Genomic DNA, 115,343 nt, shown 5'->3' on the forward strand with positions numbered 1-115,343 from the left:
TTTTGCTGAACTGGCGCAGCGTTATCAGCAAAAAATGACACCGGTTACATCTAGTTAGATAACTATTTGCATTTAAATTACACATTATTGGTAAAACATGGTAAAAACCGCAGAACATCAGTCAGATCAAAGACATTTATCTGATAGATTGCTAGACTCAGTGCAGTTCCAGTAGTCATTTCTACCCGGCATCGATGAATTTTGTGCCGAATCAAGGGTGTGGCGTGTCAGTTGCGAAAATAAGTCCGTCTCAGGTCAAAATTGGTTATTTCATTCAGTTACCGGTGAACTGGATGAAGCACCCTTTTCTGACCAATAAATTCAAAGTAGAAAATCACGAACAGATCGCCATTATCCAGACGTTGGATTTGGAGTTTGTCTATTTCTTTCCAGATAAAAGCAGTGTGGAAAATAATGACGATGCTGCACCTGCTTCAGAGTTGGCCCAGCACGCCAGTGAATTACGCTATCAGCTGGAGCGCGAAAAAAACGAGCGGATAGAGCAGGCGAAAGAACAGCGCCGGCAGTTGCAGCGCACCGAAAAGGCGTTTGAAAAGTCGATGGTGCAGGTGCGTAATGTGATGTCCAAAATCGGCAGCCGGCCCTTACAGGCGGTCGATGAAGCTACAGAGCTGGTGCATCAGATCGCCGATACCATTATCAATGCCGATTCGTTAGTGCTGCATCTGATTTCACAAGCCAACAAAGAACAGGAAAGCATCTATTTTCATGTGCTGAACGTCTCGGTGTTATCGATGATGTTGGCGAAAAATCTCGGCATGACTGCAGAACAGGTCAAACTGACCGGCCTCGGCGCTTTATTTCACGATATTGGCAAACTAAAGATCCCGACGCAAATTCTGCGTAAGACTGAAGCTTTGACCGCGCCGGAAGCGAACCTGCTGAAAATGCATACCCGCTATGGTATCGAATTGCTGAAACTGACCGAATCTTTTCCAAAAACGGCCTGGCCTGTGGTGGAACAGCATCATGAATATCTGGACGGTACCGGTTACCCAATGGGCCTCAAAGAGGCAGAGATCGATGCGATGGCCAAAGTGGTGGCTGTGGTCAACGAGTTTGATAATCTCTGCCATCCTGTTGATGTGACCAAAGCACGTTCACCGCATCACGCGATGTCTTATTTGTTTAAAACGATGAAAGGCAAATTGGGTGCCAATGAAATGGGCCAGTTGATCAAAATGATGGGCGTATATCCGCCAGGCACTATAGTGCAGCTCAGTGATGACAGAGTGGGGCTGGTGATGTCCGTCAACAGCGACCAGCTGCTGTATCCGAATGTACTGGTGTATGACTCGCAAATCCCAAGGCTGGAAGCCCCGGTTATTTCACTGCAAGAAGGCAAACTCAGTATCAGTAAAGTATTAAAGCCTTCAGCCTTGCCGCAGGCCGTGTACGAATATCTGAATCCGCGGGCACAGGTCAGTTATTTTATTCAGGGCAACGAACGTAAGTAGCAGCAGATCTCGTCTGATCTATTGCCTCTCGTCGAAATCCAACCAGATACCAACCAGGCCTGAATTTTCTGCTGCAATACTTGCCAGCGCTGTTCCGGCGGCGGAGTCTATCGATGCTGCAATCCAATCTGTTTTTACTGCTGGCCGCAGCCATCTGGGGCTTTGGCTTTGTTGCGCAGCGCCTTGGCCTGGAGAATTTGGGGCCTTTTGGTTTTAACGGTGTGCGGTTTCTGATTGGTGCGCTGAGTTTATTGCCATTGTTGCTGTGGCAAAAACGCTGTGATGGTTTGCAGGGCGCGGATATCAAAACCATGTGCCGCGCCGGGTTACCGCTTGGGTTCTTATTGTTTGTCGGCGCCAGTCTGCAACAGGCAGCACTGCAGTTTACCACTGCCGCGAAAGCGGGTTTTATCACTGGCTTGTATCTGGTATTGGTGCCTTTACTCGGCTTATGGCTGCGGCATAAAACCAGTGCCAATACCTGGGTGGGTTGTCTGATTGCGTTATCTGGCTTGTATTTTCTGTCGGTAACCAGTGATTTTGTCGTGAATCCGGGTGACTTGTTGCTGTTCGTCGGCGCTTTTTTCTGGGCGGCACATTTGCTGGCGATTGATCATTTCGCCGGTAAAATGACGCCAGTGTTGCTGGCGATGTTGCAGTTTATGGTCTGCGGTACTTTAAGTCTGCTGCTGGGGTTCTGGCTTGAGCCGATCAGCGTTACCGCTATTGTTGCTTGTGCCGTGCCGTTGTTGTACGCAGGTGTTATCGCAACGGGTGTGGCATATACGCTGCAAATCGTCGGTCAACGTCGCGCGCATCCCGCCCATGCCGCCATAATTCTCAGTCTGGAAACCGTGTTTGCCGCTATCGGCGGGGTTTGGTTATTGGGTGAAACCCTGACATCCCGTGCTTTGCTCGGTTGTGCGCTGATGTTAATCGGCATGCTTCTGTCACAACTACCGCTGCGCTGGTTAGCACGCGCCTGGCGCTTGCCCGCAAAAAGAGCCTGAAGTCAGAACTGCAGGTTAAATAACAACTCAGCTAAATCTGGCTGCCAATGGTACTGCGCCGGCACTTTAATTCCCCGTAACAATACACCTTCGGCCCTTAATAACGCGCTTTGTTCCGCCGCTTCCGCACTGCCGGGCGCAAACGCCAGACTCAGATTACTGCGCACGACCCGATACCAGGGCAGTGGCGATGGGCTATACCCCAGTGCTTTGCCTACCAGACGGGCGCGGCCCGGTAGGCCGGCTAAATCAGCGATTTGGCCATAACTGGCCACCTTGCCGGCAGGGATTTGTTGCACTGTCTGCCAGATCCGGCTGTAATGTGGGTTCATCTGCACCTGATACCAGTAAAGTTTTCGGAGTCTTTATGCCTGCAGCCACTATTCCTGTCAAATTGCTTGAGAAGCCGGAACCACCCGGCAGTAATGAATGTTGCGGTAGCGGTAGCTGCTGTCCTTGTGTCTGGGATTATTACCGTGAGCAAATGGCTTTGTGGCAGCAACAACAAAAAGAATGTGCTGACGCAAAAACAGAAACAGAATAAGCCGCTTTACTTGCTCAAATCGGGTTTCCTGATTAGTGTTCATCAAGTGCCGGATGGTCGCCGGCTTTGAGGATATTGTCGTATGGCGGGAGCTGACATCGGATCTTTGCAAAGCAGCATATTGTTCAGTGTGCTGGTGTTGTTTATCGCGACCACCGCCTATCTGCTGTTTATTCGTTCGCTGCCTGGTCAGCCGAATGCACATCAACGCCGTGCTTTAAAGCTGTTCAGCTGGTTTTTCCTGACTGAATTTCTGGCGTATCTGGTGTATTGCCTGCGTTTTATCGACCTGTATTTATTCTCTGTTGTTTTCAATAACATGTTGTATTTATGTGGCGTCTATCTGTTTTATTGCGGCATCCGGCTGCGCTACCAACTCGAGATAAGCCTGCGGGTCATTGGCTGGATCGCCCTGCATGTGTTGGGGTTAGCTGCAGCGATGTTCTGGTTTACGGCGGTGTATAACGAAATTTTTATTCGTTTACCACTGGCGCTAGGCTCGTTCTGTATTCCGGTATTGATCACGTTTTCACTGATCCGGCAGCAACAGAGACCCGGTAATCTCGGCGACCGTGTTTTATTATTGTGCACTGTAGCCGCATTGTTGTTGATCCCGCTGTTGTATCCAATCTTCGGTTATTTACTCAAACCCGACCAGCAAGGCCAGCTGATGGTGATGACACTGGTGACCCTGACGTTGGAAACCTTGTGCATTGGTGGGCTCGCAATATCTTATATTTATGATTTGATTGATAAACTTCGAAGTGACGCCAATACCGATAAACTGACGCAAAGCAGCAATAGGCGCTACTTTTTTAAAGTTGCGCCACTGTTTCAACAGCGGGTGGGGGCGGGAGAAAACATCAGTCTGGTGCTGCTGGATATCGATCATTTTAAACAACTGAATGACCGCTATGGCCATCAGGCCGGCGACGCGGTGTTACGCCATTTCGCTGCCTTGTTACGCCAGCTGCTGAGTAACACAGATCTGATTGTGCGTTATGGCGGTGAAGAGTTTTTGCTGGTATTGCCGGGGTATACACCGGCGCAGACATTGCCACTGCTTCAACAGTTTCAGGCGCTGTTACGACAGTCGCCGCTGCTCTATGAAGGCGAAGAACTGGCCGTGCGCGCCAGTTATGGTGTAGCTGCATTACACGCCGGTCAGGACATTGATCATTGTGTACACCGGGCTGATTTAGCTTTGTATCAGGCCAAAGCAAATGGCCGCGACACGGTCGTTTTAGACAGTCTGGGCGCCACTTCCTAAATCATTTCAGCATGGTATAGTACAGCGCATGCCGCATCCGGCGCTAGGGCGTGTTGACGTTTGGTTGTTTGGTTTTGTTCGAGTTGGTGGCGTTTTGGGCGCGAAACGAGGCGCGTGGCATAGTTATTCTATGTGAGCAACGAGTGACAAAGCCCAAAGCGCCACCAAACGAACCCGCAGGGCAGCGTTTGGCTGCTCTTTCTGCTGCGTTAGTGCTCGTTTGTGTAGAATAACTACACGGCTCTCGCACTGCCTTGCATAAAAAGCTGCCAAACTGCTGCAAAAACAAACACCAAACATCAACACGCCCTATATAACGATAACAATCAATTCCGGGATCCCTATGACCTCAACACATGACGTGCTGGCTGGCCAAAAACAATGGCTGGGCCATCCGGTCGGACTCTTTGTCTGTTTTTTTACTGAAATGTGGGAGCGTTTTGCCTTTTATGGCTTAAAAGCGCTGCTATTTCTCTATCTGACACAACATCATTTATTCAGCGATAAAAATGGTTATCTGCTGCTCGGGACTTACGCCGGGCTTGCCTATGCGCTGCCGGTGGTCGGTGGTTTGCTGGCGGATAAATACCTCGGCATGCGAAAAGCGGTGACTTTTGGCGGCGCGCTGATGGCTGTCGGCATGTTAGGTATGGCGTACAAAGGCACTCAGGCCAGCGCCGAAAACGGTGCCGATTTAGTTGCATTGCAAGTGATGTACGCATCGTTGGCATTGGTTGCAGTAGGGGTTGGTTTCCTTAAACCGAATATCTCCACAATCGTCGGCCGACTTTATATCGATAGTGACCCCCGCCGCGATTCTGCCTTTACGCTGTTTTATATGGGCATCAACTTAGGCGCAATTTTCTCCAGTTTATTTGTCGGTTGGATTGGTATTGCTTATGGCTGGGAATATGGCTTTGGCTCGGCCGGTATCGGTTTATTACTCGGCCTGGTGGTGTTTTTAAAAGGCTCAAAACATTTCCACGGCCAGGCAGAGCCGGCAAACCCAGCGCTGTTGACGGAAAAAGTAGGTGGTGTTCGCCGTGAAACGCTGATTTATCTGCTGGCATTAGTTGGCGTGGCTGCTGTACAGCAGATCCTGCAGATCAGTATCGACTTTGGCGCTTTAGGCACTTTGCTCGGTATGGCGCCAGGTGCTGAAATCACCGCAACTGAAGTAGTTGCGGTGGCATTGACGCTGGTACTGATGGTCTGGTGGTTTAAGTTTATTTTCATCCAGTGTAACGCGCTGGAACGCGCCAACATGATCATGTTGATGGTGTTAACCGCCATTTCTGCGGTGTTCTGGGGCCTGTATGAACAAACTTATGGCAGCTGGCTGGCGTATTCAGATCGGGTAATGGAAAGCCCGACTTTTGATTTAGGCTTGTTCAGCTTTGCGTTTAATTCGTCACAACTGACCTTTGTTGCGTCGTTTTTTATTGTACTGCTGGCGTTCCCATTTGCCTGGTTATGGCCATGGCTGGACCGCAAAGGTTGGAATCCGTCCGCGCCGAATAAGTTTGGCGTGGCGTTGTTATGTGCAGGCCTGGCCCATTTTATTCTGCAATATGCTGCGCTGAATCCGCTGGAGAGCGGACTGGCTGGCTTCTGGTGGTTTATTCTGGCGTATTTTGTCTTGGTAATTGGTGAGATGGCGTTATCGCCGATTGGCCTATCGGCGGTGACGGCGTTATCCGTGGCGCGGGTGGTCAGTCTGATGATGGGCGTCTGGTTCCTGGCATCGGCCTTTGGTGAAATGATCGCCGGCCGTTTTGGTGCCTTAGCGTCAATGCCGGCAGGTACTGCTGTGCCGGATGCACTGAATATCTACGCCAGTGTATTTGCCACTTTAGGCTGGGTGGGTCTTGGCTCGGCGTTATTGATGTTTGTGTTGTCACCAGTACTGACCGGTTTGATCCGCCGCGCCCAGCAAACACAGGGCTAAACCGATGCAGCAGCTAATCATCTGGCAGGACAAAGCTGTGCAGCAGCTGTTAGGTTGGCGCAGTCGATGTGCACATATTTGGCAGCAGCTTGACCTGGCGCAGCGTTGTTATTTGTTGTCTGCTTTATTGGTCGTTGGCTGGCTTGGCACATTCAGCACACAACCCCTGTTGTTGGGTCTGCTGGGTGTGACACTGTTTGGCGCCGTGATTAGTGATATCTGGCAAGGATTTGTGCGGATTTGGCATAGCCTGCCGGGCAAGGCTTTTATTCTGGTTTGTTATGCCGTGTTAGCTAATTTTTGTTTTGCGCTGGCTGACAGTTCCGTCAACAACCTGATTGGTGTGCGCCCCGAAGTGGTGCCTTTTAGCGTCAACCTGACCCTGATGTTACTGGCGCCGTTCTGGAGTTTCTTACTGGCTTTTGCATTGCTGACGTTATACCTGTTGTTGCACACCATTAAAGTGATGTTGTTGCTGATGCTAAGGCCACTTGGCGTGCGAAGCCATCACATTTTAAATGGCAGCTATCCAAAGCTGTCTTTGATGGCGCGGCTGTGCTTTTTGCCGGTAGTCTTTATGTATATGGCGGCGGCGATGACTGGTTATCTGACCGGTAATACTGCAGCCTTGCAGATGTTTCAGTCAGAGGATGCTGCACCGTCGTCAGTGGTGATGCCGGGGACTACCGATACGCCGAATCTTGCTGAACCTGAAGATCTGAATATTAATCTGTTTGGTCCTGAGTCTTCGGGGATCCGGGGTTTTAACCCGGAAGTGCCCTGGATTAATAAAACCGTCGCCTGGTTTTTATATCAGGTGGAAAGCCTCGGTAAATCGCAGTGCTTGTTGCAAGGCGACGAACACTTGGTGCATCTGAATGACTATGAAGTCCTGGTCATCACACCAGACGGCAAACGACCCTATGGCTACCGTTATCAGGTTCGTGCTTGTGGTTCGCCGTCGTTACCGGATTTCACCCGCAAACAGGCGCCTGCCGGCCAATAATCGCAGTGTGATCGGCTTCCAAACTAGCCCGTTCAGTAGACCCAGAATCCAGATATGTCCAGAGAAAAACCGGTGAAAGCCGGTTTTTTGTTTTTTCTATCAGTACTTTGACAGAGTGCATTCACCTTCCTATACCTTTGTGAAAAGCGGGACATGGAGGGCGCAAATTGACATGCAAATCCTATCTGGCATGGAGCTGTTGGTTGGTATCCTGCACCTCTGTGGCGGCTGACTTTAATCAGCAGTTCAGCATCATTAACGACAATTCTTGGTTATCCGGCTTTGAGGACCAGGCATCACAGGCTTCCAGGGCTCTATTCACGTGGGACTGGCAACTGGAGACTGGGCCACAGTGGTTGGTCGCAGGCAATCTAAAAGCATTTCGTGGCCGCAACGGTGAACTACTCACCGGTAATGTGCAGGGCATCTCTAATATCGATGCCGAACATTTCAGCAAGATTTACGAACTCTATCTGCAGTACAAATTTACTGATGAAACCCGATTGAAGTGCGGACAAGTAGACGCCAATCTGGAGTTTGCCTTTGTCCCCGTCGCCGGCGGCTTTATTTCACCGCCTTTGGGCATTACACCAACAGCTATAGCGCTGCCAACTTATTACGACCCAGCCGCATCCTGCAGTGTGTTTTACGAACCTGCACAGGGGTTTCAGTGGATGGCGGGGTTATTCGCCGGGCAAGACCATACCAATTTTTCTTCGCAGTTTATGGTGGCCGAAGGTCGTTATGTGACGGCTCAAAGCCGCACTTCGTACGGTTATTGGCACCACCACGGTGACTGGACCACCCTCAATGATCTGCAGTTAAGAGCCATTTCTGGTTGGTATCTGAATCATCAGCAGCAGGTTAGTGATCAAATCACGCTGTTTGCGGTCTGGTCCGGGCTCAATGACGATGTCGATGTATTGCATCAACACCGCATGTTGGGGCTGGTGTGGGAGTTGCCGGTTGCCGGACACCAGTTAGGCCTGATGCACAGTACTGTGACTGCGCAGGACCGGCAATCTGAGCAGATGATTGAAGGGTATTGGCAGTGGGCTGTGACGCCGCAAGTACAACTGCAGCCAGTGCTGCAATGGGTACATCATATCGATCCAGCGCTCGACCATAGCCTGGTCGCGACGCTGCGACTGATGACGCAATTCTGAAGGGAGATAGACATGACGTTGCGGGACAAAGCGAATTGGGGGCTGTGGCTGATTTTTGGCCTGTTTGTCGCGGTTGCCGGTGTTGGCTGGTGGGGCAATCAGCAGCAAGGACAAGTGCTGACACGCACAGTTCAACAAGCCTGGCCGGCGATGGAACAATCAGGCAATGCAGTCGCTTTGGTCGATGAACAACTCTTTGCCATGGAGCAAATGTTACAGGGTCTGCCGATTGATAACACCGCGGTTGGACAAAGAGAAAAAGACCTGTCTGAGGTGATCGATAAGTTGGCTGCAAATCCGCTCCCGGAGCCTGGGCGGCTAAACACGCTGCAAACGACACTCGCGCAATTTATTGCGGCGCAGCAGCAACTGAGTCAGCGCTTTGCCAGTTATTTACAGCAGTCGAATGGTCTGGATAAGACTGTGGCGCAAATTGTTGATATCGGCGAAATCGTCGAAGAAGTCGGCGATAGTCAGGTTGAAACGCTGATAAAAGCACCACGTCAGCCCATCACCTGGGAGGGCGGGCTACAACGTAAATGGGACGCTGCTGATGGCGGGATGGAAGCCAATATCGGCTTTTTCCGGCAGTTGTATTTTCTGGAGCAAATCAAACGGCGGGGGCCAAAAGCCGAACTGGTTAAAGAGCTGGATGACTCCATTGCTTTCCAGCAAGAAGCGGTGGATGGTCTGGTCGCGACCGGTTTATTTGCCATTCCGGCGCCACCACGTTTTGGCGACGGCACCTTGGGCGATACCTATCTGCAGTTATTTGAACAACACAAACAGCAGATCAAATTGACATTGGATGCCTTAGTACAGCTGCAGAAACAGCAGGCAGAGTACCGACAGCACAGCGCGTCGTTAGTCAACGCTTTACACAATCTGCAACAGTCGCTGGATGCCAGTACGTCAAAAATTGTGGCGCAGGGGCCTGAAACGGCCGGTTATGTCGCCAAACTCTTGCTGACTACTGGTGGTGTGACACTCATCCTGCTGATCCTGATTGGGACCTACGTGCGTCGGGGCATGCTAGCGCAGTTACATCAGGTCGCGAAAAATCTGCACGACGTCGCTAGTGGGGATGGTGATCTGACCCGGCGGCTGGAAGTCAAAAGCGATGACGAGCTGGGCCGGATCGCCGAGAACTTTAATGTGTTCGCCAGCAAAATTCAGCACATAGTGCAGGATATCCACCAAAGTGCACAGGTACTCATTGATGCCAGTGCGCAAAGCCAGCATCTGTCGCAGCACTTGAAGCAGGAGGCGGAAGATACTGAGCATCATAGTGCCGGCCTTGCCAGTGCGATGCAGCAACTTGATCATTCGGCACAGGATATTGCGAACAGTTGTGGCATCGTCGTGAAACAGTCAGAACAAACTTCAAGTGCAGTATTGCAGGGCAATGCCGCCATTCACGGCACTATCAGCCAAATGCAGCAAATGAGTGACACCGTGCATCAGTCTGCTAATGCGTTGCAGCAACTGACCGCCAAAGCGGAGAAAATTGATCAGATAGTCGGTGTGATCCGCGGGATCGCCGAGCAAACCAACTTGCTGGCATTGAATGCGGCGATTGAAGCGGCGCGCGCGGGTGAACAAGGTCGTGGTTTTGCCGTGGTCGCTGAAGAGGTGCGCAACCTTGCGCAGCGGGCTGAATCGTCTTCGAGGGAGATCTCTGCTGTTATTGCTGAAATTCAGCAGGAAACCCGTTTGTCACATCAGCAAATGCAGCAATCGGTCGTGCTGGCCGATCAGAGTATGCAGGCCTGTGAAGAATCTGGCACCGCATTAGCTTCGGTACAGGACCAGATTAAATCGGTTGTTGAGCAAATCAACCGGATGTTTAATGCCACGACTGAGCAAGCACAAACGCTCAGTCAGATGCTTGGTCAAATCCGTGAAGTGGCGTCGCTGGCATCTAACTCCAGTCATGAGGCGGGGAGCGCATTACAGCTCATTGATGGAATGCAAGGCCGGGCGCAGGATTTAAACCGCCTGGTGGCACAGTTCCGCTTCTGAGCGGAGGGTACAGCAGATTGCGCGGCAGAACGCTTTTGCTGGTCGGTTCAGCGCGCCAGCCTGAGTCGCTGCTTGCAGGGCAGAGGACAGAGTTATAGGCTAAAGGTTTTTCCAGTCACGGATATTTCTGATGTATAAGTACACGCTGTTTCCGGCGGCACTGCTATGCAGTGTCGCGGCTATTGCTGACGAAGGGCAATGGCAACCATATCAACTGCCACAACTCCAACAACAACTCAGCGCCCGCGGTATCTCAGTACCTGCCGCCGATTTAGCCGATTTAAGCAAATATCCGATGAATGCCATTGTCAGCCTCGGATATTGTTCGGCGTCTTTTGTCTCGCCGCAAGGCTTGGTCGTGACCAATCACCATTGTGCTTATGGCGCTATCCAGCAGAATTCCACCGCGGAAAACAACCTGATTGCCAATGGTTTTTTGGCGAAAACGCAGGCTGAAGAGCTACCGGCTGGTCCGTCTGAACGTTTGTATGTGACAGAGCTGGTCGAAGACGTGACGGCGAAAGTCAGCGGTGCTTTAACGGCAAAACTGACCGATCTGGCTCGTTTTGAAGCGATTGAAAATAACCGCAAACAGTTGATCCAAGCCTGTGAAAGCGATGCCAACTATCGCTGCAACGTGGTCAGTTTTCATCATGGCCTGCAATTTTTTCTGATTAAACAGCTGATGATCCAGGATGTGCGCCTGGTCTATGCGCCGTCTGAATCTGTCGGTAACTTTGGTGGTGATATCGACAACTACGAATATCCGCGCCACACCGGTGATTATTCGTTTCTACGTGGATATGTTGGTAAGGATGGCAAACCAGCACCTTTTGCGAAAGACAATGTGCCATACCAACCGAAGTTTCACTTAAAAATCAATGCCTCTGGGGTGAAAGCCGGCGATGGCATTTTACTGGCCGGCTATCCGGGCCAGACTAGTCGTTACCGTCTGGCGGAGGAGATTGCCTTTGCCCGCGATTGGCAGTACCCGGCGAGCGTAACCACTTTCTCGCAGATGATCCAAACCATCGATGCGTTCGGTGCCAAAGATCCAGCGCTACAGGTGCGGTATGCCTCAGTGGTCAAAGGCTACAACAACCGGATGAAAAAAATGCAGGGCCTGCTCGATGGCTTTAAAGTCACCGATATTCATGCCATCAAACAACAACAGCAGCAGGAACTGGCGGCCTGGATCGCGGCAGACAGCAGCCGTAAAGTCCATCAAAAAGCGCTGGCAGCACTGCAAGAAGTGGTCAGTGCTGAGCAACAGTACCAGCAGCAGACCTGGTATTTTGACAATGCTAAACGCAGCGATTTACTGAAAGCTGCGCAGGATCTGTATCGGTTAGCGCAAGAGCGGCAAAAACCAGATGCCGAACGCGAGCTGGGTTATCAGCAACGCGACCTGAAGATGTGGCAAGGCCGGCTGAAACGTTTGGATACCAGCTTTGCTCCAAGCGTCGATTTAGCGTTATGGAGTCAGCAGCTAGCGGTTTATCTGCAGCAAAAACCTGTGCTGCGGATCAAAGCATTGGATGATGCTTTAGGCTTAGTGCCGGGCATGACCGCAGCACAAATTAGTGCCACGCTGCAACCTTGGTATGACAAGACAACATTGGGCACTGGTGCAGGCCGCCTGGCCTGGCTCGACAAAACACCGGCTGAATTTGCGGCAAGTAACGACCCCTTTATCAAAGCTGCGGTGGCAGTCTATCAGCAGCAAATTGCGCTGGAGCAGCAACAAAAAGCTATTCAGGGCGCGTTGTTAAACACCCGTCCGGCTTATATGCAGGCAGTAATTGCCTTCAACCAGAGCAAAGGCAAGCCGGTGTACCCGGATGCCAACAGCACACTGCGGATCACTTATGGCCATGTTGACGGTTATCCGGCGGCCGATGGTGTCTATAAAACGCCATTTACATCGGTGCGCGGCATGATCGCCAAACAGCAGCCAACAGGAGTGTTTCAGTTACCAGCGAAGTTGGTGCAGGCTTATCAGGCCAAACAGTATGACGGTTATTATTATGCCGATTTAGGCGCAACGCCGGCCCTGCCGTTTAACTCAGTCCCGCTGAATTTCCTGTCGAGCGCTGATACCACTGGCGGCAATTCAGGTTCTGCGGTGATGAATGGCAAAGGTGAATTGATCGGACTGAATTTTGATTCGACTTACGAATCCATCAGTAAAGACTGGTACTTCAACCCGGCGATCACCCGGGCTATCCATGTGGATATCCGCTTTGTGTTGTGGATGATGCAATATGTGGATGGCGCACAAAATCTGCTGGATGAAATGACAATCGTACGCGACTGACATCGTCGTTAACTGAGCATGACACAACGGGCAGCATCAACGCTGCCCGTTGTGTTTAATCAAAAAATACTGAATAAGGCCGGATTGAGCAGGCTCAAAATCGACATACCTTCTAAGAAGGCAAAACTGCTGGCGTCATGTAAATCGTCTTTGCTAAGTCCCAACACTTCCATGATTTGTTTATCGACCAGATCATGCAGCTGAAAAACATCGGGATTGGCTTCACTCAGCGCCAAACAGCTGGACAGATGCAAAATCAGACTCACTTTGTTCGCTGCGGAGTATTCGGGCTGATTCAGTTGTTTTAACGGCTGAATGATCCGCTCCGGTAACTGCCAATGTTTCAGCAGTTCAACAGTGCAGTCGACGTAGCTGAACCCCAACAATGCCTGCTGTTTCGTCCAGGGTTTGACGCCTTTTTTATACTGACCGCAGATTTGGGCGACCTCTGGTTTCACCTGTACGACGACCAGCTCGCCAAGGTTATGTAACAAACCGGACAAATAAATGGGTTCATCCTTTTTCACGCCCAAATGAAACGCCAGATGTTTGGCAATCAAAGCGGTATTGATGCTGTGCTCCCAGAACTTGTCCAGTGCAATCACATCAGGCTTTAGCGTCGCAAATGCTTCGGCTGCACCACTGGCAACGACCAGGTTATACACCTGGGTTTCCCCCAGCACCTGCACCGCTTTTTGTACCGACTCGACTTGTTTTGGAAAATTATACAGTGCGCTGTTCGCCAGACGCAGTAACTTGGAAGACAACACCGGATCGTAGGATACTAACTCGGCAATTTCATCGATATCGCTGATCTCGTCATCGATGATTTCTTTAATTTTCAGGCAGGTATCAGGCAATGCAAAGATGTCACCGACCTGAAGAGCACATTCGGCAGCGTTCAAGTTCCACTCCGTTTTTTTATTAACAATGACCATTGACTAGTGTTGCCTTCTGGCGCTGATTTACAAGGGGGAAAAACGTATTTCCCGTTTTTTTTTTCGCCGGCGGACAAAGTAGCCGCTTGCTGATACTGCTGTCATCAGATTGCCATGCCATTTTCACACCGCTGTCATCCCAAATCGCTAACGTCTTGTTTTTTTAAGTCTCTGGAGTAAAAACATGAAGGCGTTAAAAGTTTCTGTAGCGGCGTTGCTGGTATCAGTGGCGCTGAGCGGCTGTGATCTGGACGGTAAAAATGGTGTGGATGGGGCCGCTGGCGCTGCCGGCCAAACTGGCCAAACCGGCGCGACAGGCCCATCTGGCGCGAATGGCAGTAATGGTCAGAATGCACCGAACGGCATGCAATTGCTGCCTGTTGCCCGTTATGTCACTGGCAGTTATGGCGCCGGCGCTGCGGAAATTACCGCGTTTCATGCACCTTCCAAGCGGATATTTGTTGTGAACGGTGCCGCCAACCGCATCGAAGTGCTGGATGGCGCCAATATAAAAAGCCAGGCTTTATCAGACCCACTGACCGCGAGCAATTTGACTAGTCAACCACTGACCTTGCCAGCGACCGCCACTGTGCGTAACAGTGCAGATCAGGATGAAACGGTAACGCTGGGTTTTGCTAATTCCATCAGTATTCAGGGCCAGTTGCTGGCCGTGGCAGTTGAAAATAAAAACCGCACTGAAGCCGGTGTGGCGCTGATTTATGATCTGAGCCAAGGCGCTCCGTTGTTAAAACAGGCGATCCGGGTCGGTGCCCAGCCTGATATGCTGACGTTCAGTAGCGACGGTAAATGGTTATTAGTAGCCAATGAAGGTGAACCTGCCAGTGACTACAGCGCGGATCCTGAAGGGTCAGTCTCACTGATCAGCCTCACGAATGCCGTTGCCGCAACACAAGCTAAAACGGTCAGCTTCAGTGCACTGAATGGCGACAAAGCCAGTCTGGCAGCAAAAGGCGTGAAATTTGCCGGTCCGGCCAGCACCACAGTGGCGCAGGATTTGGAACCGGAATATATCGCTTTTAGCCCTGACCTGAAAAAAGCCTGGGTGGTATTGCAGGAAAACAACGCGGTAGCGGTGGTTGACCTGGCTGCTGCCAAGCTCGATAAAATTCTGCCACTGGGCTTTAAAGACTATAGCCTGGCGAAAAACAGCCTGGACGTCAGTAATAAAGATGGCGTGAACATGCAGACTGTTCCTGGATTATTTGGTATGTATCAGCCAGATACCTTACAAAGTTACGGCTGGCAGGGCGGCGCTTTTTATGTCAGCGCTAATGAAGGGGATGCGCGGGATTGGGCTGGTTTTTCTGAGCAAAAACGGGTATCAGCGTTAAAACGTTCTGCAGCACTGAGCGCTCGTCAGCCATACAATGCCGATGTATTAGGCCGGCTGAACGTCACTACCGCGCTTGGGCTGAACGCTTCTGGTGAATATGATGCTTTATATGCCTATGGCGCCCGATCTTTTAGTATCTGGGATCAAAATGGTCAGCAGGTATTTGACAGTGGCAATGATTTAGAACGCATTGCTGCCGGTGTGCATGGCGATAAATTTAATTCGAACCACCTGACCGTCGAAGGTGACAACCGTTCCGACGATAAAGGTCCCGAACCTGAAGCCTTGGCGCTGGGTCAGATCAATGGCCGCACATATGCATTTGTCGGTACTGAACGGATGAGTGGCATCTATGTCTATGACATTTCTAATCCGTATGCACCACAGTTTGTCGATTACAGCTATAACCGTGATCTGAATGCGATCTATAACATCAATGATGACAAAGTGCCGGCCGTGGTGACCGGCAACGTGGCACAGGCTGGTGATTTAGGCCCGGAATCGCTGGCTTTTGTACCGGCAGCCAATAGCCCGACGGGCAAACCATTGCTGCTGATGGCCAATGAAGTCAGTGGTACGTTAACGGTATTTGAACTGACCCCTAAAGTCTGATCTTGATCTTTGCTTGAATTCGGGCCGGCATTGCCGGCCTGAATTATTTTCAGCACCAAGCAACTTCCGTAAATGATAATTTTGTGTAAACTATTGTTTTTCTGGCATTCTTTTTTGCTTTTTAAACAGGTCGGCTATACTCGGCTGTATTGCCTTTCGTTAGCGGACTCAACCTGAACTGCCGATCCGTTCAGCACAGAAGGACATTGTGAAAAGGTTATTTCTGGTTTTTTGCATGTTGTTGTGTCTGCCTGGGGTGTCTGCTGACCCGCTGACGCCACAAGTTCAGGTCATTGCCCATCCTTCAGTGCAGGTGGACGCATTGTCTCAGGCGCAATTGCGCAGTATTTATCTGATGCGTCAGGTGGTTTGGCCTGATGGCGTCGCCATCCGTGTGTTTACATTAGCGCCGCGTTCTGCGGCTAATCTGCAATTCTGTCGTGACCAGCTCCAGCTGTTCCCTTATCAGCTGGAACGGGTATGGCAAAAACTGACGTATTCCGGGACAGGAACGCCCCCAACCGAATTACAGGATCAACAGGCGATGCTGCAGGCGATTGCCGCGACGCCCGGTGCCATAGGTTATATCGAGAAACAGGATGAAACTCAGGGTGTTAAAGTCATTCCAATTAAGCCTTAGCAGCGGCCTGCTGGCACTGTGCGGCGCTTTTTCTGCATCTGCTGCGGATAGCTGGCAGTGGCATGGTTTTGTCGCACAAGGGCTGATGCAAGCCGAACAAAGCAACTTTGTGAATGACGACGGCGGCATCAGCACCGATCTGACCGAACTGGGTCTGAACGGCAGTTATAAACTCAGTCCGGATTGGCGTTTGTCGGGTCAGGTGATGTATCTGGATGGGGGGAATCGCTATGCCACGGGTTGGCGCCTCGATTATCTGTTTCTGAACTGGACCGCAGTCAATAACTTCGATTGGCAGCTGAATCTGTACGCCGGTCGGTTTAAAAACATGCATTGGTTATATTCGAGCACCCGCGACGTCGCGCTGACGCGTCCGATGATCGTATTGCCGCAGTCGGTGTATTTTGATGCCTTTCGCGATATCGCTGTTGGCTCGGATGGTCTGGCGCTGCAATCGACCAACAGCACCACGTTCGGGGAGCTGGAATTTATCTGGAGTTATGGCGCCACTCCAATTAACCGCGAGATGAGCCAGCGTGTGATCGCCACGCAAATTCAGGGCGACACCAAGCAAAAATTCGTTCATCAGGCCACAGTGTTTTTCCGCCCGGCTGACAGTCAGATGCAGTGGGGGATTTCGTTACTGGATTCTGATTTCAGCTATCGCCGGGCGCCGGTTGATATGTTTTTTGACGGAGATTTTACCGTCCAAAGGGTGATGGCAAATTGGCGTTATAGTGCTGAATTGTGGGAATTGTCCAGTGAGTTAGTGCAAGAGCGGGTGCACGCCAGCGGCTTTTATCTGCCAGTGTATGAGCGCAATCAATTTGCACAAGGTGCATTTTTACTTGGTAGCTACAACTGGTCGGATAGTACCCGCCTGTATGCCAGTTACGACTGGTATACCGCGAATAAAGACGACCGCGGTGGCGCCTTGCTCCCGTTGCAATCAGGCGGGCTGATCCCACGCTATTTTGGTTATCAGCGCGACTGGGGCTTAGGCTTGACACAGGATCTGGCCAAACAGTTACGGCTGAAACTGGAATATCACTGGATCACCGGTACCGGGCGGCTTGGACCCAATGTGGTGCCTGCTATTGAGATTAACCGGAGCCGGAACCACGATTTGTGGGCGGTCCAACTGATGTATTGGTTCTGATCCTATGCGGCCATTTTTAAGTCTACCGTGGAAAATTCTTGCGCTGACGTTAAGCGCTTTGTTGTTGATGACCGTGGTACTGACCAGTTTTGCGATTGTGAAAATGGAGCAGGACTTCCACTTGCAACAGCAAAAACAACTACAACTGCGTCAGCAGCAATTTGAACATCTGAACATGTTGCTGGAAAACCAGCTACGCAGTTGGCTGGAATCCTTCACTGATATGGCCAATATCCGCGAGCAGGCTGATTTCAGTGAATTTGCTAAAGCCTTAGCACGTCACTACGACACTATTGCCCTGCATCTGAACGTGGAGCATCAATGGCTGTTTAATCAGGAAGGCGTGCTGCTATATGCCTCTACCCCGGAAGTGCCAGGGCGGGTGCGGCAGGCGGTGCAACAAGTGTTGATGGAGCTACAACCATTTAGCGAGATTGTTTGCGCTGAACATTGCTCTAAGCTGGTGCTGGTGCCGGTACAGAATCAACGCGGTGATGTGGCGGTCGTGGCGTTATCAACCACATTATTGGATGTGCTGGCGTCACTAAAACAAGGCGTCGGCTCCGAAGTTGCCATTGTGCGGATTGAAGGTGACTTGGAACGACCGGCGCGCGAGCTGCAGTTGTTAAGCTTGTCCAATGCCAGCCGGATGGCGTCGGTATTCTCTGCTTTACCGGCAGCGGCGACAGTAAAACAAGCGATTGAAAACGGACTGCCGGTGCAGATTGGCGCCGAGCATTATCTGATTAGTTTCTTGCCGTTAGTCGGCAACGGTCAGGGCTATTATCTGGCGTTGGTGGATGACACCAATAAATTCGCCCGGACCAAGGCGGAATATCAATTTCAGATGGTGATTTTCGCCAGCGCCTGTTTTGCTTTTCTGGCGGTACTGATTTATTTCAGCACCCAGCGTCTGAGTTTACGGCTATTGAAAATGGCGCAACATCTGCCGTTACTGGCGCAACGGCAGTTCCGAGAATTCCGCGAACGTGGCCGCAACACTCCGTTGTTATTTCAGGACGAATTAGATGTGCTGGATACCGCGGCCAACCAGCTCAGTCTGGAGTTGGAACAGCTACATCAGCAAATTGAGCAAAATACCCGTGAGCTGGAAAACATCGCGATGTACGATTTGCTGACCGGGCTGCCAAATCGCAACATGCTATTGTTTCAGTTAAAAAAATATCTGGCAGCACTGGAGCGTCATCCGGGCCGTATCGCGGTATTGTTTCTGGATTTGGATAATTTCAAGCTGGTCAATGACACACAGGGCCATGCGGCTGGTGATCTGCTATTGGTTGAAGCGGCGAGCCGGCTGCGTGCTTGTATCCGGCCCTCTGATCTGGCATCACGCTTTGGCGGCGACGAATTTGTCTTGGTGCTGACCGATGTTAGTTCTGATGAACATCCAGCTGAAGTGGCGAATCGCATTTTGCAGGCCTTTGAACAGCCGGTGGAGCTCAATGGTCAGCTGTTTTATGTGTCCGGCAGTATTGGCATTGCGATGTCATCGGATCCGCAGTCCATTCCTGATGATCTGATCCGCCAGGCGGATATCGCCATGTACAACGCCAAAGAACAGGGCGGTGCAGCATTTACCGGTTATGACCAACAGATGTATCAGCGCTTATCCAGCCGTATTCAGCTGGAAAGTGATATTAAAGAAGCGATCCGGCTGCAGCAGTTTTATCTGGTACTGCAGCCGCAGGTTGAATTATCGACCGGCCGGTTGGTCGGTTTTGAAGCTCTATTACGCTGGTTACATCCACAACGGGGCATTGTGACGCCGGATGAATTTATCGGCGTACTGGAAAACTCGCCACAAATGGTCGAACTGGGTTACTGGGTGTTCCGCCGCAGCTTTGAATTGGTGCTGCAGTTGATCAATCAGGGGTATCGCCATATCCGTATTTCAATCAACTTATCCGCCGGTCAGTTTCTTGATCCGCTGTTGCCACAGGTGCTGCAGGGCTTATTGGATGAATTCGGTTTACCGGCCAATCATTTCGAGCTGGAGCTGACTGAGCGCACGTTAGTCAAAAACATCGATACCACCTTACAAATGATGCGCCAGCTAAAGGGCATGGGCTTTTGTTTTGCTATCGATGACTTTGGCACTGGGTATTCCAGCTTAAGTTATTTAAAACAAATGCCGGTCGACATTATCAAAATCGATAAATCCTTTGTGTTTGGTATGCTGGAAAACGATGCTGACTATCAAATCATTGTCTCCACCATTGCGATGGTACAGAAACTGGAATTGACGGTGGTGGCAGAAGGCGTAGAAAACCGCGCCCAGCTGCAACTGCTGAAAAAGCATAAGTGTGATATCGGTCAGGGTTATTATTTTGCCCGGCCGCTGAATGATGAGCAGTTGCAACAATTCCTGACTGAACACGTGCCGGACGGTTTTTTGCGTCTGACGTAATCTTAGCGAGATAAGCCCGGTTGCTCAGCGCAGCGGGCTGTGGATTAACGGACGGCCAGGATTGGTTTGCATCTGGTCGTAACTTTCCACCCGATTGCGGCCGTTGTATTTGGCCAAATAAAGTGCCTGATCGGCATGGCGCATCAGCTCATTGGGCTGATAACCGCTGATTTGGCTGTAAGACACGCCAAAGCTGGCAGTTAGTTTCAGTCCACTTTGGATATGACTGCAATCGAGCTGTTCAATCGCATCGCGACAGATCTCGGCGAGCATTAACACTTTGTCCGGCTGACAGTCGGGCAATACAATGGCAAATTCTTCCCCGCCGATCCGACCAAAAATATCGCCGCTGCGGATAAAGTGGTTACAGATCTGCACCGTCGCCTGTAACGCTTTATCACCAATATCATGACCGTGGTTGTCATTGATAAGCTTGAAGAAATCCAGATCAAATACAATAACGCCCATCGATTTCTGCAGTTGTTTGCAGCGTTTGACTTGCTTTTGCAGCTGTAAATCAAAAAAGTGCCGGTTGCTGATGCCGGTCAGACCGTCGTTTTCCGCGGCAAGCTTGTAATAACGATGACGTCGTATCAGTCGGTAGGTGACATAGATCAGCACCAGGCTGGCGAGGCTGAGTAATGCAATATAAATACTGCTGCGCTGCTCTCTCTGATCTTTGAGTTCAGATTCAAGCTCCAATACGCGAAATTCTTCTTTGACCAGCCGTAGCTGTTGATTCTTACTGAGCAACTCCCCCTGCGCCAGCTGATAAGCCAGCAGCTGTGCGGACCTTTCATCCCGCATCGCCCGTTCTGCTTCGGAGTATTGCTGGTAGGCCTGATAAGCCGCTTGATAGTCACTGCGCCTTGCTAACAGTTCCGCTTTAAGTTTCAAACCGGCAACCAATGGCGTACTGAACGGCAAACTTTGTGCTGCCGCCGTCAGTTTATCCAGTGCTGCAAGCGCGCCGTCTACATCATTCAGGTCGGCTTTTGCCTGCGCCATCAATTGATAAACCTGGATCAGCAAGCGGTTGTATTTTGTTTGCTCCACTGCCGGCAAAAACTGCTGAATGCTGTCTAATGCAGCTTTCGGGTCTTTTTCGTTCAGATGAGAAATTGCAATATGAGCATTGGCCAATTGCATGATCATCAATTCGTTGGCTTGCTCGCATTGCGCTGCAACTTCAGCAACTGCGGTCAGTGAATTGGTGATCTGCAAAGCATGTTGATTCTGTATTTTCAGGTAGTTGCTGATACAAATATCGCGTGGGTTAAGTTGCTCAGCAACCAATTGCTGTAGGAAATCCTGGCTTTCTCTGAACAGGCCGGCCTCTGAATAGATATTGGCCGCGCTTAATAGTGCCTGATTGCGCCATTTGGCTTCACTGATCTCTGGCAACATCGCCATAGTCTGCGCCAGGCTGGAGAATGCATCAACGAACTGTCTTCTGACAATTTGCACGTTGGCTAAGGTGAATGTCGCTCTAAATCGCAATAAGATCGGAATGCTCGGTGCCATCAGCGCTTTGAACATCATTTCCGATTGTTGATGGTTGCCGCTGTACGCTGCCTGATAAGCCAATAAATAATTCAGATAACTGCGCTGCGCATCGCTCATTTCACCCGCAGCCAGCTTCAGCTGATTTAACAATGCAGCGTAGCGCTCTGGACTTGCGCTACGCTGTTCATCCGCGGCATTCAATAATTGCTCAATATCCGGCGCTGCATCGGCCAATCCGCGGGGTGGATTGAACAGCAGCAACAAGGAACTCAGCAACAAAATACGCCGGAACGAAGTCATTGTGTTTATCGCCTCAGTGCCGACGGATTTTCACAGGCTCGTCCTGTGGCTCGTCTTCGTCTGGCTGCTCCGGCTCTTCAGGTGCCACAATCAGGAAACAACCACGGCCTGGTACACCAGCCGCCTGAATAAGACCGGACAAATCGGCACTTTGTAAAGCATCAGTCAATTCTTGCGATAACTGACAGTCTTGTGTTAAGCGGGATACTTCTTCCTGGCGCTTTGATTGTGGCGCGGTACTCACGGCCAGCTGCTCTAAAATTTGGACTAACTCTGACATAGCATCTTCCTTTTTTGACAAAATGAACACAGAGATAAAAAGCACTCCTGAGGGAATGGCTGCCGGCCGTTGAACACATCCTTGCCGGCCCTCCAGTAAAACAGGTTATGCCGATGCTGAAAAGGTTTATTGCTGATTTGATGGCGGAATTTTGGTCTGCGTTGTCATTCAGATCAGCATACTTGCGCAGCGATATAAAGCTATGTTAATCATCAGGTTTTAAATACATCAGGCAGGATGGCGTATGCAGCAGGGTAGGATTGTGATCGTCGGGACCGGTATCATGCTGGGCGCCCATCTGACGCCGGCGGCAAAAAGCTATCTACAGGCCGCTGATTTGGTGTTCGCCGCTGTGACTGATGGTATCAGCGAGCAGTGGCTGCAGACGATGAATGCCGATGTACGGAGTTTTGCGCCTTTATATGCGCTGGGAAAATCCCGCCACGACACTTATCAGCAAATGATCGATTTGATGCTGACCGAGGTGCGGGCCGGCAAGTTTGTCGTTGGTGCTTTTTATGGTCATCCCGGCGTGTTTGCCTATGCGCCGCATAAAGTCATCGAACTAGCGCGACTGGAAGGCTATGAAGCGCAGATGCTGGCTGGGATCAGCGCGGCGGATTGTCTGCATGCAGATTTGGGTATAGATCCGGGCCGGGTCGGCTGTCAGTATTATGAAGCCAGCCAGTTTATGTTTTATCAGCGCGTGATTGATCCCAGTGCCTATTTGGTGCTGTGGCAAATCTCGCTGGCTGGCGATCGCACTATAGCCCGTTTTGACACTGGCGAGGGCGAGTTACAATTGTTGGTGGAGCTACTCGCGGCCGATTATCCGGCCGACCATCAGGTGGTCATTTACGAAGCGGCCAGCATGCCCTTTGAAACACCCAGAATGGATTGGCTAACTTTGGCTGAATTACCAACAGCACGGCTGACACTGAAATCTACTTTAGTGTTGCCACCAGCTCGCGCTCTGCAAAAAAATGTTCAGCTGCTGGAGCGGCTGAAAGTGTTACAGGCAGGCTGATGCTAAAGCCGGCGCATTTTGCGTTCCATATTGAACACTGCATAGTGCGGCCACTGTGCGTTGCAGATTTACCGGGCCTGACCGGTCTCTACACAGATCCGCGCACCCAGCAATTTGTGGGGCAGTTGTTGACTGAAACTGCAGCCATTGCCAGATTGCAGGCCTGCCTGAGGGCAAACCAACAGTCACCGCTGCAACAAGTCTATCTGGCGGTGGAAAATCAACGACAACAATTGGCGGGAATGGCCGCAGGTTTTGCTTTGCAGCCAGACCGCGCCTGGCTGGAACTCGGCATCATGTTATTGCCGGGATTGCAGGCACCAGGCCTTGCTAAAGCAGCTTATGCCGGCTTGATCCAACAGGCGTTGGATCTGGGTTTTTTGCAGGTCCAGGCCAGTATGCAACCGCAGAATCTAGCCGCGATACGTTTGGTCCGCCAATGCGGCATGCAGTTACTGACGGCAGGGCCGGCTGAAGTGCGTTATCAGATCTGTCGTGCTGATGCTCAGCGCGACAGCGGCTGACACATCGGACTGTTTTTTACGACATAAGGCCGCAAAATCGGCGCCATCCCCTTCAACACCTGCAGCGGCAGGGCCGAGGTAAAGCTGAAATCGTCAGCACCTTTGCCAGGCACAAAGGCCGTCAGCGTGCCGAAATAGCTGTCACCGAGATAAAATACAAAGGTTGCCGTGCGACTGGTCGCCGTCGACGCCACCGTTTTTCCGCGGATCACTTGTGTCGCAACGCGGTTGTCGCCGGTGCCGGTCTTGCCGCCGACCTGGAACAGCGAGCCATCAGCTTTGACAAAACTGCCGTTTAGGCGTCGGGCAGTGCCTTCAGCGACCACCTGACCCAGCGCTTTTTTCAGAGCGCGCGCCACTTCCGGACGCATGACGCGCTCGCCGGCACTGGCGTTAAAACCAAGCTGTATTTCATACGGCGTATGGGCGGCAAAATGCAAACTGTCGATCCGGATGGTCGGTAAGCGCATACCATCGTTCTGAATGATCCCCATCAGTTCTGCCAATGCGGCAGGACGGTCACCAGAACTACCGAGCGCAGTGCCCAGACTTGGCACCAAGTGATCAAACGGATAACCAAGTTTGGCCCAACGCTGATGGATGTCGGTAAAAGCTTCCACTTCCAGCATGATGCGGATCCGCGCATCACGCGCCTTGCGGTTCGGCGTTTTGAACAACCAGCGATAAACCTGTTGGCGCTGCTCGGCGCTGGCGTCTATCACTTCTTTCATCGTGGCTTGCGGATGGGTGTTCAGGTAATTCAGTACCCACAACTCCAGCGGGTGCGCGCCGGCGATATAACCCTGATCTGGCAGACTGAATTTACCGGGACCATATTGGGCGTACATATCCTGCAGTTTTTTGTTAGTCAGCGTCGCGGCATCTGGCAGCTTGGTGCGCAAAAACGCCGCGAAGTCGGTAAAACTGGCATCTGGCAGCAAATAACGATGCACCGCGGCCAGCCGATCCGGTGTTTGCTTCAGACCATCAAAAAAGGTCTCCAGCCGTTGTTCCATCGGTTTTTGCTGATATTTCCGGAAGAAACGGCGTAAGAACTCGCTGCCTTCTTTATCGACGAATTTACGTAAGTATTCTTCCCGTTTCGGGTCGTTGTCGGCGCGCAGTAACAAGGAGGTACTGCCTTGGGTCTGATAACTGCTGGCAAAGCTGACGATGTCACGCAATAACCGCACAAATGGCAGGTTATGCGACTGCTGCAGTGACTGGCGAATAGTCGGTACTTTACCGTCTTCGTCTTTATTGAAATTGTTAAACACCTGCAAACCACCGCCGGTAAAGAAGCGCTCCGCCGGCGACGCCGAGTAAGTGCGTTCCAGCGACGCTTCTAACATGGCCGGCAAACTGCGATCGGCAGTAGTTGCCATGTAATTAGCAGCCCAGCGCGTAATATGATCGTTCGGTGCAATGTCCATAGTCAACAGACTGTCTGGCAGCTCATCAACAAACGCCTGATGCAGTTCGGCAATTATTTCCAGATAGCTGGCTAACACCCGCAGTTTGGCGGTAGAGCCGAGCTCGAGTTTACTGTGCTCATTTAAATCAAACGGCTGATCGGTACTGTCGGTCTGGACCCGAACCCGGTTACCGTCGGCGGTCTTTTCAAACAGTGTAAAACTATACAGCACATCACCGGTGCGCGTTGGCGCCAGCAAGCGCTCGCCAATCAGACCGTGTTGCGCAGCGGTATTTGGATTGGCCAGACTCTTCAGGTAAGCACTGACTTTTTGCTGAACATCGCCGTGCAACGTGCTGTGAGCATTTAAATCGAGCCGGTCTAAATCGTACATTGACTGATTTAGCAGATTGCCCAACCGCAGTCTGGCCGCATTGATGCCTTTGCGACTGTCGGCTTCGTCTTTGGCTTTATTTGGTTGCAGCCGGACAAACGTCAGCCGCTCGTTCAATGCTTTGTCGCGTAAACCAGCATCGATGATGCCGGCGCGCGCCAGCAGGCGGATATGGCTGTCGGTCAGCTCTTCCAGGTCCGCATGGCCTTGCAACAAATAATAAGATGGCCGGCGCTGTGCGATCATCAGTGACAGCATCTGGCGGAAATAGCGTGCCCGTTCCAAGGCGGTGTCCGCTTGTTCGGGTTGGCTCAGCAGCTGGTTGGCGCGTTCAAAGTCAGTACCAAACCAGGCATACAAGGCATCACCGACACCATGCACTTCGCCATGACCGGGCGCCGAAGACAGCGGCACTGTGTTCAGGTAATCCTGCACAATGCGCGTACGCACGGCCTGAGTATTCGGGCCATGTTGATAAGCGCGGATAGTGCCGGAAATAATCTGAATGGCTTTATCTTCGAAATTCTGCGTCAGCCCCATAGGCGAGTGACGGAATTTTTCGATTTGGGTGGCGAGCGTCGAGCCACCAGCGGACTGTCCGCCAATCGCCAGAACTTTACCCACTTGACTGACAGCAGCCATGACAAAACGCGGCCAATCCATTACCGGGTTGGCGTGCGGCGGAATAGTCAGCAGATTGCGGTTTTCAATAAACAACAGGCTGTGTGCCACTAACAATGGGATTTGTTGCGGCTGGCGATACACCCGCTGCGGATAGTTAAAATCGAAGATAGTTTCGTTGCGGCAATCTGCCAGAAACAGACCACTTTGCACTTTCTCCCGATACGGCGGGAAAAAGCCTTGGGCGGCAAAACCTTGCATGGCCGGCGAAAATTCAGCCTGGGCACGTACCACAAAACCGCGCTCGGTCAGGCGGGGCAGCAGTGCAGGTAATTTGGTATAACCATGGCGTTCGTCAAACGGCCCGGCGGTTGGGTAGATGACCTGATTCGTCGGTCCATTCTGCACTTGCCAGGTCAGTGTTTTGGCGTATTCGCTGATTGGTTTGGCGCTATACCAGGCCGTACGCATTTCAAATGCAGCCAATACGGCGAGCGCGGCCAGTAACAACAGCAACAGTACCGGAATCAACGAGCGACGCTGTACTGTCACTTCTGGTTCGGCAGTTGACACCACAGCTGGTTGTTCCCGGTAATTATCAAACTGAATGTTTTCTAAAGGAAGTTGCGGTGACAACGGCTGGATCCATGTGCTGAACTGAAAAAACAGCCGCAGATTTTAGCCTGAAGCGCGTTTGATTGCAGCTTATATTTATCCTTTCCTCAGCGGCTTTGTTCTGGTGGATAAGGCGGCAACTCGTCGCCAAACCAAAATTGCAGATTTTGCCGTAACGCCTTGTCTTGCCTGATATTGTTGATGATTGCGTTGACCCGAAGCACGGCAAGCTGCCCCCAGTTACTGTCCGGGCAGCTGACGGCGCCGGCCAGCAAGTCTTCATATCCGGCGATTGGCAGAAAAACCAGAGGTTCAGCCGAGTGCCGGTCGTAATATTGTAAGCTGCTGATGTAATCGAGTGTCGCATCGAGCCGATGCTGGCCGAGCATTTGTAAATGCAGCATGGTGGCGTCTTTACCAGTATCCACACTAACGTGATTGGGGCTGTTGAGCCGGTGTTCATCGAGCAACGGTTGCAATTTGCCATAACCACGCTGCGCCGGAAAACCAAAGCGCAGCTCGCTGGCCAGTAATTTCTGCAGATTGACCGGTACACCAAAACGCTGGCGAATGGTTTTTGCCAAGTCTGGCCGGGTGATGATGCCATGAGGCCGGTAATAATGGGTAGGTTTGCTGAACAAGCGGCCTTTTCGGTCCTGTGAGGCCGGCACATACAAAGCACAGGGATAACACAGCTGTTCTTTGGCGTCTATGCGCTGTCGAATGCGGGATTGCGGTTCGGTCAGGGGGTGATGACGAACATCCGGCAGATAAACCTGTAATCGCTGGACTAATAAATCACAAAAACCTTGCCCCTGATCCGGCCCTTCCAGAATATGAAATGGAGCCTCCGGAGTCATGCCCCATTGCAAGCGGAATTGGCGGGCGCTGCTTTGTTCGAGGAGTGGTAATTGCTGTTCTGGCTGCAATGCCGGCAACTGCGGTGTAGTTTGTGCTACCGGCGGTTGCAACGTCGCGTCCGAATCTGTGGCGCTTAGTCGGTATAAATTCAGACCGAACAGCACGAGTGTCACCACAATCAATGAGAACAGAATTTTCATAAAGCAGACCGGCTAGGCAGGCGTTTTACAAGCCTAGCATAGTGGCTGCATAATCAGCCACTTGCCAGTTTTTAAAGCTTAATGGTGGTGATGACCACCAACGCCATGCGCATGTCCGTGTGCGACTTCTTCGGCGGAAGCGGCGCGGACCGAGACGACTTTTAATTCAAATGTCAGGGTTTTGCCGGCCAGCGGATGATTGACATCAACGTCCGCTTTAAACATGCCCATTTTCACGATCTTAACCTGACGCGGACCCTGTTCTGTTTCGATGATTGCAGTCATGCCTGGCGCCCATTTTTTTGCGCCTTTTAAATGTTTGACCTGAACGCTTTGAATCGCGTTTTCATCGCGCTCGCCATAGGCATCTTTTGGTGCAACCACCAGCGTTAACTCGTCTCCAGCGGCTTTACCGGCAAGCGCCTGCTCAATCGCCGGCAGCATATTCTGGTGGCCATGCAGATATAACATCGGTTCGCCACTGGCGGAGTCTTCAATCAGATCCTGGGCCTCTGACACACGGTAATGCAACTGGACGACGCTGTCCTGGGTAATGATCATCAGTAATTTCCTGCTTGTCTGTTTCGCGAATGAAAGGCGGCGATTATACCAAGTTCGCCGCCCGGCGAAACCTGCTTAATGATCACAGTCATGGTGATGGACGTGACCATGGCGTCTTTTGTGGCGTTTTGGTTTGTGCCAGTGGCGTTGTTCCTGATACTCCCGCACTTCGACAAACCGTACGGACTGGTGACAGGCGCCATAGTGATGGCAGTAGCGACCCCAATCACGCTGATGCGCATAAGGCGCTTCGATGACCACAATCCGATCATAGCGCGGATAAGGATCTGCGACTCTGACATGACCATGTACCCCTGGTAGCACCTGACCATACAAATTGACTTCAACATTTGTTGCGTGGGCAGGAGTCATCAGGCCAATCGCGCTGAACAGGCCGGCCAGCATACCCATAAATTTGAACATAACGCCTCCAAAGTGACATCAGCAGTTGCTGATATAACCAATATGGCGGGTTCATCTGAATTGATTCTGAATAGCCGGGCAGCAGCACGCTGTCATTAATTTAAATGGCGGGCTGCTCTGGTCGGCAGCTCAGCTTGTTGCAGTGGCCAGCTTTGTGGATCGAGCTGAAAAAATTGCTGCATCAACTGGTACAGCTTCGGCTGGCATCTGGCCAGGTAGGCTGGCATTTCAAAAAACAGCTCACTAAGTACGGCAAAAAATTCAGCCGGATTAGTGGCCGCATATGGGTCAATCCAAGGCGCGATACCTTGCTGCAGATCTTGTTGCAAGCGGGTGTAAGCTACTTGCATCTGTAGACTCCAGTCTTGCTGCAGCTGCGTTGTGGCCAGCGGTGGGAAACCGTTCACACTGCCGGTTTGTTGATCTAACTGATGGGCAAATTCATGCACCACCAGATTGCGGCCATCATCAGCGATAGTGGCACCGGCCAGTGTATGACGCCAAGATAAAATCACCTGACCTTGTTGCCAGGATTCGCCTTCGCGCCACTGCATGTTGTTGTGCACCACGCCGGCAACATCGGGTCTATCTTGCTGGACAGCAAATGCGTCCGGGTAGACCAGCACCTGACGCAAGCCCGGGTAATCATTGACGGGTAGTTTTAATGTCAGCAAACAGGCTTGTGCCGCAATCAACACCTGCATCGGCTCAGTCACACTCAGGCCATCGCAGCCGACAAACTCTACTTCGGCGATAAAACGCTGAATTTGGCGGCGTAGTTCCTGCTGCAAATCGGCTGGTAAGGCGCGATACAATGGCCAGCGCTGTTGCAATAATTTACGCCATGCCTTCGGAAAAGGCTTCTGTCGCAGTACTTGTCGCCTGTGCTTGCGGCGCCAGGTCGGATACAGGATCGCAGCAATCGCCAGTAAAGTGATCAACAGCAGTGACAGCAACTGACTGTTGTTTTGTAAAAATTCCGCTAGCATAGGGAGTTAACAGTTCCGGGGGCTTTTCTTACAGATGGGCGTGCCGGACAACTTTTTCAAGTTCAGTGGCGATAATCCCGTCAGACAGCGCCGTTCTTTTGGAGTACAACTTATGCATCTTTTTGAGTTAAATCAGCAGCTTTCCGTTGCACAAAGCCTGCTCGCGCAATTGCGTGATCCGGATATCCAGCAAGATCGCTGGCGTTTTCGCCATAATTTGCAGCGCCTTGGCATGTTATTGGCGTATGAACTGTCAAAAACGCTGCAATATCAAAGCTTTCCGCTGCACACGTCGCTGGGCGTCGCCAAAGCTGCTGATCTGGACCAGCAGCCATTATTGATCTGTGTGATGCGCGCTGGTCTGCCGTTTTATCAGGGCTTTTCTGATGTGTTTGATCAGGCCGACAGTGGTTTTATCGGCGCTTATCGTCAGGCCGAACAGGCCGGTATGGATCAGGATATTTTTCTTGGCTACAGCGCCAATCCGGCCATTGACGGCCGGGATTTAGTGTTAATTGACCCAATGCTGGCGACCGGTTCATCGCTGCTCAAAGTCTGGCGTTTGCTGCAACAAAGCGGCACACCCCGCAGCCTGCATATTGCTGCTGCCATTGCGGCACCGGAAGGACTGGCATTGCTGCAGCGTGAACTGGGCAGCGCTGCCCATTTCTGGATTGGCGCTGTCGACGAACGCCTGAACGAACAGGCTTACATAGTACCGGGACTAGGTGATGCCGGCGACTTATGTTTTGGCGACAAAGGTTGAGCCGGTTATCGACGCCATCACCGGCTCAGTTACTGAGCTGATGATGGCGGTGTAACCGGTACAATAAAAAGCTGACACCCAGTACCACCAGCGGCAGGCTCAAACTGCGGCAACTTTCCAGCGGCAACGTCGGCCACCAATAATGCAGTGACTCCAGCGCCTTATCGACCAGCGCTATGGCGTAATAGCTGATCGCCACCACCGATACCCGTTCAACGGCGCGTTGCAGGCTGAGCTGCAACCGCACTCTTTTGTCCATCGACGCCAGCAAATCAGTATTCTGCCGCTCCAGTTGCAGGTTGATCCGCGTGCGCAGCAGTTCGGTTGAACGACCTAAGCGGTTGGACAAACTGCGCTGGCGGCTCTGCACCGATTGCGCCGTGCGAAAGGCCGGTGTCAGCCGTCGTTCGGAGAAATCCTGTAACGTCATCATGCCGTCAACTTGTTGCTCTCTGAGTGCCTTTAAGCGGTCCAGCGTCAGTTGATAATAAGCCGCACTGGCGTCGAGCCTGGCGCTGTTATTGGCGATCAAATGTTCGGTCTGCGCGGATAACTGACTGATCTCGCGCAGCAATTGTTCGTCAGAGCCTTGTTGTTGTTCGATGCGCTGGGTGATATCAGACAGCTGTTGTTCCAGTAAATGCAGCTGACTCAGCGTCTGGCGGCTGATTGGCCAGCCGAGCAGACTCAGTTTGCGGTAATTGCCGAGGTCAAATAATTGCTGCACCAGCCGCGCCAATGCAGAAGGCGACAGACCGTCATCGAGCAGCAACATACGACCGGCACCTTCCGGATGTTTGCGAAAATCGGTCCAGACCCGTGCTTTGCCATCGGCTAACAGGCTCGACATACAATGTTCGGCAGCAAACAAAGTACTGGCGGTCTGTTGCTCTGCACCGGTCAGGATTTGCAGCTGGACCACCCGAAATAACTGCCCTGGCAGCGGATTAAACCAATCCAGGCTTGGCAGGAAACTAAGCGGATCTTCAAAACCGCTGGATTGACCCGGTTTAATAAAGCTGTAAGTGGAAAACTCAGAATGCCGCTCCCAGCGCAGCATCACGTTGCCTAAATCCAGATTTAAATCGACATCGCCATCCAGCAGTGCCACACCATATTGGTGTGCCAGCTGTTGCAGATGTTGGAATTCGTGGCTGCGCGATGCCGGCGACAATGTCAGCATCCAGTGGCAGATCCGGCAGGGCGCCTGCAGCGCTGGGAAAAAGCGTTGTTGTAGTTCTTTTTCCAGTAAATCGCGTTGCGGATGATTTTTCAGATCCAGCATAAGTCCTCCTCAGCGAATGCTTCAGCCTGACCTGTTTTTGTGTCAGCCTGACGACATCTTGTGGTGCAGCAAGGGGCGTTCCAGAAAAATAATTTTTTATCGTATTGATTTTTAACACTAAAAATTTATCTGTATCAATATTCATTCGCCGCTGGTACCAGTCTGGTGCAGCAACAGCCAAAAAAGGTGCAGGACGCAAAAGCGGCATGTTAGAGTAAAAACTTCGGTTTTTAGCTGCAGTGTGGTGTGCATGGTTCCGGTAGAAGTGATCCTGATTTTGTTAAGCCCGGTGTTTTTCCTGTTTATTGGCTTTGAGTGGTATCACAGTGTGCGCCGCAAGCTGGCGATTTATCAGTGGCGCGATTCACTGGCGAATATGATTCTGGCCGCGATGCATCAGGCCGGTGATGCACTGTCCTTATTGCTGCTGTTACCGCTGTTTTATTGGTTACATCAATTTGCCTGGTTGGATTTACCGTTTACTGCGTTGAATTTGCTGCTGTTATTTGTACTGCAGGATTTTCTGTATTATTGGTTTCACCGCGCCTCGCACCGGGTGCGTTGGCTCTGGGCGTCGCATGTGGCGCATCACAGCTCCCGGCTGATGAATTTCAGCACCGCTTTTCGTCAGAGCCTGACTTATCCGTTATCCGGGATGTGGCTGTTCTGGGTGCCTTTGGTGTTGCTGGGTTTTGATCCGAAGTTGGTGCTGGCAGTGGTTGCGATTAATCTCGGTTTTCAGTTTTTTGTGCATACGCGCTGGGGCAAACACTGGGGCTGGCTCGGTTATGTGCTGAACACGCCGGCCTGGCACCGTGTCCATCATGCCTGCAACGATGTGTATATCGACAAGAATTTCGCCGGCGTGCTGGTGATTTGGGACCGTTTGTTTGGCAGTTTCGAGCCCGAACATGACGCGATCCCGTGTCGTTTTGGGATCACTGAAGATTTTGAATCCGTCAATCCACTGACGATCACTTTCCATGAATGGCGTCGCATGCTGACCGCTGCCCGCGATGCAAGTGGCGTACGCGCTAAAATTCAAGTGTTGTTTGGTCCACCGCGGCCAGACCCACAGCAGGAGTCTGTATCTTGATCAATCTGAGCCTGATGGGCTTGTTTATTCCGACTTTTTTATTTGTTTCCATCACACCGGGCCTTTGTATGACGCTGGCTCTGACCGTCGGGATCAGCCAGGGCGTGCGCCGGGCACTGTGGATGATGGGTGGGGAACTGCTTGGGGTTGCGTTGGTGGCAATGGCGGCGGTGCTGGGCGTCTCGGCATTGTTACTCGGGATGCCGGGCTTATTGACCGCATTTAAATGGCTGGGCGGTGCTTACCTCGGCTATCTGGCGCTGCAGATGTGGCAAAGCAAAGGCAAACTGGCGATCCCGGAGCCTGGGCAAGCGCAGCAAAGTTCGCGGCGTGAATTGTTTATGCAGGGTTTTATTACCGCAGTGTCCAATCCCAAAGGCTGGGCTTTTCATATGGCGCTGTTGCCGCCATTTATCGACGCCAGTCTGCCGTTTTGGCCACAGCTGACCGTCCTGCTGGCGATTATTTTACTGCTGGAATTTGCTTCGTTGCTGTTATACGCCAGTGGCGGCAAAGCGCTGCGGGTGCTGTTTATGCAAGAAGGCAACGCCCGGCTGATGAATCGTATCGCCGCGGCGTTGATGTTTGGCGTCGGTATCTGGTTGGTATTGTCTTAACATACGCAGCGGCGTTTGTTTACTCCTATTCGCGCTAGTCAAAACGCCAGATCAGGCTCAGCTGGCTCTGATAAAAATTGCGCTGTAGCGGCCAGTGTGCCCATTGTCCGCGCGACGCCTGATGACTGTTCAGCCGGCTGAATTCGCTGAGCAGAGTCCACTGCGCCGATAACGGATATTGTAATGCCACAGTCCAGTTGTGGCCGCGGCCGCTGTTATCATCACCCACGGTCTGGTCGCGGTCCCATTGTTGCCAGTGATCATAACGTACACTGGCCTGCCACAGATCTTGTTGATAATTCAGCAAAACAAAGGCTGCGCGGTAATCCACCAATACAGTATCAAAGCCCATTTCAGTGTGACCATCGAGCCATTGGCTGACCAGGCGCCATCTTTCACTCAGTTGTTGCTGCACGGCCAGCTGATTAAAGCGGTTTAACCAGGCATATTGCCCTTTAGCAAGCACCGTCGGATCGGCTTGATTGTCATAGTGGTAAAGCCGAATTTCAGTCTCCTGCTGATACAGATAGTGCAGTCCGCCATACCAGCCAGTGTGGCCGTCGAGTTCCTCAAAGGGTTCTACCCAATCAGGCTGGCGTTCCAGCGGAAAACGCTGCAGGCTGGGGTAGTGAGCAAAATCAATCCGACCACCGATGCGGGTTTGCAGGTTATGCACGGCAAAACCGCGCCAGGAAATCAAGGTGCCGAGTGGGTCATTGTCGCGAAAAGCACCCAGCACGCCTTGCCAGCTATGATTGGAGGAAAAACTTCGACCGGGCCGGCTCAGGCTCAGTTCCAGTGTTTTGGCGCGCAGCTCTTCGGCGTACCAGCTATTGATTGCCGAAAAAGTGCTGGTATAGGGTGAGCTCCACACGATGTCGGTATTTTCCAGCGACAATGCCGGATAAAACCAGCCGGCGCGGGCTTTGAGCCGATAACCGTCGATCGGCAATGGCTGATATTGCAGCCAGGCTTCCGTGATGCCACTGGCAGCGTCCAAGGCTGATTGCTGACTCAGATGCAGCCTGGCGGAAAACGGGCTGTCCGTGTTGATTTGTAAGGCTGCGAGGATTGGCCCTGTGGTCAGCCGATCATCGCTGATCGCCAATTGTCCGCTGCCGTGTTGCCACCAGGGGCCCAGATTGTTGTTTTGTTCGCTATGTTGAACCCAGCCAAACTCTGCTTTGGCCTGCAGTTCCAGCCACGATGTTAATTCTGCGGTCTTACCTGGCGCTGCAAACAGCATCGAGGTTGTGATCAGGCAAAGCCTGGGAAAGGCGCGATACTGTAGTGTGCTCATGCTGAGTTCCGAGAAGACACCAAATAATTGTAAACTATACCCTTTGTTAAAGGCAGACTAGGGCTATGTCGGTAAAATTTCCGCAGTCTGATAGATTTCAGACTGTTATACTGCCGGCTGAACCAGCTGGCCATCAACTGCGTACCAGCACCCTGTTGGCGTCTTCTCGGAGCAACCAGATGACCTTTCTGAACAAATTGCTGTGTTGTGCCTGTTTGCTGCAGGCCACTGTTACTGTGGCAGAACCGCTGCAAATCCGCATCACTGATCAACAGGGCGTGCCACTGGAAGACGCGGTGGCGGAACTGCAGTTACCGAATCCGCCGATATTAAAAACGCCGGCCGAACTGGCACAAAAAGACCTGACCTTTGTTCCCTTTGTCTCGGCAGTGCAAAAAGGTACCGCCGTTGAGTTTCCAAATCAGGACAAAACCCGCCACCATGTCTACTCATTTTCGCCGGCAAAGGTATTTGAACTGAAGCTGTACGCCGGCAAGCCGGAAGCTCCGGTCTTGTTTGATAAATCGGGTGTTATCGCCATCGGCTGTAATATTCATGATTATATGCAGGCGTATGTCTATGTGGGCGATAGCCCTTATCTGGCTGTCAGCCGCTCTGATGGTTCTGCCCAGTTCGCTGATGTCCCTGCGGGTAACTATCAACTGAAAGTCTGGCATCCATGGCAGGACAGTGATGTTGCGCTGCAAGCACTGACATTGCCAGCCACTGGCGCTGTAGAAATTAAACTGCCGGTGACCCGGCAACAAAAACCGCAAAAACCGAAAAAAGGTTTTGGCAATTCATATAACTGAGTGTGACTCGGCAAATTATAAGGAATCGATATGGCGACCGTAACGTTAAAAGGAAATCCATTTCAGACGGTTGGCAATCTGCCAGCTGTGGGCAGCCAAGCGACTGATTTTGTGCTGACAGGCGCAGGTTTGGCCGACGTGTCTCTGGCTGATTTCGCCGGCAGCCGTCTGGTATTAAATATTTTTCCAAGTGTTGATACGCCGACTTGCGCCACTTCAGTGCGCAAATTTAACCAGGCATTGAGCAGCCTGCAAAACACCAAAGTGTTGTGCATCTCGGCCGATCTGCCATTTGCTCAGGCACGTTTTTGTGGTGCAGAAGGGCTGGAAGCGGTGCAAAACGGTTCAAGCTTCCGTAGCAGCTTTGGTCAGGATTATGGTGTGGCCTTTGCCGATGGTCCATTACGTGGTCTGTTATCCCGTGCCGTTGTGGTGATCGACACTGACGGTAAAGTGTTGCATACCGAGCAAGTTGCAGAGACGGCCGATGAGCCTTCCTACGATGCAGCACTTGCTGCGCTTGCCTGAGCGATATCCGTCTGATCAAACAGCAGCCTCCGGGCTGCTTTTTTTTGCCAAAAATCTATTGAGGGTACGAATGTACACTGAATTATGCATTTTTCTCTGCAAGATACGATTTTCCATCTGAAATTAAATTCATATATATCAATGTGATGAGTTTTTAATAAATTATATTTCTGGAATTTTGATTATTTTAAGAGTACAAATGTTCGCTGAAATATGTGATTGGTAGTTCGTGCATGAGTAGTATTACCCGACGGTTCTATACCGAGTTGTGTCAGACGTTGTTTCGTCACCCCAGTCTCTTGGACGCTGCAGAGCCGCTGATCCAGCGCGTTTTCCCGTGGTTCCGTGCCGGATTTTATGCGGCCAGAGTGCTGCAAATAAAACCTCAGGCCGGTTGTCTGCGATTGAAACTCAAAGTGGGGCAGTTTTTTCCGATATTTACGCCAGGCCAACATCTGCAATTGCGGGTCAGCATTCGAGGCGTACCAATGGAACGGACCTTCAGCATTTGCAGTAGCGTGCAACAACTGCATGCACAGCGTGAAATTGAACTGGCGATAAAAATACAGCCGCAAGGCCATTTTACCAGTGCGCTGAGTGGCGAATTAACACCGGGAAGCTATGTCCACTTGTCGGCTCCTGAAGGCGATTTTGCTTTGTCTCAGGGCAGCGCTGCTTGCCTAGTCGCCGCTGGTAGTGGCGTCACGCCACTCTTTTCGATGCTGACTTCATTGAGCCGGCTCACGGTACCGCTACTGTTTGTTTACAGCTATCGAGGTACTGAGCAGCTACTGTTTGCTGAACACTGGGCCGCATTGCAGGCAAAGTTTCCGTTGTTAAAGCTGGTCCTGTGGGACTCGGCGACCAGAGGGCGGTTAAGTGCCGATCGCATATTTGAGGAGTTGCAGCCCGAACTTCGGGGGCAGTTTCTGCTGTGTGGACCGGTTGCGTTTACGCAGGATCTTCGTACCGCATGTTTAGCGCGGGGTGTCAGCCCAACCCAAATAACTGCAGAGAGTTTTGGTTTGATCCAACGCACAGCTGCAACCAGTCAGCCGGTGCGGATAGCGCTGGGTCGACAACAACATGATCTAGGTGGGCAAGGCTCCATCTTACAGCGGGCAGAACAAAGTGGTCTGGTGTTGCGTTATGGCTGCCGCCGAGGTGTTTGTATGCAGTGCCTTTGTGACAAAAGCAGCGGCGTGGTACGCAATCTGTTGACCGGAGAGTTATCGGATGCCGGCGCGGGACGCATCCAACTCTGTATCAGTGAGGCGGTAAGTCCAGTGGAATTAAGTAGTGAAGGGTTAATAGTCTGATGAATCAAGTACAAAATCCGCAGCTGGATGCTGTGCAACTGGAGTCCTTGGCGTTGGAGCTTGACCAATTGTTATGCGAGGAAAAAGCTCGACTCGGTCAGGCCGATGCCCGCTATTTGCAGCAGCTCATTTTCTGGCAACGCTGTGCTGCGCTCAGTGGTCGGCTCGGCATGCTGCTATGTTGGTTTAGCTGGTGGTGGTTAGTGCCTTGCGTGCTGCTACTGGCGCTGGCAAAAATACTCGATAATATGGAAATCGGCCATAACGTATTACACGGGCAATATGATTTTCTGCGGCATCCACGGCTTAATTCTCAACAATATGAATGGGATATTGCCTGTGACGCCAAATCTTGGCAACGCACACACAATTTTGAACACCATACATATACCAACATTATCGGTCTGGATCGGGACTACGGTTATGGTCTGCTGCGACTCTCGGCCGATCTGCGCTGGCGCTTACAAAACAGCTGGCAGTTCCTGACGTATCTGACCTTAAGCACGTTTTTTCAGTGGGGGATCGCTTATCACGAACTGGCCGCACAACGGGTATTTTTCGGCCGTAAAAAAGCAGATCGTCACAGTCAGGTATCTGATCAACAATTAAAATCGGCTTTTTTCAGCAAAGCTCGCCGGCAGTTGCTGAAAGATTATCTGATTTATCCGTTGTTGTGCTGGCCAGTGGCGCTGCCGGTACTGCTTGGCAATCTTGCCGCTAATCTGTTGCGGAACTGGTGGACTGCTACTGTGATCTTTTGTGGTCATTTCACCGCGCAAGCACAGGTGTTCCAACCGGCTGATTGCATTGATGAAAGTCGTGGTCACTGGTACTACCGGCAAATACTGGGGTCATCAAATTTTACCGGCCCACGCTGGTTGCATATTTTAACAGGACACCTGAGCTGTCAGATTGAACATCACCTGTTTCCAGATCTGCCAGCCTGGCGTTATCCGGCTTTGTGTCACGAGGTTCGGGCTATCGCACAGCGATACGGCATCCCTTACAACAGTGGTAGTTTTGGCCGGCAATATCTGAGTGTACTGCAGCGGATCTTGCGTTATTCCCGCCCGTAATGGCTTGACCTGTCTGACAGAAATGTTCAGGCTAACGTTTTGTTCTGACAGACAGGTTCAATCATGACAGCAGCAACGATCAGTGCCCTGAAACAATTGGCTTATGTAGTCTCTGATGTGCCGCGGGCTGTGGCCTTTTTTCAACAATTAGGTTTACCGTTATTATTTCAGCCATCTGCGCAGCTGGCTTTTATGGCGATCGGGCCTGTGCGGTTAATGCTGACGCAACCGCAAGGGGCTGGCATGGTTGGGCAAAACTCGGTGTTGTATTTACAGTGCCAGCAGATCGAAGCTGAGTATCTGCGCTTACTGGCGGCGGATATTCCCGGTGAAAAGGCGCCGCACTGTGCGGCACAAATGGGTGACTATGATCTGTGGCTGGCGTTTTTCCGTGATCCGGATGGTAATTTGCTGGCTTTACTCGAAGAAAAGCTGACGAATATTTGATATTTTCTGGCAACAGCGGCAACTGATTGCTATTCGCGCGTAAGTCTGGGTACACTCGGATTCAGAATAACAATAATATTATAAATCTGAGGCTTAGCTTGAGAAATCTATATTCGGGGTTCCTTCTGGGATTGCTGCTCATTTGCTCCAGTCTGTTTTACGGACTGGCCCTGACCAATTCCGATAAAAAATTTCAGCAGCAAGCTTCGGTGCTCGATGGCACTTGGCGTTTAGTGTCGGTGCGCCAGTTTGATGCGTCCGGTAAAGCTCTGCCAGAGTCTGCGTCAGCGCAGGCATTGCAATCATTAAAGATTGTCGCAAACCGGCACTTCAGCCGTGTCACGACGGCGGACGATGGCAAAGTGATCAGCGCCACTGCCGGCCTGATCGAACTCAGTGCTGATTTGTATCGAGAGTATACCGGCTTTAAACCGGATGCCGGCAGTAGCCTTGCTTACCAATGGCAACTTGAGGAAGGCCGGCTGACGCAACGGCGAACCGATAAAGAACAGGTGATAGAAGAGGTCTGGCAACTGGTGGAGTGAACGCCTGTCCGCTATTGTGTTCCGGCCCAGACCGGTTAAATTCCGATATCTTTCCGCGACTTCGTAAATATTTATCTGCAGTTTCTGTAGATTGAATGCAAGGCGACGGAAATGCACTAAGCTTGCTCAGAACGAGTCAAATCGGCGGGGCAAGTTATGAAATCTTCAGGTTTTGTTTGCTTAATATCCGTACTTTTCGTCCTTGCAGCATGTGGTCCTCAGGCGCCAACGTCTGTCCAACCAGAATCTAAACCAGTCAGCAGTACCACTCCAGAAGTCAAAACAGCCGCAGCAGTTGCCGCAACCAATGCAGTCACGCCAGTGGCGGCACAGTGTCAGCTCAAGCTTGGCTTTGAAGCCTGGGAACCCTACCAATACACAGCATTGGATAACAAACCGTCAGGTCTTGATATCGAGTTAGTCCAAGCGATAGCACAGCAAATGGGCTGTGAAATCATTGCACAACAAGGCAGCTGGACAGATTTAATCAGTTCGCTGAAAGCGGGAAATGTCGATTTGTTGCTCGGCGCGTCGATCACGCCGGCCCGCCAGGAATATGCGCATTTTTCCGAACCCTATCGGCAGGAGCAATTTGTGTTGTTTGTCCGTTCAGCGGACGTTGCCAGCTATCCACAAAATAACTTGGCCGAATTCATAGGTGCCGGTAAGAAAGTAGGCATCATCAGTGAATACTACTATGGGACTGAATTTGCAGACTTATACAATCAGGCGCCGCTAAAACAACAATTTGTTGAAGCATCTTTAAGTGAACTGAATCTGGCACGGCTGCTGGATGAGGATATTGATGGCATGCTGGAAGACAGCTTTGTCGGCCATGCGATGCTCAGACGCAAGGGACTGGATAAACAAATTGGTGCTCATTCCATTTCAATGGGCAATACTGATGTGTTCGTAATGTTCAGCAAAGCCACAGTGAAAGCAGAGCAAGTTAGTGCTTTTAATCAGGCGTTAGCCACGATAAAAGCCGATGGTCGCTATAACGGCATTATCCAGCGTTATATCCATTAAAGATTATGGGTCGCCTGTTGCAGGATCTGACTGGTGAAGCTTGTTTTCAGATAAAACCCGCGTGGCAGAGCTTGGACTGGCTCGCCGCCGGGACCAATGGCAAGAGTCAGCGCTTTACTGTTAGCGCCCTTTGGCCGTAACTGCAGAACTTTGCCATGCGCACCGCGGATTTGGTCTAGCCCTCCGAGCGCCAACAGATCCATCAATTCTTCCCAGTCCTGCTGCAACAGCTGCTGTTGCTGCATGTTGGGTTGCCATAAAAACGCCCGGCCGATCATCCGGTCACCTAACGGAATGTCGCGCGCTGCTAACACAGGGACCCACAGTACATGTTGCAGTTTTCGGCATACCCAGGAATCTTGCCAGCGTTGCAGGGTTGCGCCGGTCATTGGCGCCACACACACATAAGTACTTTCCAGCGGCTTGCCAGTCCGGTCGACTGGCAGCGTCTTCAGTTCAACCGCCAGATGCGGGAAGTCAGGTTCTGCTTTGGAACCGGCACTGGCACCAAGAGCCAGCTCAATTAGCTGGCCGACTGTCCCTTTGTCACGACGCAGATCTGCAGGCAAACTCTGATGGAGTTCATCAGCCAATTCAGTGAGGGTCAGACCTGCCAGAGCATGGGCGCGGTGCAATAATTCAGCAGTTGAATCAGGGGGAGAAGGGCGCATATCAATATCCGTATATCACTCTGAACACACTAACATTTTCATCCGGATTTTTCTGGCGATTTTTGCAGCAATCCAACTTATACACAGAGCTGCACGACTCCTGATGTGAAAAAATGCGTCCTAAATGTATGAAAAGTAATGTATTTTAATATCGAAGTTATTTGGCTTTGTCGCGTTGTGGTGAGTTATTCAGGGATAAGAACACGGATATGCACAGTTATATGCACAGTCTCTGTGTAAAAGTACACAGAGGCATACTGTATAAATGCCAAGTTGTGGATAACTTGAGGGCAAGCAGACAGAAATTCAGTTTGCTGTCCCTGCCACTTTGTGAAAGAATCAGGTCAACGCTGTTGTAAACAAGCCAGAGGTTTGTGTGATCGATGCCGAAGGCTTTCGGGCCAACGTCGGTATAGTGATTTGTAATCACCAGGGACAGGTGTTTTGGGCTCGCAGATACGGACAGCATTCGTGGCAGTACCCGCAAGGTGGCATTGATGATGGCGAAACGCCAGAGCAAGCGATGTATCGGGAACTACATGAAGAAGTTGGATTAACCGCGGCAGATGTAGAAATAGTGGCAACCACGAAACACTGGTTACGCTATAAGCTGCCAAAGCGTTTGATCCGACGGGATTCAAACCCGGTGTGTATCGGGCAAAAACAAAAATGGTTTTTGCTGCGATTAACTTGCCGGGATGAAGATGTCAATCTGCTGAAAACCACGCATCCTGAATTCGATGACTGGCGTTGGGTCAGTTATTGGTACCCGGTGCGGCAAGTTGTGGCTTTTAAACGGGAAGTTTACCGGAAAGTCATGAAAGAGTTTGCCCCAATCGCTTTACCTTTTGTTCGACGGGAAGTTAAAAAGAAATAAACAAATGCCAGCCTGTGGCTGGCATTTGTTGTTATGTGAGGTCAAACATGCTCAGCCAGTTGCGGCGCATCGTGCAGGACGTAGCTCAGGAGCCTTCGCTGGACAGCGCTTTGGCCGGATTGGTCCGCAATGTGAAACACGCGCTGCGTACCGAGTGCTGCTCGGTTTACCTCGCTGATTACGAACAACAACACTTCATGCTAATGGCCACTGACGGACTGAATCCGGATGCGATTGGCAAAGTTTCCATCGGTTTTTCTGAAGGTCTGATTGGCTGGGTTGGCCAGCGTGAAGAGCCGATTAATCTGGCTCAGGCTCATTTGCATCCACGCTTTAAAGTTACCCCCGAAGTTTCTGAAGACTGTTTCTCCGCATTTTTGGGTTGCCCCATTATCCATCACCGCAAAGTCCTGGGTGTATTGACCATTCAGCAATCCGATTCGCGCATTTTTAATGAAGATGAAGAGTCTTTCCTCGTGACATTGGGCGTGCAACTGGCCTCAGTGCTGGTCAATGCCGAGATGCGCAAAGTGTCGGCCGGAACGTCGACAACACAACAAAACAGCCAGATGCAAGGCTTAATCGGTGCGCCGGGTATAGCGATTGGCGAAGGGTATATCCTGCAACCAGCCAGTGATTTTGATGCGATTTCGCTCAAACACAGCGATGACCCGGAAAAAGAACTAAACCGGTTTTACCGGGCGGTTAAAGTCACCAAAGCCGAGTTTAATCGGCTCGCCGAGCGGATGAGCGGGCATTTGCCAGCCGATGCGCTGGCTATTTTTGATGTCTACCACCAATTGCTGGACGCTGCCAGTCTTGGCAATGAAATCGAAGCACAAATCAAACTCGGCTGGTGTGCCAAAAGCGCGCTGAAGCTGGTTGTCGAGCGGTTTGCCCGCCAGTTTGACGACATGGATGACCCATACCTGCGTGAGCGTGGTACTGATATTCGTGATTTGGGACAGCGGGTGTTGAATCACTTGCTGGAAACAGAACAACGTCAACACCGGCTGCCGGCGCAGGTTGTTCTGGTCGCAGAAAATGTCACAGCGTCGATGTTGGCAGAAATTCCGCGGGCACAGCTGGTCGCGATCGTGTCATTAAAAGGTTCGGTTAACTCACATGCCGCCATTATGGCGCGTGCGTTGGGTATTCCTGCCGTGATGGGCGTTGACGAGTTGCCTTTAATGCAATGGCAAGGCCAGCGTCTGATTGTCGATGGCTATCAGGGCCATATTCTGGTGTCACCGGCCGACGCGATTTGTCAGGAATATCGTCAGCTGATTACCAAAGATGCCGAGCTCAGCGCCCGCTATCAATCAGAATTGCATCTGCCGGCGCAAAGCAGTTGTGGTCAGAATTTCAGTCTGATGGTGAACTCGGGCCTTGCGATTGAAATTGAAACGACACAGTCTGAATTTACTAACGGCGTTGGTCTGTATCGGACTGAATTCCCCTTTATTATGCGCAGTCGGTTCCCGACCGAGCTGGAACAGGTCGAGCTTTATCGCAAGGTGTTTCAGGGTTACCCCGGCAAAGCAGTGGTAATGCGGACCTTGGATGTCGGTGGCGATAAGCCGTTGCCATATTTTCCAATCTCAGAGGAAAATCCGTTTTTAGGTTGGCGCGGCATCCGGCTGACGCTCGACCATCCGGAAATATTTCTGGTGCAGATCCGCGCCATGCTCAAAGCGAATATCGGCTACAACAGTTTGCATATTTTGTTGCCGATGATTTCTGATCTGGCTGAAGTGGACGAATCGTTGCGGTTAATCCGTCAGGCCTGGTTTGAAGTCGATGATGAGTTTAACAGTGAGAATATCGTCGCTAAACCAAAAGTCGGCGTGATGATTGAAGTGCCATCCATTATGTTTCAGCTGCCTGAGCTGGCACGAAAAGTCGATTTTTGTTCGGTCGGCACCAACGATTTAACCCAGTACCTACTGGCCGTCGATCGGAACAATCCAAGGGTTGGTAATCTTTACGATGCGATGCATCCAGCGGTATTACGGGCGCTGAATCAGTTAGGCCAACAAGCGCATGGTCTGCAGTTTCCGATCAGTATCTGTGGCGAGCTGGGCGGTGAGCCGCTGGGCGTGTTGACGCTGGCAGCGATGGGCTTTAACAGTTTTAGTATGAACCATAGTAATCTGGCCAAAATCAAATGGTTATTGCGCCGGATTGATTTAGCCGAACTGCGGTTGCTGTTGCCGGACGTGTTGGCCTGCCAGTCGCCAAAACAGGTCAGAGTGCTGGTACAACGTTTTCTTGATCAGAAGCAACTGTTAAATCAGTTACGCGCCTGATCGGCTGCCATGGTAGATCCGGCATAAAGCCCTTGGCTTTCGCGCCGGTTCTCGTATCATGTGGCCTTTATTTTTCATCTGCTGACGAGTTGTCCAAATGTCGCCATCCTATCTGGTATTCCCACAAATTGACCCGGTGATTTTCAGTCTGGGTCCGCTCAGTATCCGTTGGTACGGACTGATGTATCTGATTGCGTTTGTCATGGCCAATTATCTGGCAAACCGCGCTGCTGACAAGCCGAATTCAGGCTGGACGCGCGATCAGGTTAGCGATTTGATGTTTTACGGTTTCCTTGGTGTGGTGCTCGGTGGCCGGGTCGGTTACGTGCTGTTTTACAACTTCGGTGAGTTTCTGGCCGATCCGCTGTATCTGTTTCGTACCTGGGAAGGCGGCATGTCGTTTCACGGCGGTGTGCTGGGCGTGCTGACCGCGATGTGGCTGCTAAGCCGCAAATTCAACAAAAGTTATTTGCAGCTTGGCGATTTTGTTGTGGTACTGCTGCCACTGGGTCTTGGCGCCGGTCGGATTGGTAACTTTATTAACGGTGAATTATGGGGCCGTACTGCAGAGGTGCCCTGGGCCATGCTATTTCCGGGAGCTGGCCCGTTACCGCGGCATCCAAGTCAGCTGTATGAGTTCTTTTTCGAAGGCATAGTGCTGTTTTTAATGCTGGTTTGGTACAAAAAACGCAATCCGCCGGCAGGTAATGTTGGTGGTCTGTTTCTGTTGGGTTATGGCATCTTCCGCTTTGGCATCGAATATTTCCGCGAGCCGGATGCACATCTTGGCATTCTCAGTCTCGGCATGTCGATGGGGCAGTGGCTCTGTATGCCGATGATCCTCAGTGGTATCGCATTGATTGTCTGGGGTTATCGCCGCGAAGGGAGCAAAGCATGAAACAGTATCTGGATTTGATGCGCCATGTACTGGAGCAGGGCCATCGGAAAACCGACCGCACCGGTACCGGTACTATCAGCGTGTTTGGCTATCAGATGCGCTTTAATCTGGCTGAAGGTTTTCCTTTGGTCACCACCAAAAAATGCCATCTGAAATCGATAATTCATGAGCTGTTATGGTTTTTACAGGGCGATACCAATATCGGTTATCTGAAAGCTAATGGCGTGTCGATTTGGGACGGCTGGGCAACTGATGACGGCGAACTAGGCCCGGTTTATGGTGCGCAGTGGCGCAGTTGGCAGGGCGCTGATGGTCAGGTCATTGATCAAATCAGTCAGCTGATCAGCGACATTAAACGCACACCGGATTCGCGCCGGCTGATAGTCAGCGCCTGGAACCCGGCCTTGTTACCCGATACGCAGTTTTCGCCGCGCGAAAATGCAGCACAGGGCAAGCAGGCACTGCCTCCTTGCCATACGTTGTTCCAGTTTTATGTCAATGATGGAAAGTTGTCTTGTCAGTTGTATCAGCGTAGTGCGGATATTTTCCTCGGTGTGCCATTTAACATCGCGAGCTACGCGTTGTTGACGCTGATGGTGGCGCAAGTCTGTGATTTAGCGCCCGGTGATTTTATTCATACCTTTGGTGATGCCCATTTGTATCTGAATCACCTGGAACAGGTGGAACTGCAACTGAGTCGCACGCCATATCCGATGCCGCAGATGAAGCTGAATCCGGCCGTGAAGGACATTTTTGCCTTTTCCTTTGCCGATTTCGAACTGCAAGGCTATCAGGCTCATCCTCATATCAAAGCGCCAGTGGCGATTTAGCGCGGTCAAAGCGTTCTTGCTGTAGCCCATTATTTTCCAGCAAAGCCGGTGTTTAACCGGCTTTTTTACAGCAAAAAACCAGCTGGACGGTTAAATACCTGCATGATGGTGTTATTTCATTATTTTTTGCCGGTGCTTTAAACCATTGGCAACAACCTTGCGACTACACTGACAACAACAACTTAAGATGGAAATTGCATCCCGATGCAGCAACAGGTGGAAACCTGGGTTAATCAGGCAAAAAAAGGTGATCAGCAAGCTTTTTATCAGTTGTATCATCAATTTAAAGGACGGGTTTACGCAATCTGCCTGCGCTTGCTGGCCGATCGCGGCCAGGCCGAAGACGCCACTCAGGAAGCCTTCGTGCGCGCTTGGCAACAACTACCTGGATTTCGCGGCGATAGCAGCTTTTCAACCTGGTTACACAGTATCAGCAGTCGCACCGCCGTCGATTTGTGGCGGAAAAACAAAGTCATGCGACTAGTTGTTGATGAGGAACCGGAAGAACAAGGTTATCTCGATGTGCCGGAAATGCCGCAGTTAGAGCAGGCGATTTTGCGCCTGCCAGCTCAGGCCCGTGCCGTTTTTGTGTTATTCGCGCTGGAAGGTTATCAGCACAATGAAATTGCAGAGTTGCTCGGCATCGCCGAGGGCAGCAGTAAAGCCCAATATCACCGGGCAAGACAGTTATTACGGAGTTGGTTAGATGAAAACTGAGCAGCAGTTAGATGCACTGATTTCAAAGTTAGCACCAGAGCTTGAACCACAACGTGATTTATGGCCAGAACTGTCCGAGCGGCTGGTACCGCGCCGGCAACCGGTTTACCGCAACTGGCTTGGCGTGGCCGCAGCTGCAGTGCTAACGCTTTGGTTCTGGCCTCAGCAACCGGCAATAGAACCGTCGCTTAGCTTTGAAACTGCCGAATCAACCGATGATAACGGGTTGCTACTCGCGGTCAGTCAGCAGCTTCAACTGCAACTGAATAATGAACAAACCCGACAGCTCAAAGGGTTACGACAAGTGCCGGAAGGATTTACTGACTGGCCACGGCAACTGTTAATCTGGGACAAAGCTCAGGAACAGATTGAGCTGGCATTACAGTTTCAGCCGGATGACCAGAAATTAATTCAACAATTACAACGTATTCAGCAACAACAACTTAGCTACATCGCCAAACTGGTGAAGACCAGCGAACTGACTTAGGAGTACAACCATGGATCTATCAATGAAACAACAATTGAAACTGACAGTGCTGGCGTTGGCCTTATTACAGGCGCCAGCATGGGCTGCCGGCGAGGCGATTGACCAAAGCCGGAACGTCAGTGCCAATGAGAAAATCGAAATTGAGAATATGCGCGGGGAAGTGCGGATCGTCGCCGTGCAGGGGAATAAATTCAGTGTGAAAGGCACACTCGACGAAAAAGCCGAGGGATATGAGCTCACCTCGGAGAAAGGCGTCACCCGTTTTCAGGTCAAAATGCCACGTAGTTTGTATGGTGGCTGGAATTCGGATAAACAGGAAGGCTCAGATTTGACCATTGAAGTGCCGGTCGGCAGCGAGCTGAAATTCAGCGGCGTCAATGCCAATGTCAGCGCCTTCGGCGTAGAAGGCGGCGCTAAACTGACCACAGTTAACGGTGCGGTCAGTGGCGAGAAACTCAAAGGCGATATTGTATTGGAAACTGTCAATGGGCAGATCAATAGCGTCAACAATGCCGGTCGCTTACACCTGACCACCGTCAACGGTGAAATCAACGACAAGGGCTCGAGTGGTTCGCTGGAAGTGGAGTCGGTGAATGGCGAGATCTCATTGCAAAGCAGTGCTCGTGAAGTTGAGCTCGAAGTTGTCAATGGTGAAGGTAAGCTGGACCTGAACGGTACTGAACGGCTGGAGTTCAGCAGCGTCAACGGTGAGATCCGCGCGGTGCTGAAAAACAGTAAAAAACCGAAAGTATCTGCCAGCAGCGTCAGCGGCGCTAGCCGGTTAACACTGGATGCTGATGTCAGTGCCCGGTTTGATCTGGAAGCCAGTGCCGGCGGGGATATCGACAATGGCCTGACCGACGACAAACCAACCCGCGCCAAATATGGCCCGCGCCGTCATCTGGAGTTCCGTACCGGCAGTGGCGAAGGCAATATTGAGATCTCAACGGTGTCTGGTGAAATTGAATTGAAGAAAAACTAACCCAGCGCTTCTTCGCCTGTAGTGTTGCTGCAAGCGTGTCGTTATACCAGACCCACTCAGGTGGGTCTGGTGCTTTGTAGGTTTTTAATAGCGATAATTCAGCTGCATGCCTAATAACCAAGCGGTATTGTCAACATGGGCTTGTAAGCCGGATTTATACAACGCCACTTCCTGCACATTGTATTCACGTTCCCGCACATTCAGTGCGTCCATCCACATCCAGCCGGCTGCCAAATCTAAGGTCCAGTTTGCTGACACCTGCTGATTCATGCCAATGGTCCACCAGATGCGATCAGTGGTCGGCACCCGTGCCGTGCGATGTGATTGTTCGATCGGGTTTTCGTCAAAGGCCAGACCGGTTTTTAACATGCGATCGCTTTGGATTTGCCAGCTCAGACCTACGGCAGCTGAAAAACTGTCACGCCAGTGTTCCGGAATATAGCCAATATAACCGGCTTGATTCAGGTTCTGTGGCTGTTGGGTTGATAACGAAATAGACGGGGCAGCATCACGGCTGATAATGTCAATCGAGCGGAAATCACTCCACAGCGTCCAGCTCAGACTGGCCTGCCACGACCATTCGGGACTTAGTTGCTGATCAAGACTCAATGCCAGGCTGGCAGGTGTGGTCAAAGCCAGTTCACTCGCTTCGGTCGCTAACGGATTAATGGCGAGTTTTCCGGTTTGTTTGCTGATGGCAGGTAAAGTCGGGCCTACCACGATAAAATTACTGTTGCCGGCAACTTGTGCGCCGGTCACAGGCGTGTTGCTGATCACAGAATCGCCTTGCAGATTAAACCGGATAGCGCTGTGATATGCCAAGGCGACACGAAGATCAGGGCTTAACTCACCATGCAGACCAAAGCTATAACCAACAGCAAGGTCATCGCCGGTGACAGAGTAGTGGCTCTGGCATACCAGTGGGTTATAAACATCGGCCTTGTACAGTTGATTAATACCGGCGCCCAGTTCACATAAGCCATTGTGATCTTTAAATTTCGACAACGTGCCTTCGGCGTGATTCAGGCTGATCCCTAATCCAACTGACCATTGTTCGGTCAGCTTGTAACCGGCTACGGCAGATAATGCCAGCACTTCAATTGCTGTTTCATCGGCGAAATATCGCCCGGCCCAATCGTCCTGATAATCAGCTGACAGGCCAAAAGGTACATAAAAACCAGCGCCAAGCGATAACCGGTCATCCACCGGCGTGCTGTAGAACACAAAAGGCACGACTTCATTCAAACTATTTTTGCCATCGGTGCGACCAACCACAGCAGAACCAGCGGCACTTTGCGCACTGACCTGATTGTATTTGGTTTCGGCATGGATCAAATTCAGACCGCTCGCCCATTGCGGCGCTGACAATTCTGTAATAGCGGCGGGGTTAGAATAGACCAAAGTGGCATCGTTGATTTGCGCACCACGGCCTGCATAAGCATTGCCCATGGCACTGACCGACTGCTCAAAAAGTTTATAACCCTCCGCTTGGACTAGCTGACTGTAACAAACTGCGGAGATCAAAAGGGCAAGACTGGATTTTTTCATCAGGACATCAAACTCTGTGCATGAAAGGGGTTTCTGGACGGACCAGTTTTGAAAGCGCCGCAGTATAAGGCGATTCACTGAAGTGGCATAGCGGAACGTATCGCAGAAAAGTGTGATTAGTCGCAAATGACATATGAGCTAAACGACTAATTAGTAGCGGAATTTACTATCAGACGGAAACATTTTGTTGCAACTCAGCCGGTTGCAAGCTGTATATCTTAATGATTTTAAAGCATAAAATTTATGATATCGGACATGGCATGACAGCTGCAAACAGCCAGTATCACAGTTTAAAAAATTGACCACCAGGCAAGGAATTCAATATGAACAATATCTCTAAACTTTCCAAAGCAGTCTCGCTGGTATTATTGACCTCGACGTTGCTGCTCAGCGGTTGCGAATCTGCCAATAGCAGCCCGGATACAGAGAAAAAGGACATCGTGGTCAGTATCCCAGTTGAAGCGGCCAAAGTTAGCCGTGGCGAAATCAGCAGCACCTACCGCACCACCTCCACCCTAGAAGCCAAAGCCGATGCTGAAGTGAACAGTAAAGCGACCGGTATTGTGCAAACCCTGTTGGTGGAAGAGGGAGATCATGTGCAGGCTGGTCAAGTGTTGGCGACCTTAGATACTGAGCGCCAACAGTTGGCGCTGGCGAAGGGAAAAGCAGATTTAGGTCAGCTAAAAAGTGAATTAGAACGTGTCGAGAAAATGCACCAGCGCAAATTGGTCAGTACAGATGTTTACGACAAGCTGAAATGGCAGGTTGAATCGCTCGACGCTTCGGTGCGGATGCAGGAGCTGGCGTTGCGGGACACTAAAATCATCGCGCCAATTAGCGGCGTAATTGCCCGCCGGTACGCCAAAGTAGGGCAGCTCATCACCGAGTTCTCATCAAAAGCTCTGTTCCATGTAGTGTCACAGCAATATCTTGAAGCGGTGATTAATCTGCCTGAACATCAGTTAACCCGTGCCAAAGTTGGCCAGACCGCCTATCTGAATTTTGCTGGCATGCCGCAGTTACAGGCGAAGATTATTCGCATCTCGCCGGTGGTTGACGCGACCACAGGTACTGCCCGGGTCACTATAGGTGTACAAAATGACGACCTGAGCCTCAAAGCTGGTATGTTTGCGCAAATTGAACTGCAATACGACACCAAAGCTGCCGCTTTGTTAGTGCCAAAACGTGCGGTACTTGCGATGGATAACAGCAGCTCAGTGTTTGTGGTGAAAGATGGCAAAGTGCTGCGTAAAGCAGTAAAAACCGGCTACGAAAACGACGCCATGATCGAAATTACCGACGGGATCACTGAAGGTGAAGAAGTGGTAACGGCAGGTCAGGCTAGCCTGAAAGATGCCAGCACAGTCACTGTGATCGCCAGCAACAGCTAATTCAGACCACACGGGAAGCGACTCCGCTTCCCGTCCTTCCAATAAAAAAATACAACAGGAATGTGCTTATGAAACTGGTCAATGTCGCGGTGGCCCGTCCGGTCACGATCTGGATGTTTACCCTGGGGATCATGTTGTTTGGTCTGGTGGCAATGTCGCGCCTAGCGGTCAATCTGCTACCGGACTTGTCTTATCCGACTCTAACTATCCGCACCGAATACGCCGGCGCAGCGCCAGCGGAAGTCGAGCAGTTGGTTAGTAAACCGATTGAAGAAACCGTGGGCATCGTCAAAGGTATCCGTAAAGTCGAATCGGTATCCCGTGCCGGCCGCTCCGACGTCATCATGGAATTCGATTGGGGCACCGACATGGACCTGGCCGGTCTTGAAGTTCGGGAAAAACTCGATGTTCTGCTGTTACCACTGGATATCAAAAAACCACTATTACTGCGTTTTAATCCGAATTTGGATCCTATTTTACGCTTAGCACTGACCCGTAGTGATGCGCCGCAAGGCTTGACCAATGCGCAGCAAGTTGCGCTACGGACCTTTGCTGAAGAAGATTTACGCCGTCGCTTGGAATCGCTGACCGGTGTCGCTGCCGTGCGGCCGGATGGTGGTCTGACTCAGGAAATCCAGGTACTGATTGACAATGAAAAGCTGGCGCAGCTGAAACTGGATATTAAAACCGTCAACGCCCGTTTGCTTGAACAAAATATTAACCAATCCGGCGGCCGACTCGAAACCGCCGCGCATGATTATCTGGTCAGAACTATTAACCAGTTCGCCACGCTGGATGAAATGCGTAACCTGTACATTGCCACCGTCAATGGCAGCCATGTGCGTTTGTCGGACATCGCCGAAGTCCGAGATGCCTTTGTTGATCGCAACAGTATTACCTATGTAAACGGCAAAGAAGCCATTGAAATTGCGATTTATAAAGAAGGCGATGCCAACACAGTACAAGTAGCGAAAACACTGCTTAGCCGCTTGGATGACCTGAAAAAAAATCTGCCGACAGGATATGAACTGACGCTGGTGTATGACCAGTCCACTTTTATCAGCGATGCGATTAATGAAGTGAAATCATCGGCCTGGCAAGGTGGTTTACTGGCGATGCTGGTAATTTACCTGTTCCTGCGCAATGTCTGGACCACGCTGGTTATCTCGATTTCAATTCCTTTATCGGTGATTGCCACTTTTAACCTGATGCACAGTCAGGGCATTAGTCTGAACATTATGAGTCTTGGCGGTATTGCGCTGGCGATTGGTATGTTGGTGGATAACGCCATTGTCGTGCTGGAAAACATCTCCCGTTATCGCGAACAGGGCATGGACCCACTGGAAGCAGCGAAAAAGGGTGCCAGCGAGGTATCAATGGCGATCACTGCGTCGACGTTAACGACGGTTGCCGTATTTTTCCCGCTGGTTTTTGTCGAAGGTGTGGCCGGCCAATTGTTTAAAGACCAAGCACTGACCGTTACTTACGCACTGCTGGCCTCCTTGTTAGTTGCATTGACGTTAATCCCAGCCATGGCGGCGCGTGAGCGCGTCGGTGTGGCAGAACCTGTGGTACTCGCGGCTGTGGAAAAAGTGGCTCCGGTAAAAAACTGGAAATACTGGCTGACGTTACCTTTGCAGTTGATTGGCAAATTAATCGGCGTGCTCATCTCTGGTGTCATCACGCTGTGGACTTTGATCTGGCGATTGATTTGTAAGATTTGCAGCCTGCTGTTTGGCCCTTTGGTCAATCTGGTCCAGCGTTTTATTGTCGCGCTGGAACGGGGTTATCGTCGCTCGTTAAAGTGGGTGCTGCAGGCACGGGGTATGGCGATGACTGTCACTTTGGTCGTGACACTGGCTTGTTATGCATTGATCCCGCGTCTTGGCTTTGACGTGATCCCAACCATGAGTCAGGGCGAATTCTATGTTGAGCTGCATTTGCCGGTCGGAACCGCCATCGAGCATACCGACAAGGCACTGAAACAGTTGGCTGGGGTGGCGGCGAAACAACCACAAGTCGAGCGTACCTATGCTCAGGCCGGCACTGGCCAGCAGATGACGGTCGACCCGAGTATTGGTGGCAGTCACTGGGGCAGGTTAAATATTGTTTTAAAAACCGGTTCTACCGCAGCAGACGAGCAACAGGTCATGCAATCCATGCGTGACGCTGTGGCTGGTATGCCGGAAGTGACAGCGAAAATTGATACGCCTGAGTTGTTTAGCTTCTCGACGCCACTGGAAATTGAGCTGGCGGGTCATGATCTTGGCAATTTAAAAGCGGCGTCTGAGCAAGTGGTACGTGCGCTGGAAGCTCAGGACAGATTTACTGATATCAAATCCAGTCTGCGTGCCGGTCAGCCGGAAATCACCTTACATTTTGACCACGCGCGTCTGTCTCAGCTTGGTATGACTGCGTCTGACGTGGCGAAACGGGTGGCGAACTATGTCGGAGGCGAAGTGGCTGGTCAATACAGCATTCAGGACCGCAAAGTAGATATCCGGGTGCGTCTGGCCGAGCAATACCGTAATTCTGAGCAAGAACTGGCGCAAATTATTATCAATCCGGGCAGCGCATCACCATTGCCTTTGTCGGCCGTCGCAAACATCAGTCGAGAGATTGGTCCGAGCGAAATCACCCGCATTGGCCAACAGCGGGTTGCGGTGATCAGTGCCAACCTAGCGTACGGTGACCTTGAACAAGCTACGCAGAACGCACGGCAGGTCTTGAACAGCCAGCAGTGGCCCTATGGCGTGACGGCGAGTTTGGTCGGTCAGAGTGAAGAAATGGAACGTTCGTACAATTCGTTGATGATTGCCTTAGCACTCGCCGTATTTCTGGTGTACCTGGTGATGGCGTCTCAATTTGAAAATCTGCTGCAGCCGATGCTGATTTTGTTCACAGTGCCTTTGGCTGGTGCGGGTGCTGTGCTTGGCTTATGGCTGACAGATACGCGGATCTCGGTGATCGTCTTTATCGGTTTTATTATGCTGGCCGGTATCGTTGTGAACAACGCCATCGTTTTAATAGACCGGATCAACCAGTTGCGAGCGGAAGGCTGGGCATTAGCGGACGCCATTATTGAATCCGGCGGCACTCGTTTACGTCCGGTGTTGATGACCACACTGACCACTGTGCTGGGTTTATTGCCAATGGTGTTTGGCGGCGAAGGCGCTGAATTACGTGCGCCGATGGCAATCACAGTGATTTTTGGTTTGTCTCTGTCAACCTTACTGACGCTGTTTTTCATCCCGGTGATTTATCACCTGACCGCCCGTAAAACGGCCTGAGGAGTAAGTCGTGATGGAACATAAACCCTTAGCACTGACCCGGTTTGCATTAAACCGCCCGGTCACCCTGTGCATGATGTTTTTATCTTTTCTGGTGTTTGGTTTGCTGGCCAGCCGGATGTTACCGCTGGAGAATTTTCCGGGCATCGATATTCCGGAGATTTATATCAATGTGCCTTATCCAAATGCCACGCCGGCAGAGATAGAACGCTTGATCACCAGACCGGTTGAAGAAGCCTTGTCGACCGTCACCGGCATCAAAAAAATGCGCTCGTTCTCCAAAGAAGATTCGGCAGAAATTGGCCTTGAATTTAACTGGGAAGAGAACATCAATACCAAGAGTATTGAAGTGCGCGAGCGACTGGATGGTATCCGGCATTTGTTACCCAAAGACGTCGAGCGGGTACTGGTATTTCAGTTTAATACCAATGACATGCCGATTTTCCAGGTGCGGATTTCCAGTGAGCGCGATTTATCGATGGCTTATGATCTGTTAGAGCGACTGGTGAAACGGCCGCTGGAACGGGTGCAGGGCGTGTCGAAAGTTGAACTGTATGGCGTGGATAAACGTCAGGTCACTATCCGGTTGTTACCTGAACGGCTGCGAGCATTGCAATTGGATGCCGGCCAGCTGTTGCAAACGCTAAGTCAACAAAACTTTGCCATGACGGCCGGTGAAATCAGAAGCAAAGATGAAAGCATTCTAGTGAAACCGGTTGGCGAATTTGAGTCATTAGATCAAATCAAACAGCTGGCGATAGGCCGTGGCCTGCAGTTAGGTGATGTGGCCGAGATCAAACTGGAACTGCCTAAACGCGTTGAAGGGCGCAGACTCGATCAACGTTATGCCGTCGGTATGAACGTGTTTAAAGAATCTAATGCCAACTTAGTGGACGTGTCTCGTGCCGCAATGAAAGTGCTCGATCAAGCCGGCAAAGATCCGGCTTTTAATGGCATTAATATCTATGTGATGGATGATACGGCAAAAGGCGTGACTGAAAGTTTGTCCAATCTGCTTAGCTCCGGCGCGGTCGGTGCTTTGTTGTCTTTTGTCGTGCTGTTTCTTTTTTTGAGACACACGCCAACCACATTACTAGTAGTATTGTCGGTACCGGTCTCGATCAGTATCACACTGGGTATGATGTACTTCCTCGACTATAGCCTCAACGTGCTGAGCATGATGGGTCTGATGTTGGCAGTGGGCATGCTGGTGGACAACTCGGTGGTCGTGGTGGAAAGTATTTTCCGTGAACGCGCGCTCGATGGTGATGTCCGTCGCGCGACAGAGCGTGGTGTCTATCGTGTCAGTCTGGCCGTGGTTGCAGGTACAGCAACAACTGCGATTGTGTTTTTGCCTAATATCATTGGTCAAAAAGTTGATGTGACCGTGTTCCTTGAACACGTTGCGATTGCCATTACTATCGCCCTAACGGTGTCTTTGTTAGTAGCTTTGACCTTGATTCCACTGTTGTCGACGCGGATTAAAAGCATAACCGGTACCGAGCATGCAGCGCCGTCGAAATTGGATAAGTTATATGGCCGCACGTTACGTTGGACGATGTCGCATCCACGCTCGTCAACGTTCATCGCATTCTTGCTGTTGTTTAGTATCGCGATCCCAATGCAGTTTATTTCCGGAGGCGACGACAATGAAGGTGATACCAATCGTTTGTTCCTGAATTACAACATTCAGTCGAATTATGCGCTGGCGGAAGTCGAGCAGGAAGTCAGTCGGATGGAATCCTATTTGTATGCCAACAAAGAGAAATTCTATATCGATTCGGTATATAGCTACTACACACCAGGTTTTGCCGTGTCGACCATTATGTTTGTCGACAAGTTGCCAGTACCGCTGCAACAAGTGAAAGATGCCATCCGAAAAGACTGGCCGGTATTGGTGCGTGGCAAACCACAGTTTGGCTGGGGGGATGCCGGTGGCGGTATGCAATTGCATTTGCTGGGGCCGTCGACTGACCAACTGACCAAGCTGTCACAGGATTTAGTGCCGGTACTGAGTCAGATTAAAGGATTAGAAGATGTGCGTTCTGAAGTGCAGGGCGGGCAGAAAGAGCTGCAGATCCGACTGAAACATGACGAGTTACAGCGTCAGGGCCTGACCGCGCAGAATGTGGCACAAGCGATTAGTCTGGCTTTACGTGGCAATAACTTACGAACGTTTCGCACCCTGGATCAAGGCGAAGTTCAGTTGCGGGTGTTATACGACGAGAAGGTGAGTCATTCGCAACAGGAATTGGAGTCTATTCCGGTGAAACAACAAGGTACCGAAGTGGTGCGTTTGGCTCAGGTCGCAACTTTAGCGGTCAGTGACCGTTTGGGCGAGATCCGACGCTTTAACCGGCAAACCGGGTTGGCTGTAGGCATGAACTTGAATAAAGATCTGAAAATGGATGATGCCCGTGACCAAATTAAAAAAGTCATGGACCAACTGCAGCTACCACCGGGCTATAGCTGGTCGTTTGAAGGCAGCTTTCAGTATCAGGACGAAGCGCAGGGCATTATGCAAATCAACATGCTACTGGCTGTTGCGATGATTTATCTGGTGATGGCCGCATTGTTTGAAAGTCTGTTGTTGCCGACGGCAGTGATTGGCTCGCTGTTATTCTCGATGGTCGGCGTGTTCTGGGCATTTTTAATTACCGGGACAACGATGGGCATCATGGGGATGATAGGGATGCTGGTGCTGATGGGGATTGTGGTCAACAACGGCATTGTCTTGGTCGACCGCATCAACCAAATGCGGGAAGAATTGCCTGATGCGCCCTTGGTACCATTGATTGTCGAGGCCTGTGAAGCGCGGTTGCGCCCCATCCTGATGACAGTATCGACCACGGTATTAGGCTTGATCCCGCTGGCATTTGGTGATGCCACTATCGGTGGTGGCGGTCCCGGTTACGCGCCGATGGCTATCGCTATCATCGGCGGTTTGGTGTTCTCGACGCTGACCAGTTTGTTGCTGGTGCCATTAACATACTGGGGACTGGTCCGGCTGGGAGTGAGCTGGAGCCGCTTTAATATCCGTGCGCGAAGCCGCGCGGATCGTTGGTTACCAAAAGCGGCGAAGTCAGAAAGCTGATCATGCAAGCTGCGGTAGCGCATGGTCCTGCGCTGCCGCGGTTTCTATTTTTGCATATTTTACTTGCCTGACGATTTGCCTCTGCTTAGAATGCGCACCTCCTGACTTGGGGGAGTAATCGCCATAAGCACCTTGCTTATGGGCTGTCGTCAACATACTTGTGCCAGTGCACATGGCGGCAGCGGAACTTGCAAACGCAATGTTCTGATGAGACCTGAGACAGCGTCGTGGCCCAATGCGGGAGCCACAGCGTTGTCTTTGGCTTAATCCCGCTGAGTACCCATATGGACGCTTTTATTTCCTCTTTTACCGGTGTCGCTATCGCGGAGATCGGTGACAAAACCCAGCTACTTTCGTTATTCCTTGCCGCCCGGTTTCGTGCTCGTGGCGCGATAGTGGCAGGCATTTTAGTCGCAACTTTACTCAATCACGCAGCGTCAGCCTGGTTTGGTGCCTGGGTTGCGCAGTTTATCCCGGCCGGTTGGCATGCCTGGTTATTAGGCGGCTCTTTTATCGCTGTGGCTTTGTGGTTATTGATCCCGGATAAAGACGACAGCGAAGAAAACGCCACGCTGAAATATGGTGCATTTGTGGCGAGTACTGTGTTGTTTTTCCTCGCGGAAATTGGTGATAAAACGCAAATTGCCACTGTGATCCTCGCCGCCACTTATGATGCTACGACCTTGGTCATCATTGGCACCACTTTGGGCATGCTGGCGGCCAATGTGCCGGTAGTGTATTTCGGCAAGTATATTCTGGAAGTAGTGCCACTGGACTGGGCACGCCGCGTGGCCTGCGGCGTGTTTATGCTGTTAGGTGTGCTGACGATTGCAAAAGGCATGGCCTGGATTTAAAACCGCAGGCTCAGCTCCACGCCGGCAAACCATTGACCATCATCTGGCTGGCCATGGACCCAAGGGTCCAGCGCCGCCAGATATTCCTGTTCATAACTGCGCAGATAGCGGTAGCGGCCAAAAGCACGCAATGACAGGTTATTGAGTTCAATGCCGGCGCCTACGCCGGCGAACCAGTCAATCGGTCCCATCTTTTCATAATGACCACCCCACCGGTCATAATAATCTTCCTCTTCTTCATCAAAAATAAGCTCGTCCAGGGCAATACCCACCTCGCCATACAGACTGAATTTGTCAAAAGTGCCAACGCGGACCGAGGTGTCCAGATTCAGAAACTGAATTTCTGGCTGATACAAGCCGTGTTGCGGATTATCGTCGCTGTAGTAAGAGGCTAGGCCCACCGCCAGCTGAAAATGCGCGTCGGTCTGAAACACAGCGCCTATCGTGCTGATTTGACCTTTGTCGTTGGCTTCGTAACTCAAGTAAGGCGATACCCAGCCAACATCGGGCTCATCCAGATAGATCACCGTCTGTGCCTGCAGGACCGCTGGCAAAGATAAAACAGAGAGACTGGTCAACAGGGCAAAACAGCGAGACTGGCGCATGATAGTTTCCTGAAAAATTCGGGGTATAGTTTCAATCTAAGTGGCTGAAAGTTAACAGCTGCTTAACACGCGTTCAGGGAACCGTAAACTCAGAAAATCCGCCATCAAGAGCAGCGACCACGCTAGAAAGTTGCCGTGGGTGAATCCACTATTGAAAGCGACGCAGACAAGTCGCAATCAGCCGAATACTTGAGTATAATACTCAACCTTTTTTCGAGGCCCAAGAGACAACGCCATGACCAGCACCTTCGTACCATCCCGCAAATCCGCTCCGGTCGAGCGTATGTCCGCCGAACGCGGTTTATTTTCTTATCCGAAATACCGTGGCGACAATTTTAAATCAGCGCCATTTTTACCGATGAGTAAGGCCGAAATGGCCAAACTGGGCTGGGACCAATGTGACATTATTCTGGTTGTTGGCGATGCCTACGTTGATCACCCGAGTTTTGGTATGGCGGTGGTGGGCAGGATGCTGGAAAGTCAGGGCTTTCGCGTCGGCATCATTGCGCAGCCAGACTGGAACAGCAAAGATGATTTTATGCGCCTCGGTAAGCCCAAGCTGTTTTTCGGCGTGTCAGCCGGCAACATGGACTCGATGATCAACCGTTACACCGCGGACAAAAAACTGCGGCACGACGATGCCTATACGCCAAATAATGAAGGCGGTAAGCGGCCGGATCGCGCGGTCATAGTTTATTCGCAGCGTTGTAAAGAAGCCTTTAAAGATGTGCCTGTAGTCATTGGCGGTATTGAAGCCAGCCTGCGCCGTATCGCGCATTATGACTACTGGCAGGAAAAAGTCCGCCGCTCCATTATTTTTGATGCCAAGGCCGAATTGCTGATTTACGGTAATGCTGAGCGACCATTAGTGGAAGTGGCGCATCGCCTTGCAGCTGGTGAAGCCATCAGTACTTTGCAGGATATCCGCGGCACTGCCGTGATCCGCAAAGATCCATTGCCCGATTGGCGTGGCGTTGATTCCACCGCGATTGATAAAGTCGGCAAAATTGACCCGGTGCCAAATCCATACGGCGCTGACGACGTCGGTTGCAGCAGTTATTCTGAATTTGCAAAGGCCGGTATCGATTTATCCAAACCGGCGGAAGTCGAAGCCAAACCTATTCTGGTGCAGCCGCCACGGCAAAAACCGTGGGAAAAAACCTATGTAAAACTGCCGGCGTTTGAGCAGGTCAGCGTGAATAAACCGCTGTATGCGCATGCGTCGCGTATTCTGCACCAGGAAACCAATCCTGGTTGTGCCCGCGCAATTATGCAGCGCCACGGTGACCGCTCAGTCTGGCTCAATCCGCCGGCCTTCCCGCTGACGACCGAAGAAATGGACGGCGTATTTGGCCTGCCGTATCAACGTGTACCGCATCCGGTGTACGGCAAAGCCAAAATCCCGGCCTATGACATGATTAAAACCTCGGTCAATATCATGCGCGGTTGTTTTGGCGGCTGTTCTTTCTGTTCAATCACCGAACACGAAGGCCGTATCATCCAGAGCCGCTCGCAAGAGTCGATTCTTCGCGAAATCGAAGAAATTCGCGACAAAGTACCAGGTTTTACCGGCGTGATCTCCGATTTGGGTGGCCCGACCGCGAACATGTACCGGTTGCGCTGTAAAAATCCAAAAGCCGAACAAACCTGTCGGCGGCCTTCTTGTGTCTATCCGACTATTTGTGAGCACATGGATACCGACCAAAGCCCGACCGTCGATTTGTATCGTGCCGCACGCAAATTGCCAGGCGTGAAGAAAGTACTGGTTGCCTCCGGTGTCCGTTATGACCTCGCGGTAGAAGACCCGAATTACGTGCGCGAGCTGGTGCAGCACCATGTCGGTGGCTACTTAAAAATAGCGCCGGAGCACACCGAAGATGGCCCATTGTCGAAGATGATGAAGCCGGGCATGGGCGCTTACGACAAGTTTAAGGCAATGTTCGACAAATACAGCCGCGAAGCGGGGAAAGAACAGTACCTGATCCCGTATTTTATCTCGGCGCACCCGGGTACCACCGATCTGGACATGATCAATCTGGCACTGTGGTTAAAAGAGCGGGATTTCCGCCTTGATCAGGTGCAGAACTTCTATCCAAGCCCGATGGCCAACGCGACGACCATTTATCATACCGAATTGAATTCGCTGAAGAATTTAAAAGGGAATACCGAATCGGTGCCGGTGCCCAAAGGCGAGCGTCAACGTCGTCTGCACAAAGCCTTGCTGCGTTACCATGACCCGGCCGGCTGGCCGATGATCCGTGAAGCGTTGCAGAAAATGGGTTTGAGTAAACTCATTGGTAAAGGTAAACAATGCCTGGTGCCGGAAGAAACTCGGGACGAGAAAAACCTCAAGCCTAAAGCCGGTGGTAAGATCGCTGTGACCAAACATACCGGCATGAATCCGGTGAAAGAGGCGCTGATCCGCAAACAACAGCAGATCTCTAAATCTTCTGGTCAGGCTTCTTTTAAAAAAGGTAAAGGCTAAGCGAACACGCAGGATGCAGTGTGATGGTGAATGTTTTAACGACGCCAAGGCTGCAGCTGCGGCCTTTTACTGAATTAGATGGGCCGGCGATGTTCCGACTTGGCGCAGATCCGGCAGTGATGCGCTATATCGGTTCGGCGCCGATGCAGAATGAAAATGACGCATTGGCTTATTTGAGAAGTCATCCGCTTACGGACTATCATCGCACTGGTTTTGGCCGACTGGCGATTGTCTTGCCCCAAAGTGGCGACATCATTGGTTTTTGCGGGCTGAAATGGGTCGATGAAATCAACGGCTTCGATCTAGGCTATCGTCTGCTACCAGCGTTTTGGCGGCAGGGGTTAGCGGTTGAAGCGGGCCTTGCGGTGCTTGCTGATGCACGCAGGCGAGGACTTCGTTGTCCAGCAGGTCAACAGCAAAATCAAATCTATGGTTTGGTTCATCCAGACAATCAGGGATCAATTCGCGTGCTGGAAAAACTCGGGTTTGCCTACCAGCAAGATATTTTCTTTAGTTTGCTGCCGGATATCGCGGTGCGGCAGTTCGGCTTGAAGCTGGACTGTGCTAGCATGAGCGCCGGTTTTTCAACAGATTCAGGTACATAGATGCGCTGGTCCATAGAACAAATCCCGCTGAGATTCCGGGCTGCGGCTGCAGGTATTTGCCTGTATCTGCTGTGGCCTGTTGCCCATGCCCCAGAGTGGCAGTGGCAGTCTTTATGGCAATCAGAAGCTGAAACAGCAACTGCGTTGGCGCCATTGTTGTCTTTTTATACCAAATATGGTGAACAAGCCCTGCCAGCGCTGCAGGCGCAGCTGGAATTGAATAAATTGCGTGACATGGAGCTTGCTCTGATCGCCGACAATGCTGAATTCTCAGCGCAGAGCCGCGACGACAGTTGGGCTGAAGCGACTGAGTTTATGATTGCGCATGTGGCACAGACTGTCGGTGCCAATGAACTTCGGATCTACGATAGTGAATGCCGTAACAATTTATGCCGGATTGAGCTTGCCGCGCCAAAGGGCTTGAATCCTGATTTTCGCGCACTGGTGCTCAAATATGCGGCCACATTAAAAGCCGGCGATTTGGAGTTTCACGACCTGAAAGAAAGTAAAGACCGCATCATGTTGGAGCTAAAATCCGATAAACGGCTGCAGTATGGTTTTTTTGCCGAACGTGCGTTGAAACCGGCCGAACGTGAACAATGGTTAGCAGAGGTAAAAGCATGGCTTGGCACCCAACAAAACAACAAAAAGTAGCTGCGGTTTATTTTATTGCCGGTTTTTTTGCAGTCGCTGTGCTGGATACGCTGGTCCGCTTATTGCTGCCGAAACCGGCGATTTTGGCACCACATCCGGCGTTGAGCAAAACGATGTCGCGGCAGGATGTCAGCCTGCAGCAGTGGAGTCAGGCCGCCGAGCGGCTGGAAGAAAAGCGTAAGCTGTCCCGGCTTTAACCGCTAGGCTGCGCCAATTCTTAAACTGTGCATCGCCAGGTTGCCCAGCGTGAAATCCTGATTAAGCCAGTGGAAAGGTTCGTCTTTGCCGCTGGCGCCGAGTAAATAAAACAACGGCAGCAGATGGTCGGGGTGTGGCACCGATAAAGCTGCTGTTTGCCCCCAGCCTTGATAATCGCTCAGTGCTGGCCAGTCCCTGCGGGCGATAGCGTCTTCAACCTTGTGCATAAACTGCTGAGCCCATGCGGGCGCGGGCCCGTCCTGCCAATCCAATAACCGCAGATTATGCACGATGTTGCCTGAGCCAATGATCAACACTTCTTCCTGACGCAGCGGGGCTAACAATGCACCGACTTGCAGATGCCAGCTGGCTGACTGTCGGCTATCGATCGACAATTGCACCACAGGCACATCAGCCGCCGGAAAGGCATGACAAAGGACTGACCAGGCACCGTGATCAAAACCCCAGTCACTATCTGGCCGTGCGCCAACATCAGCCAGTAGTTCCAGCAGCAACCCGGCGAGTGCAACTGAGCCTGGTGCCGGATATTGTTGTTGATACAACGCCGGCGGAAAACCGCCAAAATCATGGATGGTACGTGGGTGGGGGTCTGTGAGTACACGTAAGCCTGGTTTATCCCAATGCGCCGAAATCAACAGAATTGCTTTTGGCTTTAGGGTCGCAGTGACCAAGCGCCACTGCTGCGTCCAGCGATTCGACTCCAGCGCATTCATTGGACTACCATGACCGAGGAACAACATCGGCATCGGGGATTTCACAGACACATCACACTCCAAAGTACAAATTTGCAACAGCATAAAGGCGGAATCAGTGAGTGAAAAGTGCATTAAACCTGTGTAACAGGTGCAGAAAATAGAAAGAAAAACGCCGGTTTACACCGGCGTTTGGTTTTACAGCAGCAGACTAAATTTAGTGTTTTTCGAAATAAAACGGCAGGCGTTGTTGTTGCTGACCGTTCAGTTCATGCATCGTCTCAGCGTCAAACAAACGACCATTCGCCATCGTATATTGCACGCGGTCGCTTTGACGGATATCTGCCAGCGGGTTGCCGTCGATGACAATTAAGTCAGCCAGTTTACCGGCTTCAACTGAGCCTAACTGATGGTCCATGCCAAAGGTTTTGGCTGGATTGATGGTGGCCGTTTTTAATGCCTGTAACGGGCTCATACCGCCTTGGGCAAACATCCAAATCTCCCAGTGCGCGCCTAAACTCTCGCGCTGGCCATGAGCACCGATATTGGTGATCACACCCTCATCGCTGAGTTCTTTCGCCATTTTAGCAATGCTGAAATGGTTGTAATGCGAATCCGGTGCGGTTGGCCGGCGCATACTGCGTGGGCGCAACTCATCCATTGGCACATATTTCGACAAGCGCGGGTGTTTCCACACTTCGGTTTTGTCATACCAGTAGTTTTCGCCCCAAATGCCGCCATAGGCCACGACTAACGTTGGTGTGTAGGCTGTTTTGGTAGCACGCCACAATTGTTTGACATCGTCATACAGTTTCGCGGCAGGCAGAGAGTGCTCCAGCGTGGTATGGCCATCAACGGCCATGCTGAGGTTGTGTTGCAGCAACGAACCACCTTCCGGCACCACCATCATGTCGAGCTCGCGTGCGGCTTGGATCACCTGCTGACGCTGATTGCGTCGCGGTTGGTTATAGCTCTTCACTGAAAACGCGCCGACTTTCTTTAACCGCTCGAGATGGAACTTGGCATCGTCCACGCTATCGACATGCGAGGTATAACCGGCGCCATAAGCCCCGTATAAAATAGTGCCGGTGGAGAAGATGCGCGGGCCGACAATCTGACCGGTTTTTTGCATTTCACTGGCCGTGAAAATTTCCTGCGTGTCGTTCGACGGGTCATGGATACTGGTCACGCCCAGCGCCAGCGACGCATAGTTAGCATAGTTTTGCTGCGGAATGATTTGATTCACGCCCTGACTGCCGTGGGCGTGCGCATCAAACAAGCCCGGCATCAGGGTTTTGCCCTTGATGTCGATGACTTTGGCGCCAGCCGGCACTTTCACTTCCGCTGTAGTACCAACAGCTTTGATTTTATTGCCTTCAACCAGTACGACGCCGTCGGCGATAACCTTATCGCCAGCCATCGTGATGACCTGGCCACCAACAAAGGCTGTCAGGCCCTGAGCCTGATAAGCCGGGGTGGTAAAACTGATGTTCTGACCGTTGGCGACTTTAAAGCTGTCTGCGGCTTTATCACTGCCGACGGCAAAAACACTGCTGAGATTAGCGTGGTAAAGTTCGGGGCCGAGGTTCCAGTACAGCTGTTTGCTGTTGCCGCTCCAGCTGATATTTTCACCGGCACGCACGGATAACTGGCGCACCGGGAACTGGGTATCGCTGCCGCTGATATCAATCGAAGCGCCACGTTCGGCAAAAGGCGTGACATACACTTTGAAGCGGTCAGCAAAAGCGACATATTTGCCATCCGGCGACACTTTAAACTCAGTACCGTATTTGGCGCTGTAGAGTGTGCGTTGGGTCTGCGTCGCGAGGTCAATCGCCAATAAGGTCGGTGACTGACCATAATCCATCGCAAAGATCCGGTCATTGCGATCAGCAAAGTGCGGCGCAAAGCCGTTGCGACTAATTAGTTTCATCTCGCCGCCAGCCGCTGGTACTGTATAAATACCGGTATTGAGCGACCAGCGTTTGTCGAGCAGACTACCGGCGCCGCCTTTACGAAACACCAGCGTGTTGCCATCCGGACTGAACGCAGGCTCCAGATATTTGCCCGGTGCACTGACCACGGTTTTCACTTGATTGCTCATCAAATCAATCACTTTGATTTGGCCCTGCTGCTGATCATGCCAGCTGACATACACCAGCTTTTTGCCATCACGCGAGAACTGCGGGTACAGTTCAAAATGCTCGTTTTGCGCGGTCAGCCGCTGCGGTTTCCCGCCTTTGGCGGCAACTTTGTATAAGTGGCCCAGTGCGGAATATACAATGGTATTGCCATCCGGTGACGCCTGCACAAAACGCAGCATTTTCACGTCGAGCAGGTCCTGGTCCAAATCTTGTTTGACCCGAACGACCTGCTGGATTTTCTTCTCAACGTCGACTTTAAATGGGATTTGCGCCACTTGTTTGCTGGCGACATCCAGTTTCTGGATCTTACCGCCGGCCCAGAACACAATGGCTTGGTTATCCGGTGTCCAGCTCATTTGCGGGTATACGCCGTGAATGGCCCAGGTTTCCTGCATATCGCGGTCAAGCTTGCCATACAGCTCAGTGGTTTCGCCGGATTCGAGGTTGTACAACATTAAAGTGGTCTGGAAATCAATGCGGCGGATGTAAGCGAGGAATTTACCGTCCGGCGATGGTGTAGGGCGGATCGCGCCACCAGCACCTTCTAACAAGACTTCGATTTTGCCGGTTTCTCGTTCAAAGCGTTTAATCACATAAATGCCTTGCTCAGAATCTTTGCTGTAGTGGAAGGTTTTTCCTGGCGTATCGTCTTGCGAGAAATAGACATATTTGCCATCCGGTGAAAAAGCCGGTTCGCCTAAGTCTTTTTCATCATTGGCTTTTTCGGTCAACATCACGCCGCTGCCACCAGATTTGTGATATTGCCAGACTTCGCCGGCGCCAAGAGAGCGGGTATTGGTGAAATGTTTACGCGCGACAATAAACTCGCCGTCCGGGCTCCAGGCTGGGCTATTCAGCAACCGGAAGGTTTCATCGGTCACGGCATGGGCATTACTGCCATCGGCGTTCATCAACCAGATATTGTCGCCGCCGCCTTCATCTGAGGTGTAGGTAATGTATTTGCCATCGGGGCTGAAACTTGGCTGCATTTGCCAGCCGATATCTGAGGTCAGCCGCTTGGCGCTGCCGCCACTGACTGACATGCTGTAGATATCACCCAGCACATCAAACACCAGCGTTTTACCATCTGGACTGACATCCACGTTCATCCAGGTGCCGCTGTCGGTGTTAATTTTTATGGTTTCGAATTTACCTTGCGGGGCGTTGACGTCCCATTGCGTTTTTTTATCTGCGGCCAATGCCGGGAAAAGCGCAGAGCTGACACAAAGTGCCAGCATTGCTGGTTGCCATTTGTTCATAGGAGTCCCTGGGATTGATGTCTGCTGTTGCAGATCTGGTTGGTTAAAGTAGCAAACTGCCACAGCCTGTCGCGGAATGTAAGAGGGGGCGTAGAAGCCTGCGCCTGTCAGGCACTTCGCAGCGACAAACGTCAGTGTTTTACCGGTTCAGGAACAAGTGGCTCCTGTGCGCTACGGATTGCCCGCGCCAATCCGACAAATTTTTGGCATACTTGCGGCATACTTGCGGCAAACTTGCCACCTGATTGGGCGGAGGCTCCAATGGATTCACCTTGTGTTGCCTGTTGTAAACTGAATAACGATAAAATCTGTACCGGCTGCTATCGTCATATCGAAGAGATTGTCGACTGGAACAAAAGAACGGACGCCGAGCATCTGCAGATCCTGCAACGCTGTGCAGCGCGCCGACAAGAGATTGATGCGCAGAATAGCCCGACATCGGCCATAACGTCGGTCGAATGGCAAAGCGCAAAACAAGCGCTGGCACTGAAAAAACAAAGTCGGCTCAGTTGATCTGGCGCAATGGTAAAACTTGTCTGTAGCCGCATATATTGTCAGACTAAAAAAATAAGAAAGACAAGGAGATAACGTTGATTTTAGAAGCCGTCTGGATTGGATTTGCTTTTAGTCTTGGCATGCTGGTGCGCCTTTGCGGCTTGCCGCCGTTGATTGGTTATCTGGCGGCAGGTTTTGCTATTACTGCCAGTACTGAAACACTGCAGTTGCCGCAAGGGCACGCCATTATCGAACATGTGGCACATCTGGGCGTGTTGTTATTGTTATTTACCGTCGGCTTGAAACTGAACGTCCGTAGTCTGCTAAAACCTGAAGTTCTGGGTGGCAGTGTGCTGCATTTTGCGTTGTCAGCCTTGCTGTATGCGCCGGTTATTTGGTTGGCGTTCGACCCCAGTTGGTATCACGCCCTAATGCTTGGCGCTGCATTGGCATTTTCATCGACAGTGTTAGCTGCCAAAGTACTGGAAGGAAAACGGGAGATCCGGGCTTTTCATGGTCGGGTAGCTGTTGGCATCTTAGTCGTGCAGGATTTGATCGCCATGGCTATGTTGAGCTTTTCCAGCGGCGTGACACCATCTTATTGGGCGTTGTTAGTGCTGGCGGTGCCGTTGCTGCGGCCACTTTTATTTAAATTGCTGGATTTAACCGGCCATGATGATCTGCAAATTCTGTTTGGTGTGCTGTTGGCTGTGGTTGCCGGTGGTATGGGCTTCCAAGTCGTCGGACTCAGTGCAGAACTAGGCGCTCTGGTATTTGGTGCTTTGCTGGCAAAACACCCCAGGGCCGGCGAGCTGTCGAAGACTTTGTGGAGTTTAAAAGAGTTTTTTCTGGTTGGGTTTTTCCTGAAAATTGGCTTGGGGGGACTACCGGACCAGACTGCCTGGTTGTTTGCCGTGCTGATGACAGTATTGTTGCCGCTCAAAGCTGCATTGTTTTTTACCCTGTTAGTGTTGTTTAAACTGCGGGCCCGCAGTGCCTTTCTCTCTGGTTTAACACTGAGTAACTACAGCGAATTCGCGCTGATAGTGGCGAGTGTGGCTTTGCCACAATTCCTGATCCCACTGGCTTTAACGGTCGCCTTATCCTTTGTTATCTCAGCGCCGCTGAACCGCTATGCGCACCCGCTGTACGAACGTCTCGCCAGCCGCTTGATCCCGCTGGAACGCAACATCCATCATCCCGATGAACAACCGGTCACCTTAGGCGATGCGGAAGTGATGATTATGGGGATGGGGCGCACCGGCGGTGCGGCCTATGACTATCTGAAGCACAAGACGCATTTGGTGGGATTGGATTCGGACCCGGCACGGGTCCGGCAATTTCAGGAACGCGGTGATAACGTCTTATTCGCCGATGCGGAAGACCAGGTGTTTTGGCAAGGTCTGGATTTAGGCCGCGTCAAAGCGGTGATTTTGTGCCTCAGTGATAGCGAAGCCAAGCTCATTGCTACGCAAAAATTGCGTGCCGCGGGTTTTGCAGGCCTGATTGTGTCGCATTCGATGCAACAGGACGAAGCGAGCAAAATTATGGCGGCTGGGGCGGATCATACCTATTTGACCATGTCTGAAGCAGGGCTTGGCCTGGCTGAGCGGGTGCGGCAGCATATAAGCCTGCCGGGTTGAAATCGATATAGTGTCAATTAATTTTACATTTTGTGTAATGTAAAAATTCAACTCTAAGTAGCAACTGCGCGTTAGCAGTTGCCATGCCGCCTTTATGTCAATTTTGCAGGGACATACATGATGCTGGCACAACTTATGCTTAGATCCACGTCCTTCATTTCAGGCTGACTGAAAGTACATAACAACAAGTCCGGCACAGGGCTGCTAAGGAACTCTGGCATGCGTGTACAAAGCCATTTTATGTTTTTGCTTGTCCTGGTCTTATTTAGTGTTGCAGGCGTCTGGCGTTTAAGCAGTTTGCCGGACCTGCAGGTGTTTGGTGAGATTAAAAGTCAGGCGATGATCAGCGAGAAAGTGGTCGCACTGACGTTCGACGATGGCCCGACGCCAGACAAAACCAATCAAATTCTGCAAATTCTCGCTGCGGAAGAAGTTCCTGCGACCTTCTTTTTGATTGGCCAGGAAGTGCAGCAACATCCACAGCTGGTACGGCAAATTTTGGCCGCCGGTCATCAGGTAGGCAATCATAGTTTTAGTCATCAGCGGATGATTTTTAAATCACCGGCTTTTGTTGCCGGAGAGATTGAACAAACTGATAAGCTGTTGCGTGACAGTGGCGTAGATGGGGTCATTTATTTTCGTCCGCCTTACGGCAAAAAATTACTGGTATTACCTTGGTATCTGATGAAACACCATCGCGTCAGTGTGACCTGGGATGTAGCGCCGGAAAACTTTCCGAAAATTGCCAAAGATCCGCAGGCGTTAGTCGACTATACCGTGCAGCAGACGAAGCCAGGCTCGATTATTTTACTGCATGTGATGTATGACAGCCGACAGGCGACGATGCAGGCGGTGCCACAAATCATCCGCCAACTGAAAGCGCAGGGGTATCGGTTTGTTACTGTGCATGAACTGCTCAAACTTGAGCAGGCGCCCTAATCCAGCGTTCCGCCAACCGCGGCGATATCCTCTGAATATTGCTGGCAACATCGGACGATTTCAAGCAACGCCTGAACTACAACAGCAACTGACATACTGGCCGCGTCCGGCTTGCCGGCAGCTTGTTCCGGCGTATAAGGGATGTGAATGAATCCACCGCGGCAGCTGCTCATTGCTGACAAATGATGCAGCAACTGGTACATCAACGCGTTACAAACATAAGTGCCTGCGGTGTATGAAATATTCACTGGGATCCCGTTGTGTTGCAGCTGCTGCCGGATCGCCTTAAGCGGCAGCGTACTGAAATAAGCCGCAGGGCCAGTCGCGATGATTGGTTCGCCACTGGGCTGCCAGCCACTGTTGTCCGGGATGCGCGCTTCCAGCAAATTAATGGCGACCTGTTCAAGACTGATTTGCGGCCGGCCACCCGCCTGACCAATACAAAGCACCAGATCGGGTTGCCAGCTGCTAATACAGGATTGCATTAACGTGGCGCTGCGCCTGAACTCGACCGGCAGGATTAATGCCTGCCACTGCACACCTGTCGGTGGCGGCAATAGGCAAATCTGCTCCACTGCGACAGCGCTCGGATTAGTACTTTCGCCGCCAAAAGGTTCAAAACCGGTAAACAGAACTTTCATCAGATTGCGCCCGTTACAAAAATGCCAGCTGATCCAGCAATATGATATTGACGGCGAGCAGTAACAGCGCCGTTGGCGCCTGAGCTTTGATCACCGCATGCTGATCTTTCAGCCCTAACAATGCCACAGGCACTATATTAAAATTCGCCGCCATCGGTGTCAGCAATGTACCGCAATAACCACAGAACATGCCAATGGCTGCCATGACCGCCGGATTGGCGTCATGTTGTTGAATTAACAATGGAATACCAAGGCCTGCAGTGATCACCGGAAAAGCTGCAAACGCATTGCCCATAATGACGGTAAAGCCAGCCATTGCCAGCGCATAAGCGGCTACAGCTGCCAGTCGGCTGTCGAGCTGCAGGTATTCATGACTGAGCGCCGCAATAATTTGCCCGACGCCGGCTTGATTAAACAACAATCCTAAAGTGGCCAGTAAATGCGGCAGCAAAAATGCCCAGCCGATCGCTTCCAGTAAGCGTTTGGCTTCAAGGCCGCCCTGGCGCGGTGATTCGCGGGTCAGGTAACAGGCAATGGCAAAAGCCAGCACACAAGCAACGCCCAGACTCAACAAGGTCAGGTTTTTCGGGTCAAACCAATGCAATGTCGGAAACTGACCCATGACCAACACCAACAACAAAGTAAAACCCGGGATCGCTAGTGCCGGAATAAACAGTTTTTTGCCAAGCCGCTCCAGTGACGCCAGTTGCAGTTTATCCGGTAACGCCTGATAAGGGCCTGCAGCCAGTCCGCCAAGCCCTGCTAGTAGCGCCATCCCGAGCACCATTGCACCCACTACCGCAGTCGGCAAATAATCACCAACAACAAAAATTGCGCCGTAGCTTAGCCAGAACAAACCACTGCGAAACCGGCGTGGATGCTGCGGGTCCAGTAAAGTCAGCACTGCAACCAGTGTCATGATGGCGCCAACCAGCCAGTACAGATGGGTTAATGTCAGCATCAGTTGCGCTCCGTTTGCTGCTGGGAAGCTTTTGCCAGTCTTGCATGTTCTGTTGCCAGATAATGGTCAAGCCGGCGCAAGCGGATCGCATGAATAAGAAAGGCCGCAATTGCAGTTGGAATCCCCCAGAGTGCGATGTGCATCGGATCGGTTTCGATACCGGATTCGCGCAAAAAGGTATGCATCAGCACGATAGCGCCAAATGCGACAAAAATATCTTCACCAAAAAACAAGCCGATGTTATCAGTGGCCGCCGCCATGGCTTTTACTTTATCCCGCACTTGTTGCGTCAATCCAGGGTGCTGGCGCTCCGCTAACGCTTCCGCCATTGGGGCGACCAGCGGGCGTACCATTTGTGGATGGCCGCCGAGACTGGTTAAGCCTAAAGCGGCACTGCCTTCACGCGCCAGCAGATAAATACTAAGTAATCGACCCACAGTAGCGCCTTTGACGTTGGCGATAAAACGTTGGGCCTGTTGTTTCAGACCATGTCGTTCCAGCAAACCAATAATGGCAAGGGGTAACAGCAAAATAACCGGCAATGACCGGGTTTTCAGGAAACTCTCGCCGATGGCGCTGAGCAGTTGTAGCGGCGGCATCCAGGCACAAAGGCCAGTCACAATGCCGGCGCTGATCACGACTAAAACCGCATTAAAACGCAGGACAAAACCAATCATCACCACAGCGATGCCGAGTAAGGGCCAATAGTTCATCTGAAGACCCCGATAAAAGACTGAATACGAACGCCTGCGAGCTGCAAAGCCGAGGATAAGTCATGGGCGAGTTGCAGCGCTTCCGGACTGTCACCATGCAAACACAAACTGTCGGCGGTAAGCTGGATGTTCTGCTGGTCAATACATTCAATGGAGCCTGTTTGCACTAACCGCAAGCTTTGCTGCAAAGCCGACTGATGACCAAGCACAGCGCCCGGCTGGCTGCGTGGCACCAATTGACCTGTCGCCAGATAAGCCCGGTCGGCAAAAGCCTCCTGATATACCGGCAAACCTGCAGCCTTGGCGGCATGAAACAGCGCGCAGTCTGGTAAGGTCAATATCGGCAAATCTGCGCGATGGGCTTTGACCACAGCTGCAATCAGGCTTGCTAAATCACTATTCACTGCCGCTTGATTGTACAAAGCGCCATGTGGCTTCACGTAGGCCATCAAAACACCCGTCGCGTCTGCCAACTGCTGGAAATAACGCAGTTGCTGTTGCAGGCTGAGAATCAGCGCGTCAGCAGACATTGCCATGACCTGCCGGCCAAAGTTGGCTCTATCCGGATATGAAGGATGGGCACCGACACAGACCTGATGTTGTTTGCAGGCTTGGAGCGCGCGGACAATATCCGCCTCGCTGCCAGCATGGGCGCCACAGCTGATGTTGGCTGATGACAACAACGGGATAATCGCCAAATCATCACCACAACCTTCACCAAGGTCGGCATTTAAATCAATGTACTTCATCAGGTCACCATCAGGGGGAGCAGACAGCACCTTAACAGGCTGTGCTTTTTGCTGTAAAGCTGGCTGCTGTCAGGTCGTACCGGTACACTGGCTCAGTCAAAGGTCCGCAGATGATAGTTCAGGACCACAGTGTTAACAGGAGTATCTATGGCGCAATTGTCAGGTGGGCTGTCCTTTGGACCTATTGTAAAAGATGAACTTGCTGCAGTGGCAGAACTGGAAGTTACCGCGTTTCCGCCGCCGGTCTACCCGGTGTTTTTCTTCCGTCAGGCTTTTGATTTGTGGCCTGATTTATTCTGGGTTGCTCGTCGGGATGATGAAATTCTGGCCTACTTGGTTTGTGGACCTGAATTTGCTGAACCGTCTCGTCTGAGTCTGATGTCTTTTGCGGTGGCACCGCAAGCGCAGGGGCAAGGGGTAGGTAAGGGCTTATTGCGCGAGTTTTTACGTCGATTACCAATAGTTGCCCCGCAGATTAGCCACATCTGGCTGACTGCTGATCCAGACAATTTGCCTGCGCTCAGGCTCTATCAACAGCATGGTTTTGTGATTAGTGGTGAAGAGTCAGATTATTATGGCGCTGGTTACCGGCGTCTGGTTCTGACTGCGGAAATAGCAGCAAAAAACATCTGAAAAATGCATCGTTTATAAGAGGGAATTTAGCGCCAGGCCGCGTCATTACTGGGCTTTCATCAAAAGCTCGACGCCTAGAAAAACCCCCGCTATAATGCCGCGTCCTATTAAACGTTCAGCTTGGCGGCCATAGCTTCTAATGCAACAGTGCCAGGCTCTGGTAAGCAGGCGTATCGCTACGCCCGATTTTGATTTTGAGGTAACAAAATGCAAGTTTCTGTTGAAACCACTCAGGGTTTAGAGCGCCGCGTCAATATTACAGTTCCGGCCGCTGCTATCAGTGCTGAAGTCGAGAAAGAATTACGCCAAATTGCCAAAAACCGTCGCGTAGATGGTTTCCGTCCAGGCAAAGCGCCAGTCGCAATCATCAAAAAAATGTTTGGTCTGTCTGTACTGCAAGACGTGGCATCACGTCAGATGCAAAACCATTTCTATCAAGCTATCGTCAGCAACAAGCTGAACCTGGCAGGCAACCCAACTTTCGCGCCAGGTCAATTGGCTGAAGGTCAGGATCTGGCATTCACTGCTACTTTCGAAGTGTATCCTGAAGTTGCGCTGACTGGCCTCGACAAAGTTGAAGTGACCAAACCAGTGGTTGAGATCGCTGCTGACGACATGAGCAAAATGATCGAAACACTGCGTAAACAACACGCAACTTGGGCTGCTAAAGCCGATGCTGCTGCAGCTGGTGACCGCGTCAACATGGACTTCTCTGGTTCAATTGACGGCGAAGAATTCGAAGGCGGCAAAGCTGCTGGTTTCAGTCTTGAACTGGGCCAAGGCCGTATGATCCCTGGTTTTGAAGATGGCATCATCGGCAAAAAAGCCGGCGAGCAATTCACTATCGACGTGACTTTCCCAGCTGAATACCACGCTGAAAACCTGAAAGGCAAAGCTGCTCAGTTTGCCATCACGTTGAACAGCGTTGAAACGCAAGTGCTGCCAGAAGTAAACGAAGAATTCGTCAAGCTGTTTGGCCTGGGCGAGAACAGTGTTGACGCGCTGCACACCGAAGTTCGCAAGAACATGGAGCGCGAGCTGAACCAAGCCATCAAAGGCAAAGTGAAAGAGCAAGTCATCAAAGGTTTATTAGCGAACCATGAACTGGACGTGCCACAAGCACTGATTGACAGCGAAGTAGAAGTGCTGCGTCGTCAGGCTCTGCAACGTTTTGGCCAGAACATGAATGCGAAAAACCTGCCAGAACTGCCAGCCGCGCTGTTCACTGAACAAGCCCGTGACCGCGTCAAAGTTGGCCTGTTACTGGGTGAAGTGATCAAAACCAACAACCTGCAGGTTGATGATAGCCGCGTACAAGCGCTGATCGAAACTGTAGCTTCAGCTTACGAAGATCCAAAAGAAGTGGTGCAATACTACAACAGCAACAAAGAGCTGCTGCAAGGTATGCGCAACGTCGCACTGGAAGAACAAGCCATTGATCTGGTTCTGGCAAAAGCCAAAGTTACTGAACAAGCGGCGAAGTTCGACGAAATTATGAATCCGGCTGCTGCGAACTAAGATTGACTTTAGTCAGGGCGACAGCTTTAATGGCCTGAGCAGCAGTGTTCAGGCCATTTTCATTTGTGCTGCCGCATTTCAGGGAATCAGTTATGGTGTCAACACCTCATATGAACGAATTAGTTAACGCGTTAGTCCCCATCGTCATCGAACAAACCGCTAAAGGCGAACGTTCTTTTGATATTTACTCCCGTCTGCTTAAAGAGCGGGTTATTTTTCTGACCGGCCAGGTCGAAGACCATATGGCTAATCTGATTGTGGCGCAGTTGCTGTTCCTCGAATCAGAAAATCCGGAAAAAGACATCTACATCTATATCAATTCACCGGGTGGCTCCGTCACCGCTGGCCTCGCCATTTACGACACCATGCGATATATCAAGTGTGATATCGCGACCGTGTGTGTCGGTCAGGCAGCCAGTATGGGCGCGTTCCTGTTATCAGGTGGCACTAAAGGCAAACGGTATGTGTTGCCAAACGCACGCGTGATGATCCATCAGCCGCTAGGTGGTTTTCAGGGCCAGGCGACCGATTTTGAAATCCATGCCCGTGAAATCCTGACGATCAAAGAAAAACTGAATCGTCTGATGGCCGAACATTGTGGCAAGACACTGGAAGAAGTGGTCCGTGATACCGAGCGTGATAATTTCTTAAGCGCGCAACAAGCGGTTGATTATGGTTTGGTTGACCAGATCCTGACCAAGCGTGAAGCCAAATAAGCTGATTGTTAAGCAAAGATTGAATAAAAGCGGCGCGAAGGCGTCGCTTTGGGAAGAATGAGGTAGTTCCATGTCTGATCACCGCACTGACGGCGAGAAGAGCAACAAGTTGCTGTATTGCTCTTTCTGTGGCAAATCGCAACATGAAGTGCGCAAGTTGATCGCAGGTCCGCAGGTGTATATCTGTGATGAATGCGTTGACCTGTGCAACGACATTATTCGTGAAGAAATCAAAGACATTTCGCCAAAACGGGATGGTAATAAACTGCCAACGCCGAAAGAGATCCGCAACCACCTCGATGATTATGTCATCGGTCAGGAACATGCGAAAAAAGTGCTGGCGGTTGCTGTCTATAACCACTACAAACGCTTACGCACTGTTGGGCAAAAACAAGATGTTGAGCTTGGCAAAAGTAATATTCTGTTAATCGGCCCAACCGGTAGTGGTAAAACTCTGCTGGCTGAGACTTTAGCCCGTCTGCTTGATGTGCCATTTACCATGGCAGATGCGACGACTTTAACCGAAGCGGGTTATGTCGGTGAAGACGTCGAAAACATCATTCAGAAATTGCTGCAAAAATGCGATTACGATGTAGAAAAAGCCCAGCGTGGTATTGTTTATATCGATGAAATCGACAAAATTTCGCGCAAATCCGAGAATCCGTCAATCACACGCGATGTGTCGGGTGAAGGTGTGCAGCAGGCCCTGTTGAAGCTGATTGAAGGCACAGTGGCATCTGTACCGCCGCAAGGTGGCCGTAAACATCCACAGCAGGAATTCCTGCAGGTTGATACGTCAAAGATCTTGTTTATCTGTGGCGGCGCTTTTGCAGGCCTGGATAAAATCATCGAGCAGCGTAGTGCCAAAGGCTCCAGTATTGGTTTTGGCGCCCAGGTGAAAAGCAAAGAATCCAGCCGTAGTCTGACTGAAAGTTTCCGTGACGTAGAGCCGGAAGATTTAGTGAAATTCGGTTTGATCCCTGAGTTTATCGGTCGTCTGCCAGTCGTAGCCACGTTAACAGAGCTGGATTTAGCGGCACTGATGCAAATTCTGAGTCAACCGAAAAATGCACTGATCAAACAGTTTGGTGCGCTGTTCCAGATGGAAGGGGTTGAGCTCGAGTTCCGCGAAGATGCACTTAAAGCAATTGCACAAAAAGCAATGGAGCGCAAAACCGGCGCCCGTGGTCTGCGTTCAATTGTTGAAGGCGTATTGCTGGAGACGATGTATGAACTGCCATCCATGCAGGATGTGGCTAAAGTAGTGGTTGATGAGACCGTGATCCGCGGTGAATCGCAGCCGATCCTGATGTATCAGAACCCGGAAAAAGTCGCTGCAGAATCACATTAAGCGCCAGCTGCCACGCAGCATTGCGCATTGATATTAAAAGGGGCTTCGGCTCCTTTTTTTTTGACCTGATTCAATATCTTGCCGCACATTTAATCAAAGGTATGTCACAACAGGCATTTTTTTTGCTGTGGCGTTGAACTGAAGCTTTTGAACCCCATATACTCCTTATCTCACGCCTGCAGTAACTAATTCGAGAGTAATTCTAATGACAGAAGCAACAGTCGAACGTTTGCACATGCCCGTGCTGGCATTACGCGACGTAGTCGTCTATCCGCATATGGTGATCCCATTATTCGTCGGGCGGGCAAAGTCCATCAAGTGCCTGGATGCGGCCATGGACAAAGACAAACAAATTTTTCTGGTGGCGCAGAAAGACGCGACACTAGACGACCCGGCTGAGGCTGATTTGTTTACCGTCGGGACTGTCGCCACGATCCTGCAATTGCTGAAACTGCCGGATGGTACCGTGAAGGTGTTGGTGGAAGGTGGGCGTCGTGCCAAATTAGCCGGTTTCACTGAAACCGACAAAACCTTTATGGCCTATGTCGATGTGATTGCATCACCAGAACTGGATAGCCGTGAGCAGGAAGTATTCCTGCGTTCAGCGGTGAACCAGTTCGAAGGCTACATCAAACTTAATAAAAAAATTCCACCGGAAGTGTTAACTGCACTGTCGGGCATCGACGACGCCGCGCGCCTCGCCGATACCATGGCTGCACACATGCCGTTGAAAGTCGAGGATAAGCAAAAAGTACTCGAAATCATCGACGTCACTGAACGCCTCGAATATCTGATGGCGATGATGGAATCGGAAATTGACATCCTGCAAGTTGAACGGCGGATCCGTAGCCGTGTGAAAAAGCAGATGGAAAAAAGCCAGCGCGAGTACTACCTGAACGAGCAGATGAAGGCGATCCAGCGCGAGCTTGGCGAGCTCGATGATGCTCCGGACGAATTTGAAGCGATCAGTCGTAAAATCGAAGCGGCACAGATGCCAACTGAAGCAAAAGACAAAGCCAGTGCTGAGTTGTCCAAACTGAAAATGATGTCACCGATGTCTGCTGAAGCGACTGTCGTTCGCTCTTATATTGACTGGCTGACGCAAGTGCCTTGGAAAGCCCGTTCTAAAGTGAAGAAGAATCTGGCGCTGGCTGAAGAGGTTTTGAATGCCGACCATTATGGTCTAGACAAAGTGAAAGAACGCATTCTGGAATATCTGGCAGTACAACAACGTGTCAACAAATTAAAAGGGCCGATTTTGTGTCTGGTTGGTCCTCCGGGGGTCGGTAAGACGTCTTTGGGTCAGTCTGTTGCCAAAGCAACGGGTCGCAAATATGTGCGGATGGCGTTGGGTGGCGTGCGGGACGAAGCGGAAATTCGCGGGCACCGCCGTACCTACATTGGCTCAATGCCTGGCAAGATCATCCAGAAAATGGCCAAAGTAGGTGTACGTAATCCGCTGTTCTTGTTGGATGAAATCGACAAGATGGCATCAGATTTCCGCGGTGACCCGGCAGCGGCGCTATTGGAAGTATTGGATCCGGAACAGAATTCATCTTTCAGTGACCATTATCTGGAAGTGGATTATGACCTGTCAGATGTGATGTTCTTCGCAACCAGTAACAGTCTGAATATCCCTGAAGCTTTGCTGGACCGGATGGAAGTGATTCGTCTGTCCGGTTATACCGAAGATGAAAAATTAAATATCGCGAAACAGCATCTGGTCAATAAGCAAATCGAACGCAACGGCTTGAAAAAAGGCGAGTTGACCGTTGAAGATAGCGCCATCATTGGCATTATCCGCTATTACACGCGGGAAGCCGGTGTGCGTAGTCTGGAACGCGAGATCTCCAAACTGTGCCGCAAAGCTGTGAAGCAAATACTGCTGAACAAAGCGGTCAAGACAGTACGCATTGGCCAGGACAATCTGGAAGAGTTTTTGGGTGTCCAACGTTTTGACTATGGTAAAGCCGAAGACAGTAACCGGATTGGTCAGGTCACAGGCCTTGCCTGGACATCTGTAGGTGGTGATTTGTTAACGATTGAAGCAGCAGCAGTAGTGGGCAAAGGCAAACTGACGCACACAGGCTCGCTAGGCGATGTGATGAAAGAATCCATCCAGGCCGCTATGACTGTAGTCAGAAGCCGTGCGGAAACGTTGCGCATCAACGAAGACTTCTATGAGAAACGCGATATCCATATCCACGTGCCAGAAGGTGCCACACCAAAAGATGGTCCGAGCGCAGGTATTGCGATGGTCACAGCATTGGTATCCAGTCTGACCGGCAATCCGGTGCGGGCAGATGTTGCGATGACCGGCGAAATTACCTTGCGTGGCGAAGTATTGCCGATTGGTGGGTTAAAAGAGAAGTTGTTGGCAGCGCACCGCGGTGGCATCAAACGAGTCTTGATCCCACATGACAACGTGCGCGACTTAAAAGACATTCCAGATAACGTCAAAGGCGACATCGAAATTTGCCCGGTAAAATGGATAGATGAGGTGCTGGAACTGGCTTTACAGGAGCCGCCAACCGGTATGTCTGTGATCACTGAAGAAAAAAAGAGCACAAGAGCCAAAAAAACCCAAAAAAATCCGGTTTAGGGGCTTTTCAAAAGCTCAGGCTGTGCTAATTTAGGGGCAGTTTCGGTGCAGCCCTTGTAGGACAAGGGCTGGCGAGACACCAAGAATTTTTCAGGACCCTTGGATTTGTGCTTGCAAGCCTGTTTATGGCTTGATATAACAAAAGCCGAACACAAGAATGTACTTTGAATCTGGTTGTAGAAAATAATAACAATTGAAGGGGATGATATTGTGAACAAGTCTCAACTTATCGACAAAATTGCTGCTGGTGCAGACATTTCTAAAGCGGCAGCGGGTCGTTCTCTTGACGCGTTCATCGAAGCCGTTACTGAAGCTTTAAAGGAAGGTGACTCAGTTGCGCTGGTTGGTTTCGGTACTTTCGCAGTACGCGAGCGTGCAGCCCGTACTGGTCGTAACCCACAAACTGGCGAAACGATCCAAATCGCTTCTGCGAAGATCCCTTCTTTCAAGCCAGGCAAAGCGTTAAAAGACAGCGTGAACTAAGAAACGCTGATCCGGCGCGCCGGGTAAGTGATTCGGGCTCAAAGGAACCCGTGCCTGTTGCCACTGTCGCTCAGATGACAATCAACTAAGGTCGTTACAGTTCCTTCACAGCTTCTATAAAAAAGGCGCATCTGATAAGATGCGCTTTTTTTTTAAGCCAGCTATTGCAGCGAAAAGAGATAAATCAAGCATGTTAGAAAAGATCAGAGATGGTTCGCAGGGCATTATTGCTCAGGTCGTGCTGGGCCTCGTTATCCTGACGTTTGCGGTTTCAGGCGTCAGCAGCTACTTCGGTAACAATGCCGACCAACCGGTTGCCGTCGTCAACGGCGAAGAAATCAGCCGGACGAAGTTTGAACAAAGCTATCAGAATGAGCGGGCACGGATGGAACAGCAGTTTGGCGAGATGTTCGCCAGCTTAGCTGCTGATACCAATTACATGAACAATTTCCGTAATCAGGTATTAGAGCGTTTGATCGACGAAACGCTGTTAAAACAACAAAGCACGGTGTTTGGCATTGCGATCAGCGATCAATTTTTAAAAGACGCTGTACTGAAAATGCCAGAATTTCAAGTTGACGGTGCTTTTAATAATGACCGCTACCTGGCTGTGTTACGTCAGAGCAATCTGACAGCCAATCAACTACGTGATCTATTGCGTGAGCAATATAGCCGCAATCAGTTGTTAGTCGGTCTGGCGGGCTCTGACTTTGCCTTACCAGGCGAAATGAAATCACTGATGACTTTACAACAGCAAACTCGCGATATTGAGTACGCCACCGTGAAAGCTACAGAGCTGGCAAAAGACGTTAAGTTTGATGATGCTCAGCTCAATACCTGGTACCAACAGAATCAAGCGCGTTATGCAACGCCGGAACAGCTGTCATTACAGTACGTTGAGTTAAACGCTGCTGATTTAGCCAAAGACATTCAAGTGAATGATGGCGACATCAGTGCATACTACAATGCCAACCTGAGCCGCTATCAGGGTGAAGAGCGCCGTCGCGTGTCGCACATTCTGCTGGAATCTGCAGAAGACAATGCCGATGTAAAAACCAAAGCCGAAGGTATTCTGAAAGAACTGCAGGGCGGGGCTGATTTTGCGGCGCTGGCGAAGCAGCACTCTGCAGACACAGTATCTGCTGAAAACGGTGGTGATTTAGATTTCATCACGAAAGGCGTGATGGAACCTGAGTTTGAAACGGCAGCCTATGCATTAAACAAAGCCGGTGATTTATCGGCGGTGGTCAAAACGTCATTCGGTTACCACATCATCAAACTGACTGAAGTTGAAGCGGCCAAAGTGAAAAGCATTGATGAAGTGAAAGACACTATTGTTGCGGCTGTTAAATCTGAAAAGTCAGCAGAGAAGTTCGCCGAGTTACAACAAAAGCTCGCTGAAGTTAGTTTTGAAGTGGCGGATAATCTGGAAGATGCAGCAACTGCTGTTGGCGCTAAAGTCCAGACTGCAGCCATGTTCAGCCGTGCGACAGCACCTGGCGCGCTGAATTCACCTAAATTCCTTGATACGGTGTTTAACGCTGATTTCATTAGCGCAGGCACAAACAGTGATGTTGTTGAACTAGCGCCTCAACATGTAGTGGTCGCGCGTCTGGTTGAGCATCAGCCAGCGAAGAACAAGACCTTTGATGAAGTCAAAGCTGAAGTACAGGCGGCTTACATTGCTGAGCAATCAGCAGAGTTGGCACAGCAAAAAGCTGCGGCATTATTGGCTGAGTTACAGGCCGGTAAAGCGATCAGCGAACTGGTTGCTGCTAATGGTCTGACACTGGAGAAATCGGTTGCTACCGCCCGGTTTGGTGGTGCACTGGATGCGGAGATCCGTACCAAGGCGTTTGAGTTGGCAAAACCAACCAAAGACAAAACCGTAAGTTTCGGCAGCACTAAACTGCAAAGTGGTGATGCAGCGCTGGTATTGGTCAGTAAAGTGACTGATGTTCCTGCACAAGGTGAGCCAGCGCAGGCAGAGCTTGATAATCTGGCAAACCAACTGAGTCAGTCTCACTTTGCTATTGTGCAAAAAGCACTGCGCGAAAGGTCAGAAATCAGCCGTAATCTGGCAGTGTTGACCGCAGCAACTGAACAACAGTAACGTTGACTAATATGAAAAAGCCCGCGTTGCGGGCTTTTTTTATGGCATGAACAGCGTTGGCTGACATCCAGTGACACTAACGCTGCCATGACCGTCCGCGCTGCGACTCAGTATTGCACGCTGTTAATCAGCTTCCGGCTGAATTCGTGAACCGGGTTAGCGAAAATCTTAGCCGTAGGACCGTAGTCGAGGCATTCGCCACGATGTAGCACCATCGTATGATCAGCAAAGTGTCGTACCAGCCGCAGTTGGTTCGTGATCAGCAGATAGGCAATGCCGGTGTTTTGCTGCAGTTCCAGCAACAGATTAACGATTTGTGCCCGTAATGACGGATCCAATGCTGTTAGTGCTTCATCCAGGATCAGTACTTTTGGGTCCAAGATCAGGGCACGCGCTAGCGCAACACGTTGCAGCTGTCCACCAGAGAACATATGCGGATAATAATTGGCGTGTTCATTTAACAATCCTAACAGCCTGAGCGTCTGGCTGATCTTCTGTTCACGCTGGTCAAAACTCAGCACAGTACTGTAGCGCAACACCGCATGCAGGATCTCGGCAATTTTCTGATTTGGGTTTAATGAGCGGGCTGGGTCCTGAAAGATATAGCGGATGAACTGATTCGTTTTGCGATATTCGCTGCAATTAATCTGACTGCCGGCATACCAAATTTCGCCTTGGTCCGGTTGTTCAATCCCAACCAACAGTTTTGCCAGCGTGCTTTTGCCAGAGCCCGTTTCGCCTACAACAGCTAGTGTTTCCCCAGCTTGTAGGGTAAAGCTGACACGAGCCAGCGCAATGACTTCTTTATGGTTAAACAGGCCGGTCGCTTTACGATAGGTTTTGCCAAGGTTGCGTACTTCGATCAAATCACTCATCGGCAACGCTCCGCTGAATTGGAAAATGGCAGCTGAAAAAGTGGTTTTGCTGGCGCTCAAGTTGTGGTGTTTTCACACACTCTTTACGAGCGTTAGGGCAACGTGGCCCCAACCTACAGCCGATCGGCAAGTGTTGCAGCGTGGGGATGCTGCCGTGTAAAGCATACAGTTGTTGTTTGAAGCCTAGATCTGGCTGGAACTCTGGCACACTGCGGATCAGCGCATCGGTATAAGGGTGCCGTGGGTTTTGCAGCAAGTCCGCGGTATCACCGGCTTCAACCAGCTGACCACAATACAACACGCTCAGCGTGTCAGTATTTTTGGCGACCGTCTCCAGTTCGTGACTGATCAGCAGAATAGACGTACCTTTGAGCTGATTAAAGCTTGCAAGCAGGCGGAATAGTTGTGCTTGAGTAGTGCTTTCCAGTGCGGTCGTCGGTTCGTCGGCGATCAGTAGTTTAGGATCTTTGGCGATGGCCATCGCAATAGATATTTTTTGACATACCCCTTCTGACAGCTGATAGGGATAACTGTTCAGCACGGCCTGATGATCACGGATGCCGACTTTGTGCAGTAAATTCACTGCGCGTTTGCGGCGGAAATAGCCGCGTTGCCACCAGGATACACCTTCGACTAAGTGGTCGGGTACGGATTCAGCCAGTTGCTCGCCTATTGGCGCTGTTGGATCCATGCTGCGGCTGGGTTCCTGATAGATCATCGCAATATCACGGCTGATGATCTCACGTTGCCGTCGATAAGGTAGTCTTAACAAATCTTCGCCACACCAACTAAAGCGGTCGGCAGAGATATGCCAGCGTTCATGTAAAACGCCCATAATCGCTTTGGCAATCAAACTTTTACCTGAACCTGACTCACCAACCAGACCGCGAACTTCACCTTCTTTTAGCGATAAGTTGACGCGGTCTACGGCACGGACAATACCGTCAGGCGTTTCCAGTTCCAGGGTCAGATTGCGGATATCCAATAACTGCATCAGCTTTCCCGCCGTTTTTTCATCGCTTTGCGCAGGCCGTCGCCGACCAGATTGATCGACAATACAGTGATAAAAATCAATAAACCGGGTAGGGCGACAGTCCAAGGGGCCAGATAAATCGAATCGAGTGCGTCGGCGACCATACTTCCCCATTCCGGAGTCGGTGCCTGTGCGCCTAACCCAAGAAATCCCAGTGCAGCAATATCGAGAATGGCGGTCGATAAGGCCATCGTAAACAATAGCGAAACTGGTTCCCATAGATTGGGTAACACCACCGACCAGAGGATTTGCCAGTTATTGGCACCATCCAGACGATAGGCGATCACATAATCCTGCTTCAGTTGTTGTTGAATAGCGTTGCCAACGCCATGAACAAATTGCGGTAATAAAGCCAGCATAATGGCCCAGATCGTATTCATCAGGCCTGGGCCGAGTACAGCAACTATCACGATGGCCAACAGCAGGCTGGGAATGGTCAGTGCAAGATCAAGCAGGTGGTTAAAAATACTGGATTGGACCCCACGTGTCATACCGGCCAATGCCCCCAGCAACAAGCCAATGAGCATCGAACCCAATACGGCCAGTATGGCCAAACCAAAGCTATAACTGGCACCCAACATCAATCGGGACATCAGATCCCGGCCCAAATCGTCGGTGCCAAATGGATAAGACACCAAACCATTGCCTTGCCAGGACGGCGGCAGCAGCAATAACTCAGAGTTTTGTAAGTAGGGGTCATGTGGGCTGACGAAAGGACTAATCACCGCAAGCAGGACTAGCACAGACAATATAATCAGGCCAAACAAAGCAAAGTGCTGTGGCACAAAATGCCGCCACAGCAGCTGGTACGGCTTTTTATTGTACTCTTCGTAATACAAGCGCAACTTTTTCATCAGAGCTTCCGCGCCAGTGGGTTAAACAGCGTATGCAAGATCTCGGTCAGCATGTTGACGCAGATCACCAGACTCGAAACCACCAGCAATCCCGCTTGGATCGCCGGATAATTACGCTGATAAATGCTGTCGATCAGCCATTGTCCGATCCCCGGCCAGGAGAAAATAACTTCGGTCAGCATCGCAAGCGTGATCAGCGTACTGAACTGGAGGCCTACCTGGCGGGTGACCGGCAACAGGGCATTACGCAGACCATGCCGGTACAGCACCTGAGCACGCGACAATCCTTTAGCTCTGGCGGTTTTGATGTAGTTCTGTTCCAGCACTTCGAGCATTGACTGGCGGACAAAGCGGATCATCACGTTGGTCGGATAGCTGGCCAGAATTAAAGTTGGTAATGCTAGGTGCAATAAAGCGTCGTACGCTGCTGCGCTGCGGTCAATGGCAGGTGTCAGCAGAATATCGATAAACACAAAGCCGGTTTGGGCCGGTACCTCAAACAGAACGCCAAGGCGGCCTGACGTGGGCAGCCAGCCTAGTTGCAGTGAAAACAACATAATACAGACCAGCGCCAGCCAAAAAACCGGCATGGAATAGCCAATCAGCGCCAACCCGGATATGAGTTTGTCGAGCACACTGTCTTTTTTTACTGCCGCCAATAAGCCGAGTGGAATACCAACCAGCAGGCTCAGGCAAAGTGCATACGATGCCAGTTCCAAAGTCGCCGGCAGCACCCGGTCAATCTCGTGTAGTACACTCTGTTGACTCGCGAACGATAGTCCCCAATCGCCGGCCAGTAATCTACGGTTGTATTCGATATATTGTTGCCACAGACTTTGGTCCAGTCCAAGGGTGTGCTGCAATTGCTGGTGTTGTTCCGGCGTGATATCACGTAAACCGGTGAGGTTACTCACCAGATCACCAGGGAACAGATAGTTCAGGCTAAAAACAAAGATGGTCAACGCTACAAAGACAAAGCCAAGTAAAAACAATCGACGGGCGAGATAGCGCAAGATCATGGTGTTTTCCCGGCATGGACAAAACTGATACCGCCATAGGGGTTAATACTGACACCCTGAACCCTGCTGTTTTTGACCTGAAAGCGTTTAGAGTGGGCGATTGGCACCAGTGGCATTTGTTCCTGCAGATATTGCTGGGCTGCCAGATAATAACTGCGACGCTGTGGTACATCGGTGGTTTGCAAAGCACTCGCGATGAACTGGTCAAAATGTTCATCACACCAGTTGGCTCGGTTGCTGCCGGATACTGCTGCGGCGCAGCTTAACAGTGGCCGCAGGAAATTATCCGGATCTGCATTATCGGCCGACCAGCCAATCAACACTGAATCATGTTCTCCCTGACCCAGTTTGCGGCGAAAGGTATTCCATTCGTAAGACACAATCCGGGCCCGTACACCAATGACCCGCAAATCAGCCTGGATCAGTTCCGCCATTTTTTGTGCATTCGGATTGTACATGCGCTGCACAGGCATGGCCCAGATGTCGAGGTTAAAACCATTGGGATAACCGGCTTCTTTTAATAACTGGCGAGCTTTTTCCGGGTTAAAACTGTCGGAAGACGTCTCTTTTCGGTATGCCCAGGAGTTGGGTGGCAGTACAGAAGTTGCTTCTTCGGCCTGGCCGAAATAAACCGCCTGCAAAATATTGGGTTTATTGATCGCTAGGCTCAGCGCCTGTCGCACTTTGACCTGATTAAATGGTGCTCTTTGCGTATTAAAGGCCCAGAAGCCAACGTTCATGCTGGTTTGTTGATCCACGCGAAAATCGGCACGATTTGACAGCATTTGCAATTCTGCCAAGCGCGGGATAGGTGCAACATCACACTCCTGCGTCAACAGCTTCGCCAAACGCTTGGTATTATCCGGCACAATATCGATCACCAGTTGCGCCAGTGAGCCATGCTCGCGCCAATACGCCGGATGCCGGTAATAGCGGATCAGGACGTCTTTCTGGTATTCGCGGAACATAAAAGGTCCGGTGCCGATTGGCAGCAAATCGAGGTGCGCTTTTTGGTTGCTCTGTACCAGAGTTTGGCCGTATTCCGCCGATAAAATCGCGGCAAAGTCGGTCGCGAGAACTGATAAAAATGAGCTGTCTGGCTGATTCAGCCGGAATTCGACCTCATCACTACTAAGTGCGGTGACGCTTTGAATGCGTTGACGCCACTCGATACTATCAAAGTATGGGTACTCAGTTGCTGTCTGAAAAAACGGATGATCAACCAACAACATCCGGTTGAAGGTAAAAGTGACATCTTCGGCGTTTAGTGCGCGTGTCGGTGAAAAATAGGTCGTATGGTGGAATTGCACATCGTGACGAAGCTTAAACCGATAGGACAAGCCATCAGCGCTGACTTGCCAACTATGCGCCAAAGCAGGTTTTAATGCACCACTAGACGGGTCGATATCTAGCAGCCGGTCATACAAATGTTGGCTAATCGCATCAATGGTGGTGCCCGAAGTGACCAGCTGCGGGTTAAATGTTTCTGGTGAGCCTTCGGCACAATAGACCAGTCCATTGATACTATCAGTAGAGGTGGCCGGCTGGCAGGCAGCTAACCACAATACCAGACTGAGGCTGCCTAAACGGCTTTGGGTTGAATTCATTGTTGGCTGTCTAACAGTTTGTATTTTTTCATATAACCACGAAGTTGATGATACGTCAGATTTAATGCATCCGCAGTCTTTTTCTGGTTGTACTGGCAAGCAGCCAATGCTTGTTTAATCAGGGTGACTTCGTAGTTTTCAGACAGCAGTTTAAAATCCTGTATCTGCGAAAAATCAAATTGCAATGCCGATGTCGCGGGTGTCGGTGCTGGCGTGTGTACCACATGGGGAGCAGAGCTGGTGCCTGGTGTTGCAAACGGCGCACTGATTTGGCGGTCAACAGTCCGGACCCGGGCTTGCGGGCGAAATGGAGATGCAAATGGGTCAAACAGGATATCGTGGACCGGCACGTATGGATTGTTGGTGCGATACACGCTGCGTTCGACCACATTTTTCAGTTCCCGAACGTTACCCGGCCAATCATAATCCATCAGTTGGCGTTTGGCTTTGTCGCTAAATCCGCTGAATAGCTCGAAGTTCAGTTCGCGCGCCATGTTAATAGCAAAGTGCTCAGCCAGTTGCATGATATCTTCTTGTCGCTCGCGCATCGGCGGCAGCGTGATCACATCAAAGGCCAATCGGTCTAGAAGGTCAGCACGAAACTCACCGCGCTCAGCCATCCCAGGTAAATCTTCATTCGTCGCGCAGACTAACCGCACATCTACTTTAATAGGTCTGCTGCCGCCGACTCGTTCAAATTCGCCATATTCAATCACCCGCAATAATTTTTCCTGCACCAGCCCCGGTGTATTGGCTAGCTCATCGAGAAACAAAGTGCCGAAATTAGCGCGTTCAAAGCGGCCTTCATGGCGTTTACTGGCACCGGTAAAAGCGCCGGCTTCGTGGCCAAACAGCTCACTTTCCAACAGATTTTCATTTAGTGCTGCGCAGTTCAACGTCAGATAATTTTGATCCCAGCGTTGCGATAAGTAATGCAGCCGCGCGGCAATAAGCTCTTTGCCGGTGCCGCGTTCGCCGATAATTAACACTGGTTTATTCAGTGGGGCAATCTGAGACACCTGATCCAATACGTTGAGAAAGCTGTTAGATTGGCCTATCAGGTTGTCTTGTTGAAATGAGCGTGCCATGGGACTGCCATTAAGTGGTTAAATTTGCTAATTAGTAGTCTATTTGAAAGCAAGCTTCGGCAACAGCGTTTAATGAAAATAAATAAATCTCATAAATACAATGACATAGGTATGTTTGCAGAGTTGGCAAGGATCCTGAATAAGACTATCTGACTCAATCAGACACCAAACGAGGTAAACATCATGGGTATTTTCTCTCGCTTCTCAGACATCGTGAATTCAAATATCAACGCACTGTTGGATAAAGCTGAAGATCCGGAAAAAATGGTTCGCCTGATCATTCAGGAAATGGAAGATACATTAGTCGAAGTGCGTTCAACCTCTGCCAAAACCATCGCAGAGAAAAAAGAATTGCAGCGTGTGGTCAGTCGACTGGAAGAAGATGTGGCCGACTGGCAAGGAAAAGCCGAACTGGCGCTTAGCAAAGATCGTGACGATTTAGCCCGCTCTGCGTTAATCGAAAAACAGAAAGCTGCAGATCAGGCTGCTTCTGTTAATGCTGACATTGCAAATTTAGATTTACATATCAGCAAGTTACAGGATGAAGTGTCGCAGCTGCAGGAAAAGCTGGCGGATGCCAAAGCGCGGCAGAAAACTATGCTGATGCGTCAGCAAACGGTAGCATCGCGGTTAGAAGTGAAAAAATCACTGGATAGCACCCGCTTAAACGATGCGATGTATAAGTTTGAACGTTACGAACAAAAGATCGACAATCTGGAAGCTCAGGTCGAATCTTACGATTTAGGTAAAAAGACTCTGCGCGATGAATTCGCAGAGCTGGCTTCTCAGGACAAAATTGATTCTGAACTGGCAGCGCTGAAAGCAAAAATGAACCAAGAGAATAACGCCTGATTATCAGGCGTTTCTGGAGCCGAACATGGATATTACCGAAGCTTTTGCGATACCGATGATCATCTTTATGATTTGTGTGGCACCGATCTGGATCATTATGCACTATCGCAGCAAACGCAAAATTTCAGAAGGCCTGTCTGAACATGAACTGGCGCAACTGAATGATTTATCAGTGAAAGCTGAGCGAATGGCGGACCGGATCAAAACGCTGGAGGCCATCCTGGATGCTGACGCACCAAACTGGAGGCGTAAACATGAGTAGCAAACGTCGCGAGCTGTTGCGGGATGACCGCAATGGCAAAATCGCCGGAGTCTGTGCCGGTATTGCCGATTACTTCGGTTGGGAACTGTGGCTGGTGCGTGTGGTAGTTCTGGCATCAGTATTACTGGGTTTCGGCGGTATTTTACCGGTCCTATACCTGGTTGGTTGGATAGTACTGGAGAAAAAGTCCGTGGCCGAACAACGCAGTGGAGAGCCAGTTCGCGCTGCTGCAGAGCGGCCGGTGGAAGTAAAAACCCGTGTCTGGCAACGCGGTGAAGCACCACCTAGAGCACTGAATCACCTTAAACAGCAGTTTGACAGCATAGAATACCGGCTGCGTGATATGGAATCTTATGTCACATCCAGCAAGTTTCAATTACATCGTGAGTTTAATAAACTTTAACGTACGGCGATAGCCGCTCATCAACCGCAGGAAGTGTGTATCTGATGGAATTTCACCTGCCAGGCCGCGCCAGAGAACTTGGGCAACGTCTGGCGAATCAGCATCTGCGTTTAGGGATAACTGGTGTCAGTGGTGCAGGGAAAACTGCATTTCTCACCAGTTTCATCCATCAGCTCACCAACACACAACAGTCGCCGCTGCCGTTTTTTCAGGTGATGCAACAACAGCGTTATCTGGGAGGGCAGTGCGTGCCTAACCTGATGACACAACGTGCTCGTTTTCCATTTGAATCAAATTTGCAGCAATTGCAACTGGGTCAATGGCCTTCGTCCACGACGGCGCTGAGCCAAATTACCCTGCAATTGCGATATAAACCACAGAGTCCTTTAAAACAAAAACTACTGGATTGGCAAACACTGACGCTGGAGATCACTGATTATCCCGGTGAATGGTTGCTCGATCTGCCCATGTTATCTCTTGATTATGCGACCTGGTGCGATAATGTCTGGTCGATGTTAGACACCGAAATCGTATCAGCACTTGCAGAATCGTTTCGCCGGCAACTGCAGCTGGCCGATACGGCCGGTGGGCCCTTGGTACTGCAGCAGTTGACCGATCTGTACCAGCAGTTGTTGCAAACCCTGAAGCAACAGCAACTGAGCCTGATCCTGCAGCCTGGGCGGTTATTGCGACCGGCTGAACTGGCTGGCGCTCCGTTACTACAACTATTTCCATTGTTACCCACTCAGCTGAAGCAGGGCAGTATTTTGGCGCGCCAGCTTCAACAGAATTTCGACGATTATAAGCACAAAGTCGTCGCTCCATTTTATCGGGACTATTTCGCTGGGCTCGATCGTCAGGTGATTATGGCTGACTGCCTCGGGGCGTTGAATCGAGGACATCATGCTATGCAGCAATTGCAACAGGCATTGATGTTAATCATGCAGCATTTTTCTTACGGCCCCGATAGCTGGTGGCGCCGGATCTGGCAGCCCCGTATTGATAAAGTGCTATTTGTCGCCTCCAAGGCTGATTTATTGACCCCAGACCAGCACCGCAATCTGTTGTTATTGTTACAGCAGATGCTGCAACAACCACTTTATCAACAACGCTATCAACGCTGTGAAACTGAAGCACTGGCTGTCGCTGCAGTTGTTAGTTCTGAACTGGGTCAGGTGAAAACGCCGGCAGGTAACAAGCCATGTCTGCGCGGTCGGATGGCCACGACCGGAGAACTGCAGTTGCTTTATCCGGGTGAAGTACCACTATCCATGCCATCGCCACAGTTGTTTCAGCACCATCAGTTTGCTTTTCCGGAGTTTCTGCCGCTCGTTGGTTCGGGGTCGTCCTTTCCAGAGCAACTGCGCATGGACCAGGCGCTGCAATTTTTGCTTGGAGATCATCTGCAATGAAACCACTAAAAACAGCAGAGCAATTCAATCTTGATGAGTTTGTCAGTGTGAAGTCGGCTGCTGAGATGCCGTTGGCACAGCCACAACAATTTTCTGCCGATGCATTTGTATCAGGAAGTGAAGTACCAGCCAGTCTGAACGAAGTGCCCAAGGCGGTCAAAACAGCGGGTATATCGCGCTGGCTCGGAATTGGCCTGAGTCTCGTGCTGTTGGTGGCGTTGCTGCAATGGGTTGAATTTGTCCGGGACAGTCTGAATAGTAGTGTGTTGCAGGGCGGCGCTGCACTGGCACTGACAGGTTTTGGTCTGGCAGCTCTGGCGAAAACCTTATGGAGTAGCTGGCGCGGCCGGCGTCAGCATGCAGAACGCCAATACTGGCGGCAACAAGGTTCAGCCATGCAAAATAGCCTGCAGTACGGGCAGGCATCGGCGTTATGTCAGCGCATGTTAAAACAAGTGCCTGTTTCGGCCGACGCTTTTTATGCGCAGCACAATGCGCAGCATTCAGATGCGGAAACACTACAGTTATTTGATTTGTTGATTTTGCAGCCACTGGATCAGCAAGCCGCTGCGCTGATCAGTGCGGCGGCGAAACAGGCTGGCCTTGCTGTTGCATTAAGCCCATTTGCGCTGGCGGACATGGTGCTGGTCAGCTGGCGAGCTTGGCGTTTGATGGCCGAATTGTCAGCACTCTATGGTATGAAGGTTGGAATCATCCAACGTTTACAGTTTATAAAGCAATTTGCCAATTTACTGTTTTGGACCGGAGCGACTGAACTCGCGATTGATATTGGCGGTGATTTTCTGGGGGTAGAGTTAAGTAGTAAATTGTCGGGCCGCGCCGGACAGGGCGTGTTGGCAGGCCTGATGCTGGCTCGGCTCGGCCGGTTTGTCCAACAGGAACTGCGGCCTTTGCCACTGCTAACACAACAGGCAACGGTGCAACCCTTGTTACAGTCATTATTACAACGTTTGTTGCAACGCTCTCCTGCACAATAATATTTACAAATCAGCAGTTCGGACCTGTCGCAACGGCGCCGCAAACGGACAGACAGATGTCTGCATGCCTTGTCGTGGTTATAACTTGTTTGCTTAATTGTTTGATAAAATTATCTAAGCAATCAGGTTATTATGAGCAGTAGCAGTAAACACGCAGAAACGATGTGCATCCATGCCGGCAAAACCTATGATCGGCAGTTTGGTAGCCTTGCCACCCCGTTGTATCAAACTTCCACATTCGTATTTGATAGTGCCGAGCAGGGCGCCGCGCGCTTTGCCGGTGAAACCGAAGGGTATATTTACACCCGACTTGGCAATCCGACTACCCGCGAACTCGAGCTCAAAGTAGCCGCGCTGGAAGGCATGGCGGACGGAGCGGCGACAGCCACCGGCATGGGCGCAGTGGCTGCTGCAACCTTGGCTTTCTTGCAGCAAGGTGATCACCTAATCGCCAGTCATGCGATTTATGGCTGCAGTTTTGCGCTGTTTAATCATCAGTTTGCCCGTTACGGCATCGAGGTCAGTTTTGTTGATATGACCGACCACGCGGCCGTCGAAGCCGCACGCCGGCCCAATACCCGAATGCTGTTCGCTGAGACGCCGATTAATCCCAATCTGGTGGTGTTGGATCTGGAATTCCTCGGTCGGTTTTGTCGCCAACATCAGATTAAATCAGTGATCGATAACACTTTCCTGACGCCATTACTGCAACAGCCGGCGCGATATGGCATCGATATCATTATCCATAGCGCGACCAAATATCTGAACGGTCACGGTGATGTCGTCGCCGGCATTATTCTGTCTGACGCCGAAACCATCCAGACCATCAAGCTGACGACTCTGAAAGATATGGGGGCGACAATTAGCCCACATGATGCCTGGCTTATCATTCGGGGCTTGAAGACTTTGTCGGTGCGGATGGAGCGGCATTGTCAGAACGCGCAACGTGTAGCGGAGTTTTTGCAAGCGCATCCGGCAGTGGCCACTGTGTATTATCCTGGTTTACCCGGTCATCCAGGCCACCGATTTATCGGCACTCAAATGAAAGCCGCCGGCGGTGTACTGGCGTTTGAATTGAAAGGCAGCCTCGACGATGGCCGGTATTTTATCAACCAATGTGAGTTATTGAGCCTGGCGGTCAGTCTGGGCGATGCTGAGTCGCTGATCCAACATCCGGCATCAATGACCCATAGTCCTTACTCTGCGGAAGAGCGCAGGCTTGCTGGTATCAGCGACGGACTTATCCGTATTTCGGTTGGCCTTGAGCATGTGGATGACATCATTGCCGATCTACAGCAAGCCTTGGTAAAGATGCAGTTACAGCAAAAATAATGATGTAAAACAAGCTGATATATTTTTTCTGCGTCAGCTTGTACATTTTATTGCACAGTTGTGCGGACGTCAGTTTGAGGCGCTGGGTTAACAGCTCAGATGCAATCTACTAGGATGCCAGCCATTCAGCCAGCCCACCCGAGGCCGGCAAGCAGAATTAACAGGTTGTAACATGACATCTTACGTATCCCGTGAATCGGATGCCAACGGCATTATTGCCTGGTCCGATGAAGAGAACCAGATTTGGTCAGATCTGATCAAACGCCAGCTCAGTTGCATTCAAGGCAAAGCCTGTAATGAGTACATGGCAGGTCTGCAACGACTAAATCTTTCACAAGATCGGATCCCTCAGCTGCACGAAGTGAATGCCGTTCTGCAGGCGACCACTGGTTGGCAGTGTGCCGAAGTGCCGGCCCTCATTAGTTTCGATCGTTTTTTTGAATTGCTGGCGAATAAGCAGTTCCCGGTCGCCACTTTTATCCGCAGCCGTGAAGAATTTGACTACCTGCAGGAACCAGATGTATTCCACGAAATTTTTGGCCACTGCGCCATGCTGACTCATCCAGATTTCGCCGAGTTCACTCACATGTACGGCAAGCTTGGACTGGCAGCCAGCAAGCAAGATCGGGTATATCTGGCCCGTTTATACTGGTTCACCATTGAATTTGGTCTGATCGATACCCCAGACGGGTTGCGCATCTATGGTGGCGGCATTCTGTCATCACCCGGCGAAACCCAATATGCGATCCATTCGGATATTCCTGAACGTAAGGTGCTCGATGTGGTTGATGTGTTCCGCACGCCATATCGCATCGACATTATGCAACCCATTTACTTCCGCATTCAGAGCATTCGCCAGCTGTTTGACATTGCACAGATGGACCTGATGACACTGGTGCAGCATGCGAAAACGCTCGGCCTGCATGCGCCGAAGTTCGCGCCGAAAGAGAAAAAAGCCAGTTAATATTTAACGATAAAGAGCATTACAATGACTGAACTTGCCACACAAAAATGTGAAGCGTGCCGCGCCGATGCGCCGCGCGTATCTGATGAAGAATTACCGCAATTGATGCGACAAATTCCGGACTGGACTCCAGTGGTTCGGGATGGCATTTTGCAGCTGGAACGCGAATATAAATTTAAGAACTTTAAGTTGGCTTGGGCTTTCCATCACAAAGTCGCGGAGATGGCAGAAGCGGAAGGTCATCATCCGGCCTTGCTGCTGGAATGGGGCAAACTGACGGTGACCTGGTGGTCACATTCTATCAAAGGCCTGCATAAAAATGACTTTATTTGTGCTGCCAAGACAGATGCGCTGCTGACTGAATAAACCAGTTTGCAGCATTGAATGAAGCTGCTCCGGCAGCTTTTTTTTCGGGTTGGATTTGATAGAAATTCCGGCTCTCGTTCACAAAAGTTTACAAAAGAGCTGGTCTGAAGCTTGTGCTTTGCCGTATGATAAAACTACCTGTCATCTCGCAAGGTTGTCATTCAGATGCGCTTAGAAATCCATTGTCAGGACCGCGTTGGTATCGCTCAGGAAGTGTTAAATATCCTGGTGTCGTTTCAGATTGATTTGCGCGGTATCGAAGTTGATCCCGAATTAGGCCGCATGTTTGTTGCCTTTCCTACGGTCGATTTCGAAAAATTTCAGGAGTTAATGGCGAAGATACGCCGTATTCCTGGCGTCGAAGACGTCAAAACCACTGCATTTATGCCCTCAGAACGTGAACACAATGAGCTGTTCACGCTGTTAAAAACGCTGCCGGATGGTGTGATCGCTATCGACACCAAAGCCAATGTTACCGTGATCAATGAAGCCGCACTTGATGCTTTAACGCTGCAACGTTACGAAGTTGCGGGTTTGCCTTTGTCGCCTTTGGTAAAAGGATTTAATTTTCAGCGCTGGTTGGAAAGTGATGATGTGTTGGCGCAAACCCGCAAAATTGAAATTCATGGTAAGAAATTTATCGCGGATATTCTGCCGGTGATGGTGCCGGCAGAAGCAGGTCATGAAATTCTGGCCGGAGCCGTGATCACGTTAAAATCAGAGAGCCGTCTGGGTGAGCAGATGGTAGCGTTTAAAAAAGGCGATCAGGAAAGCTTCAATGCCATTCAGGCCAGCAGCAATTTGATGCGCAAAGTGGTGCGGGAAGCGAAAAAAATGGCGCAGCTTGACGCGCCGATTTTAATTACCGGTGAAACAGGGACCGGTAAAGAGTTGTTGGCGCGGGCTTGTCACGGAGCCAGCAGCCGCACCGGCAAACCTTTCCTTGCCGTCAATTGTGCTGCGTTACCGGACAATGTCGCAGAGTCAGAATTGTTTGGTTATGGGCCGAATGCATTTCCGGGCACGACGGAAGGTAAAAAAGGCATTTTTGAGCAGGCCAACCGCGGCACTGTGTTTTTGGATGAGATTGGCGAGATGTCGCGCGAGATCCAGACCAAGCTGTTGCGGTTTTTACAGGATGGCAGTTTTCGCCGCGTAGCCGATGAAAATGAAGTGCGGGTCGATGTACGGGTGATCTGTACCACGCAGAAAGATTTGCCAGGCATGGTGCAGGAAGGGCGTTTTCGGGAAGATTTATATTACCGCCTGAATGTACTGACTTTAGTGTTGCCGCCGCTTAGGGACCGTAAGCAGGATATAGTGCCACTGGCAGAACACTTTATGGCCCGTCTGGCTGCGCGACTTGGGCGTAAACCACCGAAACTCACCGAAAACTGTGCCAGTTTCATCCAGCAATATCCGTGGCCAGGCAACGTCCGGCAGCTGGAAAACGCGCTGTATCGTGCGGTGACTCTGCTCGAAGGGGCAGAGCTCGACAAAGAACAGTTGCAGTTACCAAGTTACACCAATGACTTTGGTTATCTGGAAAAAGATTTTGATGGCACGCTGGACGAGGCCGTGAAACGTTTTGAAGCCAGTTTATTGCGAAAACTATTCCCGGCTTATCCAAGTTCGCGTCAATTGGCGAAAAAACTTGGTTTAAGTCATACCGCTGTGGCAAACAAATTGCGCGAATACGGCATTAATCGCAAGAGTGTAAAAATTTAATTACACTTTGTCCTGCATTCGCTACTGATAAAAGGCCGTTTTGCCCACAAAACGGCCTTTTTTATCGATTTAACAGCGAAATACGGTTTTCGTATGCCAAACGATACAAAACCAGTGTTTTTCGCTGTTAGCAGTATGTAAGCGGCCAAGCTTTCTTTTTCCGTGGCGGACGGCAAGATAGCAGCAATCCCCCTGTATTTATTTCCCGGAGTTTGTCATGTTTGACCCAATTAATCCGCTTGGTACCGATGGTTTTGAGTTTGTCGAGTATACAGCTGCTGATGCCGATGGTATTCGTCAATTAAAAGAACTGTTTCAGTCACTGGGCTTTTCTGAAGTCGCCCAGCACCGCTCAAAACAAGCCTGGTTATACAAACAGGGTGACATCAATTTTATCGTCAATGCTGAGCCTAACTCACAGGCTGAGGAATTTGCCCGCGTACATGGTCCGAGTGTCTGCGCCATGGCTTTTCGGGTGAAAGACGCTGCTGCAGCGCTGAAACATGCTGTTGCGAATGGCGCGAAAGAATACAAAAATCAAATTGGCCCGATGGAACTGAATATCCCGGGTGTGTATGGCATTGGTTCTAGCCTGCTGTACTTCGTCGACCGTTATGGCCAGAGCTCTGTCTATGACATCGACTTTAAATTCTACGACAACTGGCAGACGACAATGGCGGCGCATGGCGTCGGCCTGGAAGTGCTGGACCATCTGACCCACAACGTCAAACGCGGCAATATGAATGTCTGGGCTGGTTTTTATGAGCGGATCGGTAACTTCCGTGAGATCCGTTATTTTGATATCGAAGGCAAACTGACCGGTCTGGTGTCCCGCGCCATGACTGCGCCTTGTGGCAAGATCCGCATTCCAATCAATGAATCGTCAGACGACAAATCACAAATCGAAGAGTTTATCCGTGAATATAAAGGCGAGGGCATCCAGCATATCGCACTGACCTCGGACAATATCTATGAAACAGTACGGACATTACGCAGCCGTGGAATGGACTTTATGCCAACGCCGGATACCTATTACAACAAAGTGAATTCCCGGGTCGAAGGTCATACTGAAGATCTGGATGCGCTGCGCGAGCTGCGTATTCTGATTGATGGCGCGCCGGAAAAAGACGGGATCCTGCTGCAGATTTTCACCAAAACTGTGATTGGTCCGGTGTTTTTCGAAATTATTCAGCGTAAAGGCAACGAAGGTTTCGGCGAAGGTAACTTCAAAGCACTGTTTGAATCGATTGAAGAAGATCAAATCCGTCGTGGGGTATTAGCAGATGCGTAAATGGGCGCAATTTCCGTTAAAAGAAGGTGACATTTCGCGCCAGGCACATGCCGATTTTCCGGAACAGGCGATTTATGAGCGCGAAACGGGTCGTAGTGGCTTTTTTGGCCCGGCCAGCCATTTCCATCATACTCATGCGCCGACTGGCTGGAGTCACTGGGAAGGGCCGCTAAAACCGCGTTTATTTAACTTCAATGACATTGGCGAAGACAAAACCAATTCGCCGTGGCAGGTACCGAATCTGCTGCACAATGCGCATTGTAAAATGCGCACCTGGCGGCTTGAACAATCGATGGATTTTCTGGTCCGCAACGCCGATGGCGACGAGCTGCTGTTTATCCACGAAGGCAGTGCTGAATTGTTCTGTGATTATGGCCACCTGAGCCTGCGCGATGGCGATTATGTCGTGATCCCACGCTCGACCTGCTGGCGGCTGGAAACCTCTGCGCCGCTGTTTGTGCTGCTGATTGAAGCGACCAATGATTCCTATCAGCTGCCGGAAAAAGGTCTGGTTGGCAATCACGCGATTTTTGACCCGGCGATGCTGGATACGCCAAAAATTGACGATGTCTTTAAAGCGCAGTACAGCGAACAACAAACCCAGGTCCACGTCAAACGTCATGGTCAGGTCTCGGTGATCACCTATCCGTATAATCCGCTCGATGCCATCGGCTGGCACGGTGATTTAGCGGTGATGCGGATTAATTGGCGGGATATCCGGCCACTGATGAGCCACCGATATCATTTACCACCTTCAGCGCATACCACTTTTGTTGCCAGTCGTTTTGTGGTTTGTACTTTTGTACCGCGGCCGATTGAAAGTGATCCGGGCGCCTTAAAAGTGCCGTTTTATCATAACAACGACGACTATGATGAAGTGCTGTTCTATCACGCTGGTGATTTCTTCAGTCGCGATAATATCGAGCGCGGCATGGTGACGTTTCATCCGGCTGGTTTTACCCATGGCCCGCATCCAAAAGCCTTTCAGGCCGGCCGTGAGTATCGCAAGAAGTTTACCGACGAAGTTGCAGTGATGCTGGATACCCGTGATGCGCTGGAAATGGGCGCAGCGGCAGTGGCCACTGAGAATCCGGATTACGTCAACAGCTGGAAAGTCAAACCAGCTGAAACGAAGTAACAGTCTGACAGGAAAGATAAAATGAAATTAGCCAGTCTGAAAAACAACAGCCGTGACGGCCAGCTCGTCGTCGTCAGCCGTGACTTAACCAAAGCAGTCGCGGTGGCGCATATCGCCGGCACTATGCAATATGCATTAGACCATTGGTCCGTGGTTGCGCCACAACTTGCTGAGGTCTATCAGGGCCTTAATCATGGCACTGTACAGGGCGAGTTCGCTTTTGACCAAACGGTCTGTGAATCGCCATTGCCGCGCGCTTACCAGTGGGCCGACGGCAGTGCTTATGTGAATCATGTTGAACTGGTGCGTCGCGCACGTAATTCAGAGATGCCACCAAGCTTCTGGACTGATCCGTTAATGTACCAGGGCGGCTCGGATGACTTTATTGGTCCACGCGATCAAATCGATGTGGTCAGCGAAGACTACGGTATTGATTTTGAAGGCGAAGTGGCCGTGATCACCGGTGATGTCGCGATGGCATCCACGCCAGAGCAGGCGCGTCAGCAAATTCGTTTAGTCATGTTAGTCAACGACGTGTCACTGCGTGGCCTGATCCCAAATGAGTTGGCCAAAGGTTTTGGCTTCTTCCAGTCCAAACCCGCTTCTGCTTTTAGCCCGGTAGCTGTCACGCCGGAAGAACTCGGCGCAGACTGGCAGGACGCAAAATTACACCTGCCGCTGGTATCGCACTTAAACGGTAAACTGTTTGGCAAGCCGAATGCCGGTGTCGACATGACCTTTGACTTCGGTCAGTTGGTGGCGCATGCCGCCAAGACCCGTAATCTTGGTGCGGGTGCTATTATCGGCTCTGGTACTGTGTCAAACAAACAAGGCACCGACTACGGTACCTCTATTGACGAAGGTGGACTGGGTTATTCTTGCATCGCTGAAATACGGATGATTGAAACTATCCGTGACGGCGCGCCTAAAACATCATTCATGAAGTTTGGTGACCGGATCCGGCTGGAAGTACTGGATGGACAAGGCCAGAGCATTTTTGGTGCTATTGACCAACAAGTCGTACAGTATCAGCCGCGCTGAGCGCAGCACAGTTGAATCAAAATCAAAGGCCGGCATTTGCCGGCCTTTTTTAAACGGAGTTTCTGATGTTGACTTTATATACCTACTGGCGTTCGTCGGCGGCTTATCGGGTGCGTATCGCGCTGGCGTTAAAAGGGCTGGATGCAACCCAAATCCCAGTACATTTATTAAAAGATGGCGGCCAACAGCGTGCAGAGCCCTATAAAGCGCTGAATCCGGCACAGCTAGTGCCAACGCTGCAACACGACGCACTGACACTCAATCAATCACTGGCAATTATTGAATATCTCGATGCGGTCTATCCACAGCAGCCATTGCTGCCGAAAGACCCTGCCACCGCAGCCGTGGTGCGCGCACTGGCGCTGGATATTGCCTGTGACATTCATCCGCTGAATAACCTGCGCGTGCTGCAATATTTAACCAGTACGCTGGGTGTCTCGGAGCAACAAAAAACCGACTGGATCCAGCATTGGTTACGACAGGGCTTTGCTGCGCTTGAACAACGGCTGGCGCTGACCGCGGGACAATATTGTGTTGGTGATCAGGTCACGTTGGCTGATTTGTGTCTGGTACCGCAAGTTTATAATGCGCTGCGTTTTGCCGTTGATTTAACGCCATATCCGCAGATCCAAAAGGTGTATCAGCACTGTCTGTTACTGCCAGCTTTTAGCAATGCAGCACCAGAGCAACAGCCGGATGCCCAGAACTGAACCAGTGATCACTGCGGCGCATTGCTGAGGGGAAATCGCAGCGTAAATGCGGCGCCACCGAGTGCAGAGCGGCTCACACTGATGTCACCCTGATGTTTTTGGACGATGGCCTGGCAGATTGATAAACCCAGGCCTGTGCCTTTACCAGGTGCTTTGGTGGTAAAAAACGGTGTGAAAATATGCGGTAATATGTCGTCGGCGATCCCGGGGCCGCTGTCTTCAATACAAACCTGCAGCCAGTTATCCAGTCGAGCCGTGCTGATCCGCAGTTTCCCGGCACCAGTGCCAATTGCTTGTGATGCATTGAGCAGTAAGTTAACCAGTAGCTGTGTTAACGCTGCGGGTTGTCCCTGCAGCCATAGCGGCTCGGGTCCGGTATCTTGCGATACCGTCACATGCGTTTTCAGATCATTTCTAGTCAACCTCAAAGCCATATCCAGCAACGGCTTAAATTCCAGCAATTGAAATTCAGCATGGTCTGGATGGGAAAATCGTCGCAGGTCCAGCACTAAATCCCGTACCCGCAACGCGCCTTGCACTGAGTCAGCCAGCAGACTTTGGGTATCATCGAGCAACAGTTGCAGGTTTTCCTGTTGTTGCAGCTGGTTTAGCTGCTGCCGCAGCTCTTGGCGAGCCATGGCATCTTCACAGTCAGCGATCTGCTGCAATAGTGAAAAATACTGCTGGAATACCGGCAGATATATTTGAAAACTCGTCAGGTTGCTGAGAATGTAACCAATTGGATTATTCAACTCATGTGCAACGCCGGCAGTCAGGATACCCATAGTCGCCAAACGGTCGGTCTGTTGCCAGTGTGCGGGCGTTTGGGAAGATTGCGGATCTTGCGCCATGCATGAACTCCAATTTTGAGAAGTGTAACCAGTGATGTCATCATGGGGGCCAACACGACGCAGAGCAAGGGGAACGGAAAAAACTTGCGGCAGCGGCGTGCACCTGTTTATGTTCATATATTGGTGTTTATTTTTATTTTGGCTGGAGTGTTCGTGGCAAAAACTATTCTGTTGGTTGATGATGAGCCGGCAATCCTCAGAGCCTTGCAACGGACGTTGCAACGTGCCGGCTACCGCGTACTGCTCGCCGAACACGGTGTGCAGGCGCTGAGTCTTCTGAGCACTGAGCAGGTGGCGTTGGTGATCTCGGATTTTCGGATGCCCGACATGAATGGTGCCGAATTGCTGCAACAAGTCAGGTTACAATTTCCGTCGACCATTGGTCTGATCCTGAGTGCCTATGCAGACCGCGAAGCGTTGTTAGCCTGCCTGAACAGCGGCGCAGCCTGGCGTTTTATGGAAAAACCATGGGAAGATACGCAGTTATTAAAAGACATCACTGCAGCACTGAGTGAGCGTGACAGGCGACAGGCTGAGCAACAACGAACTAACCTGTTGTTATCCAGTAATGAGGCGCTGTTGGAATTATCCGCGACCGGTCAGGTCTTGCGTTTTAATAACGCCGCTAGCCAGGTGTTGGGATTGCAGCCTTCGGAGCTGCGCGGTCAGGTGTTGTCGGCATTGTTTGTTGACATCAATCCGATTGAACTTGCCGGTTTTTTTCATAAAAAAGACCACGATATTCAGTTGCGCGGCATCCACGGAGACTATTTTAGTTTCAGCCACCGAATTTCAGATTTGCACCACTATTTACTCAAAGTCACCTTAGTACAGCCATTAAGCGATCAGGTATTTTGTGGCGTCAACGAACTGCTGAACGCGGACGATGTGCGGTCACAGATTGAAGATCTGTTGTCATCCGGCCAGAACGATTTTGCCGTTGTTGCGTTGATGCTGCCGGACTTTGCGTTATACAGCGATTCGTTACCACAGCAACAATTAGATGAATTGATTGAGCAGACCGGGCTCGCGCTGAAAACCCAGATGCCGCCAAAAGCTCTATTGGGCTACGTTGCGGCAGATAAATTTCTGTTGGTGTTGCATGGCTCCGGGCAGGAGAGCCAACTACAACTGTTGATTGAGCAATGTCTGCAACCATTTAGGCAACCACTTGTACTGAGCTTTAACCGCGTGCAATTGGCTTTTTGTGTCGGCTATGCCGTATCACCGGCAGATGGCACTACAGCGCGGCAGCTGTTACAACATGCCGATGTCGCTTGCCGCCATAACTTGGCAAACCCTGCCGGTTTCTATCTGCGATTCGAAGCAGAAATGGTGACACAAAAACGGCAGCATTTTGAAATTAGTAATTCCCTGTATGCCGCGTTGGAAGGCCAAGAATTCACTTTATGTTATCAACCCAAGATCCGCTTGTCCGATGGTTTTTGTGACAGTGCTGAAGCATTGATCCGCTGGCATCACCCGACATACGGAGCGATCTCCCCAGCTGTGTTCATTCCAATCGCCGAGCAAGACGGCCAGATCCAGGCCATTGGTGATTGGGTATTGCAACACGCTTTGCGGCAACTTCATAGTTGGCGTGCGCAGGGGCTGTCGTTGGCGCATCTGGCGATCAATCTGTCAGGCCGGCAACTAACCGATGATCGGTTAGCGGAGCGTATTGCCGGTTGTTTAAGCAGTTTGGGTTTACAAGCCGATACGCTGGAATTGGAAGTCACTGAGACGTTTCTGATGGCCGATATCGATGCCAGCAGCCGGTTATTAAGCAGTTTGCATCAGCTTGGCTGTCAACTTGCCATGGATGATTTTGGTACTGGTTATTCGTCGTTGGCATACCTAGCGAAATTGCCGGTGAATAAACTGAAATTAGATCGCTCTTTGTTGTTGGACCTTGAGGACTCGCCGCAATGTGCCAGTATGATCAGACACATGATCCGAATGGCGCATGAGCTTGGCATGCAAGTCGTGGCCGAAGGGATTGAGTCGGTGAATCAGGTGCTGTTGCTGCGTGAGATGCAGTGTGATTACATCCAGGGATATGTGTTCAGTAAGCCGCTGAGCAGCCTTGAATTTGGTCGCTTTTTAACGGCCCAGCCGATCCGCCAGCAATGGGAGGAGTATCTCAATGTTTGAAGCTGATCGTTGGTTGGCATTAATTGTCGAACCAGACCTTGCTGCAGGGGCTGCAACTAGACGTTTGTTGCAGCGGCTGTGCCCACATTGGCAGGTAGAGCTGTGTGCCGATGCTGTGAGTGCAACACAATATTTACTAAAGCAGCCAGTAGCCCCGCAATTAATACTGACCGATCGGCTGGATGCCACATTACGCGGCGAAGAGTTACTGGAATTCTGTGCTTCACATTCGCCGGCTACCATAAGAGTGCTAATGAGTGCTGAGAATGATGATGCGGTCATGCTGGCTGCTGTGCAATCAGCCCAGATGCTGTTAGGCAAACCTTTTACTGACACCGATTTGCTGGCCGTATTCCAGCGTGCAGAGCAGATAATTGAAGGGCCTTTTTCAGAACATGCACGATATCAGTTAGGAACTTTGCAAGCGCTGCCAATCCAGCGTCGGCAATACCAACAAATTCTGGCATTGCTAGACAATTCTGACAGTTCACAACGCGAGCTGGCACGGGCATTGGAGCGCGAAGCTCCGCTGGCCGGACGCTTAATTCAGATGGCAAACTCGGCCTACCTCGGGTTTCGCCGTCAAACGTTGGATTTGCAGGAAGTGGTCAGCCGGCTGGGGCGGGAAATGATCAAAGCCGTCATGCAGGCATTTTTGCTGAACCAACAGTACCAAGGCAAGATCCGGCCAGAGCTGCACCAAAAGTTACAGGACTATGCAGTCGCACTGGCATCAGTCGCTTTTCAATTGGCACGGAGCCAATGCCGGGATGACGCAACACTGGCTGAAAAAGCTTATGTCGCCGGACTGATGCAGGCGTTGGGCCCTTTGGCGCTGCTGGCAACTCAGCCAATGGCAATGCAGCAACTGACGCAGGAAGATATGTTTCAGGATGGCGTTGCCGACCATTGTATATTGACCGGCTATTTGATGACGTTGTGGGGCTTCTCTGCAGATATTTGTGCTGCGGCGATGTACCGGCTGAATCTGCAAGGCTCTGCTCGGGTCGACCGGTTACAGGCGATCTTACACCTGGCAAGTTACGTATTGTCATTGCAACAACAAGATCCTACCGGAGTGAAAATTACTCCAGATCTGGCGGCCTTGGAGCGATTTGCGCTGACGGACAGTTTTTTAACTTCATCGAGTGATTCGTGAGGCAGCATCGCATGTGGCAATTACGTCCACCCAAACGTTGGTTTAACTTGCTGTTGTTTTATACCGGATGGTTAGGCTTGGGCTGTCACTTGCTACTGATGCTGTACTGCTGGTGGCACCAGATCCCCTATCAGATCAGCTGGTGGTTTACAGCTGTTGCACCGGGATTGTCGGTATTGTGGGGCGGGGTCCCTGCGCTGCAAATACAGCGCGAGTTACCGGTACGCCGCAAGTCATCATTTCTCAGTTGAAGACTAAAGTAATGCCTTGATCTTGTGCTTAGCGTTTGGGTTGTACCATTGATTCGACTTCAACTTCAGTAATACCTTTTTCATCGAAATGAAAATGGATCTGCGCTGGTTTACCTTCAATAAAGTGGTAGCGCATGCCATCGATCATTAGCACGAAATCACCTGGACGCGCTGGTTTTAGCTTCTGCTTTGATAACTGCAACGAGTGTTTTCCGACTTTCCAGTCAAAGCCTTTTAATGGCTTTTTCGTGAAATCGCGCGCCCAGATCAGTTGGTCTTTGTTCAGCATCAGCGCCAATGTATAACGTTTGGGTACTTCTTCGACAGCCATTGCATGCGGCCCAACACTGAACTGGTAGGCGCCTTCTTTTTGTAAAAATGCAAAACCGAATTCGGTATTTTGTTTACTGTCATCAGCAAACGTCAGGGCGATTGGGCCGGTAAACTCAAATTGTGCATAACTGAAGGGGCTTAGCAAAAGCGCACATAGTTGCAGAATAAACAGGAACTTTGTCATATCAACCTCATGTAGTGTCAGGATTGCCGGCGTTTGGGCGCCAACAGCAACTGTTGACCTGGTGTTAGTTTACTATCGGCCTGTAGTTGATTCCATTGCAGCAAGTCAGTCAGTTTTATTTTGTATTTACGGGCGATCCGATCTAAAGAGTCGCCTTTTTTCACTATGTGTTGTGGCGTTTGTTGATTACTGGCTGTTTTGCGCTTCACCGGCGCGGCATTGGATGCCGGAACCTTCAATGATTGGCCTGGTTGTAAATGAACCCCCGATTTCAGCTGATTAAATAGCCGCAACTCCTCGCTGTCGATCCGCAGTTTTTGCGCGATGGTCCACAGACTTTCACCCGCTTTCACCTGATAAGTTTGCGCTTTACGGCTCGTGCGTGCCACGCTTTGCTCCGGTGATTTACCTGCCGGCAATTGTAAACTTTGGCCAACCTTCAGTTGATCTGATTTCAGCCGATTGAGCTGGCGTAAGGTCTTCACGCTGGTTTGGTTTTTGGCCGCAATGCTACCGAGACTGTCACCACTTTTAACTTTATAACTGCGTTTTGCTGATTTCACAGGTTCTGCGGCTTGCACTACTGCGACTTTTTTCAACAGATGTTGTTGGCGTTCAAAATCTTCAATGGCTGTCAGTGGCAACAACAACGGGAAGTCTTTCCCCTGAGGTGTCATTGCCAGCCGGAAGCTTGGATTCAGAGACTTTAGTTTGCCTAATGAGACACCGGCTAAATCTGCCGCCTGTTGTAGTTGCACTGCGCCAGCAATTCGCGTCATGCCGACGGCAGGTTTATTTGCGATAACCGGAAGTTCCAGTTGGTAATCCTCAGGTGTTTTAATCAATTGAATCATCGCTAACCATTTCGGCATGGTTTGGACAAATCGTGCAGGAATGTGCAAGCTCCAGTAGTCGGTCGGCTTACCACGGGCTTGATTGCGCGCCACAGCCGCCATAATACGGCCTTCACCGGTATTGTATGCGGCGACCGCATTTAGCCAGTCGTTCCCCAGGTTGTCATGCAAATGTTGCAGGTAGTCCAGCACTGCCAGCGTAGAACTGAACGCATCTTTGCGGCCGTCATAACCACTCTGAACAGTTAGGCCAAAATTGCGCGCTGTTTGTGGCACCATTTGCCAAAGCCCGGCAGGACCGTTGCCTTGCGCCGCTGCGTTGTAAGCACTTTCCACAATGGGTAACAGTGCCAGTTCGAGCGGCATCCGGCGTTTTTCAAGTTCAGCGACGATAAAATACAGGTATGGTTCGGCGCGCACCGAAACCTCATTAAAAAACTTCTGTTTACTGGCGTAGAAAGCGAGTTCGCGCTGCACGTCAGCACGTTTCGGTACCGGGATATGCATTTGCTTGCGGATGCGCTGCCACAGGTCAGGCATGGCTTCGAGTTCATTATGCTGCAGCACCGGATCTAACGGCGACATTGGTAGCGCAGGCGTTGCGGAATGTGCTGCTGATTCAGGAACACTCGATATAGATGTTTCTGCTGTGTGGGTGGCAGCTTGATTTTGGTCCAAGCGGGCGCAGCCAACTGACACAAATAATACCAGCAGCAAATAACAGGGTTTGAACATGCACTCTTCTCTCATTCAGCCGCAACAGGCGCAAAAGGGGGCGTATGTTAACGGCCGTTGCGCCAAATGCAAAGCAGACTAAAAATTGTTTTTCCATTGCCGCAAAAAAGTAAATAACGCAAGTGGATCAGGTTGTTGCCAGCGTTGCTGCAATTCTGGCAACGCGCAGCGCAGAAACGGATTGATCTGTAACTCCAGACCAATATTCGTTGGCAGCGTTGGTAAGTCGTTGCTGCGCAAGTTTTCCGCGGTCAGTTGATATTCGACCAGAGCCTGATTTTCTGGTTCCACAGCGAGGGCAAATTTGAGGTTCGCCAGAGTATATTCATGCGCGCAGCATACCAGCGTGTCTGCAGGTAGAGCCGCTAAGCGCTGCAGTGAAGCCAGCATTTGCAAAGGCGTGCCCTCAAATAGGCGACCACAGCCTGCGCTGAATAAGGTATCCCCACACAACAGTACGGCTGGGGTGCCTGATTGCAAATATGCAAGGTGATTCAAAGTGTGGCCCGGTACGGCCAGCACCTGAATGGGTGTTGACCATCCATGGGGCTGCAGATATTGGCCGTCTTGCACCTGAATACCATCCAGTTGCACGCCGTGTATCGAGGGGGCAGGGACATAAACGGCAGCATCAGGCCAATGGCTACGTAGTTGCGCCAAACCGCCGATATGGTCCGGATGCTGGTGCGTGATCAAAATTGCACACAGCGTTAGCTGGTGTGCGAGCAGATACTGATGGACCGGGTCAGATTGACCCGGATCAACAATGATTGCCTGCTGTCCTTGGCGTAGCAGCCAGATATAGTTATCCTGCAGTATCGGGATCGGTTCAGGGATAAAAGCCATAGGCAGGTGCTCGTTGTCAGAGTGAGTCTTCAGTTTGTCGTAAGCCGCTTTCAGTAAAAATCGGCAGCCAGTCCAATCGCAGTATACAAGGGAGTCCGACGATGAAACCAGCCTTAAGCCGCTATGCATTAAGTCAAGTACCGCAATCCTGGCAGGCATTTGCGCAGGGCGAGGTACTGGCCCATCAGCTGGAAAATCAGTTCAATTTGTGGTGGCCACGTATTTTTGGTTATCACTTATTAAAAGTGGGCACATTAAGCTGCCAGCTTGACACTAGTGCCTGTGGTATTCGCCATCAAATCAATCTGGCAGGCAGTGGAGATCAGGTTTCAGTTATTGCTGATCCGGATGACCTGCCTTTTATCGAGCATGCCGTTGACGCGGTCTTATTGGCACACTGCCTGGAGTACACTCAGGATCCGCATCACGTGATCCGAGAGGCGCATCGCGTGTTGATGCCGGATGGCTATTTGTTAATGAGTGGCTTTAATCCTTACAGTCTAATGGGACTGTTAAAACTATGGCCAGGACTGCATCGCCGTTTACCTTGGTCTGGTCGATTTTTTTCACAGGCGAGGGTTAAAGACTGGCTGCAGCTGCTTGGCTTTGAAGTGTTGTACGAACAACGTTTGTTTTGTACCAGTATGCTTGCACAATCTCAGGCGAATTCAGCATTCCGGCTGTGGGCAGAGCAGCATCTGAACTATTTTGCTGCGGCTTATGTGTTAGTCGCCCGCAAACGTACATTGCCGTTAACGCCGATCAAACCGAAATGGCAGCTGACCAACAGCTTCAAACCTGCGGTTAAAGGGGTCAGCGTGCGCCAACAGGGTGGGGTCTGACTTTACGAAAATCAGTTACTCATTGCTGAGCGCGTTGCCACTGTTGCAGGTATTGGTCTAACGCATTGCCAAATTTCTGTCGATCCCTCTGGTCGATGGCAGGAGGACCACCGCTGACCATGCCGGCGCCACGCAGCTCTTCCTGTAAATTGCGCACAGCGAGTCGGGCCTTGACGTTATCTTTGTCCAGTTTATCACCACGTGGGGTAAGTACAGTCGCCCCTTGTTCTACACAGATAGCGGCCAGAGGAATATCCTGCGTCATCACCAGATCACCGGGGCGCACGGAAGTTGCAATCAGGTTATCCGCTACATCAAAACCTGCTTCGACGCGAAATTGTCTGCACCATGTTGCTCGCGGCAGCGGCAGCGCGTGGTTAGCAACAAAATTCAGCTCTATTTTGAGCCGCTCACCAGCCCGAAGTAACATGTCGCGACATACTTTTGGACAGGCGTCAGCATCAATCCAGATAGGCATTAGATCTTTCCTTTTGTGGTGACTACTGATGGCGCCTTCGCAGCGAGCAAACGACTGGCTGAATTACTCAGTGTCATAAAAAACAGATCTGAGCGGTAGGGGCCATGTTGCCGGGTTTCGGTAAATCCAAGTCGCAGATAGCTGCGTAAAGCCGGCGGATTGTCACGAAATACAAAGAGCGATGCTTCGCGTGTTGGCCACAACTGCAGGCCGGCGGCGAGCAGGGCGCTGATCAGATGTTCAGACAAACGTTGTCCGCGGTAGGCCGGTAACACCAACAAACGCGCCAGATGCAGTCGGTTAAACCTATCGCAGATCTGTCCAAATGCCAGAATATTCTGCCGATCATCGAGTAATACGTAACTCTGAGTGTCCGGCAGCTGCAGTTGCTGCAAGAATTCAGTGCGGCGCGGTGGGAAACGAAAGCCCTCACCGCCCCATTGAGTCAGTGCCGCCACATCGTTGAATTGCTCAGCCAGTGACCATTGCTGCTCAGTAGTTGCATGGCAAAGTTGCATCAAAGTTGCTGTGCCAGATGGTAACAACCGGGGACCAACAATAACCACAGTAAAATCATGCTGGTTTGCCAGGCTAGCCGGTAAAAAGGTTGGCAATAAAAGTCAGGTTGCTGACGGATCCACATAAGCATCGCGGCGCCAATCACACTTGGCAGACCATAAATGGTTTCAAACTGACCATTAAGCAAACTGGCCCAACAGGCAACAACGCCGGTCACAGACAAGAGCAACCAGCTCACAACCATAGTCTTACTCTGATTTACAGACATCTAAGCTCCAGCTATTTGTGGCATTACCACATCAGGTCATCAGGTATTTTAAAATCTGCGTACGGATCATCGGCAGGCATCTGCTCATCCTGCTGATTTAACAACACAACGGCATCCGGCTGGCGCAACAACAGCTTCTCGGCGATTTGGATCGGTACCAAGTGATAATGCTCATCTAGTCGGGCGATCGCAATCAGACCTTTGACTAGTTGTTGCTGTACTTTGTCGCTGACATAAATTTTTTTGATTTTATTGCCATCGGTGAAATTAAAGCCAAGTTCGCCTTTATCACGGATGATATTCATTTCAATGATTTGTTTTACTTGTGCCGCCAGAGCTTTTTTATCGGCTTCCGCTTTTTTCTGTTGATTGAGTTCTTTATCGCGAGCAATTTGGGCTTGGCGGGCCTGCTCTGCCAGAACAGTTGCCTCGTTAATGACTTGACCGTGTTTGCCAGCCTGCACGCGCTCTTTGTGCTGTTCTTTCTTGATGTTTTTTAATTTTTTGGCATCGCCAAGACCAGCTTTTAACAATTGTTCAGCCAGAGATTTACTCATGGTCAGTTCCTGTTTGCCTGAATCGAATCGACATATTGTTCCACGGCTGTCAGGTACTTGCCAAGCGTCATGGCTGACGGCGTTGACGTTTTACAGTACACTACGTGATTATCTTTAGATTCAGAGTACATATGGCTGCTTTTCAAGAACTCGCGTTAGATCCCCGTTTGTTGCGTTCAATTCAACATTTAGGTTTTACTCAACCTACTGAAATACAACAAGAGGCAATACCTGCAGTGATGCAGGGCAAGGATCTGATTGTTTCGTCGAAAACTGGTTCTGGTAAAACTCTGGCTTATCTGTTGCCAATGATGCAGCGGTTGTTGCGAAGTAAACCCTTGTCTGCGCAAGACCCACGCGCACTGATTCTCGCGCCTACCCGCGAGCTGGCACAACAAATCTATGCTCAACTTCGTTTGTTTGTTGCCAATACCCGTCTGACGCCGGCGTTTATAGTGGGTGGCGAGAATTTTAACGATCAGGAAAAACTGCTAAAACGTCAGCCGCATATTATCGTGGCAACACCTGGTCGATTAGCTGACCATCTCGAACATAAAAGTTTCTTCCTGCAAGGCCTTGAAGTGCTGATACTGGACGAAGCCGACCGGATGTTAGATCTCGGTTTTATGCCTCAGCTCAATGCGATCCATAAACAAGCGTCGCACCGGCTGCGTCAGACCCTGATGTTTTCTGCAACGCTTGACCATGCCGAAGTCAATGAATTGGCGTTGTCTTTGTTAAGAGATCCATATCGTGTTGCATTAGGGGCTGGTTATGACCCGCATAAAGACATTACACAGAAGTGTTTTTTTGCTGACAACCTGACTCATAAAGAAGCATTGTTATTACATTTTCTCAAATCGGAAGTGGTCAGACAGCTTATTCTGTTCACAGCTACCCGAGAAGACACTGATCGACTGGCTGCTTTGGTACAAAAAGCGGGATTTGCCGCTGTCGGGCTGAATGGGAAACTGACACAAGCGCAGAGAAATTCGGTCATGCAGGCGTTTGCAGCAAACAAGTATCAGGTTTTAGTTACAACAGATGTGGCATCACGTGGCCTGGATTTGTTGCAGGTATCGCATGTGATCAACTTTGACCTACCAAAACATCCGGAAGAATATGTCCATCGGATCGGTCGCACTGGTCGTGCTGGGCAGCAGGGCTGCGCGTTCTCTTTGGTTGGTCCCAAAGACATCACCGCGTTCACTGCCATCGAACAATTTTTGCGTCGACCGCTCGAAATGGATCAAGTGGAAGGCTTGGCTGCTAAATTCGATGGCACAATCAAGAAAAAGCCTGTTGGACCGTTTACGAGAACATCAAAAGCTGCAGGGCAACAATCAGGCACAGCGAAAGCAAAAATTCGCTCTGCTGACAGTCCCTTACCAAAGAAAAAGCCGAAGTTTTTTGAGTCCGGTGATGATGGTGCAGCTCCACCGAAAAAAAAGCAGAAATAATTGCTTTTGGTCGCATTTTATCCAAAAATCAGTGCTAAACTCGACAAGTCAGTTGGATGTTAAATAAACACATTTGCTGGCAATGTGTTGTTTGTAAAGGTAAAAATCCACAAGCAATAGGAACGGTCATTACACGGTTAATTTTATTTTCCGTTTGTTCAGCAATACCTATTGACCCCACCATGTGGTTCACACATAATGGGGTCGTAATATGTACTAGCACGAACGTGGCCGGTAATATTTAAGTCGCCTATAAAGGCAAATATAGTTAAAGTAAGAGAATGTTATGTCACAATTAATTTCCGGCACCGTTAAGTGGTTCAACGAAGATAAAGGTTTTGGTTTCATTGAGCGCGAAGGCGGCAAAGATGTATTCGTACACTTCCGCGCTATTAACGGTACTGGCCGTCGTACGCTGGTAGAAGGTCAGAAAGTGACTTTCGAAGTAACTGAAGGCCAAAAAGGTCCTCAGGCAGAGAACGTAACTGTAGTTGCTTAATAGCAAACTCAGAAAGTTTCTTGAAAAACCGGCTTATGCCGGTTTTTTGTTTTTGTATGTTTCAAATTTATTTGTATTGAATCAATCATTCATCCGCCAATTCCTCTATTTAAGAAGATTTCTTTATTTTCAAGTAATAAGCATTTCATTGCTGCCAAATTCAAATTTCTGAAGGGTAAAATCCACGGTCAATTTTAATCAACCCATCGGATTATTATTCAAGCATGGATAACTTTTTTTCGATCCCCGCATCTGCCTTTTTGACTCTCCCCGAGCGTCTGGGTGCTTGATTTTAGCTTTGTTACTAATGCATCCAGTCCAGGTCCAGCTGTGCTTGGGCCCCGCTACTTTTTAATCCTACGTGGATGCCGACCAGTCTGACTGCTTTCCCCTGACCACGTAGCCATGCCTGAACTAATAGTTGTTGCAGCAATTGAAAGCACAGCTCAGGATGCTGACGTTCAATAGTGGTTTGCCGGAAATCCTGAAACTTTAACTTGATACCTATTTTTTGGATTTGTTCTGTTGCCTCACAACGTTCGATCCGTCTGATCAGTTTCTGATACATTTCTGCAAGAGGTTGCATACTTTGCTCAGGCGTTGTCAGGTCCTGACTGAATGTTTGCTCGACGGCTACAGATTTGCGCTCTCGCTCATTATGTACTTCGCGACTATCTAGACCCTGACTTCGCTCTAATAAAGTTTCTGCAAAACTCCCAAATTCACGAACCAGAATTTTAAGGTCTGCTTTAATTACGTCACTACAACGGTGTAGCCCGAGCTTTGCTAGCTTCTCAGCGGTCTTTTGTCCAACACCCGGAATTTTTCTTAAAGACAAAGTCGAAACAAAATTACTAACTTGGTCCGGTGGAATAACAAAAAGGCCGTCTGGCTTATTTTCATCGCTGGCTATTTTGGCCAGAAATTTATTTGGTGCTACTCCAGCGGAGGCGGTCAGGCCGGTTTCATGAAAGATGGTTTGACGAATGTGCTCTGCAATTCGAGTAGCGCTGCCCTGAAATAAATCACATGCGGATACGTCGAGGTAGGCTTCATCCAATGACAGCGGTTCAACTATGTCCGTATAACGATGGAAAATAGCCTGAATACAGGTACTGACCGCTTTGTATTTGTCCATATTGCCTGGCACCAACACCAGCTGAGGACAGAGTTTAAAGGCTTGACCAGTTGGCATGGCTGAGCGTACCCCGTATGCACGCGCTGGATAATTGCAGGTACTAATCACTCCGCGCTCAGTTCTGCTACCGCCGATCGCTAACGGGATATTTCGCCAGGCAGGATTATCCCGCATTTCTACCGCAGCGAAAAAACAATCCATGTCGATATGAATAATTTTGCGCATAATTCGGATTGACTGTTTAAATATACAGTTATCATATGCGAAATTGTTAAGCTGTAAAGGTCAGATTGGTACTCATATGATTTAATTGAAGATCTAAAATGTTTGACCATATGCCCACTGCTCTGACGTGCCATCAAATACTCTATTTGGAAGTTCAGACGTCTAAATTTGCAGTGCACACCGGTTTGAACCGGTGTATCATACCGCGCAGTTTTTGTATCTTAATTTGCGACTGTGCCAAAGCAGGAGAAACCATGTTAAAGCGTGAAATGTCGATTGCCGATTTTGATCCACAATTATGGCAAGCTATTGTTGATGAAACTCAGCGTCAGGAAGATCACATCGAGCTGATCGCCTCTGAAAACTACTGCAGCCCACGCGTGTTGCAGGCGCAAGGTTCTCAGCTGACCAACAAATATGCC

The 115,343-nt window shown here is 50.7% G+C and carries 106 protein-coding genes and 1 riboswitch (2 of these 107 cut by a window edge); of the genes, 71 read left to right on the forward strand and 35 right to left on the reverse strand.

Annotated features, from left to right (window positions below; genetic code table 11):
- The 3 genes from ACFFJP_RS06940 to ACFFJP_RS06950 all read left to right on the forward strand — a co-directional run.
- Positions 1–58, forward strand: partial view of an HAD family hydrolase gene (locus ACFFJP_RS06940; RefSeq protein WP_377241812.1) — the final stretch only. 554 nt of this gene lie to the left of the window's left edge; only the last 58 of its 612 coding nucleotides appear in the window; its start codon lies off the left edge, out of view; its stop codon occupies positions 56–58.
- Positions 59–194: 136 nt separating this feature from the next.
- Positions 195–1,478 carry a cyclic di-GMP phosphodiesterase gene (locus tag ACFFJP_RS06945; protein WP_377241814.1) on the forward strand — a complete coding sequence of 428 codons (1,284 nt, stop codon included), beginning with the start codon at positions 195–197 and terminating at the stop codon, positions 1,476–1,478.
- A 113-nt stretch (positions 1,479–1,591) separates the two neighbouring features.
- Complete coding sequence (locus ACFFJP_RS06950; protein WP_377241816.1) at positions 1,592–2,488, forward strand: DMT family transporter; 897 nt, start codon at positions 1,592–1,594, stop codon at positions 2,486–2,488.
- 2 nt (positions 2,489–2,490) lie between these two features.
- Here the strand turns inward: ACFFJP_RS06950 and ACFFJP_RS06955 are convergent, their stop codons facing one another.
- Entirely contained in the window at positions 2,491–2,820 is a 330-nt protein-coding gene (locus ACFFJP_RS06955; protein ID WP_377241819.1) for an MGMT family protein, read from the reverse strand.
- Between the two features lie 35 nt (positions 2,821–2,855).
- On the opposite strand from ACFFJP_RS06955, the gene ACFFJP_RS06960 reads away from it, so the two are divergent.
- From ACFFJP_RS06960 to ACFFJP_RS06990, 7 genes are all read left to right on the forward strand, one after another.
- Positions 2,856–3,032, forward strand: a complete 177-nt coding sequence (locus ACFFJP_RS06960) for an oxidoreductase-like domain-containing protein (RefSeq protein WP_377241821.1) — start codon at positions 2,856–2,858, stop codon at positions 3,030–3,032.
- An 82-nt stretch (positions 3,033–3,114) separates the two neighbouring features.
- Positions 3,115–4,302, forward strand: coding sequence for a GGDEF domain-containing protein (locus ACFFJP_RS06965; protein WP_377241823.1), 1,188 nt, complete (start codon positions 3,115–3,117; stop codon positions 4,300–4,302).
- Positions 4,303–4,645: 343 nt separating this feature from the next.
- The gene (locus ACFFJP_RS06970; protein WP_377241825.1) at positions 4,646–6,250 is read left to right on the forward strand and encodes a peptide MFS transporter; all 1,605 of its coding nucleotides are present in this window, start codon (positions 4,646–4,648) and stop codon (positions 6,248–6,250) included.
- A 4-nt stretch (positions 6,251–6,254) separates the two neighbouring features.
- Positions 6,255–7,256 carry a hypothetical protein gene (locus tag ACFFJP_RS06975; RefSeq protein WP_377241827.1) on the forward strand — a complete coding sequence of 334 codons (1,002 nt, stop codon included), beginning with the start codon at positions 6,255–6,257 and terminating at the stop codon, positions 7,254–7,256.
- 203 nt (positions 7,257–7,459) lie between these two features.
- The gene (locus ACFFJP_RS06980; protein WP_377241830.1) at positions 7,460–8,422 is read left to right on the forward strand and encodes a carbohydrate porin; all 963 of its coding nucleotides are present in this window, start codon (positions 7,460–7,462) and stop codon (positions 8,420–8,422) included.
- A gap of 12 nt (positions 8,423–8,434) precedes the next feature.
- The gene (locus tag ACFFJP_RS06985; protein ID WP_377241832.1) at positions 8,435–10,444 is read left to right on the forward strand and encodes a methyl-accepting chemotaxis protein; all 2,010 of its coding nucleotides are present in this window, start codon (positions 8,435–8,437) and stop codon (positions 10,442–10,444) included.
- A 130-nt stretch (positions 10,445–10,574) separates the two neighbouring features.
- A complete protein-coding gene (locus ACFFJP_RS06990; protein WP_377241834.1) occupies positions 10,575–12,761 on the forward strand; it encodes a S46 family peptidase in 2,187 nt (728 codons plus the stop codon).
- A 59-nt stretch (positions 12,762–12,820) separates the two neighbouring features.
- Here the strand turns inward: ACFFJP_RS06990 and ACFFJP_RS06995 are convergent, their stop codons facing one another.
- Positions 12,821–13,666 (reverse strand): HDOD domain-containing protein, encoded by an 846-nt coding sequence (locus ACFFJP_RS06995; RefSeq protein WP_377241836.1) that lies wholly within the window; start codon positions 13,664–13,666, stop codon positions 12,821–12,823.
- A 217-nt stretch (positions 13,667–13,883) separates the two neighbouring features.
- Between ACFFJP_RS06995 and ACFFJP_RS07000 the strand changes: the two genes are divergently transcribed.
- The 4 genes from ACFFJP_RS07000 to ACFFJP_RS07015 all read left to right on the forward strand — a co-directional run bounded on the left by ACFFJP_RS07000 (position 13,884) and on the right by ACFFJP_RS07015 (position 19,892).
- A complete protein-coding gene (locus ACFFJP_RS07000; protein WP_377241838.1) occupies positions 13,884–15,665 on the forward strand; it encodes a choice-of-anchor I family protein in 1,782 nt (593 codons plus the stop codon).
- 235 nt (positions 15,666–15,900) lie between these two features.
- On the forward strand, positions 15,901–16,305 hold the full coding sequence (locus ACFFJP_RS07005) for a type 2 periplasmic-binding domain-containing protein (protein WP_377241840.1): 405 nt from the start codon (positions 15,901–15,903) through the stop codon (positions 16,303–16,305).
- The gene (locus ACFFJP_RS07010) at positions 16,277–17,464 is read left to right on the forward strand and encodes a hypothetical protein (protein ID WP_377241842.1); all 1,188 of its coding nucleotides are present in this window, start codon (positions 16,277–16,279) and stop codon (positions 17,462–17,464) included. Before ACFFJP_RS07005 ends, ACFFJP_RS07010 begins: the two co-directional genes overlap by 29 nt.
- 4 nt (positions 17,465–17,468) lie before the next feature.
- Positions 17,469–19,892 (forward strand): putative bifunctional diguanylate cyclase/phosphodiesterase, encoded by a 2,424-nt coding sequence (locus ACFFJP_RS07015; protein ID WP_377241844.1) that lies wholly within the window; start codon positions 17,469–17,471, stop codon positions 19,890–19,892.
- Between the two features lie 24 nt (positions 19,893–19,916).
- On the opposite strand, the gene ACFFJP_RS07020 is transcribed toward ACFFJP_RS07015, so the two are convergent.
- Both ACFFJP_RS07020 and ACFFJP_RS07025 read right to left on the reverse strand, forming a co-directional pair.
- Positions 19,917–21,698: a GGDEF domain-containing protein gene (locus tag ACFFJP_RS07020; protein ID WP_377241846.1), complete on the reverse strand. Its 1,782-nt coding sequence runs from the start codon at positions 21,696–21,698 to the stop codon at positions 19,917–19,919.
- A gap of 13 nt (positions 21,699–21,711) precedes the next feature.
- The gene (locus tag ACFFJP_RS07025; RefSeq protein ID WP_377241848.1) at positions 21,712–21,978 is read right to left on the reverse strand and encodes a hypothetical protein; all 267 of its coding nucleotides are present in this window, start codon (positions 21,976–21,978) and stop codon (positions 21,712–21,714) included.
- Between the two features lie 244 nt (positions 21,979–22,222).
- On the opposite strand from ACFFJP_RS07025, the gene ACFFJP_RS07030 reads away from it, so the two are divergent.
- Together ACFFJP_RS07030 and ACFFJP_RS07035 are read left to right on the forward strand one after the other, a co-directional pair.
- Positions 22,223–23,005 carry an SAM-dependent methyltransferase gene (locus tag ACFFJP_RS07030; protein ID WP_377241850.1) on the forward strand — a complete coding sequence of 261 codons (783 nt, stop codon included), beginning with the start codon at positions 22,223–22,225 and terminating at the stop codon, positions 23,003–23,005.
- Positions 23,005–23,529 carry a GNAT family N-acetyltransferase gene (locus ACFFJP_RS07035; RefSeq protein WP_377241852.1) on the forward strand — a complete coding sequence of 175 codons (525 nt, stop codon included), beginning with the start codon at positions 23,005–23,007 and terminating at the stop codon, positions 23,527–23,529. The genes ACFFJP_RS07030 and ACFFJP_RS07035 overlap by 1 nt, the downstream gene beginning before the upstream one ends.
- Here ACFFJP_RS07035 and ACFFJP_RS07040 read toward each other — a convergent pair.
- The 5 genes from ACFFJP_RS07040 to ACFFJP_RS07060 form a co-directional block, all read right to left on the reverse strand.
- Positions 23,511–26,594 (reverse strand): transglycosylase domain-containing protein, encoded by a 3,084-nt coding sequence (locus ACFFJP_RS07040; RefSeq protein WP_377241854.1) that lies wholly within the window; start codon positions 26,592–26,594, stop codon positions 23,511–23,513. The genes ACFFJP_RS07035 and ACFFJP_RS07040 overlap by 19 nt on opposite strands.
- An 86-nt stretch (positions 26,595–26,680) precedes the next feature.
- Complete coding sequence (locus tag ACFFJP_RS07045) at positions 26,681–27,634, reverse strand: hypothetical protein (protein WP_377241856.1); 954 nt, start codon at positions 27,632–27,634, stop codon at positions 26,681–26,683.
- 78 nt (positions 27,635–27,712) lie between these two features.
- The gene (locus tag ACFFJP_RS07050; protein WP_377241858.1) at positions 27,713–28,195 is read right to left on the reverse strand and encodes an FKBP-type peptidyl-prolyl cis-trans isomerase; all 483 of its coding nucleotides are present in this window, start codon (positions 28,193–28,195) and stop codon (positions 27,713–27,715) included.
- A gap of 75 nt (positions 28,196–28,270) precedes the next feature.
- Complete coding sequence (locus ACFFJP_RS07055; RefSeq protein ID WP_377241861.1) at positions 28,271–28,618, reverse strand: hypothetical protein; 348 nt, start codon at positions 28,616–28,618, stop codon at positions 28,271–28,273.
- Positions 28,619–28,713: 95 nt separating this feature from the next.
- Positions 28,714–29,607 (reverse strand): M90 family metallopeptidase, encoded by an 894-nt coding sequence (locus ACFFJP_RS07060; RefSeq protein ID WP_377241864.1) that lies wholly within the window; start codon positions 29,605–29,607, stop codon positions 28,714–28,716.
- A gap of 112 nt (positions 29,608–29,719) precedes the next feature.
- Between ACFFJP_RS07060 and upp the strand changes: the two genes are divergently transcribed.
- Positions 29,720–30,373 (forward strand): uracil phosphoribosyltransferase, encoded by a 654-nt coding sequence (gene upp, locus ACFFJP_RS07065; RefSeq protein ID WP_377241866.1) that lies wholly within the window; start codon positions 29,720–29,722, stop codon positions 30,371–30,373.
- Between the two features lie 25 nt (positions 30,374–30,398).
- Here the strand turns inward: upp and ACFFJP_RS07070 are convergent, their stop codons facing one another.
- The gene (locus tag ACFFJP_RS07070) at positions 30,399–31,658 is read right to left on the reverse strand and encodes a DUF3422 family protein (protein WP_377241868.1); all 1,260 of its coding nucleotides are present in this window, start codon (positions 31,656–31,658) and stop codon (positions 30,399–30,401) included.
- Positions 31,659–31,908: 250 nt separating this feature from the next.
- Between ACFFJP_RS07070 and ACFFJP_RS07075 the strand changes: the two genes are divergently transcribed.
- Entirely contained in the window at positions 31,909–32,754 is an 846-nt protein-coding gene (locus ACFFJP_RS07075; protein ID WP_377241871.1) for a sterol desaturase family protein, read from the forward strand.
- Positions 32,751–33,371 carry a LysE family translocator gene (locus ACFFJP_RS07080; protein WP_377241873.1) on the forward strand — a complete coding sequence of 207 codons (621 nt, stop codon included), beginning with the start codon at positions 32,751–32,753 and terminating at the stop codon, positions 33,369–33,371. The genes ACFFJP_RS07075 and ACFFJP_RS07080 overlap by 4 nt, the downstream gene beginning before the upstream one ends.
- A 34-nt stretch (positions 33,372–33,405) precedes the next feature.
- Here the strand turns inward: ACFFJP_RS07080 and ACFFJP_RS07085 are convergent, their stop codons facing one another.
- Positions 33,406–34,671: a hypothetical protein gene (locus ACFFJP_RS07085; RefSeq protein ID WP_377241875.1), complete on the reverse strand. Its 1,266-nt coding sequence runs from the start codon at positions 34,669–34,671 to the stop codon at positions 33,406–33,408.
- A 179-nt stretch (positions 34,672–34,850) separates the two neighbouring features.
- Between ACFFJP_RS07085 and ACFFJP_RS07090 the strand changes: the two genes are divergently transcribed.
- From ACFFJP_RS07090 to ACFFJP_RS07120, 7 genes are all read left to right on the forward strand, one after another.
- Positions 34,851–35,483 (forward strand): methylamine utilization protein, encoded by a 633-nt coding sequence (locus ACFFJP_RS07090; RefSeq protein WP_377241877.1) that lies wholly within the window; start codon positions 34,851–34,853, stop codon positions 35,481–35,483.
- Between the two features lie 30 nt (positions 35,484–35,513).
- Entirely contained in the window at positions 35,514–36,011 is a 498-nt protein-coding gene (gene tpx, locus ACFFJP_RS07095) for a thiol peroxidase (protein WP_377241879.1), read from the forward strand.
- 233 nt (positions 36,012–36,244) lie between these two features.
- Positions 36,245–37,330: a flavin reductase family protein gene (locus ACFFJP_RS07100; RefSeq protein ID WP_377241881.1), complete on the forward strand. Its 1,086-nt coding sequence runs from the start codon at positions 36,245–36,247 to the stop codon at positions 37,328–37,330.
- A complete protein-coding gene (locus tag ACFFJP_RS07105; RefSeq protein ID WP_377241883.1) occupies positions 37,330–38,406 on the forward strand; it encodes a fatty acid desaturase family protein in 1,077 nt (358 codons plus the stop codon). The genes ACFFJP_RS07100 and ACFFJP_RS07105 overlap by 1 nt, the downstream gene beginning before the upstream one ends.
- 63 nt (positions 38,407–38,469) lie before the next feature.
- Positions 38,470–38,853 carry a VOC family protein gene (locus ACFFJP_RS07110; protein WP_377241885.1) on the forward strand — a complete coding sequence of 128 codons (384 nt, stop codon included), beginning with the start codon at positions 38,470–38,472 and terminating at the stop codon, positions 38,851–38,853.
- Between the two features lie 209 nt (positions 38,854–39,062).
- Positions 39,063–39,398, forward strand: coding sequence for a hypothetical protein (locus ACFFJP_RS07115; protein ID WP_377241887.1), 336 nt, complete (start codon positions 39,063–39,065; stop codon positions 39,396–39,398).
- A gap of 321 nt (positions 39,399–39,719) precedes the next feature.
- Positions 39,720–40,427, forward strand: a complete 708-nt coding sequence (locus tag ACFFJP_RS07120) for a substrate-binding periplasmic protein (protein ID WP_377241889.1) — start codon at positions 39,720–39,722, stop codon at positions 40,425–40,427.
- On the opposite strand, the gene mutH is transcribed toward ACFFJP_RS07120, so the two are convergent.
- Positions 40,424–41,098, reverse strand: a complete 675-nt coding sequence (gene mutH / locus ACFFJP_RS07125) for a DNA mismatch repair endonuclease MutH (protein WP_377241891.1) — start codon at positions 41,096–41,098, stop codon at positions 40,424–40,426. The genes ACFFJP_RS07120 and mutH overlap by 4 nt on opposite strands.
- A 376-nt stretch (positions 41,099–41,474) precedes the next feature.
- Here mutH and rppH point away from each other — a divergent pair, with 376 nt between their 5' ends.
- The 7 genes from rppH to ACFFJP_RS07160 all read left to right on the forward strand — a co-directional run bounded on the left by rppH (position 41,475) and on the right by ACFFJP_RS07160 (position 48,198).
- Entirely contained in the window at positions 41,475–41,975 is a 501-nt protein-coding gene (gene rppH / locus ACFFJP_RS07130; protein WP_208930928.1) for an RNA pyrophosphohydrolase, read from the forward strand.
- A 47-nt stretch (positions 41,976–42,022) separates the two neighbouring features.
- Positions 42,023–44,284, forward strand: a complete 2,262-nt coding sequence (gene ptsP, locus ACFFJP_RS07135) for a phosphoenolpyruvate--protein phosphotransferase (protein WP_377241893.1) — start codon at positions 42,023–42,025, stop codon at positions 44,282–44,284.
- Positions 44,285–44,381: 97 nt separating this feature from the next.
- On the forward strand, positions 44,382–45,182 hold the full coding sequence (gene lgt, locus ACFFJP_RS07140; protein ID WP_377241895.1) for a prolipoprotein diacylglyceryl transferase: 801 nt from the start codon (positions 44,382–44,384) through the stop codon (positions 45,180–45,182).
- On the forward strand, positions 45,179–46,012 hold the full coding sequence (locus tag ACFFJP_RS07145; protein ID WP_377241897.1) for a thymidylate synthase: 834 nt from the start codon (positions 45,179–45,181) through the stop codon (positions 46,010–46,012). The genes lgt and ACFFJP_RS07145 overlap by 4 nt, the downstream gene beginning before the upstream one ends.
- Positions 46,013–46,216: 204 nt before the next feature.
- The gene (locus ACFFJP_RS07150) at positions 46,217–46,729 is read left to right on the forward strand and encodes an RNA polymerase sigma factor (RefSeq protein ID WP_377241899.1); all 513 of its coding nucleotides are present in this window, start codon (positions 46,217–46,219) and stop codon (positions 46,727–46,729) included.
- A complete protein-coding gene (locus tag ACFFJP_RS07155) occupies positions 46,719–47,216 on the forward strand; it encodes a hypothetical protein (protein WP_377241901.1) in 498 nt (165 codons plus the stop codon). Before ACFFJP_RS07150 ends, ACFFJP_RS07155 begins: the two co-directional genes overlap by 11 nt.
- 10 nt (positions 47,217–47,226) lie before the next feature.
- Positions 47,227–48,198: a DUF4097 family beta strand repeat-containing protein gene (locus ACFFJP_RS07160; RefSeq protein ID WP_377241903.1), complete on the forward strand. Its 972-nt coding sequence runs from the start codon at positions 47,227–47,229 to the stop codon at positions 48,196–48,198.
- An 84-nt stretch (positions 48,199–48,282) separates the two neighbouring features.
- Here ACFFJP_RS07160 and ACFFJP_RS07165 read toward each other — a convergent pair whose 3' ends face one another.
- On the reverse strand, positions 48,283–49,746 hold the full coding sequence (locus ACFFJP_RS07165) for an OmpP1/FadL family transporter (protein WP_377241905.1): 1,464 nt from the start codon (positions 49,744–49,746) through the stop codon (positions 48,283–48,285).
- Between the two features lie 323 nt (positions 49,747–50,069).
- Between ACFFJP_RS07165 and ACFFJP_RS07170 the strand changes: the two genes are divergently transcribed.
- The 4 genes from ACFFJP_RS07170 to ACFFJP_RS07185 all read left to right on the forward strand — a co-directional run bounded on the left by ACFFJP_RS07170 (position 50,070) and on the right by ACFFJP_RS07185 (position 58,375).
- Positions 50,070–51,137: an efflux RND transporter periplasmic adaptor subunit gene (locus ACFFJP_RS07170; RefSeq protein ID WP_377241907.1), complete on the forward strand. Its 1,068-nt coding sequence runs from the start codon at positions 50,070–50,072 to the stop codon at positions 51,135–51,137.
- 68 nt (positions 51,138–51,205) lie between these two features.
- A complete protein-coding gene (locus ACFFJP_RS07175) occupies positions 51,206–54,427 on the forward strand; it encodes an efflux RND transporter permease subunit (protein WP_377241909.1) in 3,222 nt (1,073 codons plus the stop codon).
- 13 nt (positions 54,428–54,440) lie between these two features.
- Positions 54,441–57,521 (forward strand): efflux RND transporter permease subunit, encoded by a 3,081-nt coding sequence (locus tag ACFFJP_RS07180; RefSeq protein WP_377241912.1) that lies wholly within the window; start codon positions 54,441–54,443, stop codon positions 57,519–57,521.
- 97 nt (positions 57,522–57,618) lie between these two features.
- Positions 57,619–57,803: riboswitch (yybP-ykoY riboswitch) on the forward strand.
- A gap of 2 nt (positions 57,804–57,805) precedes the next feature.
- Complete coding sequence (locus ACFFJP_RS07185) at positions 57,806–58,375, forward strand: TMEM165/GDT1 family protein (RefSeq protein WP_377241914.1); 570 nt, start codon at positions 57,806–57,808, stop codon at positions 58,373–58,375.
- Here the strand turns inward: ACFFJP_RS07185 and ACFFJP_RS07190 are convergent.
- Positions 58,372–58,980: a hypothetical protein gene (locus ACFFJP_RS07190; RefSeq protein ID WP_377241916.1), complete on the reverse strand. Its 609-nt coding sequence runs from the start codon at positions 58,978–58,980 to the stop codon at positions 58,372–58,374. The genes ACFFJP_RS07185 and ACFFJP_RS07190 overlap by 4 nt on opposite strands.
- Positions 58,981–59,263: 283 nt before the next feature.
- Here ACFFJP_RS07190 and ACFFJP_RS07195 point away from each other — a divergent pair, with 283 nt between their 5' ends.
- The 4 genes from ACFFJP_RS07195 to ACFFJP_RS07210 are packed head-to-tail and all read left to right on the forward strand — an operon-like array spanning position 59,264 to position 62,921.
- Positions 59,264–61,465 (forward strand): YgiQ family radical SAM protein, encoded by a 2,202-nt coding sequence (locus ACFFJP_RS07195; protein WP_377243388.1) that lies wholly within the window; start codon positions 59,264–59,266, stop codon positions 61,463–61,465.
- A 23-nt stretch (positions 61,466–61,488) separates the two neighbouring features.
- Entirely contained in the window at positions 61,489–62,070 is a 582-nt protein-coding gene (locus ACFFJP_RS07200; RefSeq protein WP_377243390.1) for a GNAT family N-acetyltransferase, read from the forward strand.
- Complete coding sequence (locus ACFFJP_RS07205; RefSeq protein ID WP_377241918.1) at positions 62,071–62,724, forward strand: hypothetical protein; 654 nt, start codon at positions 62,071–62,073, stop codon at positions 62,722–62,724.
- Positions 62,691–62,921: a hypothetical protein gene (locus ACFFJP_RS07210; RefSeq protein ID WP_377241920.1), complete on the forward strand. Its 231-nt coding sequence runs from the start codon at positions 62,691–62,693 to the stop codon at positions 62,919–62,921. The genes ACFFJP_RS07205 and ACFFJP_RS07210 overlap by 34 nt, the downstream gene beginning before the upstream one ends.
- A 3-nt stretch (positions 62,922–62,924) precedes the next feature.
- On the opposite strand, the gene ygiD is transcribed toward ACFFJP_RS07210, so the two are convergent.
- Positions 62,925–63,707, reverse strand: a complete 783-nt coding sequence (ygiD, locus tag ACFFJP_RS07215) for a 4,5-DOPA-extradiol-dioxygenase (protein WP_377241922.1) — start codon at positions 63,705–63,707, stop codon at positions 62,925–62,927.
- A 145-nt stretch (positions 63,708–63,852) separates the two neighbouring features.
- Positions 63,853–67,038 carry an amidohydrolase family protein gene (locus ACFFJP_RS07220; RefSeq protein ID WP_377241924.1) on the reverse strand — a complete coding sequence of 1,062 codons (3,186 nt, stop codon included), beginning with the start codon at positions 67,036–67,038 and terminating at the stop codon, positions 63,853–63,855.
- A 261-nt stretch (positions 67,039–67,299) separates the two neighbouring features.
- On the opposite strand from ACFFJP_RS07220, the gene ACFFJP_RS07225 reads away from it, so the two are divergent.
- The 3 genes from ACFFJP_RS07225 (at position 67,300) to ACFFJP_RS07235 (ending at position 70,115) form a co-directional block, all read left to right on the forward strand.
- Positions 67,300–67,551 (forward strand): DUF1289 domain-containing protein, encoded by a 252-nt coding sequence (locus ACFFJP_RS07225; RefSeq protein WP_377241926.1) that lies wholly within the window; start codon positions 67,300–67,302, stop codon positions 67,549–67,551.
- 77 nt (positions 67,552–67,628) lie between these two features.
- Positions 67,629–69,176 carry a cation:proton antiporter domain-containing protein gene (locus ACFFJP_RS07230; RefSeq protein ID WP_377241928.1) on the forward strand — a complete coding sequence of 516 codons (1,548 nt, stop codon included), beginning with the start codon at positions 67,629–67,631 and terminating at the stop codon, positions 69,174–69,176.
- Positions 69,177–69,395: 219 nt separating this feature from the next.
- Positions 69,396–70,115 (forward strand): polysaccharide deacetylase family protein, encoded by a 720-nt coding sequence (locus tag ACFFJP_RS07235; RefSeq protein WP_377241931.1) that lies wholly within the window; start codon positions 69,396–69,398, stop codon positions 70,113–70,115.
- On the opposite strand, the gene pcp is transcribed toward ACFFJP_RS07235, so the two are convergent.
- The 4 genes from pcp to pxpA are packed head-to-tail and all read right to left on the reverse strand — an operon-like array spanning position 70,112 to position 73,179.
- Positions 70,112–70,756: a pyroglutamyl-peptidase I gene (gene pcp / locus ACFFJP_RS07240; RefSeq protein WP_377241933.1), complete on the reverse strand. Its 645-nt coding sequence runs from the start codon at positions 70,754–70,756 to the stop codon at positions 70,112–70,114. The two genes, ACFFJP_RS07235 and pcp, sit on opposite strands and share 4 nt — an antisense overlap.
- A gap of 13 nt (positions 70,757–70,769) precedes the next feature.
- Positions 70,770–71,717, reverse strand: a complete 948-nt coding sequence (locus ACFFJP_RS07245; RefSeq protein WP_377241935.1) for a DUF979 domain-containing protein — start codon at positions 71,715–71,717, stop codon at positions 70,770–70,772.
- Positions 71,717–72,430, reverse strand: coding sequence for a DUF969 domain-containing protein (locus ACFFJP_RS07250; protein ID WP_377241937.1), 714 nt, complete (start codon positions 72,428–72,430; stop codon positions 71,717–71,719). The genes ACFFJP_RS07245 and ACFFJP_RS07250 overlap by 1 nt, the downstream gene beginning before the upstream one ends.
- Positions 72,427–73,179, reverse strand: a complete 753-nt coding sequence (gene pxpA, locus ACFFJP_RS07255; RefSeq protein ID WP_377241939.1) for a 5-oxoprolinase subunit PxpA — start codon at positions 73,177–73,179, stop codon at positions 72,427–72,429. Before pxpA ends, ACFFJP_RS07250 begins: the two co-directional genes overlap by 4 nt.
- A gap of 147 nt (positions 73,180–73,326) precedes the next feature.
- Here pxpA and ACFFJP_RS07260 point away from each other — a divergent pair, with 147 nt between their 5' ends.
- From ACFFJP_RS07260 to ACFFJP_RS07290, 7 genes are all read left to right on the forward strand, one after another.
- On the forward strand, positions 73,327–73,812 hold the full coding sequence (locus ACFFJP_RS07260) for a GNAT family N-acetyltransferase (RefSeq protein ID WP_377241941.1): 486 nt from the start codon (positions 73,327–73,329) through the stop codon (positions 73,810–73,812).
- Positions 73,813–74,019: 207 nt separating this feature from the next.
- A complete protein-coding gene (gene tig / locus ACFFJP_RS07265; RefSeq protein ID WP_377241943.1) occupies positions 74,020–75,330 on the forward strand; it encodes a trigger factor in 1,311 nt (436 codons plus the stop codon).
- Between the two features lie 110 nt (positions 75,331–75,440).
- A complete protein-coding gene (gene clpP / locus ACFFJP_RS07270; RefSeq protein ID WP_037045517.1) occupies positions 75,441–76,046 on the forward strand; it encodes an ATP-dependent Clp endopeptidase proteolytic subunit ClpP in 606 nt (201 codons plus the stop codon).
- Between the two features lie 70 nt (positions 76,047–76,116).
- The gene (gene clpX, locus ACFFJP_RS07275; protein WP_208930954.1) at positions 76,117–77,397 is read left to right on the forward strand and encodes an ATP-dependent protease ATP-binding subunit ClpX; all 1,281 of its coding nucleotides are present in this window, start codon (positions 76,117–76,119) and stop codon (positions 77,395–77,397) included.
- A 205-nt stretch (positions 77,398–77,602) separates the two neighbouring features.
- Positions 77,603–79,999, forward strand: coding sequence for an endopeptidase La (lon, locus tag ACFFJP_RS07280; RefSeq protein ID WP_377241947.1), 2,397 nt, complete (start codon positions 77,603–77,605; stop codon positions 79,997–79,999).
- Between the two features lie 210 nt (positions 80,000–80,209).
- Positions 80,210–80,482: a nucleoid-associated protein HU-beta gene (gene hupB / locus ACFFJP_RS07285; RefSeq protein ID WP_031565609.1), complete on the forward strand. Its 273-nt coding sequence runs from the start codon at positions 80,210–80,212 to the stop codon at positions 80,480–80,482.
- A gap of 190 nt (positions 80,483–80,672) precedes the next feature.
- The gene (locus tag ACFFJP_RS07290) at positions 80,673–82,595 is read left to right on the forward strand and encodes a SurA N-terminal domain-containing protein (protein WP_377241949.1); all 1,923 of its coding nucleotides are present in this window, start codon (positions 80,673–80,675) and stop codon (positions 82,593–82,595) included.
- 107 nt (positions 82,596–82,702) lie between these two features.
- On the opposite strand, the gene ACFFJP_RS07295 is transcribed toward ACFFJP_RS07290, so the two are convergent.
- Genes ACFFJP_RS07295 through pspF form a run of 6 tightly spaced genes read right to left on the reverse strand, consistent with a single transcriptional unit; the run spans position 82,703 to position 89,071 of the window.
- Entirely contained in the window at positions 82,703–83,470 is a 768-nt protein-coding gene (locus tag ACFFJP_RS07295; RefSeq protein WP_377241951.1) for an ATP-binding cassette domain-containing protein, read from the reverse strand.
- Positions 83,463–84,464: a peptide ABC transporter ATP-binding protein gene (locus ACFFJP_RS07300; protein ID WP_377241953.1), complete on the reverse strand. Its 1,002-nt coding sequence runs from the start codon at positions 84,462–84,464 to the stop codon at positions 83,463–83,465. Before ACFFJP_RS07300 ends, ACFFJP_RS07295 begins: the two co-directional genes overlap by 8 nt.
- The gene (locus tag ACFFJP_RS07305) at positions 84,464–85,357 is read right to left on the reverse strand and encodes an ABC transporter permease subunit (RefSeq protein WP_377241955.1); all 894 of its coding nucleotides are present in this window, start codon (positions 85,355–85,357) and stop codon (positions 84,464–84,466) included. Before ACFFJP_RS07305 ends, ACFFJP_RS07300 begins: the two co-directional genes overlap by 1 nt.
- The gene (locus ACFFJP_RS07310; RefSeq protein ID WP_377241957.1) at positions 85,357–86,376 is read right to left on the reverse strand and encodes an ABC transporter permease; all 1,020 of its coding nucleotides are present in this window, start codon (positions 86,374–86,376) and stop codon (positions 85,357–85,359) included. The genes ACFFJP_RS07305 and ACFFJP_RS07310 overlap by 1 nt, the downstream gene beginning before the upstream one ends.
- The gene (locus tag ACFFJP_RS07315; protein WP_377241959.1) at positions 86,373–87,983 is read right to left on the reverse strand and encodes an ABC transporter substrate-binding protein; all 1,611 of its coding nucleotides are present in this window, start codon (positions 87,981–87,983) and stop codon (positions 86,373–86,375) included. The genes ACFFJP_RS07310 and ACFFJP_RS07315 overlap by 4 nt, the downstream gene beginning before the upstream one ends.
- Complete coding sequence (gene pspF / locus ACFFJP_RS07320) at positions 87,980–89,071, reverse strand: phage shock protein operon transcriptional activator (protein ID WP_377241961.1); 1,092 nt, start codon at positions 89,069–89,071, stop codon at positions 87,980–87,982. The genes ACFFJP_RS07315 and pspF overlap by 4 nt, the downstream gene beginning before the upstream one ends.
- 183 nt (positions 89,072–89,254) lie before the next feature.
- Here pspF and pspA point away from each other — a divergent pair, with 183 nt between their 5' ends.
- The 13 genes from pspA to maiA all read left to right on the forward strand — a co-directional run bounded on the left by pspA (position 89,255) and on the right by maiA (position 101,568).
- Positions 89,255–89,923: a phage shock protein PspA gene (gene pspA, locus ACFFJP_RS07325; protein ID WP_377241963.1), complete on the forward strand. Its 669-nt coding sequence runs from the start codon at positions 89,255–89,257 to the stop codon at positions 89,921–89,923.
- A gap of 25 nt (positions 89,924–89,948) precedes the next feature.
- Complete coding sequence (pspB, locus tag ACFFJP_RS07330) at positions 89,949–90,185, forward strand: envelope stress response membrane protein PspB (protein ID WP_377241965.1); 237 nt, start codon at positions 89,949–89,951, stop codon at positions 90,183–90,185.
- Entirely contained in the window at positions 90,178–90,588 is a 411-nt protein-coding gene (gene pspC / locus ACFFJP_RS07335; protein ID WP_208930965.1) for an envelope stress response membrane protein PspC, read from the forward strand. Before pspB ends, pspC begins: the two co-directional genes overlap by 8 nt.
- 44 nt (positions 90,589–90,632) lie before the next feature.
- Positions 90,633–92,000, forward strand: coding sequence for a YcjX family protein (locus tag ACFFJP_RS07340; RefSeq protein ID WP_377241967.1), 1,368 nt, complete (start codon positions 90,633–90,635; stop codon positions 91,998–92,000).
- A complete protein-coding gene (locus ACFFJP_RS07345) occupies positions 91,997–92,998 on the forward strand; it encodes a TIGR01620 family protein (protein ID WP_377241969.1) in 1,002 nt (333 codons plus the stop codon). Before ACFFJP_RS07340 ends, ACFFJP_RS07345 begins: the two co-directional genes overlap by 4 nt.
- A gap of 132 nt (positions 92,999–93,130) precedes the next feature.
- Positions 93,131–94,330: a trans-sulfuration enzyme family protein gene (locus tag ACFFJP_RS07350; protein ID WP_377241971.1), complete on the forward strand. Its 1,200-nt coding sequence runs from the start codon at positions 93,131–93,133 to the stop codon at positions 94,328–94,330.
- Between the two features lie 172 nt (positions 94,331–94,502).
- Entirely contained in the window at positions 94,503–95,294 is a 792-nt protein-coding gene (gene phhA / locus ACFFJP_RS07355; protein ID WP_377241973.1) for a phenylalanine 4-monooxygenase, read from the forward strand.
- A gap of 24 nt (positions 95,295–95,318) precedes the next feature.
- Positions 95,319–95,660: a 4a-hydroxytetrahydrobiopterin dehydratase gene (locus tag ACFFJP_RS07360; RefSeq protein WP_377241975.1), complete on the forward strand. Its 342-nt coding sequence runs from the start codon at positions 95,319–95,321 to the stop codon at positions 95,658–95,660.
- Positions 95,661–95,825: 165 nt separating this feature from the next.
- Positions 95,826–97,388 carry a transcriptional regulator TyrR gene (tyrR, locus tag ACFFJP_RS07365; RefSeq protein WP_377241977.1) on the forward strand — a complete coding sequence of 521 codons (1,563 nt, stop codon included), beginning with the start codon at positions 95,826–95,828 and terminating at the stop codon, positions 97,386–97,388.
- 217 nt (positions 97,389–97,605) lie between these two features.
- Positions 97,606–98,679, forward strand: a complete 1,074-nt coding sequence (gene hppD / locus ACFFJP_RS07370; protein ID WP_377241979.1) for a 4-hydroxyphenylpyruvate dioxygenase — start codon at positions 97,606–97,608, stop codon at positions 98,677–98,679.
- A complete protein-coding gene (locus ACFFJP_RS07375; RefSeq protein WP_377241981.1) occupies positions 98,672–99,817 on the forward strand; it encodes a homogentisate 1,2-dioxygenase in 1,146 nt (381 codons plus the stop codon). The genes hppD and ACFFJP_RS07375 overlap by 8 nt, the downstream gene beginning before the upstream one ends.
- A gap of 21 nt (positions 99,818–99,838) precedes the next feature.
- Positions 99,839–100,858 carry a fumarylacetoacetate hydrolase family protein gene (locus ACFFJP_RS07380; RefSeq protein WP_377241983.1) on the forward strand — a complete coding sequence of 340 codons (1,020 nt, stop codon included), beginning with the start codon at positions 99,839–99,841 and terminating at the stop codon, positions 100,856–100,858.
- Positions 100,859–100,923: 65 nt separating this feature from the next.
- Positions 100,924–101,568, forward strand: coding sequence for a maleylacetoacetate isomerase (maiA, locus tag ACFFJP_RS07385; RefSeq protein WP_377241985.1), 645 nt, complete (start codon positions 100,924–100,926; stop codon positions 101,566–101,568).
- 8 nt (positions 101,569–101,576) lie between these two features.
- On the opposite strand, the gene ACFFJP_RS07390 is transcribed toward maiA, so the two are convergent.
- The gene (locus ACFFJP_RS07390) at positions 101,577–102,419 is read right to left on the reverse strand and encodes a sensor histidine kinase (protein ID WP_377241987.1); all 843 of its coding nucleotides are present in this window, start codon (positions 102,417–102,419) and stop codon (positions 101,577–101,579) included.
- Between the two features lie 153 nt (positions 102,420–102,572).
- Between ACFFJP_RS07390 and ACFFJP_RS07395 the strand changes: the two genes are divergently transcribed.
- The 3 genes from ACFFJP_RS07395 to ACFFJP_RS07405 are packed head-to-tail and all read left to right on the forward strand — an operon-like array spanning position 102,573 to position 105,983.
- Entirely contained in the window at positions 102,573–104,573 is a 2,001-nt protein-coding gene (locus ACFFJP_RS07395; RefSeq protein WP_377241989.1) for a putative bifunctional diguanylate cyclase/phosphodiesterase, read from the forward strand.
- On the forward strand, positions 104,566–105,732 hold the full coding sequence (locus ACFFJP_RS07400) for an HDOD domain-containing protein (RefSeq protein ID WP_377241992.1): 1,167 nt from the start codon (positions 104,566–104,568) through the stop codon (positions 105,730–105,732). Before ACFFJP_RS07395 ends, ACFFJP_RS07400 begins: the two co-directional genes overlap by 8 nt.
- An 11-nt stretch (positions 105,733–105,743) precedes the next feature.
- Positions 105,744–105,983 (forward strand): hypothetical protein, encoded by a 240-nt coding sequence (locus ACFFJP_RS07405; protein ID WP_377241994.1) that lies wholly within the window; start codon positions 105,744–105,746, stop codon positions 105,981–105,983.
- Positions 105,984–106,011: 28 nt separating this feature from the next.
- Here the strand turns inward: ACFFJP_RS07405 and ACFFJP_RS07410 are convergent, their stop codons facing one another.
- The 3 genes from ACFFJP_RS07410 to gloB all read right to left on the reverse strand — a co-directional run bounded on the left by ACFFJP_RS07410 (position 106,012) and on the right by gloB (position 108,935).
- Positions 106,012–106,500, reverse strand: coding sequence for a hypothetical protein (locus ACFFJP_RS07410; RefSeq protein ID WP_377241996.1), 489 nt, complete (start codon positions 106,498–106,500; stop codon positions 106,012–106,014).
- Positions 106,501–106,517: 17 nt separating this feature from the next.
- Positions 106,518–107,939 carry a lytic transglycosylase gene (locus ACFFJP_RS07415; RefSeq protein ID WP_377241998.1) on the reverse strand — a complete coding sequence of 474 codons (1,422 nt, stop codon included), beginning with the start codon at positions 107,937–107,939 and terminating at the stop codon, positions 106,518–106,520.
- A gap of 228 nt (positions 107,940–108,167) precedes the next feature.
- A complete protein-coding gene (gene gloB / locus ACFFJP_RS07420) occupies positions 108,168–108,935 on the reverse strand; it encodes a hydroxyacylglutathione hydrolase (RefSeq protein ID WP_377242000.1) in 768 nt (255 codons plus the stop codon).
- 101 nt (positions 108,936–109,036) lie between these two features.
- Between gloB and ACFFJP_RS07425 the strand changes: the two genes are divergently transcribed.
- Positions 109,037–109,777, forward strand: coding sequence for a class I SAM-dependent methyltransferase (locus tag ACFFJP_RS07425; RefSeq protein ID WP_377242002.1), 741 nt, complete (start codon positions 109,037–109,039; stop codon positions 109,775–109,777).
- Positions 109,778–109,796: 19 nt separating this feature from the next.
- Here the strand turns inward: ACFFJP_RS07425 and ACFFJP_RS07430 are convergent, their stop codons facing one another.
- From ACFFJP_RS07430 to ACFFJP_RS07445, 4 genes are read right to left on the reverse strand one after another with little or no spacing between them, the layout of a single operon-like run.
- Positions 109,797–110,255 (reverse strand): YaiI/YqxD family protein, encoded by a 459-nt coding sequence (locus ACFFJP_RS07430; protein WP_377242004.1) that lies wholly within the window; start codon positions 110,253–110,255, stop codon positions 109,797–109,799.
- On the reverse strand, positions 110,255–110,773 hold the full coding sequence (locus ACFFJP_RS07435; protein ID WP_377242006.1) for a GNAT family N-acetyltransferase: 519 nt from the start codon (positions 110,771–110,773) through the stop codon (positions 110,255–110,257). Before ACFFJP_RS07435 ends, ACFFJP_RS07430 begins: the two co-directional genes overlap by 1 nt.
- Positions 110,773–111,042 (reverse strand): hypothetical protein, encoded by a 270-nt coding sequence (locus ACFFJP_RS07440; RefSeq protein ID WP_377242008.1) that lies wholly within the window; start codon positions 111,040–111,042, stop codon positions 110,773–110,775. Before ACFFJP_RS07440 ends, ACFFJP_RS07435 begins: the two co-directional genes overlap by 1 nt.
- A gap of 23 nt (positions 111,043–111,065) precedes the next feature.
- Entirely contained in the window at positions 111,066–111,599 is a 534-nt protein-coding gene (locus ACFFJP_RS07445) for a DUF2058 domain-containing protein (RefSeq protein ID WP_377242011.1), read from the reverse strand.
- A 239-nt stretch (positions 111,600–111,838) separates the two neighbouring features.
- Here ACFFJP_RS07445 and ACFFJP_RS07450 point away from each other — a divergent pair, with 239 nt between their 5' ends.
- Both ACFFJP_RS07450 and ACFFJP_RS07455 read left to right on the forward strand, forming a co-directional pair.
- Positions 111,839–113,059 carry a DEAD/DEAH box helicase gene (locus tag ACFFJP_RS07450; RefSeq protein ID WP_377243393.1) on the forward strand — a complete coding sequence of 407 codons (1,221 nt, stop codon included), beginning with the start codon at positions 111,839–111,841 and terminating at the stop codon, positions 113,057–113,059.
- Between the two features lie 286 nt (positions 113,060–113,345).
- The gene (locus ACFFJP_RS07455; protein ID WP_031565533.1) at positions 113,346–113,558 is read left to right on the forward strand and encodes a cold-shock protein; all 213 of its coding nucleotides are present in this window, start codon (positions 113,346–113,348) and stop codon (positions 113,556–113,558) included.
- A 304-nt stretch (positions 113,559–113,862) separates the two neighbouring features.
- Here ACFFJP_RS07455 and dinB read toward each other — a convergent pair whose 3' ends face one another.
- Positions 113,863–114,921 carry a DNA polymerase IV gene (dinB, locus tag ACFFJP_RS07460; protein ID WP_377242015.1) on the reverse strand — a complete coding sequence of 353 codons (1,059 nt, stop codon included), beginning with the start codon at positions 114,919–114,921 and terminating at the stop codon, positions 113,863–113,865.
- A 254-nt stretch (positions 114,922–115,175) separates the two neighbouring features.
- Between dinB and glyA the strand changes: the two genes are divergently transcribed.
- On the forward strand, positions 115,176–115,343 hold the 5' end (the start) of the coding sequence (gene glyA / locus ACFFJP_RS07465) for a serine hydroxymethyltransferase (RefSeq protein WP_377242017.1). The gene runs 1,086 nt beyond the window's last position; the window shows 168 of its 1,254 coding nt (coding positions 1–168); its start codon is at positions 115,176–115,178; its stop codon lies beyond the right edge, outside the window.

Origin of the sequence: Rheinheimera tilapiae (genome assembly GCF_042432165.1) — a bacterium.
GTDB lineage: Bacteria > Pseudomonadota > Gammaproteobacteria > Enterobacterales > Alteromonadaceae > Pararheinheimera > Pararheinheimera tilapiae.

Coding starts and splice junctions, on each gene's coding strand:
- ACFFJP_RS06945 (WP_377241814.1), top strand. CDS start 195: ATGAATTTTGTGCCGAATCAAGGGTGTGGCGTGTCAGTTGCGAAAATA.
- ACFFJP_RS06950 (WP_377241816.1), top strand. CDS start 1,592: ATGCTGCAATCCAATCTGTTTTTACTGCTGGCCGCAGCCATCTGGGGC.
- ACFFJP_RS06955 (WP_377241819.1), bottom strand. CDS start 2,820: ATGAACCCACATTACAGCCGGATCTGGCAGACAGTGCAACAAATCCCT.
- ACFFJP_RS06960 (WP_377241821.1), top strand. CDS start 2,856: ATGCCTGCAGCCACTATTCCTGTCAAATTGCTTGAGAAGCCGGAACCA.
- ACFFJP_RS06965 (WP_377241823.1), top strand. CDS start 3,115: ATGGCGGGAGCTGACATCGGATCTTTGCAAAGCAGCATATTGTTCAGT.
- ACFFJP_RS06970 (WP_377241825.1), top strand. CDS start 4,646: ATGACCTCAACACATGACGTGCTGGCTGGCCAAAAACAATGGCTGGGC.
- ACFFJP_RS06975 (WP_377241827.1), top strand. CDS start 6,255: ATGCAGCAGCTAATCATCTGGCAGGACAAAGCTGTGCAGCAGCTGTTA.
- ACFFJP_RS06985 (WP_377241832.1), top strand. CDS start 8,435: ATGACGTTGCGGGACAAAGCGAATTGGGGGCTGTGGCTGATTTTTGGC.
- ACFFJP_RS06990 (WP_377241834.1), top strand. CDS start 10,575: ATGTATAAGTACACGCTGTTTCCGGCGGCACTGCTATGCAGTGTCGCG.
- ACFFJP_RS07000 (WP_377241838.1), top strand. CDS start 13,884: ATGAAGGCGTTAAAAGTTTCTGTAGCGGCGTTGCTGGTATCAGTGGCG.
- ACFFJP_RS07005 (WP_377241840.1), top strand. CDS start 15,901: ATGTTGTTGTGTCTGCCTGGGGTGTCTGCTGACCCGCTGACGCCACAA.
- ACFFJP_RS07015 (WP_377241844.1), top strand. CDS start 17,469: ATGCGGCCATTTTTAAGTCTACCGTGGAAAATTCTTGCGCTGACGTTA.
- ACFFJP_RS07020 (WP_377241846.1), bottom strand. CDS start 21,698: ATGACTTCGTTCCGGCGTATTTTGTTGCTGAGTTCCTTGTTGCTGCTG.
- ACFFJP_RS07025 (WP_377241848.1), bottom strand. CDS start 21,978: ATGTCAGAGTTAGTCCAAATTTTAGAGCAGCTGGCCGTGAGTACCGCG.
- ACFFJP_RS07030 (WP_377241850.1), top strand. CDS start 22,223: ATGCAGCAGGGTAGGATTGTGATCGTCGGGACCGGTATCATGCTGGGC.
- ACFFJP_RS07035 (WP_377241852.1), top strand. CDS start 23,005: ATGCTAAAGCCGGCGCATTTTGCGTTCCATATTGAACACTGCATAGTG.
- ACFFJP_RS07045 (WP_377241856.1), bottom strand. CDS start 27,634: ATGAAAATTCTGTTCTCATTGATTGTGGTGACACTCGTGCTGTTCGGT.
- ACFFJP_RS07050 (WP_377241858.1), bottom strand. CDS start 28,195: ATGATCATTACCCAGGACAGCGTCGTCCAGTTGCATTACCGTGTGTCA.
- ACFFJP_RS07055 (WP_377241861.1), bottom strand. CDS start 28,618: ATGTTCAAATTTATGGGTATGCTGGCCGGCCTGTTCAGCGCGATTGGC.
- ACFFJP_RS07060 (WP_377241864.1), bottom strand. CDS start 29,607: ATGCTAGCGGAATTTTTACAAAACAACAGTCAGTTGCTGTCACTGCTG.
- upp (WP_377241866.1), top strand. CDS start 29,720: ATGCATCTTTTTGAGTTAAATCAGCAGCTTTCCGTTGCACAAAGCCTG.
- ACFFJP_RS07070 (WP_377241868.1), bottom strand. CDS start 31,658: ATGCTGGATCTGAAAAATCATCCGCAACGCGATTTACTGGAAAAAGAA.
- ACFFJP_RS07075 (WP_377241871.1), top strand. CDS start 31,909: ATGGTTCCGGTAGAAGTGATCCTGATTTTGTTAAGCCCGGTGTTTTTC.
- ACFFJP_RS07085 (WP_377241875.1), bottom strand. CDS start 34,671: ATGAGCACACTACAGTATCGCGCCTTTCCCAGGCTTTGCCTGATCACA.
- ACFFJP_RS07090 (WP_377241877.1), top strand. CDS start 34,851: ATGACCTTTCTGAACAAATTGCTGTGTTGTGCCTGTTTGCTGCAGGCC.
- tpx (WP_377241879.1), top strand. CDS start 35,514: ATGGCGACCGTAACGTTAAAAGGAAATCCATTTCAGACGGTTGGCAAT.
- ACFFJP_RS07100 (WP_377241881.1), top strand. CDS start 36,245: ATGAGTAGTATTACCCGACGGTTCTATACCGAGTTGTGTCAGACGTTG.
- ACFFJP_RS07105 (WP_377241883.1), top strand. CDS start 37,330: ATGAATCAAGTACAAAATCCGCAGCTGGATGCTGTGCAACTGGAGTCC.
- ACFFJP_RS07110 (WP_377241885.1), top strand. CDS start 38,470: ATGACAGCAGCAACGATCAGTGCCCTGAAACAATTGGCTTATGTAGTC.
- mutH (WP_377241891.1), bottom strand. CDS start 41,098: ATGCGCCCTTCTCCCCCTGATTCAACTGCTGAATTATTGCACCGCGCC.
- ptsP (WP_377241893.1), top strand. CDS start 42,023: ATGCTCAGCCAGTTGCGGCGCATCGTGCAGGACGTAGCTCAGGAGCCT.
- lgt (WP_377241895.1), top strand. CDS start 44,382: ATGTCGCCATCCTATCTGGTATTCCCACAAATTGACCCGGTGATTTTC.
- ACFFJP_RS07145 (WP_377241897.1), top strand. CDS start 45,179: ATGAAACAGTATCTGGATTTGATGCGCCATGTACTGGAGCAGGGCCAT.
- ACFFJP_RS07150 (WP_377241899.1), top strand. CDS start 46,217: ATGCAGCAACAGGTGGAAACCTGGGTTAATCAGGCAAAAAAAGGTGAT.
- ACFFJP_RS07155 (WP_377241901.1), top strand. CDS start 46,719: ATGAAAACTGAGCAGCAGTTAGATGCACTGATTTCAAAGTTAGCACCA.
- ACFFJP_RS07160 (WP_377241903.1), top strand. CDS start 47,227: ATGGATCTATCAATGAAACAACAATTGAAACTGACAGTGCTGGCGTTG.
- ACFFJP_RS07165 (WP_377241905.1), bottom strand. CDS start 49,746: ATGAAAAAATCCAGTCTTGCCCTTTTGATCTCCGCAGTTTGTTACAGT.
- ACFFJP_RS07170 (WP_377241907.1), top strand. CDS start 50,070: ATGAACAATATCTCTAAACTTTCCAAAGCAGTCTCGCTGGTATTATTG.
- ACFFJP_RS07175 (WP_377241909.1), top strand. CDS start 51,206: ATGAAACTGGTCAATGTCGCGGTGGCCCGTCCGGTCACGATCTGGATG.
- ACFFJP_RS07180 (WP_377241912.1), top strand. CDS start 54,441: ATGGAACATAAACCCTTAGCACTGACCCGGTTTGCATTAAACCGCCCG.
- ACFFJP_RS07185 (WP_377241914.1), top strand. CDS start 57,806: ATGGACGCTTTTATTTCCTCTTTTACCGGTGTCGCTATCGCGGAGATC.
- ACFFJP_RS07190 (WP_377241916.1), bottom strand. CDS start 58,980: ATGCGCCAGTCTCGCTGTTTTGCCCTGTTGACCAGTCTCTCTGTTTTA.
- ACFFJP_RS07195 (WP_377243388.1), top strand. CDS start 59,264: ATGTCCGCCGAACGCGGTTTATTTTCTTATCCGAAATACCGTGGCGAC.
- ACFFJP_RS07200 (WP_377243390.1), top strand. CDS start 61,489: ATGGTGAATGTTTTAACGACGCCAAGGCTGCAGCTGCGGCCTTTTACT.
- ACFFJP_RS07205 (WP_377241918.1), top strand. CDS start 62,071: ATGCGCTGGTCCATAGAACAAATCCCGCTGAGATTCCGGGCTGCGGCT.
- ACFFJP_RS07210 (WP_377241920.1), top strand. CDS start 62,691: ATGGCTTGGCACCCAACAAAACAACAAAAAGTAGCTGCGGTTTATTTT.
- ACFFJP_RS07220 (WP_377241924.1), bottom strand. CDS start 67,038: ATGAACAAATGGCAACCAGCAATGCTGGCACTTTGTGTCAGCTCTGCG.
- ACFFJP_RS07225 (WP_377241926.1), top strand. CDS start 67,300: ATGGATTCACCTTGTGTTGCCTGTTGTAAACTGAATAACGATAAAATC.
- ACFFJP_RS07235 (WP_377241931.1), top strand. CDS start 69,396: ATGCGTGTACAAAGCCATTTTATGTTTTTGCTTGTCCTGGTCTTATTT.
- pcp (WP_377241933.1), bottom strand. CDS start 70,756: ATGAAAGTTCTGTTTACCGGTTTTGAACCTTTTGGCGGCGAAAGTACT.
- ACFFJP_RS07245 (WP_377241935.1), bottom strand. CDS start 71,717: ATGCTGACATTAACCCATCTGTACTGGCTGGTTGGCGCCATCATGACA.
- ACFFJP_RS07250 (WP_377241937.1), bottom strand. CDS start 72,430: ATGAACTATTGGCCCTTACTCGGCATCGCTGTGGTGATGATTGGTTTT.
- pxpA (WP_377241939.1), bottom strand. CDS start 73,179: ATGAAGTACATTGATTTAAATGCCGACCTTGGTGAAGGTTGTGGTGAT.
- ACFFJP_RS07260 (WP_377241941.1), top strand. CDS start 73,327: ATGGCGCAATTGTCAGGTGGGCTGTCCTTTGGACCTATTGTAAAAGAT.
- tig (WP_377241943.1), top strand. CDS start 74,020: ATGCAAGTTTCTGTTGAAACCACTCAGGGTTTAGAGCGCCGCGTCAAT.
- clpP (WP_037045517.1), top strand. CDS start 75,441: ATGAACGAATTAGTTAACGCGTTAGTCCCCATCGTCATCGAACAAACC.
- clpX (WP_208930954.1), top strand. CDS start 76,117: ATGTCTGATCACCGCACTGACGGCGAGAAGAGCAACAAGTTGCTGTAT.
- lon (WP_377241947.1), top strand. CDS start 77,603: ATGACAGAAGCAACAGTCGAACGTTTGCACATGCCCGTGCTGGCATTA.
- ACFFJP_RS07290 (WP_377241949.1), top strand. CDS start 80,673: ATGTTAGAAAAGATCAGAGATGGTTCGCAGGGCATTATTGCTCAGGTC.
- ACFFJP_RS07295 (WP_377241951.1), bottom strand. CDS start 83,470: ATGAGTGATTTGATCGAAGTACGCAACCTTGGCAAAACCTATCGTAAA.
- ACFFJP_RS07300 (WP_377241953.1), bottom strand. CDS start 84,464: ATGCAGTTATTGGATATCCGCAATCTGACCCTGGAACTGGAAACGCCT.
- ACFFJP_RS07305 (WP_377241955.1), bottom strand. CDS start 85,357: ATGAAAAAGTTGCGCTTGTATTACGAAGAGTACAATAAAAAGCCGTAC.
- ACFFJP_RS07310 (WP_377241957.1), bottom strand. CDS start 86,376: ATGATCTTGCGCTATCTCGCCCGTCGATTGTTTTTACTTGGCTTTGTC.
- ACFFJP_RS07315 (WP_377241959.1), bottom strand. CDS start 87,983: ATGAATTCAACCCAAAGCCGTTTAGGCAGCCTCAGTCTGGTATTGTGG.
- pspF (WP_377241961.1), bottom strand. CDS start 89,071: ATGGCACGCTCATTTCAACAAGACAACCTGATAGGCCAATCTAACAGC.
- pspA (WP_377241963.1), top strand. CDS start 89,255: ATGGGTATTTTCTCTCGCTTCTCAGACATCGTGAATTCAAATATCAAC.
- pspB (WP_377241965.1), top strand. CDS start 89,949: ATGGATATTACCGAAGCTTTTGCGATACCGATGATCATCTTTATGATT.
- pspC (WP_208930965.1), top strand. CDS start 90,178: ATGAGTAGCAAACGTCGCGAGCTGTTGCGGGATGACCGCAATGGCAAA.
- ACFFJP_RS07340 (WP_377241967.1), top strand. CDS start 90,633: ATGGAATTTCACCTGCCAGGCCGCGCCAGAGAACTTGGGCAACGTCTG.
- ACFFJP_RS07345 (WP_377241969.1), top strand. CDS start 91,997: ATGAAACCACTAAAAACAGCAGAGCAATTCAATCTTGATGAGTTTGTC.
- ACFFJP_RS07350 (WP_377241971.1), top strand. CDS start 93,131: ATGAGCAGTAGCAGTAAACACGCAGAAACGATGTGCATCCATGCCGGC.
- phhA (WP_377241973.1), top strand. CDS start 94,503: ATGACATCTTACGTATCCCGTGAATCGGATGCCAACGGCATTATTGCC.
- ACFFJP_RS07360 (WP_377241975.1), top strand. CDS start 95,319: ATGACTGAACTTGCCACACAAAAATGTGAAGCGTGCCGCGCCGATGCG.
- tyrR (WP_377241977.1), top strand. CDS start 95,826: ATGCGCTTAGAAATCCATTGTCAGGACCGCGTTGGTATCGCTCAGGAA.
- hppD (WP_377241979.1), top strand. CDS start 97,606: ATGTTTGACCCAATTAATCCGCTTGGTACCGATGGTTTTGAGTTTGTC.
- ACFFJP_RS07375 (WP_377241981.1), top strand. CDS start 98,672: ATGCGTAAATGGGCGCAATTTCCGTTAAAAGAAGGTGACATTTCGCGC.
- ACFFJP_RS07380 (WP_377241983.1), top strand. CDS start 99,839: ATGAAATTAGCCAGTCTGAAAAACAACAGCCGTGACGGCCAGCTCGTC.
- maiA (WP_377241985.1), top strand. CDS start 100,924: ATGTTGACTTTATATACCTACTGGCGTTCGTCGGCGGCTTATCGGGTG.
- ACFFJP_RS07390 (WP_377241987.1), bottom strand. CDS start 102,419: ATGGCGCAAGATCCGCAATCTTCCCAAACGCCCGCACACTGGCAACAG.
- ACFFJP_RS07400 (WP_377241992.1), top strand. CDS start 104,566: ATGTTTGAAGCTGATCGTTGGTTGGCATTAATTGTCGAACCAGACCTT.
- ACFFJP_RS07405 (WP_377241994.1), top strand. CDS start 105,744: ATGTGGCAATTACGTCCACCCAAACGTTGGTTTAACTTGCTGTTGTTT.
- ACFFJP_RS07410 (WP_377241996.1), bottom strand. CDS start 106,500: ATGACAAAGTTCCTGTTTATTCTGCAACTATGTGCGCTTTTGCTAAGC.
- ACFFJP_RS07415 (WP_377241998.1), bottom strand. CDS start 107,939: ATGTCGCCGTTAGATCCGGTGCTGCAGCATAATGAACTCGAAGCCATG.
- gloB (WP_377242000.1), bottom strand. CDS start 108,935: ATGGCTTTTATCCCTGAACCGATCCCGATACTGCAGGATAACTATATC.
- ACFFJP_RS07425 (WP_377242002.1), top strand. CDS start 109,037: ATGAAACCAGCCTTAAGCCGCTATGCATTAAGTCAAGTACCGCAATCC.
- ACFFJP_RS07430 (WP_377242004.1), bottom strand. CDS start 110,255: ATGCCTATCTGGATTGATGCTGACGCCTGTCCAAAAGTATGTCGCGAC.
- ACFFJP_RS07435 (WP_377242006.1), bottom strand. CDS start 110,773: ATGCAACTTTGCCATGCAACTACTGAGCAGCAATGGTCACTGGCTGAG.
- ACFFJP_RS07440 (WP_377242008.1), bottom strand. CDS start 111,042: ATGTCTGTAAATCAGAGTAAGACTATGGTTGTGAGCTGGTTGCTCTTG.
- ACFFJP_RS07445 (WP_377242011.1), bottom strand. CDS start 111,599: ATGAGTAAATCTCTGGCTGAACAATTGTTAAAAGCTGGTCTTGGCGAT.
- ACFFJP_RS07450 (WP_377243393.1), top strand. CDS start 111,839: ATGCAGGGCAAGGATCTGATTGTTTCGTCGAAAACTGGTTCTGGTAAA.
- ACFFJP_RS07455 (WP_031565533.1), top strand. CDS start 113,346: ATGTCACAATTAATTTCCGGCACCGTTAAGTGGTTCAACGAAGATAAA.
- dinB (WP_377242015.1), bottom strand. CDS start 114,921: ATGCGCAAAATTATTCATATCGACATGGATTGTTTTTTCGCTGCGGTA.